The 115343-nt window shown below is 63.5% G+C and carries 100 protein-coding genes and 5 pseudogenes (1 of these 105 running past the window's edge); 57 read left to right on the forward strand and 48 right to left on the reverse strand.

The window, feature by feature from the left end; translation table 11 throughout:
* A partial coding sequence (locus VQ067_RS00005) for an MFS transporter (protein WP_340080794.1) occupies window positions 1–784 on the forward strand: 784 nt, incomplete at its 5' end.
* 63 nt (window positions 785–847) lie between these two features.
* On the opposite strand, the gene glmS is transcribed toward VQ067_RS00005, so the two are convergent.
* The 22 genes from glmS to rpmH all read right to left on the reverse strand — a co-directional run bounded on the left by glmS (window position 848) and on the right by rpmH (window position 22086).
* A complete protein-coding gene (gene glmS / locus VQ067_RS00010) occupies window positions 848–2683 on the reverse strand; it encodes a glutamine--fructose-6-phosphate transaminase (isomerizing) (protein ID WP_033989979.1) in 1836 nt (611 codons plus the stop codon).
* 15 nt (window positions 2684–2698) lie between these two features.
* On the reverse strand, window positions 2699–3472 hold the full coding sequence (locus VQ067_RS00015) for a DeoR/GlpR family DNA-binding transcription regulator (RefSeq protein WP_003109145.1): 774 nt from the start codon (window positions 3470–3472) through the stop codon (window positions 2699–2701).
* Window positions 3473–3539: 67 nt separating this feature from the next.
* Window positions 3540–4049, reverse strand: coding sequence for a M23 family metallopeptidase (locus VQ067_RS00020; protein WP_003097125.1), 510 nt, complete (start codon window positions 4047–4049; stop codon window positions 3540–3542).
* A 13-nt stretch (window positions 4050–4062) separates the two neighbouring features.
* Window positions 4063–5427 (reverse strand): bifunctional UDP-N-acetylglucosamine diphosphorylase/glucosamine-1-phosphate N-acetyltransferase GlmU, encoded by a 1365-nt coding sequence (gene glmU, locus VQ067_RS00025; protein ID WP_003109147.1) that lies wholly within the window; start codon window positions 5425–5427, stop codon window positions 4063–4065.
* 120 nt (window positions 5428–5547) lie between these two features.
* Window positions 5548–5973, reverse strand: a complete 426-nt coding sequence (locus VQ067_RS00030; protein ID WP_003097128.1) for a F0F1 ATP synthase subunit epsilon — start codon at window positions 5971–5973, stop codon at window positions 5548–5550.
* A gap of 41 nt (window positions 5974–6014) precedes the next feature.
* Window positions 6015–7391, reverse strand: a complete 1377-nt coding sequence (atpD, locus tag VQ067_RS00035; RefSeq protein ID WP_003097130.1) for a F0F1 ATP synthase subunit beta — start codon at window positions 7389–7391, stop codon at window positions 6015–6017.
* Window positions 7392–7421: 30 nt separating this feature from the next.
* Window positions 7422–8282, reverse strand: coding sequence for a F0F1 ATP synthase subunit gamma (gene atpG, locus VQ067_RS00040; protein ID WP_003097132.1), 861 nt, complete (start codon window positions 8280–8282; stop codon window positions 7422–7424).
* Between the two features lie 50 nt (window positions 8283–8332).
* Window positions 8333–9877, reverse strand: a complete 1545-nt coding sequence (gene atpA, locus VQ067_RS00045; RefSeq protein ID WP_003097134.1) for a F0F1 ATP synthase subunit alpha — start codon at window positions 9875–9877, stop codon at window positions 8333–8335.
* 18 nt (window positions 9878–9895) lie between these two features.
* On the reverse strand, window positions 9896–10432 hold the full coding sequence (locus VQ067_RS00050; protein ID WP_003097135.1) for a F0F1 ATP synthase subunit delta: 537 nt from the start codon (window positions 10430–10432) through the stop codon (window positions 9896–9898).
* Between the two features lie 11 nt (window positions 10433–10443).
* Window positions 10444–10914 (reverse strand): F0F1 ATP synthase subunit B, encoded by a 471-nt coding sequence (locus VQ067_RS00055; protein WP_003100235.1) that lies wholly within the window; start codon window positions 10912–10914, stop codon window positions 10444–10446.
* Between the two features lie 57 nt (window positions 10915–10971).
* The gene (gene atpE / locus VQ067_RS00060; protein ID WP_003097235.1) at window positions 10972–11229 is read right to left on the reverse strand and encodes a F0F1 ATP synthase subunit C; all 258 of its coding nucleotides are present in this window, start codon (window positions 11227–11229) and stop codon (window positions 10972–10974) included.
* A gap of 49 nt (window positions 11230–11278) precedes the next feature.
* Complete coding sequence (atpB, locus tag VQ067_RS00065) at window positions 11279–12148, reverse strand: F0F1 ATP synthase subunit A (protein ID WP_003097238.1); 870 nt, start codon at window positions 12146–12148, stop codon at window positions 11279–11281.
* Between the two features lie 16 nt (window positions 12149–12164).
* Window positions 12165–12545: a F0F1 ATP synthase subunit I gene (locus VQ067_RS00070; RefSeq protein ID WP_003097239.1), complete on the reverse strand. Its 381-nt coding sequence runs from the start codon at window positions 12543–12545 to the stop codon at window positions 12165–12167.
* Window positions 12546–12708: 163 nt separating this feature from the next.
* Window positions 12709–13581: a ParB/RepB/Spo0J family partition protein gene (locus tag VQ067_RS00075; protein WP_003100240.1), complete on the reverse strand. Its 873-nt coding sequence runs from the start codon at window positions 13579–13581 to the stop codon at window positions 12709–12711.
* A gap of 9 nt (window positions 13582–13590) precedes the next feature.
* The gene (gene soj, locus VQ067_RS00080; protein WP_003097243.1) at window positions 13591–14379 is read right to left on the reverse strand and encodes a chromosome partitioning protein Soj; all 789 of its coding nucleotides are present in this window, start codon (window positions 14377–14379) and stop codon (window positions 13591–13593) included.
* Between the two features lie 18 nt (window positions 14380–14397).
* A complete protein-coding gene (gene rsmG / locus VQ067_RS00085) occupies window positions 14398–15042 on the reverse strand; it encodes a 16S rRNA (guanine(527)-N(7))-methyltransferase RsmG (protein WP_033989981.1) in 645 nt (214 codons plus the stop codon).
* The gene (gene mnmG, locus VQ067_RS00090) at window positions 15042–16934 is read right to left on the reverse strand and encodes a tRNA uridine-5-carboxymethylaminomethyl(34) synthesis enzyme MnmG (protein WP_003100244.1); all 1893 of its coding nucleotides are present in this window, start codon (window positions 16932–16934) and stop codon (window positions 15042–15044) included. Before mnmG ends, rsmG begins: the two co-directional genes overlap by 1 nt.
* Before the next feature lie 473 nt (window positions 16935–17407).
* Window positions 17408–17632, reverse strand: a complete 225-nt coding sequence (locus tag VQ067_RS00095) for a hypothetical protein (RefSeq protein ID WP_015503905.1) — start codon at window positions 17630–17632, stop codon at window positions 17408–17410.
* Between the two features lie 482 nt (window positions 17633–18114).
* Complete coding sequence (gene mnmE, locus VQ067_RS00100) at window positions 18115–19482, reverse strand: tRNA uridine-5-carboxymethylaminomethyl(34) synthesis GTPase MnmE (RefSeq protein WP_003122297.1); 1368 nt, start codon at window positions 19480–19482, stop codon at window positions 18115–18117.
* A 70-nt stretch (window positions 19483–19552) separates the two neighbouring features.
* The gene (gene yidC / locus VQ067_RS00105; RefSeq protein WP_003097255.1) at window positions 19553–21289 is read right to left on the reverse strand and encodes a membrane protein insertase YidC; all 1737 of its coding nucleotides are present in this window, start codon (window positions 21287–21289) and stop codon (window positions 19553–19555) included.
* A gap of 240 nt (window positions 21290–21529) precedes the next feature.
* Entirely contained in the window at window positions 21530–21937 is a 408-nt protein-coding gene (gene rnpA, locus VQ067_RS00110) for a ribonuclease P protein component (RefSeq protein ID WP_023092815.1), read from the reverse strand.
* A gap of 14 nt (window positions 21938–21951) precedes the next feature.
* Window positions 21952–22086 carry a 50S ribosomal protein L34 gene (gene rpmH, locus VQ067_RS00115; RefSeq protein ID WP_003100258.1) on the reverse strand — a complete coding sequence of 45 codons (135 nt, stop codon included), beginning with the start codon at window positions 22084–22086 and terminating at the stop codon, window positions 21952–21954.
* Window positions 22087–22611: 525 nt separating this feature from the next.
* Here rpmH and dnaA point away from each other — a divergent pair.
* From dnaA to VQ067_RS00175, 12 genes and pseudogenes are all read left to right on the forward strand, one after another.
* Window positions 22612–24156: a chromosomal replication initiator protein DnaA gene (gene dnaA / locus VQ067_RS00120; protein WP_003109151.1), complete on the forward strand. Its 1545-nt coding sequence runs from the start codon at window positions 22612–22614 to the stop codon at window positions 24154–24156.
* A gap of 28 nt (window positions 24157–24184) precedes the next feature.
* Entirely contained in the window at window positions 24185–25288 is a 1104-nt protein-coding gene (gene dnaN, locus VQ067_RS00125) for a DNA polymerase III subunit beta (RefSeq protein ID WP_003097262.1), read from the forward strand.
* A gap of 9 nt (window positions 25289–25297) precedes the next feature.
* Window positions 25298–26400: pseudogene (gene recF / locus VQ067_RS00130) on the forward strand (DNA replication/repair protein RecF).
* 3 nt (window positions 26401–26403) lie between these two features.
* Entirely contained in the window at window positions 26404–28824 is a 2421-nt protein-coding gene (gene gyrB, locus VQ067_RS00135; protein ID WP_003097268.1) for a DNA topoisomerase (ATP-hydrolyzing) subunit B, read from the forward strand.
* 567 nt (window positions 28825–29391) lie between these two features.
* Complete coding sequence (locus VQ067_RS00140; protein ID WP_003109152.1) at window positions 29392–34272, forward strand: DEAD/DEAH box helicase; 4881 nt, start codon at window positions 29392–29394, stop codon at window positions 34270–34272.
* Between the two features lie 410 nt (window positions 34273–34682).
* Entirely contained in the window at window positions 34683–34934 is a 252-nt protein-coding gene (locus tag VQ067_RS00145) for a hypothetical protein (protein ID WP_020751060.1), read from the forward strand.
* 152 nt (window positions 34935–35086) lie between these two features.
* Window positions 35087–36224, forward strand: a pseudogene (locus tag VQ067_RS00150) (IS3-like element ISPa32 family transposase).
* 15 nt (window positions 36225–36239) lie between these two features.
* Entirely contained in the window at window positions 36240–36671 is a 432-nt protein-coding gene (locus tag VQ067_RS00155; protein ID WP_079280283.1) for a DUF2220 domain-containing protein, read from the forward strand.
* Window positions 36672–36772: 101 nt separating this feature from the next.
* Complete coding sequence (locus tag VQ067_RS00160) at window positions 36773–37858, forward strand: ATP-binding protein (protein WP_003111988.1); 1086 nt, start codon at window positions 36773–36775, stop codon at window positions 37856–37858.
* Window positions 37859–37881: 23 nt separating this feature from the next.
* Window positions 37882–38442, forward strand: a complete 561-nt coding sequence (locus tag VQ067_RS00165) for a winged helix-turn-helix domain-containing protein (RefSeq protein ID WP_003111989.1) — start codon at window positions 37882–37884, stop codon at window positions 38440–38442.
* Between the two features lie 289 nt (window positions 38443–38731).
* Window positions 38732–39064, forward strand: a complete 333-nt coding sequence (locus tag VQ067_RS00170; RefSeq protein ID WP_003111990.1) for a YegP family protein — start codon at window positions 38732–38734, stop codon at window positions 39062–39064.
* Window positions 39065–39201: 137 nt separating this feature from the next.
* The gene (locus VQ067_RS00175) at window positions 39202–40014 is read left to right on the forward strand and encodes a hypothetical protein (RefSeq protein WP_020750993.1); all 813 of its coding nucleotides are present in this window, start codon (window positions 39202–39204) and stop codon (window positions 40012–40014) included.
* A gap of 100 nt (window positions 40015–40114) precedes the next feature.
* On the opposite strand, the gene VQ067_RS00180 is transcribed toward VQ067_RS00175, so the two are convergent.
* The 3 genes from VQ067_RS00180 to gmhB all read right to left on the reverse strand — a co-directional run bounded on the left by VQ067_RS00180 (window position 40115) and on the right by gmhB (window position 43399).
* A protein-coding gene (locus VQ067_RS00180; protein ID WP_108720486.1) for an IS3 family transposase occupies window positions 40115–41277 on the reverse strand; the annotation gives its coding sequence in 2 pieces (ribosomal slippage) (window positions 40115–41022 and window positions 41022–41277; 1164 coding nt in all).
* 800 nt (window positions 41278–42077) lie between these two features.
* Window positions 42078–42851, reverse strand: coding sequence for a lysophospholipid acyltransferase family protein (locus VQ067_RS00185; RefSeq protein ID WP_033991583.1), 774 nt, complete (start codon window positions 42849–42851; stop codon window positions 42078–42080).
* An 11-nt stretch (window positions 42852–42862) separates the two neighbouring features.
* Entirely contained in the window at window positions 42863–43399 is a 537-nt protein-coding gene (gmhB, locus tag VQ067_RS00190) for a D-glycero-beta-D-manno-heptose 1,7-bisphosphate 7-phosphatase (protein ID WP_003120688.1), read from the reverse strand.
* Between the two features lie 331 nt (window positions 43400–43730).
* Between gmhB and VQ067_RS00195 the strand changes: the two genes are divergently transcribed.
* Window positions 43731–45437 carry a di-heme-cytochrome C peroxidase gene (locus tag VQ067_RS00195; RefSeq protein ID WP_340080797.1) on the forward strand — a complete coding sequence of 569 codons (1707 nt, stop codon included), beginning with the start codon at window positions 43731–43733 and terminating at the stop codon, window positions 45435–45437.
* Between the two features lie 56 nt (window positions 45438–45493).
* Here the strand turns inward: VQ067_RS00195 and glyS are convergent, their stop codons facing one another.
* Together glyS and glyQ are read right to left on the reverse strand one after the other, a co-directional pair.
* Complete coding sequence (gene glyS, locus VQ067_RS00200) at window positions 45494–47548, reverse strand: glycine--tRNA ligase subunit beta (RefSeq protein WP_031638558.1); 2055 nt, start codon at window positions 47546–47548, stop codon at window positions 45494–45496.
* Window positions 47548–48495, reverse strand: coding sequence for a glycine--tRNA ligase subunit alpha (gene glyQ / locus VQ067_RS00205; RefSeq protein ID WP_003097276.1), 948 nt, complete (start codon window positions 48493–48495; stop codon window positions 47548–47550). Before glyQ ends, glyS begins: the two co-directional genes overlap by 1 nt.
* A 104-nt stretch (window positions 48496–48599) precedes the next feature.
* Between glyQ and VQ067_RS00210 the strand changes: the two genes are divergently transcribed.
* From VQ067_RS00210 to VQ067_RS00225, 4 genes are all read left to right on the forward strand, one after another.
* The gene (locus tag VQ067_RS00210) at window positions 48600–49151 is read left to right on the forward strand and encodes a DNA-3-methyladenine glycosylase I (RefSeq protein ID WP_033991582.1); all 552 of its coding nucleotides are present in this window, start codon (window positions 48600–48602) and stop codon (window positions 49149–49151) included.
* 144 nt (window positions 49152–49295) lie between these two features.
* On the forward strand, window positions 49296–50183 hold the full coding sequence (locus VQ067_RS00215) for a lysophospholipid acyltransferase (protein WP_003097282.1): 888 nt from the start codon (window positions 49296–49298) through the stop codon (window positions 50181–50183).
* An 84-nt stretch (window positions 50184–50267) separates the two neighbouring features.
* Window positions 50268–50534, forward strand: a complete 267-nt coding sequence (locus VQ067_RS00220) for a PilZ domain-containing protein (protein ID WP_003114645.1) — start codon at window positions 50268–50270, stop codon at window positions 50532–50534.
* Window positions 50535–50680: 146 nt separating this feature from the next.
* Window positions 50681–51334, forward strand: coding sequence for a 7-cyano-7-deazaguanine/7-aminomethyl-7-deazaguanine transporter (locus VQ067_RS00225; RefSeq protein ID WP_003142200.1), 654 nt, complete (start codon window positions 50681–50683; stop codon window positions 51332–51334).
* Window positions 51335–51395: 61 nt separating this feature from the next.
* On the opposite strand, the gene VQ067_RS00230 is transcribed toward VQ067_RS00225, so the two are convergent.
* The 6 genes from VQ067_RS00230 to def form a co-directional block, all read right to left on the reverse strand.
* The gene (locus VQ067_RS00230; RefSeq protein WP_033938268.1) at window positions 51396–51668 is read right to left on the reverse strand and encodes a hypothetical protein; all 273 of its coding nucleotides are present in this window, start codon (window positions 51666–51668) and stop codon (window positions 51396–51398) included.
* Window positions 51669–51982: 314 nt separating this feature from the next.
* Window positions 51983–52300, reverse strand: coding sequence for a tetratricopeptide repeat protein (locus VQ067_RS00235; RefSeq protein ID WP_003097288.1), 318 nt, complete (start codon window positions 52298–52300; stop codon window positions 51983–51985).
* Between the two features lie 148 nt (window positions 52301–52448).
* Window positions 52449–53822, reverse strand: coding sequence for a Trk system potassium transporter TrkA (trkA, locus tag VQ067_RS00240; protein WP_003111375.1), 1374 nt, complete (start codon window positions 53820–53822; stop codon window positions 52449–52451).
* A 26-nt stretch (window positions 53823–53848) separates the two neighbouring features.
* Window positions 53849–55153 carry a 16S rRNA (cytosine(967)-C(5))-methyltransferase RsmB gene (gene rsmB, locus VQ067_RS00245; protein WP_023095007.1) on the reverse strand — a complete coding sequence of 435 codons (1305 nt, stop codon included), beginning with the start codon at window positions 55151–55153 and terminating at the stop codon, window positions 53849–53851.
* Complete coding sequence (gene fmt / locus VQ067_RS00250) at window positions 55150–56094, reverse strand: methionyl-tRNA formyltransferase (protein ID WP_023095008.1); 945 nt, start codon at window positions 56092–56094, stop codon at window positions 55150–55152. The genes rsmB and fmt overlap by 4 nt, the downstream gene beginning before the upstream one ends.
* A gap of 54 nt (window positions 56095–56148) precedes the next feature.
* Window positions 56149–56655: a peptide deformylase gene (def, locus tag VQ067_RS00255; RefSeq protein ID WP_003107059.1), complete on the reverse strand. Its 507-nt coding sequence runs from the start codon at window positions 56653–56655 to the stop codon at window positions 56149–56151.
* A gap of 138 nt (window positions 56656–56793) precedes the next feature.
* Between def and VQ067_RS00260 the strand changes: the two genes are divergently transcribed.
* From VQ067_RS00260 to VQ067_RS00270, 3 genes are all read left to right on the forward strand, one after another.
* Window positions 56794–57819 carry a LysM peptidoglycan-binding domain-containing protein gene (locus VQ067_RS00260; protein ID WP_003097294.1) on the forward strand — a complete coding sequence of 342 codons (1026 nt, stop codon included), beginning with the start codon at window positions 56794–56796 and terminating at the stop codon, window positions 57817–57819.
* Window positions 57820–57953: 134 nt separating this feature from the next.
* Window positions 57954–59042: a DNA-processing protein DprA gene (gene dprA / locus VQ067_RS00265; RefSeq protein WP_015502109.1), complete on the forward strand. Its 1089-nt coding sequence runs from the start codon at window positions 57954–57956 to the stop codon at window positions 59040–59042.
* Between the two features lie 40 nt (window positions 59043–59082).
* Window positions 59083–59640 (forward strand): L-threonylcarbamoyladenylate synthase, encoded by a 558-nt coding sequence (locus tag VQ067_RS00270; protein ID WP_003097300.1) that lies wholly within the window; start codon window positions 59083–59085, stop codon window positions 59638–59640.
* Between the two features lie 9 nt (window positions 59641–59649).
* Here the strand turns inward: VQ067_RS00270 and VQ067_RS00275 are convergent, their stop codons facing one another.
* Window positions 59650–60627 carry a quinone oxidoreductase family protein gene (locus VQ067_RS00275; RefSeq protein WP_033991581.1) on the reverse strand — a complete coding sequence of 326 codons (978 nt, stop codon included), beginning with the start codon at window positions 60625–60627 and terminating at the stop codon, window positions 59650–59652.
* A 190-nt stretch (window positions 60628–60817) separates the two neighbouring features.
* Between VQ067_RS00275 and hemF the strand changes: the two genes are divergently transcribed.
* From hemF to VQ067_RS00300, 5 genes are all read left to right on the forward strand, one after another.
* Window positions 60818–61735 (forward strand): oxygen-dependent coproporphyrinogen oxidase, encoded by a 918-nt coding sequence (gene hemF / locus VQ067_RS00280; RefSeq protein WP_003097311.1) that lies wholly within the window; start codon window positions 60818–60820, stop codon window positions 61733–61735.
* A 57-nt stretch (window positions 61736–61792) separates the two neighbouring features.
* On the forward strand, window positions 61793–62617 hold the full coding sequence (gene aroE, locus VQ067_RS00285) for a shikimate dehydrogenase (protein WP_003097314.1): 825 nt from the start codon (window positions 61793–61795) through the stop codon (window positions 62615–62617).
* A 110-nt stretch (window positions 62618–62727) separates the two neighbouring features.
* Entirely contained in the window at window positions 62728–63714 is a 987-nt protein-coding gene (locus VQ067_RS00290) for a phospholipase (protein WP_003097316.1), read from the forward strand.
* On the forward strand, window positions 63695–64981 hold the full coding sequence (locus VQ067_RS00295) for a peptidylprolyl isomerase (protein WP_033991580.1): 1287 nt from the start codon (window positions 63695–63697) through the stop codon (window positions 64979–64981). Before VQ067_RS00290 ends, VQ067_RS00295 begins: the two co-directional genes overlap by 20 nt.
* Window positions 64978–65580, forward strand: a complete 603-nt coding sequence (locus VQ067_RS00300) for a hypothetical protein (protein ID WP_003131389.1) — start codon at window positions 64978–64980, stop codon at window positions 65578–65580. Before VQ067_RS00295 ends, VQ067_RS00300 begins: the two co-directional genes overlap by 4 nt.
* Before the next feature lie 3 nt (window positions 65581–65583).
* On the opposite strand, the gene VQ067_RS00305 is transcribed toward VQ067_RS00300, so the two are convergent.
* The 3 genes from VQ067_RS00305 to betC are packed head-to-tail and all read right to left on the reverse strand — an operon-like array spanning window position 65584 to window position 69593.
* Window positions 65584–67137, reverse strand: coding sequence for a SulP family inorganic anion transporter (locus VQ067_RS00305; protein WP_010793607.1), 1554 nt, complete (start codon window positions 67135–67137; stop codon window positions 65584–65586).
* A gap of 4 nt (window positions 67138–67141) precedes the next feature.
* Complete coding sequence (locus VQ067_RS00310) at window positions 67142–68065, reverse strand: choline ABC transporter substrate-binding protein (RefSeq protein WP_003115797.1); 924 nt, start codon at window positions 68063–68065, stop codon at window positions 67142–67144.
* Between the two features lie 16 nt (window positions 68066–68081).
* Window positions 68082–69593: a choline-sulfatase gene (gene betC, locus VQ067_RS00315; RefSeq protein WP_003097323.1), complete on the reverse strand. Its 1512-nt coding sequence runs from the start codon at window positions 69591–69593 to the stop codon at window positions 68082–68084.
* Window positions 69594–69705: 112 nt separating this feature from the next.
* Between betC and VQ067_RS00320 the strand changes: the two genes are divergently transcribed.
* Window positions 69706–70620: a choline sulfate utilization transcriptional regulator gene (locus VQ067_RS00320; protein WP_003122286.1), complete on the forward strand. Its 915-nt coding sequence runs from the start codon at window positions 69706–69708 to the stop codon at window positions 70618–70620.
* A gap of 10 nt (window positions 70621–70630) precedes the next feature.
* Window positions 70631–71008, forward strand: coding sequence for a DOPA 4,5-dioxygenase family protein (locus tag VQ067_RS00325; protein ID WP_003114635.1), 378 nt, complete (start codon window positions 70631–70633; stop codon window positions 71006–71008).
* On the opposite strand, the gene VQ067_RS00330 is transcribed toward VQ067_RS00325, so the two are convergent.
* The 4 genes from VQ067_RS00330 to trpB form a co-directional block, all read right to left on the reverse strand.
* Window positions 70987–71352, reverse strand: a complete 366-nt coding sequence (locus tag VQ067_RS00330; RefSeq protein WP_003097330.1) for an Hpt domain-containing protein — start codon at window positions 71350–71352, stop codon at window positions 70987–70989. The two genes, VQ067_RS00325 and VQ067_RS00330, sit on opposite strands and share 22 nt — an antisense overlap.
* Window positions 71353–71359: 7 nt before the next feature.
* Window positions 71360–71983, reverse strand: a complete 624-nt coding sequence (locus tag VQ067_RS00335; RefSeq protein ID WP_003111192.1) for a response regulator transcription factor — start codon at window positions 71981–71983, stop codon at window positions 71360–71362.
* 185 nt (window positions 71984–72168) lie between these two features.
* Complete coding sequence (gene trpA, locus VQ067_RS00340; RefSeq protein ID WP_003097337.1) at window positions 72169–72975, reverse strand: tryptophan synthase subunit alpha; 807 nt, start codon at window positions 72973–72975, stop codon at window positions 72169–72171.
* Window positions 72972–74180, reverse strand: a complete 1209-nt coding sequence (gene trpB / locus VQ067_RS00345) for a tryptophan synthase subunit beta (RefSeq protein WP_003097340.1) — start codon at window positions 74178–74180, stop codon at window positions 72972–72974. Before trpB ends, trpA begins: the two co-directional genes overlap by 4 nt.
* Window positions 74181–74283: 103 nt before the next feature.
* Between trpB and trpI the strand changes: the two genes are divergently transcribed.
* From trpI to VQ067_RS00450, 21 genes and pseudogenes are all read left to right on the forward strand, one after another.
* Window positions 74284–75171, forward strand: a complete 888-nt coding sequence (gene trpI, locus VQ067_RS00350) for a trpBA operon transcriptional activator TrpI (protein WP_003111191.1) — start codon at window positions 74284–74286, stop codon at window positions 75169–75171.
* Window positions 75172–75271: 100 nt separating this feature from the next.
* Window positions 75272–75487, forward strand: coding sequence for a dodecin (locus tag VQ067_RS00355; protein ID WP_003097345.1), 216 nt, complete (start codon window positions 75272–75274; stop codon window positions 75485–75487).
* Window positions 75488–75670: 183 nt separating this feature from the next.
* Window positions 75671–75898 (forward strand): DUF1161 domain-containing protein, encoded by a 228-nt coding sequence (locus VQ067_RS00360; protein WP_003097347.1) that lies wholly within the window; start codon window positions 75671–75673, stop codon window positions 75896–75898.
* 297 nt (window positions 75899–76195) lie between these two features.
* Window positions 76196–77884, forward strand: a complete 1689-nt coding sequence (tpsB2, locus tag VQ067_RS00365; RefSeq protein ID WP_014603455.1) for a two-partner secretion system transporter TpsB2 — start codon at window positions 76196–76198, stop codon at window positions 77882–77884.
* Window positions 77885–77996: 112 nt separating this feature from the next.
* A complete protein-coding gene (tpsA2, locus tag VQ067_RS00370) occupies window positions 77997–88628 on the forward strand; it encodes a two-partner secretion system putative hemagglutinin TpsA2 (protein ID WP_079758976.1) in 10632 nt (3543 codons plus the stop codon).
* Window positions 88628–88957 (forward strand): hypothetical protein, encoded by a 330-nt coding sequence (locus VQ067_RS00375; protein WP_049347895.1) that lies wholly within the window; start codon window positions 88628–88630, stop codon window positions 88955–88957. The genes tpsA2 and VQ067_RS00375 overlap by 1 nt, the downstream gene beginning before the upstream one ends.
* A gap of 424 nt (window positions 88958–89381) precedes the next feature.
* Window positions 89382–89624, forward strand: coding sequence for a CPCC family cysteine-rich protein (locus VQ067_RS00380; protein ID WP_071533946.1), 243 nt, complete (start codon window positions 89382–89384; stop codon window positions 89622–89624).
* Between the two features lie 181 nt (window positions 89625–89805).
* A complete protein-coding gene (locus VQ067_RS00385) occupies window positions 89806–90498 on the forward strand; it encodes a transposase (RefSeq protein WP_023094285.1) in 693 nt (230 codons plus the stop codon).
* Window positions 90499–90563: 65 nt separating this feature from the next.
* The gene (locus VQ067_RS00390) at window positions 90564–90917 is read left to right on the forward strand and encodes an EndoU domain-containing protein (protein WP_071534145.1); all 354 of its coding nucleotides are present in this window, start codon (window positions 90564–90566) and stop codon (window positions 90915–90917) included.
* A 13-nt stretch (window positions 90918–90930) separates the two neighbouring features.
* On the forward strand, window positions 90931–91284 hold the full coding sequence (locus tag VQ067_RS00395) for a hypothetical protein (protein WP_223677471.1): 354 nt from the start codon (window positions 90931–90933) through the stop codon (window positions 91282–91284).
* 241 nt (window positions 91285–91525) lie between these two features.
* Window positions 91526–93835, forward strand: a pseudogene (locus VQ067_RS00400) (DUF637 domain-containing protein); the annotation flags it as partial.
* A 481-nt stretch (window positions 93836–94316) separates the two neighbouring features.
* Window positions 94317–95473 (forward strand): IS3 family transposase gene (locus VQ067_RS00405; protein WP_105446839.1). Its coding sequence is split into 2 segments (ribosomal slippage): window positions 94317–94575 and window positions 94575–95473, totalling 1158 coding nucleotides; the frame shifts between segments, so codons are not numbered across the junction.
* Window positions 95474–95588: 115 nt separating this feature from the next.
* Window positions 95589–96092 carry a polymorphic toxin type 50 domain-containing protein gene (locus VQ067_RS00410; RefSeq protein ID WP_128622390.1) on the forward strand — a complete coding sequence of 168 codons (504 nt, stop codon included), beginning with the start codon at window positions 95589–95591 and terminating at the stop codon, window positions 96090–96092.
* Entirely contained in the window at window positions 96089–96406 is a 318-nt protein-coding gene (locus VQ067_RS00415) for a hypothetical protein (protein ID WP_019485604.1), read from the forward strand. Before VQ067_RS00410 ends, VQ067_RS00415 begins: the two co-directional genes overlap by 4 nt.
* A 230-nt stretch (window positions 96407–96636) precedes the next feature.
* Entirely contained in the window at window positions 96637–97338 is a 702-nt protein-coding gene (locus VQ067_RS00420; protein ID WP_003114586.1) for a transposase, read from the forward strand.
* Window positions 97339–97587: 249 nt separating this feature from the next.
* A complete protein-coding gene (locus tag VQ067_RS00425) occupies window positions 97588–98100 on the forward strand; it encodes a hypothetical protein (RefSeq protein WP_071534148.1) in 513 nt (170 codons plus the stop codon).
* 94 nt (window positions 98101–98194) lie between these two features.
* Window positions 98195–98604, forward strand: a pseudogene (locus tag VQ067_RS00430) (transposase); the annotation flags it as partial.
* 171 nt (window positions 98605–98775) lie between these two features.
* The gene (locus VQ067_RS00435; protein WP_169311240.1) at window positions 98776–99309 is read left to right on the forward strand and encodes a hypothetical protein; all 534 of its coding nucleotides are present in this window, start codon (window positions 98776–98778) and stop codon (window positions 99307–99309) included.
* A gap of 210 nt (window positions 99310–99519) precedes the next feature.
* Complete coding sequence (locus VQ067_RS00440) at window positions 99520–99777, forward strand: hypothetical protein (protein WP_124080958.1); 258 nt, start codon at window positions 99520–99522, stop codon at window positions 99775–99777.
* A 111-nt stretch (window positions 99778–99888) separates the two neighbouring features.
* Window positions 99889–100086, forward strand: a pseudogene (locus tag VQ067_RS00445) (transposase); the annotation flags it as partial.
* 179 nt (window positions 100087–100265) lie between these two features.
* A complete protein-coding gene (locus tag VQ067_RS00450; protein WP_003083536.1) occupies window positions 100266–100661 on the forward strand; it encodes a hypothetical protein in 396 nt (131 codons plus the stop codon).
* Window positions 100662–100925: 264 nt separating this feature from the next.
* Here VQ067_RS00450 and VQ067_RS00455 read toward each other — a convergent pair whose 3' ends face one another.
* Window positions 100926–102335: an MgtC/SapB family protein gene (locus tag VQ067_RS00455; protein ID WP_019484681.1), complete on the reverse strand. Its 1410-nt coding sequence runs from the start codon at window positions 102333–102335 to the stop codon at window positions 100926–100928.
* A gap of 163 nt (window positions 102336–102498) precedes the next feature.
* Here VQ067_RS00455 and exoT point away from each other — a divergent pair, with 163 nt between their 5' ends.
* The 4 genes from exoT to VQ067_RS00475 all read left to right on the forward strand — a co-directional run bounded on the left by exoT (window position 102499) and on the right by VQ067_RS00475 (window position 106100).
* Entirely contained in the window at window positions 102499–103872 is a 1374-nt protein-coding gene (exoT, locus tag VQ067_RS00460) for a T3SS effector bifunctional cytotoxin exoenzyme T (protein WP_003114583.1), read from the forward strand.
* A gap of 495 nt (window positions 103873–104367) precedes the next feature.
* Window positions 104368–105054, forward strand: coding sequence for a CsgG/HfaB family protein (locus VQ067_RS00465; RefSeq protein WP_003083559.1), 687 nt, complete (start codon window positions 104368–104370; stop codon window positions 105052–105054).
* A gap of 30 nt (window positions 105055–105084) precedes the next feature.
* The gene (locus VQ067_RS00470; protein WP_003083569.1) at window positions 105085–105438 is read left to right on the forward strand and encodes a DUF4810 domain-containing protein; all 354 of its coding nucleotides are present in this window, start codon (window positions 105085–105087) and stop codon (window positions 105436–105438) included.
* The gene (locus VQ067_RS00475; RefSeq protein ID WP_003083573.1) at window positions 105435–106100 is read left to right on the forward strand and encodes a DUF799 domain-containing protein; all 666 of its coding nucleotides are present in this window, start codon (window positions 105435–105437) and stop codon (window positions 106098–106100) included. Before VQ067_RS00470 ends, VQ067_RS00475 begins: the two co-directional genes overlap by 4 nt.
* A 14-nt stretch (window positions 106101–106114) precedes the next feature.
* On the opposite strand, the gene VQ067_RS00480 is transcribed toward VQ067_RS00475, so the two are convergent.
* Entirely contained in the window at window positions 106115–106498 is a 384-nt protein-coding gene (locus VQ067_RS00480; RefSeq protein ID WP_003104304.1) for a helix-turn-helix domain-containing protein, read from the reverse strand.
* A gap of 281 nt (window positions 106499–106779) precedes the next feature.
* Window positions 106780–108441: a hypothetical protein gene (locus tag VQ067_RS00485; protein WP_033991471.1), complete on the reverse strand. Its 1662-nt coding sequence runs from the start codon at window positions 108439–108441 to the stop codon at window positions 106780–106782.
* 611 nt (window positions 108442–109052) lie between these two features.
* Between VQ067_RS00485 and VQ067_RS00490 the strand changes: the two genes are divergently transcribed.
* The 3 genes from VQ067_RS00490 to asnB all read left to right on the forward strand — a co-directional run bounded on the left by VQ067_RS00490 (window position 109053) and on the right by asnB (window position 111842).
* On the forward strand, window positions 109053–109193 hold the full coding sequence (locus VQ067_RS00490) for a PA0050 family protein (protein ID WP_003083582.1): 141 nt from the start codon (window positions 109053–109055) through the stop codon (window positions 109191–109193).
* A 61-nt stretch (window positions 109194–109254) separates the two neighbouring features.
* On the forward strand, window positions 109255–109392 hold the full coding sequence (locus VQ067_RS00495) for a PA0050 family protein (protein WP_003083584.1): 138 nt from the start codon (window positions 109255–109257) through the stop codon (window positions 109390–109392).
* A 617-nt stretch (window positions 109393–110009) separates the two neighbouring features.
* Window positions 110010–111842 carry an asparagine synthase (glutamine-hydrolyzing) gene (gene asnB, locus VQ067_RS00500; RefSeq protein WP_033991473.1) on the forward strand — a complete coding sequence of 611 codons (1833 nt, stop codon included), beginning with the start codon at window positions 110010–110012 and terminating at the stop codon, window positions 111840–111842.
* A 52-nt stretch (window positions 111843–111894) separates the two neighbouring features.
* On the opposite strand, the gene VQ067_RS00505 is transcribed toward asnB, so the two are convergent.
* The 4 genes from VQ067_RS00505 to osaR form a co-directional block, all read right to left on the reverse strand.
* Window positions 111895–112323 (reverse strand): cupin domain-containing protein, encoded by a 429-nt coding sequence (locus VQ067_RS00505; RefSeq protein ID WP_003083588.1) that lies wholly within the window; start codon window positions 112321–112323, stop codon window positions 111895–111897.
* 207 nt (window positions 112324–112530) lie between these two features.
* Window positions 112531–113079, reverse strand: a complete 549-nt coding sequence (locus tag VQ067_RS00510; protein ID WP_003083590.1) for an RNA 2'-phosphotransferase — start codon at window positions 113077–113079, stop codon at window positions 112531–112533.
* Between the two features lie 38 nt (window positions 113080–113117).
* Window positions 113118–113624, reverse strand: a complete 507-nt coding sequence (locus VQ067_RS00515; RefSeq protein WP_003083593.1) for a DUF1993 domain-containing protein — start codon at window positions 113622–113624, stop codon at window positions 113118–113120.
* Between the two features lie 65 nt (window positions 113625–113689).
* Window positions 113690–114610, reverse strand: a complete 921-nt coding sequence (gene osaR, locus VQ067_RS00520; RefSeq protein ID WP_003083596.1) for an oxidative stress response transcriptional regulator OsaR — start codon at window positions 114608–114610, stop codon at window positions 113690–113692.
* Between the two features lie 107 nt (window positions 114611–114717).
* Between osaR and VQ067_RS00525 the strand changes: the two genes are divergently transcribed.
* Window positions 114718–115343 carry the 5' portion of an MBL fold metallo-hydrolase gene (locus VQ067_RS00525; protein ID WP_003111522.1) on the forward strand. Its footprint extends 262 nt past the window's final position, so only the first 626 of its 888 coding nucleotides appear in the window; the start codon lies at window positions 114718–114720; its stop codon lies beyond the right edge, outside the window.

Consider the following 115343-nt stretch of genomic DNA (forward strand, 5'->3'; position numbering starts at 1 on the left):
GGGCCAGGTGATGCTCGGCATGACCCTCGGCATTGCCGCCGGCCCGGCACTGGCCGGCCTCCTCTCGGACTTCTTCGGCTGGGCGGCGCCCTTCCTGATGGTCTCGTGCGGTTGCGTGCTGGTCTTCCTGATGGCGCGCCAGCGCCTTCCCGTGCAAGCCGTGGCACCGCGCGCCGAGGGCCACGCGCTGGGCTGGTGCAGGCAATGGAGCATCCTCAGGCCACTGATCGCCAAGGGTGCCTGGAACGGCACCGGGGTCGCCGGCCTGCTTCTCTCGGGAGAGGTGCTGCGCCAGCGCTACGGCTTCAGCACCGCGCAGATAGGCATCAGCATCGCCGCCTTCGGCGTGGGCCTGGCCGTGGGCAACCTCGCCGCGGGTTACCTGCGGCGCTACCTGAAGCGCGACGAAGACATGCTCCTGCTGGTGCTGGCGCTCCTGGTGCTATCGATGTCGACCTTCATGCTCCTGCCGCTACCGTTGCCCGTGGCACTCTGCTGCCTGGGCGCCTGGGGCGCCGCGCTGGGCCTGGGCGCGCCGGCGGGCACGGTGGTACTCGCCTCGCGCTCCGGGCCGGACAAGGGCATGGTGCTGTCGTTCGCCGAGACGTTCAACAACATCGCCATTCTCGCCAGCGTGCCCCTGGCTGTGCGACTGTTGGAGCTGAAGGGGCCGCCCGCCACCCTGTGGGTATTGGGCATCGGCCTGGGGATCGGCGCCTGGTTCACCGTGCTGGACTGGTTCGCCAGCCGCAGGAGCGACGAGGCGCTGCCGTTGCGCGATTGACGGCGAGCGCCGCGATCGCCGGGGCCGCATGCCTGCCCCGGCTTCTCGGGTACGCGGCCGGCGTTACTCGACGGTGACCGACTTGGCCAGGTTGCGCGGCTGGTCGACGTCGGTGCCCTTGAGCACGGCGACATGGTACGAGAGCAATTGCAACGGGATGGTGTAGAGGATCGGCGAGAGCACGTCGCCGATGTGCGGCATGCCCACCACATGGGTGCCCTCGCCGGCCTCGATGCCCGCGCCTTCGTCGGCGAACACCACCAGTTCGCCGCCGCGGGCGCGGACTTCCTGCAGGTTCGACTTGAGCTTCTCCACCAGCTCGTTGTTCGGCGCCACGGTAACCACCGGCATGTCGCTGTCCACCAGCGCCAGCGGGCCATGCTTGAGTTCGCCGGCCGGGTAGGCTTCGGCATGGATATAGGAAATTTCCTTGAGCTTCAGCGCGCCTTCCAGGGCCACCGGGAACTGCGCGCCACGGCCGAGGAACAGGGTGTGGTGCTTCTCGGCGAACAGCTCGGAAACCTTCTCCACCGTCCGGTTCATCGCCAGCGCCTCGCCCAGCCGGGTCGGCAGGCGACGCAGTTCGTCCACCAGCTCGGCTTCGACGCCATCGGCCAGGCGCTTCTGCACCTGGCCGATGCCCAGGGTCAGCAGCAGCAGGGCGACCAACTGGGTGGTGAAGGCCTTGGTCGAGGCCACGCCGATTTCCGGGCCGGCCTGGGTCAGCAGGGTCAGGTCGGATTCGCGCACCAGCGAACTGGTGGCAACGTTGCAGATCGCCACGCTGGAGAGGAAGCCCAGCTCCTTGGCGTTGCGCAGGGCAGCCAGGGTGTCGGCGGTCTCACCGGACTGGGAGATGGTGACGAACAGGCAACCCGGCTGCACCGCGACCTTGCGGTAGCGGAACTCGCTGGCGACCTCCACCTGGCAGGGAATCCCGGTCAGGCTTTCCAGCCAGTAACGGGCGACCATGCCGGCGTGGTAGCTGGTACCGCAGGCGACGATCTGCACGTTGCGAACCTTGGCGAACAGCTCCGCCGCCTGCGGGCCGAAGCTTTCCACCATTACCTGGTTCTGCCCGAGGCGGCCTTCCAGGGTGCGCTGCACGACGCTGGGCTGCTCGTGGATTTCCTTGAGCATGAAGTGCCGGTACTCGCCCTTGTCGGCGGCTTCGGCGCCTTCGTGGTACTGCACGGTCTCGCGCTGCACGTCGTTGCCCTGGACATCCCACAGGCGCACGCTGTCGCGACGGATCTCGGCGATATCGCCTTCTTCCAGGTAGATGAAGCGGTCGGTCACCTGGCGCAGCGCCAGTTGGTCGGAAGCGAGGAAGTTCTCGCCAAGCCCGAGGCCGATCACCAGCGGGCTGCCGCTGCGGGCGGCGACGATGCGGTCCGGCTGCGCCGCGCTGATCACTGCCAGGCCATAGGCCCCGTGCAATTCCTTGACCGCGTCCTTCAGCGCCAGGGTCAGGTCGCCGATGGACTGCAGCTTGTGATGCAGCAGGTGGACGATGACCTCGGTGTCGGTTTGCGAGGTGAACACGTAGCCCAGGCCCTTGAGCCGCTCACGGAGAGGTTCGTGGTTCTCGATGATGCCGTTGTGCACCACCGCCAGTTCGTCGCTGGAGAAATGCGGGTGGGCGTTGCCTTCGGTTGGCGCGCCGTGGGTCGCCCAGCGGGTATGGGCGATGCCCAGGCGGCCGAGCAGCGGCGTACCGGCCAGGCCTTCCTCCAGGCTGGCGACCTTGCCGACCCGGCGGCAGCGCTGCAGCCTGCCTTCGTTATCGAAGACCGCCACGCCGGCGCTGTCGTAGCCGCGATACTCGAGGCGCTTGAGGCCTTCGATGAGGATGGGGGTGATGTTGCGCTCGGCGATCGCGCCTACGATTCCACACATGGGGTCTTTCTCCTTTCAGGGCTCGACCGGGGCGCAGATCAGCGTGACGCCCCGGGCGGTTATCTGTTCGCGCGCGGAAGGTTCCAGGCGCTCGTCGGTAATCAGGGTATGGATGCTGCTCCAGGGCAATTCCTGGTTGGGAATGCGCCGACCGACCTTGTCGGCCTCGGCCATGACGATCACCTCGCGGGCGACCTCGGCCATCACCCGGCTCAGGCCCAGCAATTCGTTGAACGTGGTCGTCCCGCGTTCGAGATCGAGGCCGTCGGCACCGATGAATAGTTGGTCGAAGTCATAGGAACGCAGCACCTGCTCGGCAACCTGCCCCTGGAACGACTCGGAATGCGGATCCCAGGTCCCCCCGGTCATCAGCAGCACCGGCTCGTGCTCCAGTTCGCGCAGGGCGTTGACCACGTTCAGTGAGTTGGTCATCACCACCAGGCCCGGCTTGTGCCCGAGTTCGGGGATCATCGCCGCGGTGGTGCTGCCACTGTCGATGATGATCCGCGCATGCTCGCGGATGCGCGCCGCGGCGGCGCGACCGATAGCCTGCTTGTAGGGCGAGACGGGCTGTGCGGCTTCGCCGATCAGTTCCTGCGGCATCGGCACCGCACCGCCGTAGCGACGCAACAGCAGGCCGTGGCTTTCCATGGCGGCGAGGTCCTTGCGGATGGTCACTTCCGAGGTGGAAAAGCGCTTGGCGAGTGCGTCCACGCTGACCTCGCCCTGCTCGGAAAGCAGCGCGAGGATGGCATGGCGACGTTGCGGCGTATTACGTTTCGAGATCACTTAAGTTTCGTTTCGAAAGAAAAGTGTGCGAATCAAAACTTATCCGGCGATTCCCGTCAATGACTTTTCATCGGCTCGGCAGCACCGTATTGGGATCGAGGTAGAACATTTTCTTCCAACCCTGGGTGCTGGCGTCGGCCAGCCAGGGATAGGGCAGCAAGGTGATGATCGCGTAGTGCAGGTGGGCCGGCTTGCCGCGCGCGTTGCCGGTGGTTCCGACCGCACCCAGGCGGGAACCGGCGAGGACCGGCTGGCCCGGATAGGCGTCGAGGCTATCGAGATGGGCGTAGTAATGCAGGCGCCACTTGGGCGCCAGCACCAGGACGACCTTGCCGCCGAGGGCGATCTCCCCGCGATAGAGCACCAGGCCGTAGCTGGCGGAGCGTACGGGGGTGCCGCTGCGGGCGAAGATGTCGATGCCCTTGTGCACTCCGGAGCGCCCCCAGGGCTCGAACCAGAAGGTTCGCGGATTCCAGTCGCGGGCACTGGCGCCTTCGACGGGTATCCGCGGCCATTCGGGTAGCACCGCCCCGGCTATGAGCAGCCCCAGCACGATCCATTTCGCAGGCTTCGGCATCCGTGCCGCTCCGTTACTTCTTGATTTTTTCCGGGCGCTTCCAGTTTTCCAGGTTCTTCTGCCGGGCGCGGCCGAAGGCCAGGTTCTTCGCCGGAACCTCATGGGTGATGGTGGAGCCGGCCGCGGTCGTCGCGCCATCGCCAATCTTCAGCGGCGCCACCAGCGAGTTGTTCGAGCCGATGAACACATCGTCGCCCAGCTCGGTGCGGAATTTGTTCGCGCCATCGTAGTTGCAGGTGATGGTGCCGGCGCCGATATTGCAGTTGGCGCCCAGCTCGGCATCGCCCAGGTAGCTCAGGTGGCCGGCCTTGCTGCCCTCGCCCAGGCGGGCATTCTTCAGTTCGACGAAGTTGCCGACATGGGCCCGAGCGCCGAGCACGCTGCCCGGACGCAGGCGGGCGAACGGACCGGCATCGCTACCCTCGCCCAGCTCCGCGCCTTCCAGGTGGCTGTTGGCCTTGATCACCGCGCCACGCCGCAGGACGCTGTCGCGAATCACGCAGTTCGGTCCGATGTGCACGTCGTCCTCGATCACCACGCGGCCTTCCAGCACCACGTTGACGTCGATCAGCACGTCGCGGCCGACCGAGATTTCGCCACGGACATCCAGGCGCTGCGGATCGAGCAGGGTCACGCCCTGGCGCATCAGCTCCTCCGCGCGCAGGCGCTGGTAGTGACGCTCCAGCTGGGCCTGTTGCATGCGGTCATTAACGCCCTGCACTTCCATCGCGTCCAGCGGTTGGGCGCTGGCTACCACCAGGCCGTCGCCGACCGCCATGGCGATCACGTCGGTCAGGTAGTACTCGCCCTGGGCGTTGTCGTTGGACAGGCGGCCGAGCCAGTCGGCAAGGCGCTTGCCCGGCACCGCGAGGATGCCGGTGTTGATCTCGCCGATCTGGCGCTGCGCCGGGGTCGCGTCCTTGTGCTCGACGATGGCCTGCACCGCGCCCTGGTCGTCACGGACGATGCGGCCGTAGCCGGTGGGGTCGAGCATGTCGACGGTGAGCAACGACAACTGGTCCGGGGTGACTTGCGCCAGCAGGCGCTGCAAGGTGTCCAGCTGGATCAGCGGCACGTCGCCGTAGAGGATCAGCACCTGGTCTGCACTGAGGAACGGCAGGGCCTGGGCCACCGCATGGCCCGTACCGAGCTGTTCGGCCTGGAGCACGAAATTCAGGTCGTCGGCGGCCATCCGCTCACGCACCAGATCCGCGCCGTGGCCGATCACCACGTGGATCCGTTCCGGCTGCAACTGGCGCGCGCAGTCGATGACGTGGCCGAGCATCGGCTTGCCGGCAATGGGATGGAGGACCTTGGGCAGGGCCGAACGCATGCGGGTGCCCTGGCCGGCGGCGAGAATCACGATTTCAAGGGACATGGACTGGACTACCGTTCCTGGTGGTCACAGGCAAAACCTGTGAGTGAAGATGCAAAACGAAAAAAGGGTAGCCCACAGGCTACCCTTTTCCCTGACACCGCTAGAAGTACCGGCTGGAAATCAGCCGCCGAACTTCTTGCGCAGTTGCTGGACGGTGCGCAGCTGGGCTGCGGCTTCGGCCAGACGCGCGGCAGCGGCGCTGTAGTCGAACTCGGCGCCCTTGCCCTGCAGCGCCTTTTCGGCAGCCTTCAGGGCTTCCTGGGCGGCCGCTTCGTCGAGGTCGCCGGCACGAACCACGGTGTCGGCGAGGACCTTGACCATGTTCGGCTGGACTTCGAGGAAACCGCCGGAGATGTAGTACACCTCCTGCTCGCCGCCCTGCTTGACCAGGCGGATGGGGCCCGGTTTCAGGTCGGTGATCAGCGGCGCGTGGCCCGGGGCGATACCCAGGTCACCCAGAGCGCCGTGCGCGATAACCATCTCGACCAGGCCGGAGAAGATCTCCGCCTCGGCGCTGACGATGTCGCAATGGACTGTTATGGCCATACGCTTGCCTCACATGAGCGCCCGTCGCCGGGCGCACAGGATTACAGTTTTTTGGCTTTCTCGACCGCTTCTTCGATACCGCCGACCATGTAGAACGCCTGCTCCGGCAGGTGATCGTAGTCGCCGTTGAGAATGCCCTTGAAGCCAGCGATGGTGTCCTTCAGGGAAACGTACTTGCCCGGCGAGCCGGTGAAGACTTCCGCTACGAAGAACGGCTGGGACAGGAAGCGCTGGATCTTACGAGCGCGCGCCACCAGCAGCTTGTCGGCTTCGGACAGTTCGTCCATGCCCAGGATCGCGATGATGTCCTTCAGCTCCTTGTAGCGCTGCAGAACATACTGGACGCCGCGAGCGGTGTCGTAGTGATCCTGGCCGATCACCAGCGGATCGAGCTGGCGAGAGGTGGAGTCCAACGGGTCGACCGCAGGGTAGATACCCAGCGAGGCGATGTCACGGGACAGTACGACGGTCGCGTCCAGGTGGGCGAACGTGGTCGCCGGGGACGGGTCGGTGAGGTCGTCCGCGGGAACGTATACGGCCTGGATCGAGGTGATCGAGCCTTTCTTGGTGGAGGTGATGCGCTCCTGCAGAACGCCCATCTCTTCGGCCAGGGTCGGCTGATAACCCACCGCGGACGGCATACGGCCCAGCAGTGCGGACACTTCGGTACCGGCGAGGGTGTAACGGTAGATGTTGTCGATGAACAACAGAACGTCACGGCCTTCGTCACGGAACTTCTCGGCCATGGTCAGGCCGGTCAGTGCGACGCGCAGACGGTTGCCCGGCGGCTCGTTCATCTGGCCGTATACCAGGGCTACCTTGTCCAGTACGTTGGAGTCCTTCATCTCGTGGTAGAAGTCGTTACCCTCACGAGTACGCTCGCCCACACCCGCGAACACGGAATAACCGCTGTGCTCGATGGCGATGTTACGGATCAGTTCCATCATGTTGACGGTCTTGCCCACGCCGGCGCCGCCGAACAGGCCTACCTTGCCGCCCTTGGCGAACGGGCAGACCAGGTCGATCACCTTGATGCCGGTTTCCAGCAGCTCGTTGCCGCCAGCCTGGTCGGCATAGGACGGAGCTTCGCGGTGGATGCCCCAGCGCTCTTCTTCGCCGATGGGGCCGGCTTCGTCGATCGGGTTGCCCAGTACGTCCATGATCCGGCCCAGGGTCGCTTTACCGACCGGCACGGAGATGGCAGCACCAGTGCTGTCCACGTTCAGGCCACGCTTGAGGCCTTCGGTGGAACCCATCGCAATGGAACGAACCACGCCGTCGCCCAGCTGCTGCTGGACTTCCAGGGTGGTTTCAACGCCCTGAACCTTCAGGGCTTCATAGATGCTCGGCACGGCATCGCGCGGGAATTCCACGTCGATCACGGCGCCGATGATTTGAACGATACGTCCGCTACTCATGTCTGGTTCCTCTGAATTTTGAACCTGTTCTTACACCGCGGCAGCGCCGCCGACGATTTCCGAGATTTCCTGGGTGATCGCCGCCTGACGCGCCTTGTTGTAGATCAGCTGCAAATCGCTGATCAGCTCGCCGGCGTTGTCGGTAGCGTTCTTCATTGCAATCATCCGGGCCGCCTGCTCACAGGCGTTGTTCTCAACCACGGCCTGGTACACCTGGGATTCCACGTAACGCACCAGCAGCCCGTCGAGGAGCGACTTGGCGTCGGGTTCGTAGAGATAGTCCCAGTGGTGCTTCAGCTCCTGATCGTCATCGGCCACCAGCGGAATCAGCTGTTCCACGGTCGGCTTCTGGGTCATGGTGTTGACGAACTTGTTGGAGACCACGAACAGGCGATCGATACGGCCTTCGAGGTATGCGTCGAGCATCACCTTGACACTGCCGATCAGGTCGTTGATCGAAGGCTCTTCGCCGAGGTGGCTGATAGCTGCCACGACGTTGCCGCCGAAACTGCGGAAGAACGAAGCGCCCTTGCTACCGATCACGCAAAGGTCGATTTCCGCCCCTTGCTCGCGGTAGCCGCTCATGTCCTTGACGAGGGACTTGAACAGGTTGATGTTCAGACCGCCGCACAGACCACGGTCACTGCTCACCACGATGTAGCCGACGCGCTTGACTTCACGCTCGACCATGAACGGGTGACGGTATTCCGGGTTGGCGTTGGCCAGATGGCCGATCACCTGGCGAATACGCTCCGCGTAGGGACGGCCGGCCGCCATGCGCATTTGTGCCTTGCGCATCTTGCTCACCGCCACTTTTTCCATGGCATTGGTGATCTTTTGCGTGCTTTTGATGCTCGCAATCTTGCTGCGAATCTCTTTTGCGCCTGCCATTTGACACCTATCGGGTTAGCAGGCGGGAGCCTCGCGGCCCCCGCTGCGGCTTACCAGGTTTGGGTGGCCTTGAACTTCTCGATGCCGGCCTTGATGCCCGCGTCGATTTCGTCGTTGAAGTCACCTTTCTCGTTGATCTTCGCCAGCAGAGCGGCATGCTCGCGCTGGAAGTAGGAGATCAACGCCTGCTCGAAGCTACCGACCTTGGCGATTTCGACGTCCTGCAGGAAGCCACGCTCGGCGGCATACAGGGACAGCGACATCTCGGCGATCGACATCGGCGCGTACTGCTTCTGCTTCATCAGCTCGGTAACGCGCTGACCATGCTCCAGCTGCTTGCGGGTCGCTTCGTCCAGGTCCGAGGCGAACTGGGCGAAGGCCGCCAGTTCACGGTACTGGGCCAGAGCGGTACGAATGCCGCCGGACAGCTTCTTGATGATCTTGGTCTGGGCCGCGCCACCTACGCGGGATACCGAGATACCGGCGTTGACGGCCGGACGGATACCCGAGTTGAACATGGCGGATTCCAGGAAGATCTGGCCGTCGGTGATCGAGATCACGTTGGTCGGAACGAACGCGGAAACGTCGCCGGCCTGGGTCTCGATGATCGGCAGCGCGGTCAGCGAGCCGGTCTTGCCGGTCACGGCGCCGTTGGTGAACTTCTCGACATACTCTTCGGAAACGCGGGAAGCGCGCTCCAGCAGACGGCTGTGGAGATAGAACACGTCGCCCGGGTAGGCTTCGCGGCCCGGCGGACGGCGCAGCAGCAGGGAGATCTGGCGATAAGCCACGGCCTGCTTGGACAGGTCGTCGTAGACGATCAGGGCGTCTTCACCGCGATCGCGGAAGTATTCGCCCATGGTGCAACCGGAGTACGGCGCCAGGTATTGCAGGGCGGCGGACTCGGAAGCGCTGGCGGCGACCACGATGGTGTTGGCCAGGGCACCGTTCTCTTCCAGCTTGCGTACGACGTTGGCGATAGTGGACTGCTTCTGGCCGATGGCCACGTAGACGCACTTAATGCCGCTGTCTTTCTGGTTGATGATGGCGTCGACCGCGAGGGCGGTCTTGCCGATCTGGCGGTCGCCGATGATCAGCTCGCGCTGGCCACGGCCTACCGGGATCATGGCGTCGACCGACTTGTAGCCGGTCTGTACCGGCTGGTCTACCGACTTACGCCAGATCACGCCCGGAGCGACCTTCTCGACCGCGTCGGTGGCCTTGGCGTCGATCGGGCCTTTGCCGTCGATCGGATTGCCCAGTGCGTCGACTACGCGACCCAGCAGTTCCGGACCGACCGGAACCTCCAGGATGCGCCCGGTGCACTTGGCGTTCATGCCTTCGGCGAGGCCCTGGTATTCACCCAGGACCACGGCACCCACGGAATCCTGCTCCAGGTTCAGCGCCATACCGTAGACGCCGCCCGGGAACTCGATCATCTCGCCGTACATGACGTCGGCCAGACCGTAGATGCGCACGATACCGTCGGACACGCTGACGATGGTGCCTTCGTTTCGTGCTTGGGAGGCGACGTCGAGTTTCTCGATGCGCCCCTTGATGATTTCACTAATTTCGGAAGGATTGAGTTGCTGCATGCCGCTGCCCCTTCAAACTCAAGATTTCAACGCTTCGGCCAGTTTCGCGAGCTTGCCGCGCACCGAGCCATCGATTACCAAGTCACCGGCGCGAATGATCACGCCGCCGATCAGGCTCGCGTCTTCCGACGCATGTAGCCGCACTTCGCGACTGAGCCGGGCGCTGAGAGCCTTGGCGAGTTTGTCCTGCTGTTCTTTGCTCAAGGTGAAGGCACTGGTGACTTCTACCTCGACCGACTTTTCCTGCTCGGCCTTCAACTGCTCGTACATCTCAGCGATGGTCGGCAGCAGTTCGAGCCGCTTGTTCTCAGCCACAGTCCGGACGAAGTTCTGGGCTGGTGCATTCAGCTTGTCGCCGCACACATCGATCAGGCTCTGGGCCTTGGCCGAAGAGGTCAGCTGAGGCTCTTTGAGCAGCTGGCGCACGGTGTCGTCCTGCGACACTGCGGCCAGCACACCCAGCGCAGCCGACCAATCGGCCAGTTGCTGATGAGCCTGGGCGTACTCGAAAGCCGCCTTTGCGTAGGGACGAGCCAACGTGGTCAGTTCTGCCATAGCGCCCTCGCTTAGATCTCGGCTGCCAGTTTGGAAACCAGCTGCTCGTGCGCGTTTGCGTCGATCGAAGCACCCAGGATCTTCTCTGCGCCGGTGACGGCCAGGGCACCCACTTGGGCACGCAGGGCGTCCTTGACGCTGTTCAGTTCCTGTTCGATTTCCGCTTGGGCCTGGGCCTTCAGGCGTTCGCCTTCGGTACGGGCCTGGTCGCGGGCTTCATCGACGATCTGGTTAGCGCGTTTCTTCGCCTGCTCGACGATTTCGGCTGCCTGAGCCTTGGCTTCGCGCAGTTGCTGGCCCGCTTTCTCATGAGCCAGCTCCAGATCACGAGCCGCGCGGTTGGCAGCGTCCAGGCCGTCAGCGATCTTCTTCTGACGCTCTTGCAGAGCCGCGATGACCGGAGGCCACACGAACTTCATGCAGAACAGCACAAAGATGAAGAACGCAACGGACTGGCCAATCAGGGTTGCATTAATGTTCACGCCAACACCTCGCTCGTTCGTTGTCCGTCAAACACTCAAATCGAATGATTCGAGTGATTAGCCGGCGATTTGACCAACGAAGGGATTCGCGAAGGTGAAGAACAGGGCGATACCCACACCGATCATGGTCACGGCGTCCAGCAGGCCGGCGACGATGAACATTTTCACCTGCAGCATCGGAACCATTTCAGGCTGACGAGCTGCGCCTTCCAGGAACTTGCCACCCAGCAGACCGAAACCGATGGCGGTACCCAGGGCACCCAGGCCAATCAGCAGAGCAACGGCGATAGCAGTCAGTCCAACTACAGTTTCCATTTTTCCTCCCGACTTTTTGTCGTGTTGGTTAAAGGTTGAAGCGAATCGATTAATGGTTGTCTTCGTGCGCCATCGACAGGTAGACGATGGTCAGCATCATGAAGATGAAGGCCTGCAGGGTGATGATCAGGATGTGGAACACAGCCCACGCCCAGTTCAGGGCTACGCCCAGGGCACTCAGCAGGAACATTCCGCTACCGAACATGACGGCGATCAGAATGAAGATCAGTTCGCCGGCATACATGTTGCCGAACAGACGCAGCGCCAGCGAAACCGGCTTGGCGATCAGGGTCACGAACTCGAGCAGGAAGTTCACCGGAATCAGCAGGATCTGAACGACGATGTTCTTGCTGCTGAAGGGGTGCAGGGTCAGTTCACCGAGGAAGCCGCCGATGCCCTTGACCTTGATGCTGTAGAAGATGATCAGGGCGAACACCGAGATCGACAGGCCGAGGGTGGCATTCGGGTCGGTGGTGGCCACCGCGCGGAAGAACAGGTGCTCGTCGCCGGTGATCTTCGCGGCCAGCATCGGCAGGTAGTCCACCGGTACCAGGTCGATCAGGTTGAGCAGGAAGATCCAGACGAACACGGTCAGGGCCAGGGGCGCGATCAACGGGTTGCGCCCGTGGAAGGTGTCCTTGACGCTGGTGTCGACGAACTCGACCATCACCTCGACGAAGTTCTGCAGTCCACCCGGCTGGCCGCTGGTGGCCTTCTTGGCTGCCAGGCGGAAGATGAACAGGAACACCACGCCGAGCAGTACCGACCAGCCCAGGGTGTCTACGTGGAATGCCCAGAAGCCCATTTCCTTGGCTTGCTCGGCGGTGTGGGCGAACCCCCAATCACCATTAGGCAGACGCCCGAAGGTCAGGTTCTGCAAGTGGTGCTGGATGTAACCCGAAGCGGTTTCTGCTGCCATGTTTGCCTCAATCGCTCTAAGGTCTTGTAAATGTTTTTCCCATCAGCAGGGGTGCGCACCAGCTGACCATCAGGGTCAGCAGATAGACACCGAACAGAGCCGGCGCCATCAGTGGCTTCACGCCTGCGAACGCCAGTGCGAAGAGCACCGCCGTCAGAATCAGTTTCCCGGCTTCGCCCGCATAGAAAGAGCGAACGATTTCCCGGGCAGCCCGCGCTCCGCTGAAACGGAACGCTTTGTAGGCGAAATAACAATTCGGCAACCAGGCGATCATCCCTCCCAGCAGTCCGGAATATCCGGCTACCGGTCCCCAAGAAATCCACAGGGAGATCGCAGCAACAAGCACTACTACCAGTTGGACGAGCAGCAATCTGAATGCCGGCAGGCGACTTGGCATGCGGGACTCCATCGCGCTCTCAGTCTTCTGGTGTCGGCACTGCCAAATCAACGACTTGGCATAAAAAGTGCCCACAAAATAGCGCGCAGAGTATAGGGGGGGAGTCCCCCCTGTTCAACTGGCTGGTAGTGATTTCCGACTACCCGCTACAACCCAAAGTGTGTCAACGGATGTGGGCGAGGACGCCCTGCAGTTCATCCAGGGAGCTGTAGCGGATGACCAGCTGTCCCTTGCCCTTCTGACCATGCCGGATCTGCACCGAAGCGCCCAGGCGCTCGGCCAGGCGCTGTTCCAGGCGGGCGATGTCCGGGTCGCTCTTGACCGGTCCCGCAGGCTTGCCCGGGGCATGCGTCCACTGCCGAACCAGGGCTTCGGTCTGACGTACGGTCAGCCCATGTGCGACAACATGTCGCGCCCCTTCCACCTGCCGTTCTGCCGGCAGACCGAGGAGCGCACGGGCATGGCCCATCTCCAGGTCGCCATGGGAAAGCAAGGTCTTGATCTCTTCCGGCAGGCCGATCAGGCGCAGCAGGTTGGTAATGGTCGCGCGCGACTTGCCGACCGCTTCCGCGACCTGCTGCTGGGTCAGCTGGAACTCCTGCTGCAAGCGCTGCAGGGCAGCGGCTTCCTCGATCGGGTTGAGGTCCTCGCGCTGGATGTTCTCGATCAGCGCCATGGCGATGGCCGCTTCGTCCGGCACGTCGCGCACCAGCGCCGGGATCTTTTCCAGTCCGGCCTGCTGGCTGGCCCGCCAGCGCCGCTCGCCGGCGATGATCTCGTAGCGGCCATTGGCGATCGGCCGCACCACGATGGGCTGCATCACGCCCTGGGCCTTGATCGACTGCGCCAGTTCCTCCAGCGCCTGAGGGTCCATGTCGCGACGCGGCTGGTACTTGCCGCGCTGCATCAGGTCGAGGGGGATCTGCTGCAACTCGCGGCGGTCGGCCTGTACGGCTTCTTCCTGCAGTTTGGCGGGACTCGAGCCGCCCAGCAGGGCATCGAGCCCGCGTCCCAGTCCACGTTTCTTGGCTGCCATGCGGGTTCCTTATGCGGTTGCGGCGCGGCCTTTGGCGCGCTGGCGGCGGACCAGCTCGCCGGCCAGCGCCAGGTAGGCGATGGCGCCGCGGGATTGCTTGTCGTAAACCAGCGCCGGCATGCCGAAGCTGGGGGCTTCGGCGAGGCGCACGTTACGCGGGATGACGGTGCTGTAGAGGGTGTCGCCGAAATGCTCCTGCAACTGCGCGGAGACATCGTTGGTCAGGCTGATGCGCGGATCGTACATGGTCCGCAACAGGCCCTCGATCTTCAGCGTCGGGTTGAGCAACTGGCCGATGCGCTGGATGCTGTTCATCAGGTCGGTCAGTCCCTCCAGCGCGTAGTACTCGCACTGCATGGGGATGATCACGCCGTCGGCGGCGGTCAGCGCGTTGACGGTGAGCATCGACAGCGACGGCGGGCAGTCGATGAGGATGTAGTCGTAGTTCTCGCGGATCGGCGCCAGCGCGTTGCGCAGGCGATTTTCCTTCATGTCCATTTCCAGCAGCACCACTTCCGCGGCGGTCAGGTCGCGGTTGGCCGGCAACAACTGGTAGCCGCCGTGTTCGGAGAACTGCATGGCCTCGGCGAGGTTGCACTCGCCGGTGAGCACGTCGTAGATGGAGTGCTCCAGGTTGTGCTTGTCGATGCCGCTGCCGGTGGTGGCGTTGCCCTGGGGATCCAGGTCCAGCAGGAGGACGCGGCGCTTGGTCGCCACGAGGGAGGCCGCGAGGTTGATACAGGTCGTGGTCTTGCCGACACCGCCTTTCTGGTTGGCGATCGCGAATACCTTAGCCATGGTTATCCCTGTTCCCCCTCATGCTGTGCGCCGCAGTATCAGCAGATGCCGCTGACCTTGGCAACCGGGTACCGCCAGCGCGTGCTCGGCTTCGACCCGGAAATCCTCCGGGAGTGCCGCCAGCTCTTCGTTCGGATGCACGCCCTTCATCGCCAGCCAGCGGGTTTCCTGGCCACCGAGGTGGCGGGTCCAGTTGGCGAAGTCCTCCAGGCTGCTGAAAGCGCGGGAAACGATGCCATCGAAGGGGCTCTCGGGACGGAAGGCTTCCACCCGGCTGTGCACGACTTCGAGGTTGGCCAGCTTCAGCTCGAGCTTCACCTGGGTCAGGAAGCGGGTCTTCTTGCCGTTGCTGTCGAGCAGGGTCAGGCGCTTTTCCGGGAACAGGATGGCCAGCGGCACGCCGGGCATGCCGCCGCCGCTGCCGACATCCAGCCAGTTATCCCCAGCCTCGGCGTAAGGCACGATGCTCAGGCTGTCGAGCAGGTGGCGCGAAACCATCTCGTCCGGGTCGCGCACGGCGGTCAGGTTGTAAGCCTTGTTCCATTTGATCAGCAGGGCCAGATAGGCCAGCAGCTGGCGTTGCTTGTCGGCGTCGAGAGCGACGCCTAGCTCGTCAGCACCGCACGCGAGTTCGTCGGCGTGGTGTTGGGTTACCGCAGACATCAAGCGCTCTGCTCCAGTTGGCGGCCAGAGGCACGCTTCTTCAGGTGGATCAACAACAGCGAAATCGCAGCCGGCGTGACGCCGGGGATTCGCGAAGCCTGTCCGAGGGTTTCCGGACGGGCCTGGTTCAGCTTGTTCTGGATTTCCTTCGACAGGCCGGAAATTCCCAGGTAATCGATATCCACAGGCAGGCGGGTATCTTCGCTGGCGCGCAGCCGGGCGATTTCCTCCTGCTGGCGGTCGATGTAGCCGGCGTACTTGGTGCGAATCTCCACCTGCTCGGCCACCTGGGGGTTATCCACAGCGTCGCCGGTGATCTCCACCAGGCCGGCGTAATCGATCTCGGGGCGGCTCAGCAGGTTGAGCAGGTTGTATTCATGGGTCAGCGGCGTACCGAAACGCTCGGCGATGGCGTCGCCCTGCGGGGTATTCGGCCGCACCCAGGTGCTCTTCAGCCGCTGTTCCTCGCGTTCGATACCTTCGCGCTTGGCTTCGAAGGCAGCCCAGCGCCGATCGTCGACAAGGCCCAGCTCGCGTCCCTTCTCGGTGAGACGCAGGTCGGCGTTGTCCTCGCGGAGGATCAGGCGGTATTCCGCCCGCGAGGTGAACATGCGGTACGGCTCCTGGGTGCCGAGCGTGATCAGGTCGTCCACCAGCACGCCGATGTAGGCCTCGTCACGGCGCGGGCACCAGCTGTCCTTGCCCTGCGAACGCAACGCAGCATTGGCGCCGGCCAGCAGGCCCTGGGCGCCTGCTTCCTCGTAGCCGGTGGTGCCGTTGATCTGGCCGGCGAAGAACAGGCCGCCGATGACCTTGGTCTCCAGGCTGTACCTGAGATCGCGGGGATCGAAGAAGTCGTACTCGATCGCATAGCCCGGCCGCACGATGTGGGCGTTTTCCATGCCACGGATGGAACGCACGATCTGCAGTTGCACGTCGAACGGCAGGGACGTGGAAATGCCGTTGGGATACAGCTCGTGGGTCGTCAGGCCTTCCGGCTCGAGGAAGACCTGGTGGCTTTCCTTGTCGGCGAAGCGATGGATCTTGTCTTCGATCGACGGGCAGTAGCGCGGGCCGATGCCTTCGATCACACCGGAATACATCGGCGAACGATCGAGGTTGGCGGCGATGATCTCGTGGGTCCGTGCGTTGGTATGGGTGATCCAGCAACTGACCTGCTCGGGATGCTGTTCCTTCGAACCAAGGAAGGACATCACCGGGATCGGCGTGTCGCCCGGCTGCTCGGTCATCACCGAGAAGTCCACGCTGCGCCCGTCGATCCGCGGCGGCGTACCGGTCTTCAGACGGCCGACCCGCAGCGGCAATTCACGCAGACGCCGTGCCAGTGCGATGGACGGTGGGTCGCCGGCGCGTCCGCCGGAGTAGTTCTCCAGGCCTATGTGGATAAGTCCGCCGAGGAAGGTGCCGGTAGTCAGGACCACGTTGTCAGCATGGAAGCGCAGGCCCATCTGGGTCACTACGCCGCGGACCTGATCCTGCTCGACGATCAGGTCGTCGCAGGCCTGCTGGAATATCCACAGGTTCGGCTGGTTTTCCAGTGTATGGCGGATAGCGGCCTTATAGAGCACGCGATCGGCTTGTGCACGAGTGGCGCGCACTGCCGGCCCCTTGCGGCTGTTAAGGATGCGGAACTGGATACCGCCCTTGTCGGTGGCTTCGGCCATGGCGCCGCCAAGGGCGTCGATTTCCTTGACCAGATGGCTCTTGCCGATGCCGCCGATGGCGGGGTTGCAGCTCATCTGCCCCAGGGTTTCCACATTGTGGGTCAACAGCAGGGTTTTCACACCCATGCGCGCAGCCGCGAGTGCGGCTTCGGTGCCTGCATGGCCACCGCCGATCACGATTACGTCAAAACGGGTAGGGAAATCCACCACGCACCTCGGCCTGTTCAGAAGCAGGAATTCAGGAAAGCCGGACAGTATAAGGATTTAGCGAACCTGAATGAAGACTCCTGGACAAAAAATAGCCAATCCAGATCGAGGGAGCAAAACGGCTCGGCGGGCTTACAAAAAATAAAAGGAAAGGAATGTTTATATCTTTTTAGAACTTGTGTTTATTATTTGGCAGCGGCTTTTCTGTTGATAAGTACGTCGAGCCCAGTAAATACATAGCCTGTAGCGAATGATAAGGCTGTCCCAAACCCTATATGGGCCCTGTTGATAAGCGTTTTTTAGCTGTGGATGGAATGGCTCGTTATCAACATGTGGAGTTATGCACAGAGCTTCGGCGGGTTTATCTACCCTCCTGTCCCTGGGGTTTTCCACAGGTTTCAGGCGAGCGTATCCGGGCCGCGGCAGGACCGCAGCCAGGTAGGAAGAAGGAGATGGAAAGGCGTGGGAACGGCTCAGTCGTTGCCGCTTTCCAGCGTATCGATGGACGACGACAGGCGCTCGAAGCGGCGCTTGGCGGAGACCTGGAAATCCCGCTCGGAGCCCTCGCTAGCGGGTTTGCGCAGCAGTAGCCGAGCACTGAGCCCGCTAGTGCGGTCGTAACTGCCGAACCAGTCGATCATCTGTCCGACATGGCATTCGCCGCCGAGCCATACCGCCAGGTTGGCTACGATCTCCATGTTGTAGTGTCCGAGTGCTCGCCCTGGGACGCCTTGGGAGCCGAAGGCGAGGGCCGCGCCTGACCGGTATCGACGGAGTCCAGGGTCTGCCACAGCTCTTTTCGCAGAATCTCTTCCAGGCTTGTGGATAAACCGCTTACCGGGTTGTCTTGCGTGCACGGAACGTCCCGGCGTGTGGCGATAGCGCCAGGCGGGACAACGGGATAGATACGCCGTTCGAGAGGGAGATTGACCACAGCGCAGCGCCTTCGTGGACGCCGGATCGGAGCGCGGTGCCTGTGCATAAACCTCTCCCAGGTGGATATCCAACCCATGCAGACCGACATCGGCGCAGATGGTTTTCTCGGGGACGAAGCGGCGCGCCGGCAATCCATGCCTGCGTGGTTGAGTGCCGGCGGCAAGGGGCACAGTGAAAGGAAAGTACGCAGAACCGGAGCGAACCTTGCCCTGGTTATCCACAACTCGGCGTGGGCCGAGCCCCATTACTTGCCGATGCAGAAACTCGAGAAGATGCGACCCAGCAGGTCATCGGGGGTGAATGCGCCGGTGATTTCACCCAGGTGCTGCTGGGCCTGGCGCAGATCCTCGGCCAGCAGCTCGCCTGCGCCATTGTGGATAAGTTGGCTGTGGCCATGCTCCAGCGCCTGGCCAGCCTGGCGCAGCGCCTCCAGGTGGCGCCGGCGGGCGCTGAAACCGCTTTCCGCGGTCTGTTCGAAGCCCATGCAGGCCTTCAGGTGTTCGCGCAGCAGCTCCAGGCCGGCGCCGGTGCGCGCCGAGAGGGTGATGGTGACGTGGCCGTCCGCGCTTTCCTCGAGGCCAATGGACTCTGTGGACAAATCCGCCTTGTTGCGGATCAGGGTGACCTTGCCCGGTTCCGGTCGCTGGTCGAGAAACTCCGGCCATAGGGAAAACGGGTCCGCTGCTTCCGGGGCGGTGGCGTCCACCACCAGCAGCACGCGATCGGCTTCGCCGATGGCTTTCAGCGCACGTTCCACGCCGATCTTTTCCACATGGTCCTCGGTATCCCGCAGGCCTGCGGTGTCCACCACATGCAGGGGCATGCCATCGATGTGGATATGTTCGCGCAGTACATCGCGGGTGGTGCCGGCTATGTCCGTGACGATGGCCGCCTCGCGACCGGCCAGGGCATTCAGCAGGCTGGACTTGCCGGCATTCGGTCGTCCGGCGATGACCACGGTCATGCCGTCGCGCAGCAGGGCGCCTTGGGAAGCTTCGCGCTGCACTGTGGATAATTCTGTGCGTACTTTTTCCAGAAGCCCCAGTACATGGCCATCGGCGAGGAAGTCGATTTCTTCCTCGGGGAAGTCGATGGCGGCTTCGACATAGATGCGCAGGGAAATCAGTTGCTCGGTCAATGCATGTACCCGGCGCGAGAATTCGCCCTGCAGGGAACGCAATGCATTGCGCGCGGCCTGCTCCGAGCTGGCCTCGATCAGATCGGCGATGGCTTCGGCCTGGGCCAGGTCGAGCTTGTCGTTTAGGAACGCGCGCTCGCTGAACTCGCCCGGTCGCGCCTGGCGGGCGCCCAGTTCCAGACAACGCTGCACCAGCAGGTCGAGTACCACGGGGCCGCCGTGCCCCTGCAGTTCGAGTACGTCTTCGCCGGTGAACGAGTTCGGGCCGGGGAAATACAGTGACAGGCCTTCGTCGATCACCTGCCCACCGGCATCGAGGAACGGTCCGTAATGCGCATGCCGGGCTTTCAGCTGGCGTCCGCTCACGGCCACGGCCATCTGTCCGGCGAGGGGGCCGGAGACGCGAACGATTCCCACGCCGCCGCGGCCCTGGGCAGTAGCTATCGCGACGATGGTTTCGGTGGCGGCTTGCATGTGGATATCTCCGGATAGCAAGACGCCCCTCGAGGGGGCGTCTTGTTGTGGACAGTTTTCGCGATAGACGTCAGGCGGTCTTCGCGGCTGCCTCGATCTTGCGGGTAATGTACCACTGCTGAGCGATCGACAGGCAGTTGTTGACCACCCAGTACAGCACCAGACCGGCTGGGAACCAGAGGAAGAAGAAGGTGAAGATGATCGGCATCAGCTTCATCACCTTGGCCTGCATCGGGTCCGGCGGGGTCGGGTTGAGCATCTGCTGGATCAGCATGGTGCCGCCCATGACGATCGGCAGGATGAAGAACGGATCCTTCACCGACAGGTCGGTGATCCAGCCGAGCCACGGCGCCTGGCGCATTTCCACGCTTTCCAGGAGTACCCAGTAGAGGGAGAGGAAGACCGGCATCTGGACCAGGATCGGCAGGCAGCCGCCTAGCGGATTGATCTTCTCCTTCTTGTACAGCTCCATCATCGCCTGGGACATCTTCTGCCGATCGTCGCCGTGCTGTTCCTTGATCGCCTGCATCTTCGGCGACACCGCGCGCATGCGCGCCATCGAACGGTAGCTGGCGGCGGACAACGGGAAGAAGGCCAGCTTGATCAGGACGGTCAGGGCGATGATCGACCAGCCCCAGTTGCCGATCAGGCTGTGGATATGTTGCAGCAGCCAGAAGATCGGCTGGGCGATGAACCAGAGGAAACCGTAGTCGACGGTCAGTTCCAGGCCCGGGGAGAGTTCCTTCAGGTGCTTCTGGAGTTTCGGGCCGGCATACAGGGTCAGGTCGGTTTCCACCTTGCTACCCGCCGGAACGCTCAGGGTCGGGCCGGTGAAACCGACGATGTAGTTGCCCTGGCCGTCCTTGCGGGTCATGACCTGGTGCTGCTCGCCCTTGGTCGGAACCCAGGCGGTCACGAAGTAGTGTTGCAGCCAGGCGACCCAGCCACCCTGCACGGACTCCTTGAACTGTTCCTTGTCCATGTCCTTGGTGGAGATCTTCTTGTACGGCGAATCCGGGGTCCAGACCGCGGCGCCGAGGTAGGTGGACACCCCGGTGGCGGTGGTCGAGGACGGGTCGGCGCTGCCGTCGCGCTTGAGCTGGGCGAACAGGTTGCCGCTCCAGGTCTTGCCGCTCTGGTTGTCGATCAGGTAGCTGACGCCGACCTGATAGGCGTTTTCATTGATGCACTCGATCTTCTTCTGAGCCTTTTCCTTGTCCGAGCAATCGGCTTTCAGGCCACGGTGGAAGGTGAAGCGCTTGATGTAGTTGACACCGTCGTGGCTGAAGCTCAGGTCCACGACCAGTTCGTTCTGGCCGTCGGCCAACTGGTAGCTGCTCTGCGCACTGTGGAACAGCGGGCGGCCGGCGCTGCTGGCGTCCGGGCCGTCGGCACCGGTGAGGCCGCTCTGCGCCAGGTAGGTACGTTCGCGACCGTTGTCGAACAGCGGGAACGGCACGTCCGGACGGTCCAGGCGGCGCGGATACTGCAACAGGCCGAGCTGGACGATATCGCCGCCACGGGGATCGATGGCCAGGTCGAGGACGTCGGTCTTCACCTGGATCAGCTTGTCGCTGACCGCAACCGGCTTGTCGGCGGCTTCGCTGCCGGCCGCACTGCTCTGGGCAGTGGGAACGTCACTGCTGGTGCCCGAGGCGGACGGAGTGTCCGGCAGGCCTTGCGTGGTGTTCATCGAAGCGCTGGCGGCGGGCAGCTCAGGCTGACCGTAATCCTTGTTCCACTGGAGAACCAGCAGGTAGGACACGACTGCAAGGGCGACGATGAGAATCGAGCGTTGAATGTCCATGGTTACTCGGCCATCGAGAAAGGGCGGGGCTTGAAGGAAACTGACAGTAGCAGATCGTGGCTACGGGATTGCCAGTGATGGAGCCGAGTGGAGGAAACCGCACTCGGGCGACCATTGCGTCGCGGGCCATGCTGCGCGATAGCCTCGTACGCTAGGGAAGTACAACTTGGCTGGGAACGACGGTGCCGGGTCATCGAAGGGGGGATGACACTACAGGGATCGGGATGCGCGGGCATCGACCTATGCATGAGTACCGTCGGCCACGCCAGGGGCGTCAGCAGGGCTTTCCGTGCGAGGTCGATTGCGCAACAGGCGTTTCCAGAGCTTGCCGAACTGCTGGTGCAGCTCCGGATTTTCCAGTTCGCCCAGGCCTTTGCGCGCGATCACCACGATATCCCAGCCAGCCAGGACTTCCTGGTTATGGCGGAACGATTCGCGGATCAGGCGTTTGAGGCGATTGCGCTGGACGGCGAGCTTGACGTTCTTCTTGCCGATCACCAGGCCCAGCCGGGGGTGATCGAGACCGTTCTCGCGCGCCAGCAGCAGGACGTGCTTGCCGGGGACCTTGCCGGTCGGAGAGTCGAAGACTGCGCTGAATTGCCGGGCTGTCAGTAGACGCTTGTCCCGGTCGAAGTCCCGACTCACCACCCGTACCGGATAAATCAGACGGTCAGACGCTTACGGCCTTTGGCGCGACGACGCGACAGAACCTGACGGCCGTTCTTGGTGGCCATACGGGCGCGGAAACCGTGGACGCGAGCGCGCTTGAGGGTGCTGGGTTGGAAAGTACGTTTCATGATTCGGTACCTGGGTTGACGACTTGAGGTCGCAGTGACCCCGTTTAAAGAGACCGGCGATTCTAGTGAAATCGAACGGGCAGGTCAATTTCCAACCAGCGATGACGTAATAGATAGATACAAGGAAGTCATTTTTCTTTTAAAGGATAGAAACGGTTAATGCTCTTGGGACGGCGCTTTTCTGTGCATAACTCGATGAAGCCCAGCAACTGCGTGTTTCTCCGGCAGGCAAAAGGTTGTCGAGAACCGGTGTCGAGGCTGTTTCCTTCCTGAGCGAAGCCTGGGGATGAACGAGATGGTTATCCACAGCGTTTTTTTCCACACGGCTGTGCGCAGGGATGTACCCCCTTCAAAGCAAGGGTTATCCACAAAGTCCAGGACGACCGTCCGTCGGCCTGCCTGCTTTTATTAAGGTCTTGATTTGCTTGGGGCCTCAGCGCATCGGCATGTGGATAAGTCCGGCCCATCCGGCTACAATAGGCGCCTATTTCGTTGTGCCGCCTTTCCAATCTTTGGGGGATATCCGTGTCCGTGGAACTTTGGCAGCAGTGCGTGGATCTTCTCCGCGATGAGCTGCCGTCCCAACAATTCAACACCTGGATCCGTCCCTTGCAGGTCGAAGCCGAAGGCGACGAATTGCGTGTGTATGCACCCAACCGTTTCGTCCTCGATTGGGTGAACGAGAAATACCTCGGTCGGCTTCTGGAACTGCTCGGTGAACGCGGCGAGGGTCAGTTGCCCGCCCTTTCCTTATTAATAGGCAGCAAGCGTAGCCGTACGCCGCGCGCCGCCATCGTCCCATCGCAGACCCACGTGGCTCCCCCGCCTCCGGTTGCTCCGCCGCCGGCGCCAGTGCAGCCGGTATCGGCCGCGCCCGTGGTGGTGCCACGTGAAGAGCTGCCGCCAGTGACGACGGCTCCCAGCGTGTCGAGCGACCCCTACGAGCCGGAAGAGCCCAGCATCGATCCGCTGGCCGCCGCCATGCCGGCCGGAGCCGCGCCTGCGGTACGCACCGAGCGCAACGTCCAGGTCGAAGGCGCGCTGAAGCACACCAGCTATCTCAACCGTACCTTCACCTTCGAGAACTTCGTCGAGGGCAAGTCCAACCAGTTGGCCCGCGCCGCCGCCTGGCAGGTGGCGGACAACCTCAAGCACGGCTACAACCCGCTGTTCCTCTACGGTGGCGTCGGCCTGGGCAAGACCCACCTGATGCATGCGGTGGGCAACCACCTGCTGAAGAAGAACCCGAACGCCAAGGTGGTCTACCTGCATTCGGAACGTTTCGTCGCGGACATGGTGAAGGCCTTGCAGCTCAACGCCATCAACGAATTCAAGCGCTTCTACCGCTCGGTGGACGCACTGTTGATCGACGACATCCAGTTCTTCGCCCGTAAGGAGCGCTCCCAGGAGGAGTTCTTCCACACCTTCAATGCCCTTCTCGAAGGCGGCCAGCAGGTGATCCTCACCAGCGACCGCTATCCGAAGGAAATCGAAGGCCTGGAAGAGCGGCTGAAATCCCGCTTCGGCTGGGGCCTCACGGTGGCCGTCGAGCCGCCGGAACTGGAAACCCGGGTGGCGATCCTGATGAAGAAGGCTGAGCAGGCGAAGATCGAGCTGCCGCACGATGCGGCCTTCTTCATCGCCCAGCGCATCCGTTCCAACGTGCGTGAACTGGAAGGTGCGCTGAAGCGGGTGATCGCCCACTCGCACTTCATGGGCCGGCCGATCACCATCGAGCTGATTCGCGAGTCGCTGAAGGACCTGTTGGCCCTTCAGGACAAGCTGGTCAGCATCGACAACATCCAGCGCACCGTCGCCGAGTACTACAAGATCAAGATATCCGATCTGTTGTCCAAGCGGCGTTCGCGTTCGGTGGCGCGCCCGCGCCAGGTGGCCATGGCGCTCTCCAAGGAGCTGACCAACCACAGCCTGCCGGAGATCGGCGTGGCCTTCGGCGGTCGGGATCACACCACGGTGTTGCACGCCTGTCGTAAGATCGCTCAACTTAGGGAATCCGACGCGGATATCCGCGAGGACTACAAGAACCTGCTGCGTACCCTGACAACCTGACGCAGCCCACGAGGCAAGGGACTAGACCATGCATTTCACCATTCAACGCGAAGCCCTGTTGAAACCGCTGCAACTGGTCGCCGGCGTCGTGGAACGCCGCCAGACATTGCCGGTTCTCTCCAACGTCCTGCTGGTGGTCGAAGGCCAGCAACTGTCGCTGACCGGCACCGACCTCGAGGTCGAACTGGTTGGTCGCGTGGTACTGGAAGATGCCGCCGAACCCGGCGAGATCACCGTACCGGCGCGCAAGCTGATGGACATCTGCAAGAGCCTGCCGAACGACGTGCTGATCGACATCCGTGTCGAAGAGCAGAAACTCCTGGTGAAGGCCGGGCGTAGCCGCTTCACTCTGTCCACCCTGCCGGCCAACGATTTCCCCACCGTAGAGGAAGGTCCCGGCTCGCTGAACTTCAGCATTGCCCAGAGCAAGCTGCGTCGCCTGATCGACCGCACCAGCTTCGCCATGGCCCAGCAGGACGTGCGTTACTACCTCAACGGCATGCTGCTGGAAGTGAACGGCGGCACCCTGCGCTCCGTCGCCACCGACGGCCACCGACTGGCCATGTGCTCGCTGGATGCGCAGATCCCGTCGCAGGACCGCCACCAGGTGATCGTGCCGCGCAAAGGCATCCTCGAACTGGCTCGTCTGCTCACCGAGCAGGACGGCGAAGTCGGCATCGTCCTGGGCCAGCACCATATCCGTGCCACCACTGGCGAATTCACCTTCACTTCGAAGCTGGTGGACGGCAAGTTCCCGGACTACGAACGCGTACTGCCGCGCGGTGGCGACAAGCTGGTGGTCGGCGACCGCCAGCAACTGCGCGAAGCCTTCAGCCGTACCGCGATCCTCTCCAACGAAAAGTACCGCGGCATTCGCCTGCAGCTTTCCAACGGTTTGCTGAAAATCCAGGCGAACAACCCGGAGCAGGAGGAGGCCGAGGAAGAAGTGCAGGTCGAGTACAACGGCGGCAACCTGGAGATCGGCTTCAACGTCAGTTACCTGCTCGACGTGCTGGGTGTGATCGGTACCGAGCAGGTCCGCTTCATCCTTTCCGATTCCAACAGCAGCGCCCTGGTCCACGAGGCCGACAATGACGATTCTGCCTATGTCGTCATGCCGATGCGCCTCTAATCACGCTGAATGTCCCTGACCCGCGTTTCGGTCACCGCGGTGCGCAACCTGCACCCGGTGACCCTCTCCCCCTCCCCTCGCATCAACATCCTCTACGGCGATAATGGCAGCGGCAAGACCAGTGTGCTCGAAGCCATCCACCTGCTGGGCCTGGCGCGTTCATTCCGCAGTGCGCGCTTGCAGCCGGTGATCCAGTATGAGGAAGCGGCCTGCACCGTATTCGGCCAGGTGATGTTGGCCAACGGCATCGCCAGCAACCTGGGGATTTCCCGTGAGCGCCAGGGCGAGTTCACCATCCGCATCGATGGGCAGAACGCCCGGAGTGCGGCTCAATTGGCGGAAACTCTCCCACTGCAACTGATCAACCCGGACAGCTTTCGGTTGCTCGAGGGAGCGCCGAAGATCCGGCGACAGTTCCTCGATTGGGGAGTGTTCCACGTGGAACCTCGGTTTCTGCCCGTCTGGCAGCGCCTGCAGAAGGCGCTGCGCCAGCGGAACTCCTGGCTCCGGCATGGTAAACTGGACCCCGCGTCGCAAGCGGCCTGGGACCGGGAATTGAGCCTGGCCAGCGATGAGATCGATGCCTACCGTAGAAGCTATATCCAGGCGTTGAAACCGGTATTCGAGGAAACACTCGCCGAATTGGTTTCACTGGATGACCTGACCCTTAGCTACTACCGAGGCTGGGACAAGGACCGGGACCTCCTGGAGGTTCTGGCTTCCAGCCTGTTGCGCGACCAGCAGATGGGCCACACCCAGGCGGGACCGCAGCGTGCGGATCTTCGCATACGGTTGGCAGGTCATAACGCCGCGGAGATTCTCTCGCGCGGTCAGCAGAAGCTGGTGGTATGCGCCCTGCGCATCGCCCAAGGCCATCTGATCAATCGCGCCAAGCGCGGACAGTGCGTCTACCTGGTGGACGACCTGCCCTCGGAATTGGATGAGCAGCATCGAATGGCTCTTTGCCGCTTGCTTGAAGATTTGGGTTGCCAGGTATTCATCACCTGCGTGGACCCGCAACTATTGAAAGACGGCTGGCGCACGGATACGCCGGTATCCATGTTCCACGTGGAACATGGAAAAGTCTCTCAGACCACGACCATCGGGAGTGAAGCATGAGCGAGAACAACACGTACGACTCTTCCAGCATCAAGGTGCTGAAGGGGCTGGATGCCGTACGCAAGCGCCCCGGCATGTACATCGGCGACACCGACGATGGCACCGGTCTGCACCACATGGTGTTCGAGGTGGTGGATAACTCCATCGACGAAGCGCTGGCCGGTTACTGCAGCGAAATCAGCATCACCATCCATACGGATGAGTCGATCACTGTCCGCGACAATGGACGCGGTATTCCGGTGGATATCCACAAGGAAGAAGGGGTTTCTGCGGCGGAAGTGATCATGACCGTCCTCCACGCCGGCGGCAAGTTCGACGACAACACCTACAAAGTGTCCGGCGGCTTGCACGGTGTGGGCGTCTCGGTGGTGAACGCGCTGTCCCATGAGCTGCGCCTGACCATCCGTCGCCACAACAAGGTCTGGGAACAGGTCTACCACCACGGCGTTCCGCAGTTCCCACTGCGCGAAGTGGGCGAGACCGATGGCTCCGGTACCGAAGTTCACTTCAAGCCGTCCCCGGAGACCTTCAGCAACATCCACTTCAGTTGGGACATCCTGGCCAAGCGCATCCGCGAACTGTCCTTCCTCAACTCCGGCGTCGGCATCCTGCTGCGCGACGAGCGTACCGGCAAGGAGGAGCTGTTCAAGTACGAAGGCGGTCTGAAGGCCTTCGTCGAGTACTTGAACACCAACAAGACCGCGGTGAACGAGGTATTCCACTTCAACGTCCAGCGTGAAGAGGACGGCGTGGGTGTGGAAGTCGCCTTGCAGTGGAACGACAGCTTCAACGAGAACCTGCTCTGCTTCACCAACAACATCCCGCAGCGTGATGGCGGCACCCACCTGGCCGGTTTCCGTTCGGCGCTGACGCGTAACCTGAACAACTACATCGAGGCCGAAGGCCTGGCGAAGAAATTCAAGATCGCCACCACCGGCGACGATGCCCGCGAAGGCCTCACCGCGATCATCTCGGTGAAGGTACCGGACCCGAAGTTCAGCTCGCAGACCAAGGACAAGCTGGTCTCCTCCGAGGTGAAGACCGCGGTGGAACAGGAGATGGGCAAGTACTTCGCCGACTTCCTGCTGGAGAATCCCAACGAAGCCAAGGCCGTGGTCGGCAAGATGATCGACGCCGCCCGTGCCCGTGAAGCCGCGCGCAAGGCGCGCGAGATGACCCGCCGCAAGGGCGCGCTGGACATCGCCGGCCTGCCCGGCAAACTGGCCGATTGCCAGGAAAAGGACCCGGCGCTCTCCGAACTGTACATCGTGGAGGGTGACTCCGCGGGCGGTTCCGCCAAGCAGGGCCGCAATCGCCGGACCCAGGCGATCCTGCCGCTCAAGGGCAAGATCCTCAACGTCGAGAAGGCACGCTTCGACAAGATGCTCTCCTCCCAGGAGGTCGGTACGCTGATCACCGCCCTGGGCTGTGGCATCGGCCGCGAGGAGTACAACATCGACAAGCTGCGCTACCACAACATCATCATCATGACCGATGCTGACGTCGACGGTTCGCACATCCGCACCCTGCTGTTGACCTTCTTCTTCCGCCAGATGCCCGAGCTGATCGAGCGTGGCTACATCTACATCGCCCAGCCACCGTTGTACAAGGTCAAGCGCGGCAAGCAGGAGCAGTACATCAAGGACGACCAGGCCATGGAAGAGTACATGACCCAGTCGGCCCTGGAAGACGCCAGCCTGCACGTCAACGAGCACGCTCCGGGCCTGTCCGGGGCGGCGCTGGAGAAACTGGTCAACGAGTATCGCGGGGTGATCGCCACCCTCAAGCGCCTGTCGCGCCTGTACCCCCAGGAGCTGACCGAGCACTTCATCTACCTGCCTACCGTGTCGGTGGACGACCTGGCTAACGAGTCGGCCATGCAAGGCTGGTTGGAGAAGTTCCAGGCGCGCCTGACCGCCGCCGAGAAGTCTGGCCTGACCTACAAGGCCAGCCTGCGCGAAGACCGCGAGCGCCACCTGTGGCTGCCCGAGGTGGAACTGGTGGCCCACGGCCTGTCCAGCTACGTCACCTTCAACCGTGACTTCTTCGCCAGCAATGACTACCGCTCGGTGTCGCTGCTCGGCGACCAGCTGAACAGCCTGCTGGAAGACGGCGCCTACGTGCAGAAGGGTGAGCGCAAGCGCCCGATCAGCGCCTTCAAGGACGGCCTGGACTGGCTGATGGCCGAAGGTACCAAGCGCCACAGCATCCAGCGATACAAGGGGTTGGGCGAGATGAACCCTGAGCAGCTGTGGGAAACCACCATGGATCCGAACGTCCGGCGCATGCTCAAGGTGACCATCGAGGACGCCATCGCCGCCGACCAGATCTTCAACACCCTGATGGGCGATGCCGTGGAGCCGCGCCGCGACTTCATCGAAAGCAACGCGCTGGCGGTGTCGAACCTGGACGTGTGACAGGTTGTCGACGGGCAGGTTAATTGGCATGATTTAACGAGTTACTGTCATGACAATTTCTGTCACTACCCCGGCCTAGCGCCGGGGTTTTTCTTTGTAGATCAGGCTCTTCGGCATAGCCACACAATCACACATAGGCGAGCTGTGTAGTGAAGCTACAAGGAAGAGGCGGAAAATCTCGTTTTGGCGTGGACGATTCTGGGAGATTCGACGGGACAGCTAGGGCGCTTCAATTTATGCAAATCAAAAGGGCATCGCCCATCAAGTCATCACTGATGGGCAGCACGATGCGACACGCTTGCGGCTTCTTTAAAACGAACCGCATGCTGATGTGCCCTGCCACCCTGCCACCCTGCCACCCTGCCACCCTGCCTGGAGGTGGGCAAAGTTATTTGCCCTTTCGGCCAAAGTCAAGCGTTTCGGCCAAAGTTAATGAGCAGAGTAAAACCCCGGTAGATCTTGCATCTGCTGGGGTTTTCTTTTGGCTGATCCCAAAGACACCTGTTGATAAGATGGAAAGATTTAGCGCCTGAGATCTGCGCTAGCTGTAATCAAAAGGAATTCGCAATGTCTGCCCTCTCCGCTCTGCTCCATACCTTTCGTTCCGCCTCCGTCACCGAGCGCGAAAAAGGCACCTACTTCGAGGAGCTGATTTGCGCCTACCTGCGCAACGAAGCCACCTACCGCGATCTGTACGACAAGGTGTGGACATACGCCGACTGGGCCAAGGAACAGGGCCTCAGCGGTAAGGACGCGGGCATCGACCTAGTGGCGCGCACCCAGGGCACCGGCGAGTACCACGCCATTCAGTGCAAGCTCTACGCCGAGGACTACAAAGTCCAGAAGAAGGACATCGACAGCTTCTTCACCGCCTCGGGCAAGGCACCGTTCTCGCACCGCGTCATCGTAACCACGACAAACAATTGGAGTGAGCATGCCGAGGACGCCTTGCAGGGCCAGCAGCCTCCGGTTAGCAAGATCGACCTGCAAGCCTTAGAGGACAGCCAGGTCGACTGGGCTAAATACCAGCCCAACCAGGCGGTGGTGCTAAAGGCGCGCAAGCAGCTGCGCGATCACCAGCAGACTGCACTGAACGCCGTGGTTGCCGGCTTGAAGGATGCCGAGCGTGGCAAGCTGATCATGGCTTGCGGTACCGGCAAGACTTTCACCAGTCTGAAAATCGCCGAGCAGCAGGCCGGCAAGGGCAAGCGTGTACTGTTCCTGGTGCCCAGCCTGTCGCTGCTGTCACAGACCCTCACCGAGTGGACGCAGGAAAGCGCAACCCTACTCCACAGTTTTGCGGTCTGTTCCGATAGCGACGTAGGTAAGAAACGCAAGGCAGAGGATGACGCGGTTCAGGTGTTTACCCACGAACTGCGTTATCCAGCCACCACTAAGGCGGATCGCCTCGCGTCGGAAATGCTCAAGCGCCACGATGCCGAGCACATGAGCGTGGTGTTCTCCACCTATCACTCCATCGACGTGATCAGCCGCGCCCAGGCAGATCATGGCCTGCCAGCTTTCGATCTGGTGATCTGTGACGAAGCGCACCGCACTACCGGCGCCACCTTTGGCGATGATGACGAAAGCAACTTTGTGCGCATTCATGATGGTGACTACATCCGCGCGGCCAAACGCCTGTACATGACCGCTACGCCTCGCATCTACGGTGACAGCGCCAAGATCAAAGCTGAGTCCGGCGAAGTCACCCTGTGCTCGATGGATGACGAGGCGCTATATGGCAAAGAGCTGTTCGTCATCAACTTCTCCGAGGCAGTCCAGCGCGGCCTGCTCACCGACTACAAAGTGCTGGTACTCACCGTCGAGGAGAGCACCATCAGCCGTCGCCTTCAGGACATGCTGAAGGACGAGAACAACCAGCTCAAGGTGGATGACGCGGCCAAGATCGTCGGCTGCTGGAAGGCATTGGCTAAGCAGGGCCTGCATGAGCAACTGATTGGTGACGACGAGCCGATGAAGCGTGCCGTGGCGTTCTGTCAGGTCATTTCACCCAACTACAAAGGCACCAAGCACAAGGTCAGCTCGATCAACATTGCCAGCATGTTCCAAGCGGTGGTCGAGGCCTATCAGGAATCTGAAGAGATTGACGAAGCCTCGCGCCTCATCTGCGAGGCCGAGCACGTGGATGGCGGCATGAATGCCAGTGCCAAGGAAGCCAAGCTCAACTGGCTGAAGGAAGAACCTCTGGCAAACACCTGCCGCATCCTCAGCAACGTACGCTGCCTGTCTGAGGGCGTGGACGTGCCGGCGTTGGATGCCGTGCTCTTCCTCACCCCGCGTAACTCCCAGGTGGATGTGGTGCAGTCCGTTGGCCGCGTGATGCGCAACGCACCGGGCAAGAAGCGCGGCTATGTGGTGCTGCCGGTGGTCATCCCGGCAGGCATGGAGCCCCACGAAGCGCTCAACGACAACCAGACTTACAAGGTGGTCTGGCAGGTGCTCCAAGCGCTGCGCTCGCACGATGACAGCTTCGACGCCATGGTCAACAAGCTCGACCTGATCGGCTCAGACCCTCGCAAGATGGAAGTTATTGCCATCACCGACAAGGCCGAGAAGAACGCCAAGAAAGCCACAGGCACCACCAACGGCAAAGCTGGCAAAGGCCAGTACGGGATCGGTAGCAAGAACCATGATGTTCCCGGCCAGATGACTCAGCAGGCTGAGCTGACCTACGAGGTCGGCGAAATCGAGAAGGCCATCTACGCCAAGATCGTCGAGAAGTGCGGCAACCGCCACCATTGGGAAGACTGGGCCAACGACATCGCCAAGATCGCTCGCACCCATATCGACCGTATCCAGGGCATTCTGGAGAACCCGGCCAACACCCAGGAGCAGGCCGCTTTCAACGTATTTGCCGCCGAGTTGCGCGACGACCTCAACGACAGTATCAGCGACGGCGAGATTGTCGAAATGCTCGCCCAGCATCTGGTTACCAAGCCAGTATTCGACGCACTGTTCGATGAGTACAGCTTTGCTAGCCACAACCCCATGTCCAAGGCCATGCAAGGCGTGCTGGACGCGCTCCACGAGCATCACCTAGCCAAGGAAGCTGACACCCTGGAGAAGTTCTACGCCAGCGTGCGTCAGCGCGCTGCCGGCATCGACAATGCCCAGGGAAAACAGAAGATCATCGTTGAGCTGTACGACAAGTTCTTCCGCAATGCCTTCCCAAAGATGACCGAGCGCTTGGGCATCGTTTATACCCCGGTCGAGGTGGTCGACTTCATCCTTCACAGCGTCAACCATCTGCTGCAACAGGAGTTCGGTCAGACCCTGGGTAGTAAGGGCGTCCACATCATCGATCCCTTCACCGGTACCGGCACTTTCATCACGCGCCTGATTCAGTCGGGCCTGATCAAGCCGGAAGAGCTGCCACACAAGTACAAGCACGAAATCCACGCCAACGAGCTGGTGCTTCTGGCCTACTACATTGCCGCCATCAATATCGAAGCGGCCTATCACGGCGAAGTGATCGACGAATACACCCCGTTTGAAGGCATCTGCCTGACCGACACCTTCCAGATGTATGAAAAAGAAGATCTGATCGATGAAGTGCTGGTGGACAACAGCGCCCGCCGCAAGCGGCAGAAGGCGTTGGATATTCGAGTGATTGTGGGTAATCCGCCGTACTCAGTTGGGCAGAAGAGCGAGAACGACAACAACGATAACGTCGATTACCCCAAGCTGGATGCAGACATCCGCGCCACTTATGCAGCACGCTCCTCGGCCACGCTCGCCAAGGGGCTATATGACAGCTATATCCGCGCCATTCGCTGGGCCAGCAACCGCATTGGCGATACCGGAATCATTGGCTTTGTCACCAACGCTGGCTTTCTGGACGCCAACACCACCGATGGATTGCGCAAGTGCCTGGCGGATGAGTTCTCCAGCCTCTATGTGTTCCACCTGCGCGGCAACCAGCGCACCAGTGGTGAAACGTCACGTAAGGAGGGCGGGAAGATCTTCGGCAGTGGCAGCCGAGCTCCTATCGCCATATCACTGCTGGTCAAGAATCCGGCTGCGCAAGGTCACGGTCAGATCTACTTCCACGATATCGGCGACTATCTGAGCCGCGAAGAAAAGCTGGAGAAGGTAGCCGGTTACGCCAGCGTCGCTGGCATTGAGCAATGGCAGAGAATTACTCCAGACGAGCATGGAGACTGGCTGAAGCAGCGTGACAACAGTTTCAACCGATTCATCGTCTTGGGTGAAAAGAAAAGCGATGCGCCGAAGCTGTTTGAAAACTTCTCGCTGGGCGTTGTAACTAACCGCGATGCCTGGGCCTACAACGCCAGCCAGTCAAAGCTAGCAACCAACATGACCAGCATGATCGGCTTCTACAACGGTGAGGTAGAGCGTTTCAACGCGAAGTATTCGGGGCTGGATACCAAGGCCCGTCAGGCGCAGGTTGATGGATTCATCGACACCGATCCGACCCGAATCAGCTGGACGCATAACGTCAAACAGGATCTTGTCAGAAATCACATCTATGCCTTTGAAAGCGGAAACATGGTTTCTAGCCTGTATCGTCCTTTCACCAAGCAATGGTTGTATTACAACCGTCGCTTCAACGAGAGGGTTTACCAGATGCCACGCATCTTCCCCGATGCCGGAACGGAGAATTTGGTGATTGGGGTTTCTGCCGCTGGAGAGAAGGTAGCTTTTAGCGCTTTGATTTCACGCCATGTGCCCAGCCTTCACTTCGTGGATATCGAGGGCTCGCAATGCTTTCCGCTTTACCTCTACGACGAAGCTGCCCAAGCTTCAGATAGCGACCTTTTTGCCGAGCCGATTGATGGCGGCCTGCGCCGCCGCGATGCTGTGACTGACGCTGGCTTGGCGCATTTCCAGAGTGCCTACCCCGGTGAGTCGCTTAGTAAGGAAGACCTGTTCTACTACGTCTACGGCATCCTCCATTCCCCGGACTACCGCGAACGCTTTGCCGACAATCTGAGCAAGGAGCTGCCGCGCATTCCGGCAGTGAAGAAGGCTGCCGACTTCTGGGCCTTCAGCCAAGCGGGTCGCGCATTGGCCGATCTTCACCTGAACTATGAAACTGTCGAGCCGTATCCGCTGACCATCGAGGCCAAGAGCCCGCTCACCGGTGCTGATTACCGCGTAGAGAAGATGAAGTTCGCCAAGAAGGGAGACAAGAGCACGGTCATCTACAACCACCGCATCACCCTCAAGGATATCCCCAGAGCTGCTTGGGACTATGTCGTCAACGGAAAGGCTGCGCTGGACTGGGTGATGGAGCGGCAGGCCGTTCGTACAGACAAAGCCAGCGGCATCGTCAACGACGCCAACGACTGGGCCATCGAGACCATGGGTAACCCCAAGTACCCGCTGGAGTTGTTCCAGCGAGTAGTAACAGTAAGCTTGGAGACTACCAAGATTGTTAAGGGCCTCCCTCCCCTTGATATCTGATTCTATGAGGTCGCCGGCCAAGCGAAATGGACGGTGAAACTCAGCGGCTTGAAAACCGTTCCTCGGGTCTGTAGAAATACGAGGGCTGGGTGTTACCGGCCAGGTGCTCTTTAAACATGGTTATGAATCGGGCTTGCAGTTGGTGGTCAGGAAACTGGCCAGCTCTGGTGTTCTCCAGGGCTACCTTCGCCCCACAACCTGTCGTCACCCCGATGTGCTCAGCGCTGAGGGCCACGTGGCCAAGTCACGTGGTTATCAGCGAGGTCTCATCGGCTACACGACAGTACGGCGGCGGACGGCTTATCAATTCTTGATAAGCAGAACTGTGGTTTGTAGTGGCATCTTCAGCGTTCTCCTCGGCCCGGAATGCTTGGCGGCGGGGCATTTGCCCGGTCGACAGGAGATTAACCATGCGTTTTTTGAAGAAGCTGGACGGCGGCAACGCCAACCAGAATATGCACAACAATGAAGATGCCCGCGTCAATATCTCTTCTGCCCCCCAGCAGAAGGACAAGAAGGGAGAAGGTGTTAAGGCCAGAGCTGTTCAGGCAGCGCAGGTCGTAAAACGGATCCCCTACTATGTCTGGCTCTGGGAAAAAGCTGGCGAGGCCTGGGGTTGGGTCTGCGAACATGCAGAATCAATCCTTGAGGTAATCTCATGACGCAACAAACCACATCATTCGAATTCCAGTGAGGCCGATCCAGATGATCGGCCTCACGTCATTTTGGGATAGGACATGGATGCCTGACCTGCCCCCCGATTTCAGTACCACGTCAAACTTAGTAGAGTCCGTTTTCCGAGCAGGAGACGGCAGTGAAAAAGCGTTTTACCGAAGAGCAGATTCTCGACTTCCTCAAGCAGGCGGAGGCCGGTGTGCCGGTGAAGGAACTGTGTCGCCGACACGGCTTCAGTGATGCCTCGTTCTACACCTGGCGGGCCAAGTTTGGCGGTATGACCGTGGCGGACGCCAAACGGTTGAAGGATCTTGAACTGGAAAACAGCCGATTGAAGAAGTTGCTCGCCGAGGCCCACCTCGACATCGAGTCGCTGAAAGTGGTCGCCCGGAGAAAAGGGTAAGCCCGACAGCACGGCGGGAGGCGGTGCAGGAGATGCAGGCGCGAACCGGCATCTCCGAGCGTCGTGCCTGTCAGTTGATCGGGCTGTCCCGCTCGGTGTTGCGCTACCAGCCGCGAGCCAGTGTGCAAAACACCGAGCTGCAAGCCCAACTGGTGGAACTGGCCCAAGAGCGCCGGCGCTTTGGCTATCGCCGCCTGCACATCCTGCTGCGGCGTGCTGGCGTGCAGGTCAACCACAAGCGGATCTATCGCCTGTACCGCGCTGCCGGCTTGATGGTGAAACGGCGGCGCCGCCGCCATGGCGTCGCGGTGGAGCGCGAACGTCTGAGTTTGCCGAGCGCACCAAACCAGGTCTGGTCGATGGACTTCGTCTTCGATGCACTGAGCACCGGGCGGCGGATCAAATGCCTGACGGTGGTCGATGACTTCACCAAGGAGTCGGTCGGCATCCTGGTGGAGCACGGTATCAGCGGCTTCGTGTCACACGGGCGCTGGACGAGATGGCGCGGTTTCGCGGCTACCCGAAAGCGATCCGCACCGACCAGGGGCCCGAGTTCACCGGCAAGGCACTCGATCAATGGGCCTATCAGCGCGACATCAAGCTGAAGCTGATTCAGCCTGGTAAGCCCACGCAGAATGCCTTCATCGAGTCGTTCAACGGTAAGTTCCGGGACGAATGCCTCAATGAGCACTGGTTCTGTTCGCTGGCCGAAGCGAGAATCCGCATCGCGGCCTGGCGGCGGGATTACAACGAACACCGACCGCACAGCGCGATTGGCAATCTCACCCCGGCAGAATTTGCTGCAAGTTGGCGAACTCGCCAGCAGCAGCTGAAGCAGGAAAAATTAATATCAACCCCAGGGCCTACTAACTAGGCAGCGGTACTAAAACTGGGGGCAGGTCACGAGAACCTCCAGGCTGGCTACGGACTTCCTGAGCTACCAGGCACCATTGCGGTGTTCGGAGGAGGCGCAAATACCGCCTGGCTACAAGCCGAGTGGCTGAAGGATAGAAGGATAGGTTACTGGGGGGATCTCGATACATGGGGGCTGAAATTCCTCGCCGATGCACGATTGAGGCAGCCCCATGTTGAGGCCGTGATGATGGATCGCGACACGCTGATCGCCCATGTTGAGCGAGGGGTTTGCGAAGAGCGGCCAGCCGAGCTACCGGACTATGGCCTGACTCTTGCCGAGCGGTCCCTTTTTGAGGAGCTGCGCTCTGGTCGATACGGAGTTGGTCGACTAGAACAGGAGCGGTTGTCTCAAGACTACGTAGAGCAGCGACTTGCCGTCTGGCTTCATGCCATCGCTGCGTTATAGTGGCACTTGGCTGGTCTCTCAGTCCCCCGCACGGGGTTGCGAGTTGGCCTAGCTAGAAGAGCCTTTACTTAGCCAAGGAAATTAGGTGGTTTTTTGCTTTGATGATTGCTGAGATTGCCCGATTTCTCCGGGCGAACCCTGGAGCCAAGGGAAGAGAAATAGCTCGCCAACTAGGCCTGGATAAAGGGGTGGTTAACTCCCTTCTCTACAAGAACCCCAAGACATTTGCTCATGATGATGAGCAGCGCTGGTCACTGACTGAGCCGAACAAGCTGACTGTCGCTCTTGAGGAAGAGGCATGGGTGGGGGCCTCCTCATTTGAAAATTTGCTTGCAGTGACCGGATCGCCTCTGGATGAGACTTGCTCGGAGGTCGAGTTCGTCGTGCCTAAAGGCTGCAAGATCATGATCGATGCAGCTGCGCGCATCCTGGCCCTGTGCAATCAGTTAGTCATGCTAAGGAAAAGTGTGACGATTGACTTCAGCGCGTGCAAGACAACGCTGACTTACTTCAACCGACTAGGTTTTTTTGACCACTTAGCCGGTGCAGTGGGCGTCGTTCCGGCGCGCCCTTCCCAGTCTGGCGCAGTGACCCACCGCGGAAAAAATGACGGTGTGGTCGAGCTTGCTTCGATTGACCATCGTAATCCAGATGAGTCCATCCCCAAGCGCTTGAAAAATAGCCTCGTAAATTGTGCGGGCGAGCAGTATTCGCAGTCTGCTTTCACGTTCATTTCCGAGCTGTTTGGTAATGTCCGGGATCATGCAAAGTCAGAGATTCCGGGCTTTGCAGCTCTTCAGTACTATCCGAGAGGTGGGAAGATTCAGGTGGTGATCTCTGACAGCGGGATAGGCATCGTGGGAAGCCTTCAACCTGTTCTGGAGCACAAGTATCAGGAGCTTTTTCGTAGGCTCGACTTCTCGAAGCCTGAGGCTGGGGCAGAACTCGTTTTGCACGTTTTCAAGCAAGGTCGAGTCTCCAGCGCTAATGAAGACGGTAGAGGGCTCGGATTGAAACGCAGTGGTGACGTGGCAGCTAACTTCAACGCCACCGTCACGGTCAGGCAAAAAAACTTCGAGCTGACAATGATTTACAGCGGGGGACAGCTTAACGACAGCTACCCTCGCGTGGACATGCCGACCATCTTGGGAACCCACATCTGCTTCGACTTCTTAATTGACAGCTAAAGTCTCCTCGTTAAACTGAGCAAATGAATCAGAAATCGATCACTGTGAAGCTCATAGACTTCACCGAAGACGACCATCCCTTTGGCAACGTTCAGGGGAAGGCGACCTTTGGGAGGCTCACCGAGTTTGTTGACGCCCATCCCCAGTACTCCATTTTTGGAGTCTCCCTCGCCGGCATCGAAGCGACAGACGCATCCTTTCCACGAGAAAGCGTTGTTGCCGTAGCCAAGCTTTTCAAGGGGGAGCGTGGTTTTTTCCTGAAGGATCTCAAAAGTCGAGACCTACTGGACAACTGGAGCTATGCGGCTCAGGCCAAAGACATCCCTCTGACTGTCTGGACGAATGACGGTTACGACATTATCGGGCCAGAGATCAGCTCTTCCACGAGGGAGCTATTGGATTGCGTGCTGTCCCAGCGCTCGGTTACCGCAGCCAAGGTGGCAGAAACGCTGCAAATCTCCGTCCCTAATGCCAGCACCAAGCTGAAGAAGCTTAAGGACCAGGGGTACATCCTTAGGGCAGAAGAGGCAGCTGAGTCAGGCGGTATTGAATACGTCTACCTCGCCATCGGGGAATCTGCTTAAACAGCTTTACATATCCAGAATGAAGGCGTAGTCTCTGTACTGACTTCAGGGGTTTATATGACACCTGGTTAAACTGGATAATTTAAGCAGAGTGGTAATCGATATGGCTACTAACCCTCCGGCAGGTGATGGACATCGTAACGGTGCAGTGCGCCAGCGTTCCCAGACTCAGACTCCGTCTGGACATTGGGTCAAGCGTGACGCGGAAACCGGTCAATTCATGGACGTGAAAACGTCGGACAAAACGCCCTTCAAAGGCGTCCGGAAAGAGAAGTAGGAGATCATCATCATGAGCGCGAAATACGAAATTTTCCTGGGTGCAGATCGTCAGTATTACTTCCGCTTGAAGGCGCCGAATGGCGAGAAAATCCTGGCCAGTGAAGGCTATACCACCAAGGCGAACTGCCAGAATGGTATCCAATCGGTGAAGGTGCACTCGCCGTACGACACCAACTACAAGAAGCTCACGTCCGTTAACTACCAGTACTACTTCACTCTGCACGCAAATAATGGGCAAGTGATCGGCAAGAGCGAGACCTATACCACTGCTCAAGCGCGAGACGGCGGCATCGCAGCAGTCAAAGCTTACGGTCCCATTGCTCCGGTAGTCGACCTCACCTGACCGGCTGAGCTGGTGAAAGCCCCCGCTCTGCGGGGGCGTGATGCGATCAGACGATGGGTGATAGGGGCAGGGTGAGCATTAAGACCCCCTCCCTGAAGATGGTTTTCCGCTAGTTGACGGTATAAGCGAAGACACTGATGGATGTAGCAAAGTGCACTCTGGATGGTAGCGAGTATTCCGCAGTGAAATTCGCCAAGCTTCCGCCCCCCGAAATAGCCATCAAGCGTCGGCACCTGATCTGCATCAGGTGCAGTACGCGGGCCATTTTTGTTAAAGAGGCTCGAAGTGGCCAAGGGCCGCATTTCCGTGCGAGACCTCATGTTAATTGCCCGCTCGCGGCACCAGAATCTGAGCAGGGCGAAGGTGGCGGCGAAGATAAGGACATGCTCCGTAACCCTGGAGATCACATTGTTCTGGACCTTCGATATGGGGCTGCGGAACAGGTTAACGGTGATCCAGAATCGGGTGCTGAAGGTGGTACCAGAGGCGGTCGGTATGTTGGGTCAGGAGGTAATCGGCGGGCGATTTCTAGGCGTAGGCTACGGCCTATTTTGAAGAATTTGATTTTCTCGGAAGAGTTTAGGCGTTCAGATCAGACCATTGAGCTTCCGGACGTTAATGCTTTTCGAGTGCGTGACCTATTTGTCAACTTCTCCGATGTCACCGACGCCCATGTTGGCAGATTTAGAGGATTCTGGGGCGATATTCAAGATATCCGCCAAGGTAGAGATAAAGAGCACTGGATCAACACCGGCGACAAGGAAGACGTAAGTGTGGTGATCGGACAGGACATTTGCGCAGCGTTTCTGAGCTATCACCGCGTCAGTTGGTCGGAGCTTGAGGGTATGCATTTCCTGGTTTTCGGTTGGTTGAACCAGGGGCGGAAAAATAACAAGCTTTGGATTCGCCCCCGAGGTATAGAATTCACCGCCATTTACGATGGGATGTGAACTATTCAGTCTCTCTATGTAGGCTTGCCGGACGTACCAGCATTGCCACCCGACCCTGCTGGTTGAGCGGGCTACGTAAACAAGGGCGGAGGTGTAGTGGTCAACCCATCCCGGACAGTGGGTTGAGTTTTTCTTCGGCCACCGCAGGTGGTAACCCGTCGTTGAATTGATGCGGCCTGATCCAGTTGTAGCGGTGCATCAAGTAATGACTGATGTCCCGTTGGGCCTCCTGCGCCGTCAGGTAACCCGTTGACGGGACCCACTCCGACTTCAGACTGCGGAACAGGCGCTCCATCGGCGAGTTATCCCAGCAATTCCCCCGACGGCTCATGCTCTGCTGCATCCGATAGCGCCAGAGCCGTTGCCGAAACAGGCGGCTGGCGTACTGGCTGCCCTGGTCTGAATGGAACAGCACCTGCTGTGGCCTGCCGCGCTGTTCGTAGGCCATGTCCAGGGCCTTGATCACCAGTTCGGCATCCGGCTTGGCCGAGAACGCCCAGCCGATCACCCGCCGGGTATGCAGATCCAGCACCGCGGCCAGGTAGTGCCAACGGCCTTGCGCCCAGACGTAGGTGATGTCGCCACACCACACCTGATTGGGATGCTCGGTCGCGAATTTGCGGTTCAGCCGATTCGGGATATCCGGCCGCTCAACCGTGGCCTGTTTGTAGGCGTGCGAGCCCGGTTGCTTGCTGACCAGGCCCAGCTCACGCATCAACCGACGCACTCGGAAACGGCCGATGGTCACGCCCTCTTCGCGCAGCATGCCCAGAATGCTGCGGCTGCCGGCCGAGCCCCGACTCTGGCTGAACAACTGGTTGACTTGGCTGCGTAGCGCCACGCGGCAAGCATCGACACGCCGCCGTCGAAGACGGTGGACGTAGTAGCAAGACCGCGCCACATCGAAAGCTGAACAGACCACTTCCACCGACTCCTGCTCACTCAACTGGTCTATCAGCGCGTACGATCGAGTTCGTCCGACATCAAGAGAGCGGTAGCCTTTTTTAATATCGCTTTCTCCCGCTCCAACCGGTTGATCCGGGCTTCCAGCTCCTGGATCTTTTGCTGCTCAGGCGTCAACGCCTTGCTCTTCGGGGTCACACCCTGGCGCTCCGCCTCGAGCTGCTTCACCCAACGGCGCAAGGCCGAATCCACCACCCCCAGCGAACGGCAGGCGTCGATATGGCTGTAGCCTTGGTCCAACACCAGGGCCGCGGCCTCTCGTTTGAACTCGGCGGAAAACGTACGTCGTTGCTTGCTCATCAGACACCTCTCTCACGGCGAGGATTCTCGCCTAAATCGGTGTCCGGGATCAGTAGACCACTACAGAGGTCTATGATCAGGAGAACACGAAACAGAATTGGATCTGGGTGTACCTTTCGGCGCTCTTGGGAGAGGACCTGCGGGAAAGCTCTTTGTGTGCCTATCACGACGGCGGTATGTTCGCAGACGAAGACTACGATGACGACCAAGGCGGTCCGATGTATGTTGCAGGACATGAGGGTATCGAGCTTCAGCCGCTGAGCGCCGCAGATGATGCTGAAGCGAGGCGTCTAGCAGACGAGTACTTCAGCCGCATCGATCCCGCCGGCAGGTAGCTGCGCAAAGCGACATTTATTGAAGCCAGAGTGCTGGGAAAGGACATTAATTCCGGTCGGGAGGCGACACTTTTAGCGCCCATAACGCCTCTGAAACCCCTGATTTTTCTGAAGGGGGGAGCGACAGGTTATGTGCCCCTCGACAGGTCGGCAGACCGACCCTCATGGAAACCCCGGCCTGGCGCCGGGGTTTTCTTTTTGCGCCAGGTAGCCTGGATACGGGCGCCAGGGGTGCCTTGCCAAGGTGTGGTCGAGCCCCGGTTGCTCGCCGGCATTGGCACCCTGGGCCCGGGCCTCCTGGCGGCGTTGCACCGCTCCTGTGGGCAGCGGACGCCGGTCGATTCGGTCGATCGTTGCCAACCGGCCTTGCTTTGCGCCTCGCGTGAAAACAAGAAGCCCCGCTATGGCGGGGCTTCTTTTATCGAATCGGCGCACAGTGCGCCTTGCAGGGGGCTTTGCGGCCCTTCACGAGACCACCGACGGCTCCGGATGGCTGACCCGCTGCTGGATGGGGCTGATCTCGGCCATGGTCTCGCTGACCCAGGCTTCGGCGCGCTGGTTTAGCTCGGCGATGGCGCGCGGGCCTTCGCCTTCGGCGTACATCGCCGGGCCGATCACCACCTGGATGGTGCCCGGGTACTTGGCCCAGCCGGCCTTGGGCCAATACTGCCCGGCGTTGTGGGCGATCGGCAGTACCGGTAGCCCGGCGTTGACCGCCAGGGCGGTGCCGCCGCGGGAGAACTTGCCCATCTGCCCCACCGGAATACGCGTGCCTTCCGGGAAGATCAGCACCCAGGCGCCTTTCTTCAGGCACTCGTCGCCCTGCTTGGCCAGTTGCTTGAGGGCCAGCTTCGGCTGGCTGCGGTCGATGGCGATGGGCTTGAGCAGGGCCAGGGCCCAGCCGAAGAACGGCACGTAGAGCAGCTCGCGCTTTAGTACCTGGCTGAGTGGCTCGAAGAAGCCGGAGAGGAAGAAGGTTTCCCAGGTGCTCTGGTGCTTGGAGAGGATCACGCAGGGCTTTTCCGGGATGTTCTCTAGTCCGCGCACCTCGTAGCGGATGCCGGCGACCACGCGGGTCAGCCAGATCGCGAAGCGGCACCAGTTCTGTACCACGAAGCGGTAGCGGGCGCGGAACGGCAGGATCGGCGCGATGAAGAAGCTGAGGGTGCCCCAGACGAACGCGCTGGCGGACAGCAGCAGGTAAAAGAGGACGGTTCTGATGGCCTGCACTGTCGACATGTATTCTGACCTTACTGAAGTAATGCGCTGGCGACTGCCGCCAGATCGTCGAATATCAGGGTGCCCTCTGGCAAGGGCTTGCCCAGCGTACGTACACCTTTTCCGGTCTTTACCAACACCGGCTGACAATCGACGGCCCGCGCCGCCTCCAGGTCACCGATGCTGTCGCCGACGAACCAGATACCCGACAGATCGACCCCGTAGTGCTCGCCGATCTGCCGCAGCATACCCGGCTTCGGCTTGCGGCAGTCGCAACCGTCATCCGGTCCATGCGGACAATAGACGATGAGGCCGACCTCGCCGCCCTGCTCCGCGACCAGTTCGCGCAAGCGCGCATGCATGGCCTCGAGCACTGCCAGGTCGTAATAGCCACGGGCGATGCCGGACTGGTTGGTAGCCACCGCGACGGTCCAGCCGGCCTGGCTCAGGCGGGCGATGGCCTCGATCGAGCTGGGGATGGGGATCCACTCGTCGAGGGTCTTGATGTAATCGTCGGAGTCGAGGTTGATGACTCCATCGCGGTCGAGAATCAGCAGGGAACGGGACATCGATGCGCAGTTGGCCATGAACGGAAAGGATCGATTCTACCTCAGCCAGCCGGAGCATCGCGGATGGATCGACGAGCCCCCTACGCTGGACAATCTGTACTAGATTCAATAATGGCAATGGAATGGCAATCCCAGGCCAGGGAGTCATTTGGCACGCAGCAGTGGGTGTCTCGGAGTACGTGCGAACCCCTTGGCGGGTGGATCACCGGAGTAACGCAGTAAGCGCCTATCGCATGCCAGCACGGCCGACCGGCCGTGTTTCCACCACAGGTGGAGCGGGCATGACGACGGGGAGTTCCGGGGCGTCTGCCCGTTCCCAAGGACGGTAACCGTGAAACGCCTGAAAAAGACACTGCACCTTTCAAGCTTGTCCCTCGTTTCCCTGGCTCTTTCTTCCGCCGCCCTGACGGCCGCTCCGGTCATGCTCGACCAGGGCAAGGAATGGACCGAAAGCCACCGCCAGGACTTCTACAGCCGCGACCAGGGCTCGCAGGTGATGCCCCTGCCCTGGCTCAAGGCGTTGCGACAGCCGGATGGAACGCCTTTCCTCGCCGACAGCCTGGCCCGCTACGGCTATTTGCCCAATCCCAAGGCGCCCGCGGAAGGCCTGCCGGTGGGCTTCACCGTAGCCGGCACGGGCGCCCGGCAGATGGTCGGCATGACCTGTTCGGCCTGCCATACCCGGCAGATCGAGGTGAAGGGCACGGCCTATCGGATCGACGGCGGTCCGGCGATCGTCGACTTCCAGGCATTCCTCGCCGACCTCGATCGGGCCGTGGGACCGCTGACCAGAGATGACGCCGCCTTCGACGCCTTCGCCAAGCAGATCCTCGGGGCCAATCCGCCTCCCGGTGCGCGCGACGCCCTGCTCGCGGCGGTGAAGGAATGGTACGAGCCCTATCACACGCTGATCGAGCGCGCGCTGCCCAAGGACACCTGGGGACCGGCGCGGCTGGACGCGGTATCGATGATCTTCAACCGCCTTACCGGGCTGGATATCGGCACCGCGCCGCCCTATCTGATTCCCGACAACATCAAGGCGGCGGATGCGCCGGTGCGCTACCCGTTCCTGTGGAACGCGGCGCGGCAGAACAAGACCCAGTGGCCCGGCTTCGCCGCCAACGGCAACGACCTGCTCGGCCTGGCGCGCAATGTCGGCGAGGTCTACGGGGTGTTCGCCACCTTCCACCCGCAGAAGAGCAAGTTCCACCTGCTGGGCATGGACTACCTGAAGGTCAACTCGGCCAACTTCCACGGGTTGGGCAAGCTGGAGGAGCTGATCAAGAAGATCGGCCCGCCGAAGTGGCCCTGGGCGGTGGACAAGCACCTGGCCAGGAAAGGCGCGCTGATCTTCGCCCGCAAGACCGACGAGGGTGGCTGCGTGGAGTGCCACGGCATCCGGATCAAGGACCTGGTGCTTTGGGACACTCCGCTGAGGGACGTCGGCAGCGACAGCCGCCAGCACGCCATCCTCGATGGCCAGGTGCAGACCGGCGTGATGGAGGGCGCGCGGATGCCGTTCGGCCAGCCGCTGAAGGCGACCGACGGAGCCTTCGATGTACTCGCCGTAGCGGTGGCCGGTTCGATCCTGCAGCACTTCGTGCCGATCCTCGGTGAGAAGCACGATGCCAAGGCGGCGGCGGTCAAGCCGGAAAGCGTGATGACCGACGAAACCCGGCAACTGCTGACCGCCTTCCAGAAGCCGGTGCGTACCCAGGCCGACCCCTACCCCTACGAGTCGCGGGTCCTGCAGGGGATCTGGGCGGCGGCGCCGTACCTGCACAACGGCTCGGTGCCGACCCTGGAAGAGTTGCTGAAGCCGGCCGCGGAGCGGGTGGAATCCTTCCCGGTGGGCTCGGCCTACGACGTGGACAAGGTCGGCCTCGCCGCCCAGCAGACCCAATTCGGCAGCTATGTGCTGAAGACCACCGGCTGCGAGCAGCGTGATTCCGGCAACAGCCGCTGCGGCCATGAGTACGGCACCAGCCTGTCGGCCGAGGAGAAGCGCGCGCTGCTGGAGTATCTGAAGGTCCTGTAGTGAAAAAGGCCCGGTGTCGCGAGGACGCCGGGCCTTTTCTTCGAGGCGGGACTGGCTCAGCCGAGCAGCGAGATGTCCGCCACCCCGAGGAACAACCCGCGCAGCTTGGCCAGCAGCGCATAGCGGTTGGCGCGCACCGCCGCGTCGTCGACATTGACCATCACATCGGCGAAGAACGTATCCACCGGCTCGCGCAAGGCCGCCAGGCGGGCCAGCGCGGCGCGATAGTCGCGTGCCGCTGCCAGCGGCGCGACTTCGCTTTCGGCGTTCGCCACGGCGCTGCCCAGGGCCTTCTCGGCGGCTTCCACCAGCAGGCTGGCATCCACGCTCGGCGGAACCTCATCCTCGGACTTGGCGAGAATATTCGACACCCGTTTGTTCGCCGCGGCCAGGGCCTCGGCTTCAGGCAACTGGCGGAAGGCCTGGACGGCCTGTACGCGCTGGTCGAAGTCCAGCGGCGAGCTTGGCTTGAGCGCGCGCACCGACTGGTACACGGCCACGTCCACGCCTTCGTCCTCGTAGCGCGCGCGCAGGCGGTCGAACACGAAGTCCAGCACCTGCTCGGCCAGGCCGGCGGCCTTGACCTTGTCGCCGTATTGCTCGACGGCGGCGTTGACCGCGGCTACCAGGTCCAGGTCGAGCTGCTTCTCGATGAGGATGCGCAGCACGCCCAACGCAGCGCGGCGCAGCGCGTAGGGGTCCTTGCTGCCGGTGGGAAGCATGCCGATGCCGAAGATACCGACCAGGGTATCGAGCTTGTCGGCCACCGCCACGGCGGCGCCGGTCAGGGTCGAGGGTAGCTCGGCGCCGGCGCCGCGCGGCATGTACTGCTCGTTGAGGGCCAGGGCGACGTCTTCCGCTTCGCCGCCGTGGGTGGCGTAGTAGTAGCCGGCGATGCCCTGCATCTCGGGGAACTCGCCGACCATCTCGGTCGCCAGGTCGCACTTGGACAGGATGCCGGCGCGCGCGGCGTTCTGCGCATTGCCGCCTATACGTTCGGCGATGTAGGCGGCCAGGCCGGAGACGCGCTGGGCCTTCTCGAACACGGTGCCGAGCTGGGCCTGGAACACTACGTTGCGCAGGCGCTCGTTGAAGCTTTCGAGCGGCTGCTTCTTGTCCTGCTTGAAGAAGAACTCGGCGTCGGTGAGGCGCGGACGAACCACCTTCTCGTTACCGCTGACGATGTTCTCCGGCGCCTTGCTCTCGACGTTGGCGACGGTGATGAAGCGCGGCAGCAGCTTGCCGTTGGCGTCCAGCAGGCAGAAGTATTTCTGGTTGTCCTGCATGGTGGTGATCAGGGCTTCCTGCGGGACCTCGAGGAAGCGCTCCTCGAAGGAGCAGACCAGCGGCACCGGCCACTCGACCAGTGCAGTCACTTCGTCGAGCAGGCTCGGCGGCACGATGGCGCTGCCCTGTTGCTCGGCGGCCAGTTCGGCCACGCGCTTGGCGATCAGCTCGCGGCGCTCGGCGAAATCGGCCAGCACATGAGCGCCGCGCAGGTCTTCCAGGTACGCTGCCGGGCTGGAAATACGCACATTGTCCGGATTGTGGAAGCGGTGGCCACGGGATTCGCGCCCGGCTTTCTGGGCGAGGATCTCGCACTCGACCACGTCGTCGCCGAACAGCATCACCAGCCATTGGGTCGGACGCACGAACTCCTCGCGGCGAGCTGCCCAGCGCATCCGCTTGGGAATCGGCAGTTCGTTCAACGAGGCCTCGACGATGCCCGGCAGCAGGCCGGCGGCCGGTTGGCCGGCGATGGTCTGGCTGAAGCGCAGCTTCGGACCGCTCTTGTCGATCTGCTGCAGATCCACGCCGCACTTCTTGGCGAAGCCCAGGGCGGCCTGGGTCGGGTTACCGCTGGCGTCGAAGGCGGCCTGTAGCGGCGGGCCGTCTAGGTTGACGGTACGGTCGGGCTGCTGCACGGCGAGTTGCTCGACCAGCACGGCGAGACGGCGCGGCGCCGCATAGAAACGCGCAGCGGCATAGCTCAGACCGGCAGCCTTGAGGCCCTTCTCGATACCGCTGAGGAAGGCTTCGCCGAGGCTGTTGAGGGCTTTTGGCGGCAGCTCTTCGGTGCCCAGTTCGACCAGGAAATCCTTGGCGCTCATCATTCGGCCTCCTTCAGCTTGGCCAGTACTTCGTCACGCAATTCGGGGGTGGCCATGGGGAAGCCGAGGCGCGCGCGGGCCTGCAGGTAGCTCTGCGCCACGGCGCGGGCCAGGGTACGCACGCGAAGGATGTAGCGCTGGCGCTCGGTGACCGAGATGGCGCGCCGCGCATCCAGCAGGTTGAAGGTATGCGAAGCCTTGAGGACCATCTCGTAGGTCGGCAACGGCAGCTCCAGCGCGATCAGGCGGTTGGCTTCGCTTTCGTAGAAGTCGAACAGTTCGAACAGTTTCGGCACGTTGGCGTGCTCGAAGTTGAAAGTGGATTGCTCCACCTCGTTCTGGTGGAACACGTCGCCATAGGTGACCTTGCCGAACGGGCCGTCGGTCCAGACCAGGTCGTAGACCGAGTCCACGCCCTGCAGGTACATGGCCAGGCGCTCCAGGCCGTAGGTGATCTCGCCGGTGACCGGATAGCACTCGATGCCGCCGACCTGCTGGAAGTAGGTGAACTGGGTGACTTCCATGCCGTTCAGCCAGATTTCCCAACCCAGGCCCCAGGCGCCGAGGGTCGGCGACTCCCAGTTGTCCTCGACGAAGCGGATGTCGTGGACCAGCGGGTCGATGCCGATGGCTTTCAGCGAGCCGAGGTACAGCTCCTGGAAGTTCTCCGGGTTCGGCTTCAGGACCACCTGAAACTGGTAGTAGTGCTGCAGGCGGTTGGGGTTCTCGCCGTAGCGGCCGTCGGTGGGGCGGCGGCTCGGCTGGACGTAGGCGGCGTTCCAGGTCTCCGGGCCGATGGCGCGGAGGAAGGTGGCGGTGTGGAAGGTGCCGGCGCCCACTTCCATGTCGTAGGGCTGCAGCACCACGCAGCCCTGCTCGGCCCAGTAGTTCTGCAGGGCGAGAATCAGGTCTTGGAAGGTGCGCACGGCGGGCGTAGTCTGGCTCACGAAATTCACCTGTGCTGAGGCTTCGATACAAAACGCGGAAGTATACCCGATTCCCGCGCCGCCTCGCCCGTCCCCCCGATCCCTGGAAAACCACGGAAAGCCTTATGCCACGCTGCTTCTGGTGCAACGACGATCCTCTCTACATGGCCTACCACGACGAGGAGTGGGGTGTGCCGCAGCGCGATCCCGACGCGCTGTTCGAACTTCTGCTGCTGGAGGGCTTCCAGGCCGGGTTGTCCTGGATCACCGTGCTGAAGAAGCGCGAGCGCTACCGCGAGGTGCTGTTCGGCTTCGACGTGCAGCGGGTGGCACAAATGAGCGACGCTGAGATCGACGAACTGATGCTCGACCCCGGCATCATTCGCAATCGGGCCAAGCTCAACGCTGCGCGGCAGAACGCCCAGGCCTGGCTGGAGCTGGATGACCCGGCTGGGTTCCTCTGGTCCTTCGTCGGCGGCCAGCCGAAGATCAACCATTTCGCTGGTCGTGCCGAGGTGCCGGCGATTACCCCGGAAGCCGAGGCCATGAGCAAGGCGCTGCGCAGGGCCGGCTTCAACTTCGTCGGGCCGACCATCTGCTACGCCCTCATGCAGGCCAGCGGCATGGTCATGGACCATACCCAGGACTGCGACCGTTACGCCCAACTCGTCGGCTAGCCGGGCGCTCCCTGATGGATGCGTTCGGATGTTCCACGTGGAACATCGGCGCGCAGCATAGCTGGTCGCCCCGCTTCCTTGGCTGCCGCCCTCGCCCTTCTTCCTGGCGTACAATGCGCGTTCGAGTCGAGCGAGGAGTGTTTCGTGGAGAAATTCAAAGGTGCCCTGGTGGTGGGGGCCCTACGCCTGTTCGCGCTATTGCCCTGGCGTGCCGTGCAAGGCGTCGGGGCCGGCATAGGCTGGCTGATGTGGAAATTGCCGAATCGATCCCGCGAGGTAGTGCGGATCAACCTGTCCAAGTGCTTCCCCGAGTTGTCCGAAACCGAACTGGAAAAGCTGGTCGGACAAAGCCTGATGGATATTGGCCGTACCCTCACCGAAAGTGCCTGTGCCTGGATCTGGCCGCCTGAAAAGTCGCTGAGGTACATCCGCGAGGTCGAAGGCATGGAAGTGCTGGAGGAAGCGCTGGCTTCCGGCGATGGCCTGGTCGGCATTACCAGTCACCTGGGAAACTGGGAAGTACTCAACCACTTCTATTGCTCTTACGCCAAGCCGATCATCTTCTATCGTCCGCCCAAGCTGAAGGCAGTGGACGAGTTGCTGAAGAAGCAACGCGTGCAATTGGGCAATCGCGTCGCACCTTCCACTCCGGAGGGTATCCTCAGTGTCATCAAGGAAGTGAAGAAAGGCGGTTGCGTAGGGATTCCCGCCGACCCCGAGCCCGCGCGTACCGCTGGGCTCTTCGTGCCCTACCTGGGCACCACTGCATTGATCAGCAAGTTCGTCCCGCAGTTGCTTTCACGCGGCAAGGCGCGTGGAGTGTTCTTCCATGCGGTGCGCCTGCCCGATGGTAGCGGTTACAAGGTGATCCTCGAAGCGGCTCCGGCGGACATGTACGACAAGGACCTGGAAGTGTCTGTAGCAGCCATGAGCCGCGAGTTGGCGAAGTATGTACGAGCCTATCCCAGCCAGTACATGTGGAGCATGAAGCGCTTCAAGAACCGCCCGGATGGCGAGAAAAAATGGTACTGAGGAAAGGGCGTCGGAAGACGCCTTTTTCATATCCGGGTACTATGCTCAGCTCTGCCGCCTCCTCCGCAGGTCCCGAGGGACTCGATGGATAATCAACGACAATACCCACGAACCCCGCTCAAGTGCCGAATCCGTATCAGTCACCCGTTATTTGGCGAGCTGATGGCGCAGACACGCGACCTCTCCGACACCGGGGTCTATGTCAAACACCCGGATCTGACCCAGCTCCCAACAGGCAGTGTCGTTACTGGCCAGGTACAGGATCTGCCGATCGACGCGCCGATCCTGCAGATGGAAGTCGTGCGAGTCGATGCGGAAGGCGTCGGCCTGCGCTTTCTCAGCGAAGCCTGAACGGTGATGTTCCACGTGGAACCCCAGGCATGAGCCACTGATCACAGAGTGGGCGAAACTGCTGCCGGTTATCGGCTAGAATGCGCGCCGCTCGGCATGGTGCCGGGCATGGGTTCCCTCACCCCATCGCGCAAAAAGGACAGTACATGTCAGCCTCTTCTCCGGCGGCCTGGCGCGGCACCCTGGCCGGCCTGATCGCCTTCCACATCGTCATCATCATCGCCAGCAACTACCTGGTGCAGTTGCCGATCACCCTGTTTGGCTGGCACACCACCTGGGGCGCCTTCAGCTTTCCGTTCATCTTCCTGGCTACCGACCTCACCGTGCGCTTGCTGGGCAAGGGCCCTGCCCGGCTGGTCATCGCCCGGGTCATGATCCCGGCGTTGATCGCCTCCTACGTGGTCTCGGTGTTGTTCCAGGAAGCGGCGTTCCGTGGTTTCTCCGCGCTGCTCGAGTTCAACACCTTCGTCGCACGGATCTCCCTGGCAAGCTTCCTCGCCTATGTGCTCGGGCAGATCCTCGACATCCAGGTATTCGACCGCCTCCGTCGTTCCCGGCACTGGTGGACCGCGCCAGTCGCCTCGACCATCCTCGGCAACCTGCTGGACACCTTCACCTTCTTCTTCGTGGCGTTCTGGCGCAGCGACAATCCGTTCATGGCGCAGCACTGGGTGGAAATCGCCACGGTGGACTACGGAGTGAAGCTGAGCATCAGCCTTCTGCTGTTCGTGCCGCTCTACGGCATGCTACTCAACGGCATCCTGAAGATGCTGCCGGGGCGGCCGCAGAGCAACGCTTGAGGCTCATCGAGGCAGTCTGGAGGAAGGGCGCAACGGCCGTGACCGTTGCGCCCTTCTTCGTTCAGGAGGTGGTAGCCCGGTGCGCGGCCGTGAGCAGCGTCAGGGCATCGCCGCCGAGCGTGACCAGGATGTGCGCCACGCGCTGAATGGGAACGCCCTGCCCTGTCCGCACTTCGATCCTTTCCAAGGCCTGGAGGAGACCGAGGAGAGCCCTCAGGCGCTCCTGTACGGATTCGAGCATCTCATTGGCGGAGGCGTTCCGGTGAACGTAGAGAATCGCTTGCTCGTATGGGTATTCGACATAGGACGGGACTGAACGCTCGTGCTTCGACATGTTGGCTCCGGAAAAGTAGTTGAAGTCGGGTGTCGCGTTCGGGCTTGGACCGAAGCGATGAGTCGAAGCTAGAGGGCCGGCAGCGGTCGCTCAATGGGGTGTTGGGCGTTCGGGATGCAGGCTACATCGTTGACAGAAGTTGCCTACGAATGTGTGGAACAGGTCTTTGTAAAAGTGTCGTCGGGGCGTGCTCGAACCGTTCCGCCAGCGCTGGATGAGGACGCCCGACCCGTCTGCCGGAACTCCGGCCTACGGGTGGAGAGAACGCGCTGTACTCCGTCCTGGCCGGGGAAGCGCGAGCCTCGGCCGGACGCTCAGGTTCTCGCCCTATCGAGCTTGCGCAGGAACACCGTCATTTCCTTTTCGGCCTGCTTGTCGCCATGCGTCGCGGCAGCTGCCAGGCCTTGCTCCCAGGCCTGCCGGGCGCCCGCGAGATCGCCGGCAGCCTGGCGCGCCTTGCCCAGCAGTTTCCAGCCAGCGGAATACTTCGGGTCCTGCTCTACGCAACGCTGGAGGTGTTCCGTCGCGCGTTCGGCGTCGCCCGCGTCCAGGTAGCCCTTGCCCAGGCCGAAGCGCAGCAGCGCATTGTCCACGCCTTTGGCCAGCATCTTTTCCAGACCTTCGATCATCATCCTGCCCTCTTCCAACGATGTCGGCCATTGTGCCCGGCTCCGGCCAGGCTTTGCACGGAACAGGGGGCTTCGGCCGTTGCGAAGGAGGCACGCGGCCCCTTCGTGTTCGTAGGCCGAAGCCCTATCGCCGTTCGCGATAGGGCGTGCCTCAGAAGAACGTCAGGCCGGCCTGGAACAGTCGCTCGACGTCGCGGATGTATTTCTTGTCGACCAGGAACAGCAGCACGTGGTCGCCGCTCTCGATGTGGGTGTCGCCGTGGGCGATCAGCACTTCCTCGTCGCGCACCAGCGCGCCGATGGTGGTGCCCGGCGGCAGCTTGATCTCGTTGATCGAGCGACCGATCACCTTGCTCGACTTGGCGTCGCCATGGGCCACCACCTCGATCGCTTCGGCTGCGCCGCGGCGCAGCGAGTGTACGCTCTCGATGTCGCCGCGGCGAACGTGGGCCAACAGGGTGCCGATGGTCGCCAGTTGCGGGCTGATGGCGATGTCGATCTCGCCGCCTTGCACCAGGTCGACATAGGCCGGGTTGTTGATCAGGGTCATCACCTTGCTCGCGCCGAGCCGCTTGGCCAGCAGCGAGGACATGATGTTGGCCTCGTCGTCGTTGGTCAGGGCGAGGAACACGTCGGTCTCGCCGATGTTCTCCTCCAGCAGCAGGTCGCGGTCGGAAGCGCTGCCGTTGAGCACGATGGTGCTGTCCAGGGTATCCGAGAGGTGCCGGCAGCGCAGCGGGCTGCGCTCGATGATCTTCACCTGGTAGCGGCTCTCGATGGCCTCGGCCAGGCGCTCGCCGACATTGCCGCCGCCGGCGATGATGATCCGCTTGTAGCTGTCGTCGAGCCTGCGCATCTCGCCCATTACCGCGCGGATATGGGCCTTGGCGGCGATGAAGAAGACTTCGTCGTCGGCCTCGATCACCGTGTCGCCCTGGGGAATGATCGGCCGGTTGCGGCGGTAGATCGCGGCGACGCGGGTATCCACGTTCGGCATGTGCTCGCGCAACTGGCGCAGCTCCTGCCCTACCAGAGGGCCGCCGTAGTAGGCCTTGATCCCGACCAGTTGCGCCTTGCCTTCGGCGAAGTCGATCACCTGCAACGCGCCGGGATGTTCGATCAGGCGCTTGATGTAGTTGGTGACCACCTGCTCCGGACTGATCAGCACGTCCACCGGGATCGCCTCGTTGTCGAACAGGCCGGTACGGGTCAGGTAGGCCGGCTCGCGGACGCGGGCGATCTTGGTCGGGGTGTTGAACAGGGTGTAGGCGACCTGGCAGGCGACCATGTTGGTCTCGTCGCTATTGGTCACCGCCACCAGCATGTCGGCGTCGTCGGCGCCGGCCTGGCGCAGCACCGTGGGGAACGAGGCCTTGCCTTGCACGGTGCGGATGTCGAGGCGGTCGCCGAGGTCGCGCAGGCGGTCGCCGTCGGTGTCGACCACGGTGATGTCGTTGGCTTCGCTGGCCAGGTGCTCGGCCAGTGTGCCGCCGACCTGGCCGGCACCTAGGATGATGATTTTCATGGCAGGAACGGCTCGTCAGGTTTCGATCAACGGGCGGATATCTTGATCAGCTTGGCATAGTAGAAGCCATCGTGGCCTTCCACCTGCGGCAACAACTGGCGGCCGTGGGGCTGTTTCATGCCCCAGGGGCCGGGAAGGTCCAGTTCGCGGGCGCCGGGCGTACGGGCGAGGAAGGCGGCGATGCTGTCGCTGTTTTCCGCCGGCATCACCGAACAGGTGGCATAGAGCAGCACGCCGCCGACTTCCAGGGTAGGCCACAGTGCGTCGAGCAATTCACCTTGCAGGTGCGCCAGGGCGGCGATGTCTTCCGGCTTGCGCGCCAGCTTGATGTCCGGGTGGCGGCGGATCACCCCGGTGGCCGAGCACGGCGCGTCGAGGAGGATGCGCTGGAACGGCTTGCCGTCCCACCACTCCCCGGTGGCCCTGGCGTCGGCGGCGACCAGGCTGGCTTGCAGGCCGAGCCGCTGGAGGTTTTCCCGAACCCTTACCAGGCGGCTCTCCTCGAGGTCGACGGCGATCACTTCGGCCAGTCCCGGCTGGGTTTCCAGCAGGTGGCAGGTCTTGCCGCCAGGCGCACAGCAGGCGTCGAGGACACGCTGGCCGGGCGCGCTTTCGAGCAGCTCGGCGGCCAGTTGCGCGGCTTCGTCCTGGACGCTGACGCGGCCCTCCGCGAAGCCCGGTAGTTCGCGTACGTCGCGCGGCGCGGCGAGCTGGATGCCGTCGCGGCTGTAGTCGCAGGCGCGGGCCTCGATCCCGGCTTCGGCGAGTTCGGCCAGGTAGGCATCGCGCTCGCCGTGGCGCCGATTGACCCGCAAGGTCATCGGCGGGTGTGCGTTGTTCGCCGCGCAGAGCGTGTCGAGTTGCTCCGGCCAGGCCTGCTTGAGCGCTTTCAGCAGCCAGCGCGGATGGCCCAGGCGCGCCGAGGGATCGCGGTCGACCTCGGCCAGCAGCGTCTCGCCTTCGCGCTGCGCGCGGCGCAGCACGGCGTTGAGCACGCCCTTGGCCCAGCCCTTCTTCAGCTTGTCGGCGCAGCCGACGGTCTCGCCGATCGCGGCGTGCGGCGGAATCCGCGTGTAGAGCAACTGGTAGAGGCCGATCAGCAGCAGGGCGTGGATATCGGTGTCGGCGGCCTTGAACGGCTTCTGCAACAGGCGCGCGGCCAGGGCCTGCAGACGCGGTTGCCAGCGCGCCGCGCCGAAGGCCAGCTCCTGGGTCAGGCCGCGATCGCGCGGGGCGACCTTGTCCAGTTGCGGCGGCAACGCGCCAGACAGCGAGGCGCGTCCGGCGAGCACCGCGGCCAGTGCCTGGCAGGCGGCGAGACGCGGGTTCATTGGCCGAGCACCTGGCCGGTGGCGAATTGCTCGCGACGGCTGTTGTAGAGGTCGGCGAAGGCCAGTGGCTTGCCGCCCGGCACTTGCAGGCGGGTCAGGCGCAGGGCGCCTTCGCCGCAGGCGACCAGCAGGCCGTCGCGGCTGGCCTCAAGGATAGTTCCGGGCGCCCCGCTGCCCTGCCCCAGGCTGGCACCGAGGACTTTCAGCGGCGCATCGGCGAGGCTGGTGTGGCAGACCGGCCAGGGGGTGAAGGCGCGGACCTGGCGCTCCAGTTCGACGGCCGGACGGCTCCAGTCGAGGCGTGCCTCGTCCTTGTTCAGCTTGTGCGCGTAGGTGGCCAGGGCGTCGTCCTGGACCTCGCCATGCAGGGTGCCGGCGGCCAGGCCGGCGATGGCTTCGACCACCGCTTTCGGGCCGAGCGCGGCGAGCCGGTCGTGCAGGCTGCCGCCGGTGTCCGCGGCGGAAATCGGCGTGCTCACCTTGAGCAGCATCGGGCCGGTGTCGAGCCCTGCTTCCATCTGCATCACGGTGACGCCGCTCTCTGCGTCGCCGGCTTCCACCGCGCGCTGGATCGGCGCGGCGCCGCGCCAGCGCGGCAGCAGCGAGGCGTGGCTGTTGATGCAGCCCAGGCGCGGGATATCGAGTACCGCCTGGGGCAGGATCAGGCCATAGGCGACCACCACCATCAGGTCCGCGCGCAGCGCCGCCAGCTCCGCCTGGGCCTCGGCATTGCGCAGGCTCTGCGGCTGCATGACCGGTAGGCCATGCTCCAGGGCCAGGCTCTTCACCGCGCTGGGCATCAGTTTCTGCCCGCGGCCGGCCGGCCGGTCGGGCTGGGTGTAGACGGCGACGATCCGATGTGGGGTGTCGAGCAGGGCCTTGAGATGCTCGGCGGCGAATTCCGGGGTTCCGGCGAAGACGATGCGCAATGCTTGGCTCATGCGGGGCTCGCTAAAAGAAAAAGGCTTGCCGGGGCAAGCCTTTGGGGGATGGGGTCACGCCTGCTGTCGATGCTGCTTTTCCAGCTTCTTGCGGATGCGGTCGCGCTTGAGGGTGGACAGGTAGTCGACGAACAGCTTGCCGTTGAGGTGGTCGCATTCGTGCTGGATGCATACCGCCAGCAGGCCTTCGGCGACCTCCTCGAAGGGGTTGCCGTCGCGGTCGAGGGCCTTGATCCGGACCTTCTGCGGTCGGTCCACGTTCTCGTAGAAGCCGGGTACCGACAGGCAGCCTTCCTGGTACTGGTCCATATCCTCGGTCAGCGGTTCGAACTCGGGGTTGATGAATACCCTCGGCTCGGACTTGTCTTCGCTGAGGTCCATGACCACGATGCGCTTGTGCACGTTCACCTGGGTCGCGGCGAGGCCGATGCCCGGGGCTTCGTACATGGTTTCGAACATGTCGTCGATCAGCTGGCGCACCGCGTCGTCGACCACCTCCACCGGTTTGGCGATGGTCCGCAGGCGCGGATCGGGGAATTCGAGAATGTTCAGGATGGCCATATGCGTTTGTGATGCACTTGTGGAATCGATTGAAAATCCGCTGCTAAGATGGCGCGCAGCTTGAAAACGGCTTCAGACCGCGTTTCTCGCGGGCTTCGGGCGTTTCGCGTATGTCGACATGATAAAGGGATTCACTGCATGAGGAAATCACTAGTCGCCCTTCTGCTCCTTGCCGCGAGCGGTCTGGCGCAGGCCCAGGTCGACCTCAGGGAAGGGCATCCGGACCGCTACACGGTGGTCAGGGGCGATACCCTGTGGGACATCTCGGGGAAATTCCTCCGCCAGCCATGGAAGTGGCCGGAACTCTGGCACGCCAACCCGCAGATCCAGAATCCCCACCTGATCTACCCCGGCGACACCCTCAGCCTGGTCTACGTCGATGGCCAGCCGCGCCTGGTGCTGAACCGTGGCGAATCGCGCGGGACCATCAAGCTGTCGCCGAAGATCCGCAGCACGCCGATCGCCGAGGCCATCCCGACCATCCCGCTGGACAAGATCAACAGCTTCCTGCTGGCCAACCGCATCGTCGATGACGAGAAGACCTTCACCAGCGCGCCGTACATCGTCGCCGGCAACGCCGAGCGGATCGTCAGCGGCACCGGCGACCGCATCTACGCCCGCGGCAAGTTCGCCGACGGCCAGCCGGCCTATGGCATCTTCCGCCAGGGCAAGGTCTACATCGATCCGAAGACCAAGGAAGTCCTCGGCATCAACGCCGACGACATCGGCGGCGGCGAGGTGGTGGCCACCGAAGGCGACGTCGCGACCCTGGCGCTGACCCGCACCACCCAGGAAGTGCGCCTGGGCGACCGCCTGTTCCCCACCGAGGAGCGTGCGGTGAATTCCACCTTCATGCCCGGCGAGCCGAGCCGCGAGGTGAAGGGCGAAATCATCGACGTACCGCGCGGCGTGACCCAGATCGGCCAGTTCGACGTGGTCACCCTGAACCGTGGCCAGCGCGACGGGCTGGCCGAGGGCAATGTGCTGGCGATCTACAAGGTCGGCGAGACGGTGCGCGACCGCGTTACCGGTGAGTCGGTGAAGATTCCCGACGAACGCGCCGGCCTGCTGATGGTGTTCCGTACCTACAAGAAGCTGAGCTACGCCCTGGTTCTGATGGCCAGCAGGCCGCTCTCGGTAACCGACAGGGTGCAGAATCCCTGACTCGAAACCCCCGCCTCGGCGGGGGTTTCGCGTTTCTGGGGGAAGGAAATTTCATACGACGGTTTCCAGGATGGAAGCCGGACCCTTCCCTTCTTCCTGTCAGCGATGGACCTGCCTGCTATGGATGAATCGCAATGAAGAACCATTCTCCAGCCGAACTGGAAGCACGGCTGCGTCTGCATGGCCTGCCCGAACTGGGACCCATGCGCTTCCTGCGCTTGATCGAGGCCTTCGGTTCGGCCTCTTCCGCGCTTGCCGCGCCAGCCGGCGCCTGGCGCACCCTGGGAGTGCCTGCCGAGGCCGCTGCCGCGCGGCGCAGCCCGGCGGTGCGGGAAGCGGCGGGTGAAGCCCTGCGCTGGCTGGAAGGTCCGCGCAGGCACCTGCTGATGTGGGATGACCCGGGATACCCGGCACTGCTCGCCGAAGTCGCCGATGCCCCGCCGCTGCTGTACGTCGAAGGCGCTCCGGAGACTCTGGAACGGCCGCAACTGGCGATGGTCGGCAGCCGCCGCGCCAGCCCCGCCGGGCTGGGCACCGCCCGGAGCTTTGCGCGCAGCCTGGCGCAGGGCGGCTTCGCCATCACCAGCGGGCTGGCCCTGGGAATCGATGGCGCCGCCCACGAGGGCGCGCTGGAGGTTGGCGGCGCGACCGTGGCAGTCCTCGGCACCGGCCTGCGCAGGCTCTATCCGCGCCGCCACGAGGCGCTGGCGCGGCGCATCGTCGAGGGTGGCGGCGCGCTGGTTTCGGAACTGCCGCTGGACAGCCCGCCGCTGCCGGCAAACTTTCCCCGGCGCAACCGCATCATCAGCGGACTCTCGCTGGGTGTGCTGGTGGTCGAGGCAAGTCCCGCCAGCGGCTCGCTGATCACCGCGCGGCTGGCGGCGGAACAGGGTCGCGAGGTGTACGCCATCCCGGGCTCCATCCACCATCCCGGCGCACGTGGCTGCCACCAGCTGATTCGCGATGGCGCGCTGCTGGTGGAAAGCGTCGGGCACGTGCTCGAAGCACTGCGCGGCTGGGCGCAGGCGGAGCCAGCGGAAGCGCCGGTGCAGCCCCTGCCCCACCCTTTGCTGGCGCTGCTGCGCGCCGCGCCCTACACCAGCGAAGGCCTGGCCGCCGCCAGCGGCATGACGCTGCCCGACGTGCTGGCGACGCTCAGCGAACTGGAACTCGACGGCCGGGTCGCCTGCGAGGCCGGCACCTGGGTGCATCGCTCCGGCTGAAACCGTACACTTCGCGCACCCTGTCCGCTGGAGTGAGTCGATGATCAGCAGCTTTCGTGCGCAATGCGCCGCCCGGGTCGTCCGCGAGGGCGGCGTGATCGCCTATCCCACCGAGGCGGTATGGGGGCTCGGCTGCGACCCGTGGAACGAGGATGCGGTGTATCGCCTGCTGGCGCTGAAGGCGCGGCCGGTGGAAAAGGGGCTGATCGTGGTGGCGGCGAACATCCACCAGCTCGACTTCCTTCTCGAAGACCTGCCGGACGTCTGGCTGGACCGCCTGGCCGGTACCTGGCCGGGGCCGAACACCTGGCTGGTGCCGCACCAGGAGCGCCTGCCGGAGTGGGTCACCGGCGTCCACGACAGCGTCGCCGTGCGGGTCACCGACCATCCCCTGGTACAGGAACTGTGCCATCTCACCGGTCCGCTGATCTCCACCTCGGCCAATCCGGCCGGGCGCCCGGCGGCGCGCACGCGGCTGCGGGTGGAGCAATACTTCCACGACGAGCTGGACGCTATCCTCGGCGGCGCCCTTGGCGGGCGCCGCAACCCCAGCCTGATCCGCGACCTGGTGACCGGACAGGTCATCCGCCCGGCCTGAGTACGCGCTTCAGGGCAACAGTACGGTCGAGCCCGTGGTTCGCCGTGCGGCCAGTTCGGTATGCGCCCTGGCTGCTTCGGCCAGGGCGAAGCGCTGGTTGATCTCGATGCGGATGTCGCCGCGCTCGATCAGGCCGAACAGCTCGTCGGCCATCGCCTGGAGTTTTTCCGGGGTATTGGCGTAGCTGCCCAGGGTCGGCCGGGTCACGTACAGCGAACCCTTCTGCGAAAGGATGCCGAGGTTGACCCCGGTCACCGGCCCCGAGGCGTTGCCGAAGCTGACCAGCAAGCCGCGCGGCGCCACGCAGTCCAGCGAGGTTTCCCAGGTATCCTTGCCCACCGAGTCGTAGACCACCGGGCACTTCTTCCCGTCGGTCAGTTCGAGCACCCGCCGCGCCACGTTCTCGTGGCTGTAGTCGATGGTCTCCCAGGCACCGTGCTGCCTGGCCAGGCGCGCCTTTTCCGGCGAGCTGACGGTGCCGATCAGTTGCACTCCAAGGGCCTTGGCCCATTGGCAGGCGAACAGGCCCACGCCGCCCGCGGCGGCATGGAAGAGAATGGTTTCGCCGCCCCGCAGTTCGTAGGTCTGGCGCAGCAGGTATTGGGTGGTGAGCCCCTTGAGCATCACCGCGGCGGCCTGTTCGAAGTCGATGCCGTCGGGCAGGTGGACTAGCTTCTCCTCCGCCAGCACATGCAGTTCGCTGTAGGCGCCCAGCGGGCCGGTGGCGTAGGCGACGCGGTCGCCGACCTTGAAACGGGTCACTTCGCTGCCCACCGCCTCGACCTCGCCGGCACCTTCGCTACCCAGTCCCGAGGGTAAGCCGGGGGCCGGATAGAGGCCGCTGCGGTAATAGGTGTCGATGAAGTTCAGGCCAATGGCGCGATTGCGCACGCGGACTTCCCGGGGGCCCGGCTCGGCGGGTTGGTAGTCGCGGTATTCGAGGACTTCGGGGCCGCCGTAGGCAGCGAACTGGATGCGCTTGGCCATGCTGGAACTCCTGCTTCGTCAGGGTTTCGGACGGTCGCGCCGGGTGGGCGACCCTGGGTAAAGGCCTTCATCCAAGCCTTCCCCTTGACGGCCGTCAAGCGCCGGCTACCCATCCAGGGTGGTATGCTTGCGCCCTCGTTTCGTCGCCAGCCCGCGCCCCGCGCGGCCTCCCCGCTCCAAGGTGAACTCCGTGACCGACCGTATCGCCGCTGTCAAAACCTACCTGCTCGACCTGCAAGACCGCATCTGCGCCGCCCTCGAGGCGGAGGACGGCAAGGCCCGCTTCGCCGAGGACGCCTGGGAGCGTCCGGCCGGTGGCGGCGGACGGACGCGGGTAATCGGCGACGGCGCATTGATCGAGAAGGGCGGAGTGAATTTTTCCCACGTCTTCGGCGATAGCCTGCCGCCCTCGGCCAGCGCCCATCGGCCGGAACTGGCCGGGCGCGGTTTCCAGGCGCTCGGTGTGTCGCTGGTGATCCATCCGGAAAACCCCCACGTGCCGACTTCCCATGCCAACGTGCGTTTCTTCTGCGCCGAGAAGGAAGGCGAGGAGCCGGTCTGGTGGTTCGGCGGCGGCTTCGACCTGACCCCTTACTACGCCCACGAGGAAGACTGCGTGCATTGGCACCGGGTCGCTCGCGACGCCTGCGCGCCGTTCGGCGCGGACGTCTACCCGCGCTACAAGGAATGGTGCGACCGCTACTTCCATCTCAAGCACCGCAACGAGCCGCGCGGCATCGGCGGCCTGTTCTTCGACGACCTCAACCAGTGGGACTTCGACACCTGCTTCGCCTTCATCCGCGCCATCGGCGATGCCTATATCGACGCCTACCTGCCGATCGTCCAGCGCCGCAAGCACACGCCGTTCGATGAACGGCAGCGAGAGTTCCAGGCCTATCGTCGCGGTCGCTACGTGGAGTTCAACCTGGTCTTCGATCGTGGCACCCTGTTCGGCCTGCAGTCCGGCGGCCGTACCGAATCGATCCTGATGTCGTTGCCGCCGCAGGTGCGCTGGGGCTATGACTGGAAACCCGAGCCGGGCAGCGAGGAAGCGCGCCTGACCGAGTATTTCCTCGCCGACCGCGATTGGCTCGCCGGCCAGCCCTGACCAGCCCGCAGGGGACGAGTCCGCTCGTCCCGTCCCACCCCGGCAAAGGAACGACCCATGGACCGCTATTGCGTATTCGGCAACCCCATCGGCCACAGCAAGTCGCCGCTGATCCACCGCCTGTTCGCCGAGCAGACCGGCGAGGCGCTGGTCTATGACGCGCAGCTGGCGCCGCTGGACGATTTCCCCGGGTTCGCCCGGCGCTTCTTCGAGCAGGGCAAGGGCGCCAATGTCACCGTGCCGTTCAAGGAAGAGGCCTATCGTCTGGTGGACGAATTGAGCGAGCGGGCCACCCGGGCCGGGGCGGTGAACACCCTGATCCGCCTGGCCGACGGTCGCCTGCGCGGCGACAACACCGACGGCGCGGGCTTGCTGCGGGACCTGACGGCGAACGCCGGGGTCGAGCTGCGCGGCAAGCGGGTTCTCCTGCTCGGCGCCGGCGGTGCGGTGCGCGGGGTGCTCGAACCCTTCCTCGGCGAGTGCCCGGCGGAGTTGCTGATCGCCAACCGCACGGCGCGGAAGGCCGTGGACCTGGCCGAGCGATTCGCCGATCTCGGCGCGGTGCGCGGCTGCGGTTTCGCCGAGGTCGAAGGGCCTTTCGACCTGGTCGTCAACGGCACCTCGGCCAGTCTTGCCGGCGACGTGCCGCCGCTGGCGCAGAGCGTGATCGAGCCCGGCCGTACCGTCTGCTACGACATGATGTATGCCAAGGAACCGACCGCCTTCAACCGCTGGGCCGCCGAACGCGGTGCGGCGCGTACCCTGGATGGCCTGGGCATGCTGGTGGAGCAGGCCGCCGAGGCATTCTTCCTCTGGCGTGGCGTGCGTCCTGCCTCGGCGCCGGTGTTGGAGACGCTGCGCCGGCAATTGGCAACTGTCTGAGTTGTCAGGCAGCATTTGAGACGTACGTCTCAAATCGGTTTCCATCTGACATGTAGGAATCACAAAACCGGGTTAAGACTTCAGGCTTCACTCACTCTCGAGCGCTGCCGATGAAAACCTTCGCCCGCCTGGCCGCCGGTCTCTGCATCTGCGCCATCGCCAGCCAGGCCAACGCCTGGTCGCAACCGACCCACAAGAACATCGTCAAGGACGCCCTGGCCTTCATGAACTCCTCCTACGCCACCGAGGAGATGCGTCAGGCCTACCGGTTCTACGTGAGCGCCGCCGGCAGCGAGGCGCAGGCCGGGGAGATCCTCGGCCAGGCGGCCTTCGACGTGGACGACTTCAAGGACACCCGTCTCGGTGGCTGGTGGGTCGGCTACGAACACGCGCCGCTGTGGGGCGCGGCTTCGGGCATCGTCAACTACACCTCGTACTGGCACTTCCTCAACCTGGCCCGCGACGGCGATTCCCATGGCAACCCCCACGGCGGCTACGACTACCGCTACCACAAGGTCGACGGCGGCATCGCCGACGTCGACTGGTACGCCATGGTCTATCTCTACAACCGCGAGCTGAAGCGCGAGGACTTCGACACCACCGAGGCGCACTACCGCCAGGGCACCCGCTCGGACTGGCAGGAGCACTACGGCGACTTCCAGACCGCCGCCTTCCAGCCGATCGACAACCTCGCCACCTACTGGTTCGAGCAGTTCCGCGCCGCGCCTTCGCTGCAAACCATCGGCTATGCCCTGCACGCCACCGGCGACGTGGCCCAGCCGCACCATGTGTGGATCACCTCGGCCAACGGCCATTCCAGCTGGGAAGGCTGGGTCGACGACCACTACGCCAGCGAGAAGCTCAACGACCCGGCGGCGGTGGCCAACCTGGTGGGGCGCTACGATCCGAGCAAGAGCATCCGCGACCTGCTCACCCAGACCGGCCAGGTCGCCTACGCGCGTCCCGAGCCGCTCTACGACACCAGCTACGAGACGCGCCTGCGGGTGGCGAAGGAGCTGATTCCCGAGTCCATCGCCCTGACCGTCACCGTACTGACCAAGGGCGCCAACAGCTTCGATGCACAGACTGCTCTCTGACCGCGCTCGGGGCTGGCGTCGCGCACTGTGCGGGGTCGCCCTCGGGCTGCTGGCGTGGAGCGCCCATGGCGTCCCCGCCAAGGCGCCGCAGGATCTGCGGATCGACGGCGAGGTGCTGCCGGGGAAAAGCGTCGACCTGCTCGAGCAGGCCTTGTCGCGGGTCAAGTTCAACACCGACCCGCAGCAGTTGCGCCGTGGCCTGGTGGAAAACCGCCTGCTGGCACGCGCGGTGGAAGACCAGCTCACCGCGCAGAGCCGCGCCGATCTCGACGCCAGCGTGGAGATCGAGGCCGGCAACCTGCTCGAACAGGTATACGGCAGGCGCTACCGCGAGGACCTCGGGCCATACCTGCGCCAGCCCCGGGCCCTGAGCGCGGAGCGTTTGCGCGAGGTGCTGGCGCCGAGGAGCCGCGGCCTGGTGGAAAACAGCCTGCTGCTGGATGAGACGCAGCGCCGCGAGGCGGCCGGGGTCGAGCTGATCGGCTGGCAGTTTCCCGGCCAGCCGGCACAGGTCCTCGACCTGCTATCACTGTACGAAGGCGACAACGTCCAGGGCCAGGTGGAATTGCAACAGGGCAACCTCGCCTACCTGGCGCGCCAGGTCCAGACCCGCATCCGCCGCGACTACCTCTGGTACCGCCTGGCCCGGGACGGCTTCGGCCCGGCAGAGCGGCAGGGTGTGAGGACCCTGGTGCGGGACAAGCTGGTGCGCCATCGCTATCTGCACCAGATCGGCCTCTACAGTGATTTCCACCATGAGTCCGAGGCGCTGCGGGAACTCGCCGGCAAGGTCAGCGACAAGGACGCCGAGGCCTACTATCGGCGCAACCTGGAGCGTTACCGCAACGTCGCGCAGGTGCAGGCGGCGCATATCCGCCTGGCCGACCAGGCGAGCGCGGACAAGGTCTACGCCGAGTTGCGCAACGGCCTGGCCTTCGACGAGGCGGTACGCCGCTATTCCCTGGCCGACGACAGGGACCGCGACCCGCCCGGCGACCTAGGCCTGATACGGCCCCAGGACGGCCGGCTCGACCTGCTGCGCAAGACTGCGCTGATCCAGAAGGCCGATACGGTTTCCCAGCCGATGCGCATCGACGGCGCGTTCGAGATCGTCCGGGTGCGTAGCCGCGAGGATCGCCAGTTGCCCCTCGGCGACCGCAGCGTGCGCTTCGAGGTGAACCAGGCGGTGGCGCGCGAGCAACTGGCAGCACAGTTCGAGACGCGCCTGCGCAACCTGCTGGCCGGCGCCAGGGTGGAAGGCCTGTGAAGCGCTGGCTCGGCGTTGCCCTCGGCTGCAGCGGGCTGGCGATCGCCCTGGCCTGCGCCGGCGTGTTGCTGGCGCCCGCCGATATGGCCGCTTCCTCGTCTTCTCCGCCGCCAGCCAGGACGGTTGCGGCGCTGCCTGCGGTCGACGACCGTCCGCCGCCGCTGGCGCCGGTACGATCGCAAGCGGTGGCACCGGCGTACGAGGCGGAGCCGCCGGCGGCGGAACTGGATCGCGAGCAGGCGATCCAGTTCATGCAGATGCTGCGCGACGAGGGCGACCCGCGCAGCCCGCCGCTCGGCGGCCTGCAACCACGCCAGGGCGCGACGGCTCAGGAGCTGGCCGATCCGAAGCAGTACCAGGCCTTCGAGGAACGACAGACCCGCGAACTGGTACAGGCCTACACCAGCGGCGTACAGCAGATACCGGAAATCCGCGCGCGGATCGAGGCGGCCGAACAGGGTGGCGAGCGCAGCGCCGAGGAAATCGACGAGGCTCGCGCCGCCCTTGGACAGTTGGAGATGATGCGCGACAAGCTGCAGCGGGAATCGCCGCAACTGCTGCCCGGCGACAGCGCACCGACATCGCCGGCGGCGCCCTGAGCGTCAGCCTTCGTAGTGCAGGCGGCAGCCTTCGTCGGCCTGCCGGCCCAGCGCTTCGCGGACCTGCGGGCGGGCGTGGCGCAATACCAGGCGGCGGCCCTCGGCGTGCAGGCGGCGGGCTTCCTGCTGCAACAGCACTGCGCCGGCGAAGTCGATGAAGTTCACCTGGCGGGCGTCCAGCACCAGCCGTGGCCTGTCGCATTGGCGCATGAGGCGTTGCAGGTAGTCGCAGGCGCCGAAGAAGATCGAGCCTTCGATGCGCAGCACTTCTTCCTCGTCGTTGTGCTGGCGCAGTACGCGTGGTGTCGAGGTGCGCCGCAGGTAGAAGACCAGCGACGCCAGCACTCCCGCGTAGATGGCGTTCTGCAGCGGCAACAGCAGCGTGGCCAGGGCGGTTAGGCCGGCCACCAGGCATTCGGCGCGGCCGCTGCGGTAGAGCGCGCGGAGCGCTGGGCGGTCGATCAGGCCCCAGGCGATCAGCAGGATGCCTGCGGCCATCGCCGGCAACGGCACATGCTCGATCAGGCGCGCACCGAGCACGGCCAGCAGTGCCACCCAGAGCGCCGAAAACGCACCCGCCAGCGGGGAGCGCGCACCGGCTTCCAGATTCAGCCCGGAGCGGGTGAAGGAGCCCGCCGACAGGCTCGCCGACAGCCAAGGCCCGAGCAGGTTCGACAGGCCCTGGGCGCGGACCTCCTGGTTGGCATCGAACGCGTCTCCCTGGCGCGCGGCCAGGGCGCGGGCGATCGATAGGCTGGTGACCAGCCCGAGCATGCCGCAGGCCACCGCCGCAGGTAGCAGGTCGAGGATCGATCGGGAATCGAAGACCAGCGGATTCCAGCCCGGCAGTGCGCTCGATAAGGCCTGCACATGGGCTACCGAGGCGAAGGTCCCGGGTAGCGCCCAGACCAGCGTGGCACCGCCCAGCAAGCCAAGCAGCAGGGCCGGCCAGCGCGGTCGCAGGCGCCTGACCAGCAGGCTGAGCGCGAAGCTGAAGCCGCCCACCAGCAGCGATGGGCCATCGAACTCGGCGAACCGCGCCAGCAGCCGCCAGCCGTTTCCCGGCGCTGCGCCCTCCCCGCTCGCGGCCAGGCCGAGAAGATAGGGCAGTTGGCCGAGGACGATCAGCAGCGCCGCGCCAAGGGTGAAGCCGAGCATCACCGAATGCGAGACGAAATTGACCAGCGACCCGACGCGCAGGACGCCGAGCAGCCACTGGAAGGCGCCGGCGAGAAAGGTCAGCAGCAGCACGGCCTGGACGTATTGCGGGCTGCCCAGCGGCGCCAGCGGGGCCACCGAACTGAACAGCAGCACCGAGATCGCCGCGGTGGGACCGCTCACCAGGTGGCGCGACGAGCCCCACAGGCAGGCGATCGCCACTGGCAGCATCGCCGCGTACAGGCCGTACTCCGCTGGCAGGCCGGCGATCAGCGCATAGGCCATCGATTGCGGCAGTGCCAGGATTGCGCCATTCAGGCCGACCCAAGCCTCGCGCCCGAGCATGCCCCGGTGCAGCCCCGGTAGCCAGGCGAGGAACGGCAGCAAGCGCGTCCACATGGCGCTATGGCTGGCCGCGAACCGCGGCCAGGGCGTCGCCGCCGTCGCGGCTGGTCACCCCTTGCAGCCAGGCCTCGAGCACCCGCGGGTTGGCCTTGAGCCAGGCGCGGGTCGCCGAGGCCGGAGTCGCCGTGCCTTCCAGCGCGTCGCTCATCAGGCGGTTCTCCATGTCCAGGTCGAAGCGCAGGTTGGCCAGCAGCCGCGCCGGGTTCGGGCACTGCGCGGCGTAGCCCTTGCGTGCCAGGGTGTAGACCTGGCCGCGGTCGCCGAAGTACTGCTCGCCGCCTTCCAGGTAGCGCAGGTCATGGCGGATGTTCATCGGGTGCGGCGTCCAGCCGAGGAACACCAGCCAGCGCTGGCGCTTCTCGGCCCGGCCGAGTTCGGCGAGCATCGCCTGCTCGCTGGACTCCACCAGCTTCCAGTCGCCGAGGCCGAACTGGTTGGCGTCGATCATCTTCTGGATCGACTGATTGGCCGGCGCGCCGGAGCCGATCCCGTACAGCTTGCGGTTGAAGCGTTGCCCTTGCGCGGCGAGGTCCTCGAAGCGGTGTACGCCGGCGTCCCAGACGTAGCGCGGCACCGCCAGGGTGAAGCGGGTGCCGTCGAGGTTGCGACCGAGGCGTTCGACCTGGCCGCTGGCGACGAACTTGTCGTGATAGTCCTGGTGCGCGGGCATCCAGCCGCCGAGGAAGGCGTCCACCTGGCCGTCGCGCAGGCCGCCATAGATGATCGGCACCGACAGGGTATCGATCTTCACCTGGTAGCCGAGGCTTTCCAGGAGAAACGCGGCGGTGGCGTTGGTCACCGCGATATCGCTCCAGCCTGGATCGGCCAGCCTGACGCGGGCACAGGCGGGGTCTTCGGCGTATAGCGAGGCGCTGCCCAGGAACAGGGTTGCGGCCAGCAGGCAGGTGGGAAGCCGGTTCATGGAGGTGCCCTCGTGCTCAGGGTTGCGGGAAGCGCGCGCGGCGCTCGAGATCGTCCAGGTCGATATGGTTGCGCATGTACTGCTGGCTGGCATCGACCCACGGCTGGTGGTCCCAGCTGGCCAGCCGTCCTCGCGCCAGCGCGGCGGCCACCAGGCGTCGGCGGCGCTGGCTGTCGAGTACGGCGCGGGTGATCGCGGGGATGTCCCAGCGTCGCCGGGCCTCGTCGAGGAACGCCTCGAACGTTCCGCGGTGGGCCGGACTGGCGGCGAGGTTCTCGCGTTCCTGCGGATCGTTGCGCAGGTCGTAGAGCAGGCAGGGGTCCTGCTCGGAGTAGATGAACTTGTAGTCGCCGCGGCGGATCATCATCAGCGGGCTGAGGGTGCCCTCGGCGGTGTATTCGCCGATCACCTCGTCATGCCCGCTGCCGTCGCGCAGGTGCGGCAGCAGCGAGCGGCCTTCCAGCGGCAGGCGTGGATCGACCTGGCCGCCGGCCAGCTCCACCAGGGTCGGCAGCAGGTCCACGGTGGATACCGAAGCGCCGATGCGGCGCGGCGCGAAGCGCGCCGGCGCATGGACCAGCAGCGGCACGCGCGCGGCCATCTCGAACCAGTGCATCTTGTACCAGAGGCCGCGCTCGCCGAGCATGTCGCCATGGTCGCCGGAGAACACCACGATGGTGTCGTCGGCCAGCCCGCATTCCTCCAGGGTCGCCAGCAGCGCACCGATCTGCGCGTCGACGTAGCTGCAGGCGCCGAAGTAGGCACGCCGGGCGGCGCGGATGCGCTCCTCGGGCAACGGCTTGTCCCACAGGTCGATGACCTTCAGCAGGCGTTGCGAATGAGGGTCCTGCTCCTCCTGGGCGAAGCGCTGGCGCGGCAGCGGGATGTCCTCGTCGCGGTAGAGATTCCAGTAGCTCGCCGGGATGCTGTAGGGGTCGTGCGGATGGGTCATCGACACGGTCAGGCAGAATGGCTGGCCGGCGTGCTGGCGAACATGGTCGTAGAGGTACTGGCGGGCCTTGAACACCACCTCCTCGTCGAAGTCCAGCTGGTTGGTGCGCACGCAGGGACCGGCCTGCAAAACCGAGGACATGTTGTGGTACCAGCTCGGGCGCACCTCCGGCTCGTCCCAGTTCACCGCCCAGCCATAGTCCGCCGGATAGATGTCGCTGGTCAGGCGTTCCTCGTAGCCGTGCAACTGGTCGGGACCGCAGAAGTGCATCTTGCCCGACAGCGCCGTGCGATAGCCGAGGTTGCGCAGGTAGTGGGCGTAGGTGGGGGTATCGGCGGCGAAGTCGGCGGCGTTGTCCCAGGCGCCGATGCGGGTAGGCAAGCGACCGCTGACCAGGGTGAAGCGCGACGGCGCGCAGAGCGGGCTGTTGCAGTACGCCGAGTCGAACACCACGGCCCGTTCGGCGAGGCGCGAGAGGTGAGGCATGCGCAGCACCGAGCGCGGATCGTGAAGCGGCAGCAGCGGCGCGGCCATCTGGTCGGCCATGATGAACAGGATGTTCGGCGAGGTCTTCATCGGGCGGCTTATCCCATGCGATTGGGTTATGCGATAGTGCTGCGTCGATCATCAGTGCATCGAAATCCCTGGTAAACCGCATGGGGCTGGATGCGTTGGATAAGCCTGGCTTATGGGAGAACGCCTCATGCCGCTGTCCCTCGACCTGCTCCGGGTATTCGAGTCCGCCGCCCGCCAGCTCAGCTTCACCGCTGCCGCCGAGGAGCTGGGGACCACCCAGCCTGCGGTCAGCCAGCAGATCAAACGCCTGGAGAAGGAGCTGGCGACCCCTCTGTTCCAGCGCGTCCATCGAGGCATCGTGCTCACCGACGCCGGCCAGCTCCTGCTCCGCCACGTGGCCGCCGGCCTCGAGACGATCGATGCCGGCATCGCCGCGCTGGGCGCGCGCCAGCGCCACGAGGTGCTCCAGGTGGCCACCGACTACGCCTTCGCCGCCTACTGGCTGATGCCGCGCCTTCCGCGCTTCCACCAGGCCCATCCGCATCTGGACGTGAGCCTGGTGACCAGCGAGCGCGGCCTGGCCGGCCAGCGCGGCGATATCGACGTGGCGATCCTGTTCGGCGACGGTCGTTCCAAGCACGGCGAAGCGCACCGGCTGTTTCGCGAGGAGGTGTTCCCGGTCTGTAGCCCGCGGCTGGTCGAGGGATTGCAGTTGCCGCTGGCCAAGGCGCACCTGGCGCGCCTGCCGATGCTGCATCTGAAGCCGGCGCAGCACGCCCGCTGGTTCGACTGGCCGGCGTTGTTCGAAGCGTTGGCCATCGATCGGCAGCCGATTCCGGCGGTGCTCAGCTTCGACAACTACACCTTGCTGATCCAGGCGGCCATCGCCGGCCAGGGCGTGGCCATCGGCTGGCGCCACCTGGTCGACGGCCTGCTCGAACAGGGGCTGCTTTGCCGGCCCATTGGCGAGAGCTGCCTGTCGCGATACGGGTACTATGCGGTATTGCCGGAGCGCAAGCGGCGCCAGCGGCTGGTCGACGGTTTCGTCGACTGGCTACAGGCCGAGTTGCAGGCCGGCGGCGCTTGAAGAGGTGACGATGAACGAGTATTCCACCCCCCGCATCCAGGGCTTCCATGCTCACGTCTATTTCGATGCGCAGAGCATCGAGCGAGCCCGCGCCCTTTGCGAAGAGGCGGCGCGGCGCTTTCCGCTGAAGATGGGGCGGGTCCATGAGCGGCCGGTAGGGCCGCATCCGGACTGGAGCTGCCAGCTGGCGTTCGCTCCCGAGGTGTTCGGCGAGCTGGTGCCCTGGCTGGCTATCCATCGGCAGGACCTGGTGGTGTTCATCCACCCGGTCACCGGCAACGATCTGCTCGACCATCGCGACCGAGCCATCTGGATGGGAGCCATTCGCCCGCTGGACCTGTCGATCCTGGACGAAGGCCCGCAACGCTATGACTTCGCCGTGCCTTGAGGCGCGGTCATCGTCATCCAGTCGTGCAGTTCGCATTGCAGCTCGCCCAGTGCCGTCACCAGGTCGTCGACGGCATCGGCGAGCTTGCGCACGGAGCTTTCGCCGCAGGCGATCTCCAGTTGGTGGCAGGCGCGTTCCACGGCGTGGGCGTGGATCAGCGAGGCCATGCCCGCCAGGCGGTGCGCCAGCTCGTTGAGTTCCTGGGTCTGCTCGCGCTCCTGGGCGCGCCGCAGCTTGCGGGTGTCTTCGTTGTTGCTGGTCATCAGCTGCGCGACGAGCAGGCGGCTGATCTCCGGTTGGTTGGCGCGGTCGCCCAGGGCGGCGGTCAGGTCGAACGTTCGCATGGGATCCTCAGATCAGCTCGTGGCGGCGGGCGAAATCGATCAGGCCGGCCAGGGAATGGGCGTTGAGTTTCAGCATGATGCGTGACTTGTAGGTGCTCACGGTTTTCTCGCTGAGGAACAGCTGCTGGGCGATGGCCTTGTTGGTATTGCCGTTGGCCAGGTACTGCAGCACGGTCATCTCGCGGTCGGAAAGGCTTTCCAGCATGCGGGCCTCGTTGTCGCGGCTCTGCTGGTTGATGCTGCGCAACGCCCCGGTGGGGAAGTGGATGTAGCCGGCCAGCACGGCCTTGGCGGCGAGCAGCAGCTCGGAGAGGTTTTCCCTTTTGCTGACGAAGCCCATGGCGCCGGCCTGCAGGCATCGCGGGGCGAACTGCGCCGGATTCTGCCGGGTCAGGACCAGGACCTTGGTGTCCAGCTTCAGGGACTTCAGGCGGGCTATCACTTCGAGACCGTCGATCTTGGGGATGCCGATGTCCAGGATGGCCAGGTCGGGAGACTTCTTGCGGGCTACCTGCAGGGCTTCGGCACCGTTGTCGGCCTCGCCGACGATGGTGAAACCGTCGCGCTCGAACAGCAAGCGCACGGCCAGGCGGATAGCGGGATGATCATCGACGATCAGCACCTTACTCATGCGAACCTTCTTTGAATGCGTTGGCTATTTGGGTGAGGCGCTATTCAAGGCTTCGGCAGAGTCGGCGGACAATAAGACGTTTCTGAAAGTGACCGTGAATTTTTCCTCACGGTTCTGGCAGCGTGCAACGCAAGGCCAGGCGCAGCGGGTTGCCTGCGCCTGGCGAATGCCGCTGTCAGGGTCTGTCAGCGTGCGTTGCGCACGCCTTCGGCCAGCTCGCCGCACAGGGCGAGGACATCCTTGACCGCCTGGGCATTGTCGCGGGCCTTGGCGATCCGGTCGATCAGCGCCGAGCCGACCACCACGCCGTCGGCCAACCGCGCGACCGCGGCGGCGTGTTCGGCGCTGCGGATGCCGAAGCCGATACCGATCGGCAGGTCGGTATGCCGGCGCAGGCGCGCCACCGCTTCCTCGACGTGTTCCAGGGTCGCCGCGTTGGCGCCGGTGACGCCGGCCACCGACACGTAGTAGACGAACCCGGAACTGCCTTCTAGCACCGTTGGCAGGCGCTGGTCGCCGGTGGTCGGGGTGGTCAGGCGGATGAAGTCGAGGCCGGCGGCCTGGGCCGGGTGGCAGAGGTCTTCGTTGTGCTCCGGCGGCAGGTCGACCACGATCAGGCCGTCCACTCCCACCTCCTTCGCCTCGGCGATGAAGCGTTCGACGCCGTAGTGGTGGATCGGGTTGAAGTAGCCCATCAGCACCAGGGGCGTCTCGCTGTCGCCGCTGCGGAATTCGCGGACCATCTGCAACGTCCTGGCCAGGGTCTGGCCGCCGTCGAGGGCGCGGATGTTGGCCAACTGGATGGCCGGGCCGTCCGCCATCGGATCGGTGAACGGCATGCCCAGTTCGATCACGTCGGCTCCGGCCGCCGGCAGGCCTTTGAGGATTTCCAGGGAAGACGCGTAGTCCGGGTCGCCGGCGGTGACGAAGGTCACCAGGGCGGCGCGGTTTTCCTGCTTGAGCTGGGCGAAGCGGGTCTGCAGGCGGCTCATGCTTTCGACTCCTGTTGCATGTGGTGCATGACGGTCTGCATGTCCTTGTCGCCGCGACCGGACAGGTTCACCACCATGATGTGCTCCTTGGGCAGGCTGGGCGCACGCTTGAAGACCTCGGCCAGGGCATGGGAGCTTTCCAGTGCCGGGATGATGCCTTCGAGGCGGCAGCAGGTGTGGAAGGCCTCCAGGGCTTCGTCGTCGGTGATCGAGGTGTACTCGACGCGGCCGGTGTCGTGCAGCCAGGCGTGTTCCGGGCCGATGCCGGGATAGTCGAGGCCGGCGGAGATGGAGTGTGCGTCGATGATCTGGCCATCCGCGTCCTGCAGCAGGAAGGTGCGGTTGCCGTGCAGCACGCCGGGAACCCCGCCGTTCAGGCTGGCCGCGTGCTTGCCGGTGTCGATGCCGTGGCCGGCGGCTTCCACGCCGACGATCTGCACCCCGGCGTCGTCGAGGAACGGGTGGAACAGGCCCATGGCGTTGGAGCCGCCGCCGATGCAGGCGACCAGCGAATCGGGCAGGCGCCCTTCCTTCTCGGCCAGTTGCTCGCGGGTTTCCTTGCCGATCACCGCCTGGAAGTCGCGGACCATCGCCGGGTACGGATGCGGGCCGGCGACCGTGCCGATCAGGTAGAAGGTGCTGTCGACGTTGGTCACCCAGTCGCGCAGCGCCTCGTTCATGGCGTCCTTCAGGGTACCGGTGCCGGCGGTCACCGGGATCACCTCGGCGCCCAGCAGCTTCATGCGGAAGACGTTGGCCTGCTGCCGGTCGATGTCGGTGGTGCCCATGTAGATCACGCACTGCAGGCCGAAGCGCGCGGCGACGGTGGCGGTGGCCACGCCGTGCATGCCGGCGCCGGTCTCGGCGATGATGCGTTTCTTGCCCATGCGCCGGGCCAGGAGGATCTGGCCGATGCAGTTGTTGATCTTGTGCGCGCCGGTATGGTTCAGCTCCTCGCGCTTGAGGTAGATCTTCGCCCCGCCGCAGTGCTCGGTCAGGCGCTCGGCGAAGTACAGCGGGCTCGGTCGACCGACGTAGTCGCGCTGGAAGTAGGCCAGTTCCTCCTGGAACGCCGGGTCGTCCTTGGCCTTCTCGTACTCGCGGGCGAGGTCGAGGATCAGCGGCATCAGGGTCTCGGCGACGTACTGGCCGCCGAAGCGGCCGAACAGGCCCTTGGCGTCGGGGCCGTTGCGATAGGAAGTCATGGAGGGCTCCAGGAAATGACGTATGGGCAGAATCTAATCCCCCCGCCGGGTAAAAGAAACCGATAAGATTGCGGCAACCTGTCAGGAAAACTCACGAATAGCCATGAGCCGCGACCTGCCCTCCCTGAATGCCCTGCGCGCTTTCGAAGCCGCTGCCCGGTTGCACAGCATCAGCCTGGCGGCCGAGGAACTGCACGTTACCCATGGCGCCGTGAGCCGGCAGGTGCGGTTGCTCGAGGACGATCTCGGGGTGGCCCTGTTCGGCAAGGATGGGCGCGGCGTAAAACTCACCGATTCCGGCGTTCGCCTGCGTGACGCCTGCGGCGATGCGTTCGAGCGACTGCGTGGCGTCTGTGCCGAGCTGCGCCGGCAGACCGCCGAGGCCCCGTTCGTCCTCGGCGTACCCGGCAGCCTGCTGGCGCGCTGGTTCATCCCGCGGCTGGACCGGCTCAACCGTGCCCTCCCCGACCTGCGCCTGCAACTGTCCACCAGCGAGGGCGAGTTCGATCCGCGTCGTCCCGGCCTGGACGCCATGCTCTGGTTCGCCGAGCCGCCCTGGCCGGCGGACATGCAGGTCTTCGAACTGGCGCCCGAGCGCATGGGCCCGGTGGTCAGCCCGCGCCTGGCGCAGGAAACCGGCCTGGCCCAGGCGCCCGCCGCGCGGCTGTTGCAGGAGCCGCTGCTGCATACCGCCTCGCGACCCCAGGCCTGGCCGGCCTGGGCCGCGAGCCAGGGGCTGGCGGCGGAGGCGCTGCGCTATGGCCAGGGGTTCGAGCATCTCTACTACCTGCTGGAAGCGGCGGTGGCGGGCCTCGGCGTGGCCATCGCCCCGGAGGCGCTGGTCCGCGACGATCTCGCCGCGGGCCGCCTGGCGGCGCCCTGGGGCTTCATCGAGACCGATGCGCGCCTGGCCCTGTGGGTACCGGCGCGCCTGCACGATCCGCGTGCCGGGCGCCTGGCGCAATGGTTGCGGGAGCAGTTGGCAGGCTGAGCGCTGGCGATTTGCTGCACTTTTCCGGCTCGGCTAGTGTCCATTGAACAGAGGCGCCCGTCGGGCGCGAAGAACCAGGCATCGTCCGGGGAGAGAGTTCATGTCCAATCACCACACCTACAAGAAGATCGAACTGGTCGGCTCGTCCAAGACCAGCATCGAGGACGCCATCAACAACGCCCTCGCCGAAGCGGCGAAGAGCATCCAGCATCTGGAATGGTTCGAGGTGGTGGATACCCGCGGGCACATCGAGAACGGCGCCGTCGGCCATTATCAGGTGACCCTGAAAGTAGGGTTCCGTATCGCCAATAGCTGATGGCACCCTGGAAACCTGTCCACGATCGCCTGCGCCCTGGAAAGGCCGCCGTGTCTTTCCGCTTCGCCGGATCATGCACAGGCTATGAGGGCGGCGTGCCTCCATGGGCGGCGCGCTCGTCTCAACCTTGCCGCATTTGGCAAGCCTGACCCGTTCGGGTCTTCATCCATGCAACGAGGGAATGTGTTCATGAAGAAGTTGATGTTGGCAGTCGGCCTGTTTGCCGTGGCGGGCAGCGCATTCGCCGCCAAGCCCTGTGAGGAACTGAAAGCCGAGATCGATGCGAAGATCAAGGCCAACGGCGTTCCTGCCTACACCCTGGAAATCGTCGACAAGGGCAGCGTCACCGACAAGAAGGTAGTCGGCACCTGCGACGGCGGCACCAAGGAAATCGTCTACCAGCGCGGCTGATGCAGCGCCTGCGACGAGCAGTATCCGGGGCCGGCTTTCCCATGGGAGCCGGCCCTTTCTTTTTTGCCGCGATGAGTACCCTGCCAACGATGGGTCTTGTTGCAGTTCGTCGAGAAAGCGTGCCATCTAACGGATTAATCCAAAAGTCTGTGTTAGGTTTTTCGGCACGCCCAGATGGCCTTGTGCCTTAATTCCGGATTGTCCGACTCATGGAAGACGGATTTCGGAATATTCCTGCTTACCCGCTGTAGCCGCTGGGCCAACATCGCGCCTTTCTGTATTTCAAGGAATGAAATCGTGGCTCTCCATCGCCTGGCCTTTATCTTCCTGTGCCTGCCGCTCATGGCCAGCGCCGCCCCCTTCACCTCCCCCGGCGACCGCGACCTGATCCGCGACCGCCAGCAGCGCCTGCTGGACGAACAGCGCAAGCGCCTGGAGGAACTCCAGCAACTGCCCGGCAAGGGAGCGCCCGCCGCTGCGGATGCCTCCGGCGACGACGAGCGCTGCTTCGAGATCCGCCGCATCGAGCTGGAAGGCGCCGGGCACCTCGACGAAAGCGCGCGTCGCCAGTTGCTGGCGCCCTACCAGGGGCGCTGCCTGGGCGTCGGCCAGCTCAATGCGCTGCTCAAGGCCGTCACCGACCATTACCTGGATCGCGGCTACGTTACCACCCGCGCCTACCTGCCACAGCAGGACCTGGCCTCCGGGACCCTGCGTATCATCGTCGTCGAAGGCCGCCTGGAGGGCCTGGACAGCTCCGCGCTGGCCAGCCCGCGCGAACTGGCGATGAGCTTTCCGGGCAGGACCGGCGAGCTGCTCGACCTGCGCGAACTGGAGCAACTGGTCGACCAGTTGAGCCGCCTGCCGTCGCGCCAGGCGCAACTGGAGCTGGTGCCCGGCAGCGAGGTCGGCGGCAGTCGGGTGCGTCTCAAGGGCGAGCGCGACAAGCCCTGGCGGGTCTCCGCCACGCGCAACAACGACGGCGACGTCAGCACCGGCGAGCAGCAGATGGGCCTGGGCCTGGACTGGGACAGCCCGCTGGGCCTGGCCGACCAGCTCAACCTGCGCGCCAACCGCGACGCGGTGACCGACCGCTGGCGCCATTCCGACAGCCAGAGCCTGTTCTACAGCCTGCCCTGGGGCTGGTGGACTTTCACCTACGGCTACAGCCAGAGCGACTACCGCACGCGCAACGAGGCCAGCGGCTTCCCCTTCAAGCTCGATGGCGACAGCCGCAGCCACCAGTTCCGCGCCGAACGCGTGCTGCACCGCGACGGTGTGAGCAAGACCGCCATGAGCCTGGGGCTCAGCCACCAGCGCACCAACAACTATGTCGAAGACACCCGCCTGGAAGACCAGAGCACGCGGATCACCGAGACCCAGCTCGGCTTCAACCATGGCCGGCGGATCGGCAGCGGTTTCGTCAACCTCGACCTCGGCTGGCAGCAGGGCATCGGCGCCCTTGGCGCGCAGGGTCGCGGCCACCCGCAGGCGGGCGATCCGAATGCGCGCTACGACAAGTACAGCCTGACCCTCAGCTACCTGCAGCCGTTCCAGCTATGGGGCGAGCGCTTCAGCTTCGACAGCCTGGCCACCGGGCAGAGGAGCGAGGACGTGCTGTTCAGCCCGCAGCGCATCAGCCTCGGCGGCAACAGCTCGGTGCGCGGCTTCAAGGACCAGACCCTGACCGGCGACAGCGGCGGCTACTGGCGCAACCAGTTGCGCTGGCGGCGCGCGGTGGAATGGGCGCCGCTGCGGCCCTGGCTGCAGGAATACGGCGTGGCCTTCGCCTACGACGTCGGCGTGATCCGCCACGACCGCTACAACGACGGCGCCAGCGGGCGCATGAGCGGCAACGCCATCGAACTGGATGCCCGGGGCCGCTATTTCGCCGCCAGCGTCGGCTTCGCCCGCTCGCTGGAGCGGCCCAGCGCCATCGAGCGGCGCGAGCACCCGATCTATTTCCGGGTCGACGCGTTCTTCTGAATACGCGGCGACCTCCTGAACGCTTTAGGAAAGCGCCTACCTGCATCGAGGCCCTTTCCTTGGAAAACCTTGCTTAACCTCGCCGGGCCCCTACCCGCCAAGGAGTAACGATATGGACATCCGCAGCCCGCTGAACCAGTGCATCGCCCTGTCCCTGGCCGGCATCCTGTTCCTCAACCCGATCGTCGCCGCGGCGGCGGGGCTGGCGCTGGACAAGGCCGCCGGCGGCAACACCGGCCTGGGCCAGGCGGGCAACGGCGTGCCCATCGTCAATATCGCCACGCCCAACGGCGCTGGGCTGTCGAACAACCATTTCCGCGACTACAACGTCGGCGCCAACGGGCTGATCCTCAACAACGCTACCGGCAAGACCCAGGGTACCCAGCTCGGCGGGATCATCCTCGGCAACCCCAACCTCAAGGGCCAGGCGGCGCAGGTGATCCTCAACCAGGTCACCGGCGGCAACCGCAGCACCCTGGCCGGCTACACCGAGGTGGCCGGGCAGTCGGCGCGGGTGATCGTCGCCAACCCGCACGGCATCACCTGCCAGGGCTGCGGCTTCATCAACACGCCGCGCGCGACCCTCACCACCGGCAAGCCGATCATGGACGGCCAGCGCCTGGAGCGCTTCCAGGTGGACGGCGGCGACATCGTCGTCGAAGGCGCCGAACTGAACGTCGGCAACCTCGAACAGTTCGACCTGATCACCCGCAGCGCCAAGCTCAACGCCAAGCTCTACGCGAAGAACCTCAACATCGTCACCGGCCGCAACGACGTCCAGGCCGACAGCCTGCAGGCCACGCCGCGCGCCGCCGATGGCAGCGAGAAGCCACAGCTGGCGATCGACAGCTCGGCGCTGGGCGGGATGTACGCCGGGGCGATCCGCCTGGTCGGCACCGAGCAGGGCGTGGGGGTGAAGCTGGCCGGCGACATGGCCGCCAGCGGCGGCGACATCCGCATCGACGCCAGCGGCAAGCTGAGCCTGGCCCAGGCCTCCAGCCAGGGCGACCTGAAGATCGCGGCCCAGGCCGTGGAGCTGAACGGCAAGACCTACGCCGGTGGCAGCGCCGAGATCCGCAGCGCGGAGGAACTGGTCAACCGGCAGAGCCTGGCGGCGCGCGAACGCATCGCGCTGGAGGCGGCGCATATCGACAACGCCGGGGTGATCGAAGCCGGCGTCGAGCCAGACGAGCGGCGCAACGCGCGCGGCGACCTCGAGCTGCGCAGCGGCACCCTGCGCAACGCCGGCAGCCTGGTGGCCAGCCGCGCGCTGGAAGCGAAGGCGAGCCAGGCGCTGGACAACCAGGGCGGCAGCCTGAAGGGGGCGACCGTCCGGGTCGACGCCGGGCACCTGGACAACCGTGGCGGCAAGCTGCTCGCCGAGGGCGAACTGCGGGTCGAGGCGAGCAGCCTGGACAACCGCCAGGACGGCCTGTTGCAGAGCCGGGACCGCGCCGTGGTCAAGACCCGTGGCGATCTCGACAACCGTGGCGGCCAGGTGATCGGCCTGAACGACCTGGAGGTCGGCGCGGCGACGCTCGACAACGGCCAGCAAGGCCTGCTCGGCAGCCAGCAGTCCACCCGCGTCAGCGCCCAGGCGCTGGTCAACCGGGGGGACGGCGAAGTCTCCGGCAAGCGCGTCGAGGCTCGCGTCGGCAGCCTCGACAATCGCGGCGGCAAGCTGATCGGCGACGACCTGCTGGTGGTCGCCAGCGGTGCCATCGACAACCGCCTCGGCTTGTTCTCCGCAGCCAACCGCCTCGACCTGCGGGCGCGCAGCCTGGACAACAGCGGCAAGGGCACGCTGAGCAGCCGGGGCGGCCTGGAGGTCAGCCTCGGCGGCCTGCTGGACAACCGCGATGAAGGCAACCTGCTCAGCCAGGGCGCGCAGCGCGTGACGGTGGGGCAACTGGACAACCGCGCCGGCGGCCTGCTGTCGAGCCGCAGCGAGTTGAACGTCCACGGCGCCAGCCTGGACAACCGTGGCGGCGTGCTGGTGGCCGACGCCGGCCTGAGCGCCACGGGAGGCGCCTTCGACAACCGCGACGGCGGCAGCGCCAGCGGCAAGGCTGGCGTGCGCGTGGAGGTCGCCAGCCTGCGCAACGACCAGGGTGGCAAGCTGCTCAGCGATGGCCGCCTGGACCTCGCAGCGAACGCCGTCGGCAACGCCGGAGGGCGTATCGCCGCCAAGGGCGACCTGCAGGCGACGCTTGGCAGCCTGGCCCAGCAAGGTGGCGAACTGGTCAGCGAAAAGACCCTGAAGGTCGCGGCCGACACGCTCGACAACAGCCAGTCCGGGCTGATCGCCGCGAATGGCGGCATCGCTATCGAGGCGCGGCAGGTCGACAACCGCGCCGGCGAGATTTCCAGCACCTCGAAGGTCGCCGTGAACGCCCGCGAGCAACTGGACAACCGCGGCGGCAAGGTCATCGGCGACAGCGGCCTGCGCCTCACCGTGCAGCGCCTGCTGAACCAGGCCAAGGGGGTGCTGGCCGGACGCGACGGCCTGAGCCTGGACGGCGGCGAACTGTTCAACGGCGACGGCGGTCGGCTCGACAGCCAGAACAGCCTGAGCGTGAGCCTCGGCGGCGTGCTGGACAACCAGGGCGGCGCGCTGGTCAGCGAAGGCAGCCTGACGGCGCGCGCCGCGCGCCTGGACAACCGTGGCGGAACCTTCTCCAGCGCCGGTGCGCTGGCGCTGACCAGCCAGGCCGCGCTGGACAACCAGGGCGGCAGGCTGCTCAGCGATGCCGGCGTGACGCTGAAGGGCGCCAGCCTCGACAACAGCCGTTCCGGCGTGATCAGCGCCAAGGGCGCGGTGGATATCCGCACCGGCGTGCTGGACAACAGCCGCAACGGCGGCATCGGCAGCAACGCCGGCATCACCCTGGTGGCCGCCCGGTTGGACAACGGCCAGCAGGGCCGGATCAGCGCCAAGGGCCTGCTCGACGCCAACCTGAAAGGCCTCGACCAGCGCGGAGGCGGCGTTCTGGTCAGCGAAACCGGCGTCACCCTCGACCTCAATGGCGGCACGCTGGTCAACCGCGACGGCGGCCTGATCGCCACGCCCGGCGCGCTGCTGCTGCGCCAGCTCGGCGCGGTGGACAACGGCGCCGGCGGGGAAATTTCCAGCGACCGCGCCTTCACCCTCGCCGCCGCCAGCCTGGACAACCGCGGCGGGCGCCTGATCGGCGCCGACAGCCTGACCCTGCGCATCGCCCAGGCCCTGGACAACAGCCTGGCCGGGGTGATCTCCGGCGCCGCCGGCCTGGACATCGCGGCCGCTCGCCTGGACAACAGCGCCAAGGGCACCCTGGCCAGCCGCGCCGGCATCGACCTGCGCGTCGATGGCGCGCTGGACAACCACGCCGAAGGCACCGTCTCCGGCGCCCGCCTGACGCTCGCCAGCGCCTCGCTGGACAACAGCGGCAAGGGCCTGCTCTCTGGCAACGCCGGCCTGAGCGTCGTCACTGGTGCGCTGGACAACGCCGAGGGTGGCCAACTGATCAGCCAGGGCGTGCTGGACGTCAGCAGCGCCGACCTCGACAACCGTGGCGGCGCCCTCAGTGGCAAGCAGTCGCTGCGCCTGAGCGCCGCCAACCTGGACAACCGTGGCGGCCTGCTCACCAGCGACGGCGAACTGGAACTGACGGCAGGGCGCGTCGATTCCGCCGACGGCGGCGAAATCTCCGCCCGGGGCGACCTGCGCCTGACGGTCGAGCGCCTGGTGCAACGCCAGGGCCGGCTGATCGGCGAGCGCGGCGTCAGTCTCGACCTGCGAGGCGGCGACCTGGATAACCAGGGCGGCCTGATCAGTGCCCGCGGCCCGCTGAGCATCGAGCGGCTGAACGTCCTCGACAACCGCCAGGGCGGCGAGATTTCCAGCCAGCAGGGCTTCGAGCTGCTGGCCAGGCGCATCGACAACGGCCAGCAGGGGCGCATCATCAGCGCCGGGAAACTGCGCCTGGACGCCGACGCGCTGGGCAACGCCGGCGCCGGCCTGCTCTCCGGATGGCAGGGCCTGACGGTGACAGGCGGGAGCCTGGACAACAGCGCCGGCGGCACCCTTTCGAGCAAGGACGGCGAGCTGGCCATCAGCCTCGGCGGCGCGCTGGACAACCACGGCCAGGGCGCCCTGGTCAGCAAGGGCGCGCAACGGATCGACGCCGCCAGCCTGGATAACGCCCAGGGCATTGTCTCCGGCGAAAGCGACGTGACCCTGAGCATCGCCGGGAAGCTGGACAACGGCCAGGGCGGCCTGGTCTCGGCGCAGCGCGCGCTGAGCTTCGAGCGCGACGATACGCTGCTGAACAACGCCGGCGGCCGGATCAACGGCGGCAGCCTGCTGCTCAAGGGCGCCAGCCTGGATAACAGCGACGGCCAGTTGATCAGCCAGGGCCGGCTCGACGCCATCCTCGGCGGCGCCCTGGTCAACGCCGGCGCGGCGCGCCTGGCCAGCGGCGGCGACCTGCTGCTGCGCAGCGCCAGCGTCGACAACCGCGGCGGCAAGCTGGTCAGCCAGGGGCTGCTGGAGATCAGCGCCGGCAGCCTCGACAACAGCGCCTCCGGCACCCTCGCCAGCCAGGCCGACATGAGCCTGCGCCTGGGCGGCGGCGCCCTGCGCAACCAGCAGGACGGGCTGATCTTCAGCCAGGCCGGCGCCCTCGAGGTGCAGGCCGGCAGCCTGGACAACCGCCAGGGCACGCTCCAGGCCCAGGGCGACAACCGGCTGCGTATCGGCGGCGCGCTGGACAACCAGGGCGGCCGCCTGGACAGCCGGGCCGGCAACCTCGACCTGCAGAGCGGCAGCCTCGACAACGGCGCCGGCGGCGTGCTCAACAGCGCCAAGGGTTGGCTGAAGCTGGTCACCGGGCTGTTCGACAACAGCGCCGGCGTCACCCAGGCGCAGTCGCTGGAGATTCGCGCCGGGCAAGGCGTACGCAACCAGCAGGGCCATCTCTCGGCGCTGGGCGGCGACAACCGCATCGTCACCGCCGACTTCGACAACCAGGGCGGCGGCCTCTACGCCAGCGGCCTGCTCAGCCTCGACGGCCAGCGCTTCCTCAATCAGGGCGCGGCGGCGGGCCAGGGCGGCAAGGTCGGCGCCGGGCGCATCGACTTCAGCCTGGCCGGCGCGCTGGCCAACCGCTTCGGCCAGTTGGAAAGCGAAAGCGAGCTGCACCTGCGCGCCGCCGCGATCGACAACAGCGGCGGCAGCCTGCGCGCCCTCGGCCGCAGCGGCAGCACGCGGCTGGTCGCTGGCGACCTGAACAACGCCTACGGCGTGCTGGAAAGCGCCAACCAGGACCTCGACCTGCAACTGGGCAGCCTGGCCAACGCCGGCGGGCGCATCCTCCACACCGGCAACGGCACCTTCGGCCTGGATTCCGGGCAGGTGATCCGCGCCGGCGGCGAACTGACCACCAATGGCCTGCTGGACATCCGCGCCAGCGAATGGACCAACAGCAGCGTGCTGCAAGCCGGACGCCTGAACCTGGACATCGGCACCTTCCGCCAGACGGCCGAGGGCAAGCTGCTGGCGGTGCAGTCCTTCACTGGCCGCGGCGGCGACTGGAGCAACGACGGCCTGCTGGCCAGCGACGGCAGCTTCCGCCTCGACCTGAGCGGCGGCTACCGTGGCAACGGCCGCGCCACCAGCCTCGGCGACTTCGCCCTGAACGCCGCCAGCCTCGACCTCGGCAACGCCGCCAGCCTCGCCGGCGGCGCCAATGTCACGCTCGGCGCCGGCAACCTGCTGGTCAACCGTGGGCGGATCACCGCCGCCGGCGACCTCGTGGCCAGCGCCGCGAGCCTGAACAACTACGGCACCCTGGGCGGCGGCGGCAACCTGCGATTGAACGCGCCCGCCCTGCTCAACGAGCGCGGGTTGCTGTTCAGTGGCGCCGACATGACCCTGCGCGCCGGCGACATCACCAACCTCTACGGGGATGTGTACAGCCTCGGCAGGCTGGATATCGCCCGCGACGATGCCGGCAACCGTGCCGCCAGCCTGCGCAACCTTTCCGGGGTGATCGAGAGCGGCAAGGACTTCAGCCTGCGTGCCAGCCTGATCGAGAACCGTCGCGCCGTGCTGGAAAGCAAGTCGGGCCTGTACACCGCGAAGATGGAGCAGACCGCCTGCATCGAAGGCGTCAACGCGGGCGACTGCAGCGGCAAGCGCAACGCCATCTGGACCATCACCCAGCGCGACAAGACCGAGGTCACCGCCAGCAGCGCCATGGGGCAACTGCTGGCCGGAGGCGACTTCGCCATCGACGGCGGCACCCTGAACAACCTTTCCAGTCTGATCGGCAGCGGCGGCAACCTCACCGCCAACCTCGAAGTCCTCGACAACCAGGGCCTGGAAACCGGCGAGCTGGAAACCATCCGCGTGCTGCGTACCGCTCGCGGCGGCGATATCGGCGGCATCGACCAGAAGTCGCGCAACTTCACCAACCTCTACTGGTACCAGAGCGCCAACTTCGACCCGGCGCGCGCGGGCGAGATCCCCGCCGCGCTCAACGCGATCCTCAGCGACTGGTCCTTCGAGTACGAATTCCCGAGCAAGGGGCCGACCCCGATCAGCAGTGGCGACCAGTCCTACGCAGCGGTGATCCAGGCCGCCGGCGACGTCACGGTCAATGCCAGCACGCGCATCGACAACGGCGTCACCCGCCCCGGCTACACCTTCGTCGGCAGCGGCCGCCAGGTGGGCGACAGCGCGGTGGGCGGCAGCGGGGTTTCGGTGGTCGTGCCGCTGACCTCGCAACTGCCGCCCGACCTGGCGCGGCGCCAGGTCAACCCGGTCACCCTGCCCGGCTTCAGCCTGCCCCAGGGCGACAACGGCCTGTTCCGTCTCAGCTCGCGCTTCGCCGAGGACGGCAATGGCAGCGCCGCGCTCGGCGCCGGCGCCGACCGCACCCAGGGCGGCAGCGGCGTCTCGGTCGGCCAGCAAGGCGCCGGCAACGTCGCCGGTACCTGGCAGGGCCAGGGCGTGCGAGTCGACGGCCTGGCTGGCGCGGCCAACGTCCAGGGTCAGGGCGGCAGCACGCTCGGCGGTAGCCTGCCGGGCGTCGCCCGGGTCCAGGGCGTGCCCGGCAACGCCACGCCGAGCGCCAGCCACAAGTACCTGATCGAGACCAACCCGGCGCTCACCGAGCTGAAGCAGTTCCTCAACTCGGACTACTTGCTCAGCGGCCTGGGCATGAACCCGGACGATAGCAAGAAGCGTCTCGGCGACGGTCTCTACGAGCAGCGGCTGATCCGCGACGCGGTGGTGGCGCGCACCGGCCAGCGCTACATCGACGGGCTGAGCAGCGACGAGGCACTGTTCCGCTACCTGATGGACAACGCCATCGCTTACAAGGACAAGCTCCAGCTGCAACTGGGCGTAGGTTTGAGCGCGGAGCAGATGGCGGCGCTGACCCACGACATCGTCTGGCTGGAAGAGGTCGAGGTGAACGGCGAGAAGGTCCTCGCGCCGGTGGTCTACCTGGCCCAGGCGGAGGGTCGGCTGGCACCCAACGGTGCGCTGATCCAGGGCCGCGACGTGAAGCTGGTGAGCGGCGGCGACCTGCATAATGTCGGCACCCTGCGCGCGCGGAACGACCTCTCGGCGACAGCCGACAACCTCGACAACAGCGGCCTGATCGAGGCCGGCAAGCGCCTCGACCTGCTCGCCGGCGACTCGATCCGCAACCGCCAGGGCGGGGTCATCGCTGGGCGCGACGTGAGCCTCACCGCGCTGACCGGCGACGTGATCAACGAACGCAGCGTGACCCGCTACGACAGCGCGCTCGACGGCCGCACCTGGGAGCGCAGCTTCGCCGACAGCGCCGCGCGGGTGGAGGCGGCGAACAGCCTGAACGTCCAGGCCGGACGCGACATCGCCAACCTCGGTGGGGTGCTGCAGAGCCGCGGCGACCTCAGCCTCGACGCCGGACGCGACGTCACCGTCGCCGCCGTCGAGGACCGCCAGGGCCAGACCCGCTGGAACACGTCGCGGCTACAGAGCGTGACCCAGCTCGGCGCCGAAGTCAGTGCCGGGCGGGACCTGAACGTCAGCGCCGGGCGCGACCTCAGCGCAGTGGCCAGCGCCCTCGAAGCGCGCCGCGACATCGCCCTCTCCGCCGGGCGCGACGTGACCCTGGCGGCGGCGGCGAACGAGGAGCATGCCTACAGCAAGACCAGGAAGGTCACCTACCAGGAAGACAAGGTCGCCCAGCAAGGCACCCGCGTGGATGCCGGGGGCGACCTGGCGATCAATGCCGGACAGGACCTGCGCCTGATCGCGAGCCAGGCCAGCGCCGGCGACGAGGCCTACCTGGTGGCCGGCGACAAGCTGGAACTGCTGGCCGCCAACGACAGCAACTACTACCTGTACGACAAGAAGAAGAAAGGCGACTTCGGCCGCAAGGAAACCCGGCGCGACGAAGTCACCGACGTCAAGGCGGTGGGCAGCCAGATCAGCAGCGGCGGCGACCTCACTCTGCTCAGCGGCGGCGACCAGACCTACCAGGGCGCGAAGCTGGAATCGGGCAACGACCTGGCCATCGTCAGCGGCGGCGCGGTGACCTTCGAGGCGGTGAAGGACCTGCACCAGGAGAGCCACGAGAAGAGCAAGGGCGACCTGGCGTGGCAGTCGTCGAAGGGCAAGGGCCAGACCGACGAAACCGTGCGCCAGACCCAGATCGTGGCCCAGGGGAATCTGGCGATCAAGGCCGTGGAAGGGCTGAAGATCGACCTCAAGCATATCGACCAGAAGACCGTGAGCCAGACCATCGATGCGATGGTGCAGGCGGATCCGCAACTGGCGTGGCTGAAGGAGGCCGAGCAGCGCGGGGATGTGGACTGGCGCAGGGTGCAGGAGGTGCACGATAGCTGGAAGTACAGCAACTCGGGGCTGGGGGCTGCGCCGTCACTGGCCATTGCCATCGTTGCGGCTGCTTACCTCGGCCCGGTGTATGGCCCTATGGCCAGCAATCTTGCCGTTGGCACCATCAATAACGGTGGCGACCTTGGCAAAGGGCTGCAACACGCCACCAGCTCCAGTGCTCTCAAGAGCTACGCCATCGCGGCGGCCACGGCTTACTTGACCACCGAGTACTTCGACAAGGTGCTGGACACCAAGACCAACGTCGATACCAGCAAGGTCACGGTGGACCTGAGTACCGTCAGCGGTGCCAGTCGCTTCGCCGCCAACCAGGCGATGCAGAACCTCACCAGCACGGCCTTGGGTAAGGCTATGGGACAGGGTGGCAGCTTCGGCGATGCCCTCAAGGACAGTCTCTACAATACCTTTGCTGCCGCCGGCTTCAACGCCATTGGTGACTTCGGCAAGACCCACAAGCTGGAAACCGGAAGCGCGCAAATGGTGGTGATGCATGCGCTGATGGGGGGCTTGGCCGCCCAAGCGCGTGGCGACAGCTTCGCTGCTGGAGCGATTGGTGCAGGACTCAACGAAGCACTGGTGAAGGACCTGGACAAACTGGTCAGCAGCTACTCGCCGGAAAATCGCGAGGCGATGCTGGCCATGGCCTCGCAACTGACGGGGCTGGTCGGGGTAGTCGCGAAGGACCCCGGTGCCAGTTACAAGGAGCTTGAAACGGGGAGTTGGGCGGCGAGGAATTCTGTCCAATACAACTACCTAAACCACGAAGAAAACCAGGAACGCTTCGAGGCCAAGAAGGCATGTAACGGCGGAGACTCAACCGCTTGTGGCCGCGTCGATGAATTAAACCAACTCGACCGGAGTCGCGATCTGGCACTACTTACGGCCTGTTCTTCGGACGGTAGTAGCACGACATGTACAGCGCTGCGTAAAGAGGCTTGGGAATCTGCCCAGAGTTTGAAACAGGCCAGTTGGACTCCAGAAGCACAAGAGCAGTACCGGCAAGCCATGCAGAACCCGCAACTGATGGCATACACCATTGAGGGCGAGCTGCGCAGCATCTACCAGATCAACGACCCGATAACGGCAGCTGATTCCAAGCGGCTGGCCGAGGCGATGGCCAGCTTGGGTTCTGACTTCATCCCAGGTTATGGCGATGGCAAGGCGTTTGTCGAAGCGCAAGACCCCTTCGACTATACGATGGCCGGAATAGGCTTGGTGCCGGGCATTGGGGATGGCGCTGCGAAGATCCTGGCCAAGGCGAAGGCACTTTACAAGGAAGGTAAAGTATCCGAGGCTGCTGATTTGGTCGAGGGACTGGGTAAGCTGCCGGCTCCGCAAGGGCCAAAAGGAACTGGAACGGCGCTGCGTGAAGTAGAAGTTAGCTCTGGCAGCAAAGGGTCATGGACTAAGGAACTCAACAAACCAGAGCCGAACACGATTTATAAAGTGGACGGGAACAAGACCTATCAGACAGATAGTCTTGGGCGTGTTGAGAAGGTTGAGTCCAACCTCTCGCTGACGAAGAGTGACCGGAATACTTATCAGCAGTGCATTGCTGGTAAATGCGGGGTTAGTGGCGATGAAGGTGGCCATCTGATTGCAAGTATCTTCAATGGGCCAGGTGAGAAGCTGAACCTGCTTCCCATGAATGGGAACTTGAATAAAGGTGCCTGGAAGTCCATGGAGAACACTTGGTCATCTGCGCTCAAGCAAGGGCAGATGGTCAGTGTGAAAATTGAGCCTGTCTATTCTGGCTCATCTGTGCGTCCTGATAGATTTACTGTCAGATACTCTATTGATGGTGGTCGCCCTGTCATTGTCGATTTCAAAAACTCACCGGGTGGTATTTGATGGGCGATCAAGAGTTATATCAGAAAATTGGACAGCTTTTAGTCGATGCTGGCCCAGCGGATGCTAGGGAAATAATAGTTCGGGCGGAGCTTTTCTCAGAGGGCGATGGAGGGAAGTATGAGTTTGACTATGTTGATCAGTCTGGTGAGTTGAACTGGTTTGATCCGGATGGGCGTGCTGTAGGGGATTTGACAGAGTTGCTGGTCCAATTGCGCGATTATTTTTCAGCCAACAATTTGACCGCTGGAGAGGGGGGGTGGTCTGGATGTGTAATTAAATTACACGTTGATGAAATGAAATTTGGTATTGCATTCAACTACGGTAAGTAGTGTTGTTTTCAATAAAAATAGCCCCGGCACTCCCGGGGCTATTGAATCGGCGGCGACGGTGGCAAAACGTTCAGTTCTGGGCGTGACTGCCCTATGATCGGCCTTAGCCATGGTCAGCTCCTTCTTAGCTGCTTGTGGTTAGCGGGCCGTAGGTGTTGACGCACCTACGGCCCGCGTCTTTTTGCACCGAATGAAAGGGACAGATTTATTTTCTCTACTCTAAATTTTCTGAGCATGGAGGCTCCAGCGCAGATGCCGTAAAGGAAATTCGCGATGCCTAGGTAAGGGCGCATGGTTTAGCGAATTATTTGCTTTGAGCGTTTCAGAGTGGGCGCAGTCGCCGAAATTAGAGTAGTAAAAATAAATCTGTCCCCTTTTTTTCAGGACGGCATTAACTATTGGAATAGGCAGTAAGGAGAGCCCAGTGAGATATCCTTGCCCGTGCTGTGGATACTTAACTTTTGATGAGGAGCCGTGCGGAACTTATGAAATATGTCCCGTGTGTTACTGGGAAGATGACATTGCTCAGAATAAAGACCCTGATTATGATGGTGGTGCTAACGGGATAAGTCTGAACAATGCCAAAGAGAACTTTTTTAAATATGGAGCGATAAAGCGGGTATTTTTAAAAAACGTCAGGAAACCTTTGGATGACGAATCACTATGACCATAAGGGGTAAAGGATCCCAAAGGGGGGTAAGCCAAAAAGAAAAGATTTATTTTTACTACTCTAAGTCTAAAAGGCAGGTAGGCTTCCTCCTTTACCATAAAGGGGACAGATTTATTTTCCCTACTCTAATTTTCTAAGCAGGGAGGCTCCAGCGCAGACGCCGTAAGGAGGCTCCGCGATGCCTAGGCAAGGGCGAGTGGTTTTACCGAATTATCCGCTTCACGTGGTCCAGCGGGGACACAATCGGCAAGTGGTATTCGCCGAGGACGAGGACTACCAGCGTTACCTCTCCGATCTACGGGACCTCAAGGATGCCTTTGGTATCAAGGTCTACGCATTTTGCCTGATGACCAACCATGTCCATCTGCTCTTGGCGCCTGGTGATTCGCTGTCTGGCTTGGCGCAACTGATGAAAACGCTGGCGGCGCGCACGACACGATATCGGAATCGCTTGGAGGGCCGTTCCGGAACGTTGTGGGAAAGTCGCTATAAATCGAGTGTCGTACAGAGCGATGCCTACCTGCTGGCGTGTTGCCGGTACATCGAACTGAACCCTGTTCGGGCGCGGATGGTGGACGATGTGGCGGCCTATCCCTGGTCAAGTTATGGGCTGCGGGCGGATTGGTTGAAGGAGCCAAACTGGTTGGATATGGATCCCTGCTTCATTGAGCTAGGTCAGACGGCCGAAGAGCGATATCGGCGATACGTAACGTTCGTGAAAGAGGCGATACCGGCCGAGGAATTGAGGCTAATTCGCGAGGCGGTTCAGCGTGGACAACTGACGGGAAATCAACGGTTCGTGGACGAGATCGAACGGGTAGCCGGGGTGAGAATAGAGCGGCATGGGCAAGGGCGGCCGAGATTAGAGTAGGGAAAATAAATCTGTCCCCTTTTTTTCGTCCCCTTTTTTTCACGATTGACTTTGATGGCCACATTATTCGAGCGGAAGTAAAACCAAACGGAAATGTGGTGGGCGGGCACTCAACTGTTACGGGAGATGTACGCGTTATTCCTGGAACCGAGTCGGTGCCGAACGCTCAAGGTGTGTATAGCGCTAAAATTGAAGTGGCAGACCCAGCAAATCCGGGAAGTTACTTGCCAAAGACAAACAATGGCGGAGTATCTACGATGTTTCCAAAATCTTGGACTGCAGATAGGATAAAGGTAGAGGTTGATGCTGCTTTCCAAAATAGGACAGTCACAGGAAATAAGTGGAATGGAACTACGCCAAGTGGCGTAAGGGTCGAAGGTTATCTTAGTCCTAAGACTACGGTTTATCCGAAATTATAGGTGAAAGGGTTAAATGAAGATTAGATATTTTTGGACTGGGGAAGGTGAGAATAAAGAGCCTAGCTGCCAATCTGATGTTTTAAGTGATGATGGCATAGACCTATTAGCATGTTTATTTGTCGATCATGGGGGGCAGAAATATGAAAGCTCCATAGCTTGGTTAGATGAAGGCTTGTCTAGGGTCAATCAGATAAGGCGTGGTGCTATTGAATGTTCTGACTGGAGTCGTGATAGCTGGGGTGTTGAGTTGAGAAATGGAATGGCAAGAATATACTCCTTGTATGATGAGGATTGCTCCGCCGCTATTGCGCTTGATGATTTTGAGAGAGCCTTATTAGGTTGGAAGAGATTTATTCAAGCCGATTGAGTCTCTGTAATGAGATGAAGGAGACAGATTTATTTTTGCTACTCTAAAGCTAAAAGGCAGGTAGGTTTTCCCCGTTCAGTAATTCCTTGCTCTTTAACAATTTACATTTTCGATTTAGAAGAAGAGCACCGTGCAAGACCTCACTGTCGCCACATCCGCAGAGTCCTGAACCCCCGGCCCCGTTATCCCTGGCGGGTCGCTCGCCGGGGCAACGCATGCGTTGCCTGTTTCCGACTCGCCCCACAAGGACCAACTGCACCTGCAACTGGGTGTGGGCCTGAGCGCGGAGCAGATGGCGGCGCTGACCCACGACATCGTGTGGTTGGAAGAGGTCGAGGTGAACGGCGAGAAGGTCCTCGCGCCGGTGGTCTACCTGGCCCAGGCGGAGGGTCGGCTGGCACCCAACGGTGCGCTGATCCAGGGCCGCGACGTGAAGCTGGTGAGCGGCGGCGACCTGCATAACGTCGGCACCCTGCGCGCGCGGAACGACCTCTCGGCGACAGCCGACAACCTCGACAACAGCGGCCTGATCGAGGCCGGCAAGCGCCTCGACCTGCTCGCCGGCGACTCGATCCGCAACCGCCAGGGCGGGGTCATCGCCGGGCGCGACGTGAGCCTCACCGCGCTGACCGGCGACGTGATCAACGAACGCAGCGTGACCCGCTACGACAGCGCGCTCGACGGCCGCACCTGGGAGCGCAGCTTCGCCGACAGCGCCGCGCGGGTGGAGGCGGCGAACAGCCTGAACGTCCAGGCCGGACGCGACATCGCCAACCTCGGCGGGGTGCTGCAGAGCCGCGGCGACCTCAGCCTCGACGCCGGACGCGACGTCACCGTCGCCGCCGTCGAGGACCGCCAGGGCCAGACCCGCTGGAACACGTCGCGGCTACAGAGCGTGACCCAGCTCGGCGCCGAAGTCAGTGCCGGGCGGGACCTGAACGTCAGCGCCGGGCGCGACCTCAGCGCAGTGGCCAGCGCCCTCGAAGCGCGCCGCGACATCGCCCTCTCCGCCGGGCGCGACGTGACCCTGGCGGCGGCGGCGAACGAGGAGCATGCCTACAGCAAGACCAGGAAGGTCACCTACCAGGAAGACAAGGTCGCCCAGCAAGGCACCCGCGTGGATGCCGGGGGCGACCTGGCGATCAATGCCGGACAGGACCTGCGCCTGATCGCGAGCCAGGCCAGCGCCGGCGACGAGGCCTACCTGGTGGCCGGCGACAAGCTGGAACTGCTGGCCGCCAACGACAGCAACTACTACCTGTACGACAAGAAGAAGAAAGGCGACTTCGGCCGCAAGGAAACCCGGCGCGACGAAGTCACCGACGTCAAGGCGGTGGGCAGCCAGATCAGCAGCGGCGGCAACCTCACCCTGCTCAGCGGCGGCGACCAGACCTACCAGGGCGCGAAGCTGGAATCGGGCAACGACCTGGCCATCGTCAGCGGCGGCGCGGTGACCTTCGAGGCGGTGAAGGACCTGCACCAGGAAAGCCACGAGAAGAGCAAGGGCGACCTGGCGTGGCAGTCGTCGAAGGGCAAGGGCCAGACCGACGAAACCGTGCGCCAGAGCCAGATCGTGGCCCAGGGGAATCTGGCGATCAAGGCCGTGGAAGGGCTGAAGATCGACCTCAAGCATATCGACCAGAAGACCGTGAGCCAGACCATCGACGCGATGGTGCAGGCGGATCCGCAACTGGCGTGGCTGAAGGAGGCCGAGCAGCGCGGGGATGTGGACTGGCGCATGGTGCAGGAGGTGCACGATAGCTGGAAGTACAGCAACTCGGGGTTGGGGGCTGCGCCGTCACTGGCCATTGCCATCGTTGCAGCTGCTTACCTCGGCCCGGTGTATGGCGCAATGGCCAGCAACCTCGCCATTGGCACCATCAACAATGGCGGTGACCTTGGCAAGGGGCTGCAACAGGCCACCAGCGCTGACAGTCTGAAAGGGTACGCCATCGCAGCGGCCACGGCTTATCTCGTCAGCCCGCAGTTGGACAAGGCATTCGGCGTATCCAGTGACAACATCAACAAAGTCACCAAAGGATTCAAGCTCAGCACAGTTGAGGGAATCGGTGGATTTGCTGCCTACAGCATTGCCCAAGGCTTTGCTCAATCGGTCATGCAGCAGGCCGCCTATGGCGGCAGCTACATCGACAACCTCGGTAATGCCATGGCAGGTCAGGCGCGCAACCTGGGAATGGCGGTAGGTTTCAATTTCATTGGCGACTCGGTCAAATACCCTGATGGCAGCCCGCCGAAAATCATGGCTCACGCCCTGATGGGAGGTCTGCTGGCCGAAGCCTCCGGCAGTGACTTCAAGACTGGAGCGGCGGCCGCTGGTGCCAACGAGGCCATGATCAACCTCCTTGGGAAAATGGTAGGTGGCGATCAAAACCTCGAACTGATGGCCTCGCAACTCGTTGGCGTAGCCGCGGCAAGTGCGGTCAATGGCGATGTGAGTCTGGGCGCCGAGATCGCCAAAAGCGGGACGGCGTACAACCGGCAGCTACACCCAGATGAAATCAAATTCGCATCGGATGTGGAGCGCGTCAAACGTTATGCCCAGGAAAATGGGCTGAGCGAGGACACCGCCCGCAAAGAGCTTCTCAGCACGGCCGCCATGATGGTGGACAATGGCTGGAACCAGGCCTTGGCCGGCACAGACATCAACGCTGCCCGGGCTGCTCAGTATCTGCGTACGGAGCTGGGCACAGGCCCGGACAGCAATCTCTTCCAGGTGACCCAGGCTGACTACTACAACGAGCGGGTGGGGCTGACGGCGCTATTCAAGAACAAGGAGGCCCTGACCAGCGTTCTGGAAAACATAGCCCTAGCGAATCCCGCGAGCTATACGAGGGACCCCGCGAACCGTGCGGAAGTGCTGAATGCCAAAGGTGAAGGTAGCCAAGCGGGCTTTGGGCTGGCACTGGAAGGGATCGTCAGCGCGCCTTCAAAAACTGCCTTGTGGTTGATGGGTGATCTTGCCCAGTCCCAGTGGACACCCCGTTAAGCGATAAACTGCAACGAGGTGAATCATGGCAAGACAAGCAACCCCAATGAAACAGACCCGCACCCGCCATTCCCAAGCCTACAAGGACGAAGCGCTGGCTTTGGCCGAGCGCATTGGCGTCAGCAAGGCTGCCGAACAGCTCGGCCTGCATGCTTCCCAGCTCTACGGCTGGCGGAGCAAGAAGCACCAGACTCAGTCCGGCAGCGAGCGCGAGCAGTCGCTGGCCGACGAGAATGCCCGACTCAAGCGGCTGTTGGCCGAGCACGCCGAGGAGCTGGCCATCGTAAAAAAGGCCGCCGCGTACTTTGCCAAGAGCCTCAAGTGAAGTACGCCTTCATGAGGACTCATACCGCGCATTTCTCGATCCAGGCCATGTGTCGCGTGTTGGGCGTTGCCCGCAGCGGTTACTACGCTTGGTGCTCTCGCAGGCCGTCAATGCGCCAGCGGCGAAGAGCCGAACTGGATCGGCAGGTCGCTCAGGCATACAGCGCACGCAAGGGCCGCAGCGGGGCTCCACGGCTTTGCCACGACCTGCGGGAAGCCGGCCTACCCTGCAATCGCAAGACGGTAGCCGCCTCGATGCAACGGCAAGGACTGCGTGCCAAGGCCGCCAAGAAGTTCAAGGCCACGACCAATTCTCAGCACTCCCTGCCAGTGGCAGAGAACTTGCTCAAGCAGGATTTCAAGGCATCTGCGCCAAATCAGAAATGGGTGGGTGACATCACCTACCTGTATACGGAGGAAGGCTGGCTGTATCTGGCAGTGGTCATCGATCTGTATTCACGGATGGTGATCGGCTGGGCCATGAACGAACGCATGACGGCCGACTTGGTTTGCGATGCCTTGCACATGGCGCTGTGGCGACGTAGGCAGCCTAATGACGTGATCGTGCATAGCGACCGCGGCAGCCAGTACTGCTCAGCGGCTTACCAGGAGCTGATCCGCGCCCATCACTTGCGATGCAGCATGAGCGCCAAAGGCAACTGCTACGACAATGCCTGTGCAGAGAGCTTCTTCCACAGCCTGAAGGTCGAGTGCATCCACGGCGAGCGCTTCACGAGCCGCGCCCAGATGCGTGAAACCGTGTTTGAATACGTCGAAACCGATTACAACCGCCAGCGGCGACACAGCACGCTGGGGCACATCAGCCCAGAGGCCTTCGAGGCCAGGATGTGTGCTTAAACCCGTGTCCACGGCTGCTGGGCAAGATCAGGGTGCGCTAACCTGTTCAAGCTGTGCGGAGCGGGATATCCAGAACGCTTGGAACTCGGTTGCCTCGTTACCTGAAGACATCCGTATGAAAGGCTATCTGGATGCCTTGCACACCATGCAAGGCCAGGGTGCCAGCGTGGTGCGGGACAACGCCGCGAGTTCGACTGCATTGGGAGTTGAGGTTGGGCTGGCCATTGATGGAGGGTTGGCAGGGGCAGGCAAGGGCGTCGTTACGGATGGTCCGAAAGGAATACTTACACTGAAAGATTTCCCTGATGTCTCTACCAAGATAAGCCAGAAGCAGCTTCGCCATATTGCTGGAACACAGCAGCTTGAGGCACGGGGAGGCGGTGGTTTCTTAAACAGTGTCTCTGATGCTCAAAAAGTGCTTGATGCCTACCATACCGGCCAAGTGAAAATCCTAGGGAGAAATGCTCAGGGATTCCCAGTAGTCAAGTTTGAGGGCGTTACTGGAACTAACGTTAATCTCGGTGTTGGTATAACTGATCAGGCAACCAATGTATTTATTATCAAGGGCACAAAGAGTCCAAGTATTGTCCCTACAAATCCAAACTGGAGTCCCAAATGAGTAGCCAGCCAACGTTGGAAGAATGGAATTTTCAAGTGTTAATGCTAATTCAAGCGTTGGTAGGTGCGATATCTGCCAATTTTAGAATGATTGCATTGTTATGGGATGGCGATGAGTGGGTATTGAGATTTTATCTTGAAGAGAGCAACGAAGAGGACGTTGAGGAGATTGAGGATGTTGTTTGCCAATATACGGCATATCAGGGCTCTAGTTTGAGATGCAGGTCTGAGTTGATCGTGGGGCGTGAACGCCTTCCGGGGCTTTCGGAGGTGGGTAGGGTTGTATACCGTCGCAGAGAGTCTTTTGATATTTAGTTGGGGCAAAAGGTAGCTCCGGCGCAGAAAGTGCTATCAATCAAGGCAGGCTTAATTCTCAGCTCCTGTCTGAGGAGGTTGCGAATGGCCACGCGTTCCAGAAACATTTAGTCGAACGGCAAGAGTTTGTTGATCTTGCGCCAACAGCATAAAGGGGACAGATTTATTTTCCCTACTCTAATTTTCTAAGCAGGGAGGCTCCAGTGCAGACGCCGTAAGGAGGCTCCGCGATGCCTAGGCAAGGGCGAGTGGTTTTACCGAATTATCCGCTTCACGTGGTCCAGCGGGGACACAATCGGCAAGTGGTATTCGCCGAGGACGAGGACTACCAGCGTTACCTCTCCGATCTACGGGACCTCAAGGATGCCTTTGGTATCAAGGTCTACGCATTTTGCCTGATGACCAACCATGTCCATCTGCTCTTGGCGCCTGGTGATTCGCTGTCTGGCTTGGCGCAACTGATGAAAACGCTGGCGGCGCGCACGACACGATATCGGAATCGCTTGGAGGGCCGTTCCGGAACGTTGTGGGAAAGTCGCTATAAATCGAGTGTCGTACAGAGCGATGCCTACCTGCTGGCGTGTTGCCGGTACATCGAACTGAACCCTGTTCGGGCGCGGATGGTGGACGATGTGGCGGCCTATCCCTGGTCAAGTTATGGGCTGCGGGCGGATTGGTTGAAGGAGCCAAACTGGTTGGATATGGATCCCTGCTTCATTGAGCTAGGTCAGACGGCCGAAGAGAGATATCGGCGATACGTAACGTTCATGAAAGAGGCGATACCGGCCGAGGAATTGAGGCTGATTCGCGAGGCGGTTCAGCGTGGACAACTGACGGGCAATCAACGGTTCGTGGACGAGATCGAGCGGGTAGCCGGGGTGAGAATAGAGCGGCGTGGGCAAGGGCGGCCGAGATTAGAGCAGGGAAAATAAATCTGTCCCCTTTTTTCTGTGTTCACTATCACTCCGAGTGAACTGAAGGATGTACTTCAGAGCAGCCCTGTTGTTAAGTCACCAGTTATGGCATTGCCTGATGGGCAATTCGTGAGGACCGTTGATGTAGGTAAAGTAATTGGCACTACCAATTTAAAGGATGGAGGAGTGCCCACCTCGGTATTAAAAATACTTACTGACAGAGCTGGTAATTTGATCACAACCTTCCCAATCAAGGCGGTGGATTAATTGAGCTATCTTCCAATACGTGTATGGACTGACTTTCAATCAGCTGTAAGACTGCTGAGCGCTGAGGCTTCTCCAAAAGAAGTTCTTGATTTAATTCTAAATTGGATAAAAAGGAATAGAAAATTTTTCCTGTCTGGCTCATTTGCTGTTTATGGGTTTGAGGAGTTCCTGGGTCTAAGTGGAGAGGAGATGCCTGTTAACTTTTCAAATTTTTCATCATCCGAGTTAGAGAATTTTAAGAAATTTACTTTCAAATATCAGGCTAAGGATGTGGACTATATTGCGCAATTTTTAAGAGATGTTATTGAGGCTTTGATAACTGTAGAGGTTGATAAAAAATGTCCTAATTGTAATTCTGAAGGGATGCATGTCTTTATAGGGAAGTATAATAACCTAGTGGCTTATCAATGCAATGTGTGTGGGCACTCGCAATACTCGGACGGCTCAAAAGTAGAAGTCGGCGGTTTGGAGTTTATAACGGAGAGAAAGCTTCGAGATCTAAAGTTAATTTAAAATTTCATAAGCATAAAGGGGACAGATTTATTTTCCCTACTCTAATTTTCTAAGCAGGGAGGCTCCAGCGCAGACGCCGTAAGGAGGCTCCGCGATGCCTAGGCAAGGGCGAGTGGTTTTACCGAATTATCCGCTTCACGTGGTCCAGCGGGGACACAATCGGCAAGTGGTATTCGCCGAGGACGAGGACTACCAGCGTTACCTCTCCGATCTACGGGACCTCAAGGATGCCTTTGGTATCAAGGTCTACGCATTTTGCCTGATGACCAACCATGTCCATCTGCTCTTGGCGCCTGGTGATTCGCTGTCTGGCTTGGCGCAACTGATGAAAACGCTGGCGGCGCGCACGACACGATATCGGAATCGCTTGGAGGGCCGTTCCGGAACGTTGTGGGAAAGTCGCTATAACTGGCGTGTTGCCGGTACATCGAACTGAACCCTATTCGGGCGCGGATGGTGGACGATGTGGCGGCCTATCCCTGGTCAAGTTATGGGCTGCAGAGCATAAAGGGGACAGATTTATTTTCCCTACTCTAATTTAAAGGAGATAAAACATACACGTTCTACTCAAGATCAAAAACTACGGGGCTACCTTCTGCGGAACTAAAGATAGGTGGAAATAATAAGAAAAATATTGCTGTAAAGATTCGTTTTGAAAATCCTTAGGGGTGTAATATGAATAGTTCCTGTCAGCATGTTTTATGTGGTTTGATGGACTTTTCAAAGAAGCTTCCAGATAATGTTGTTAAGGTAAAGAAAGGGATGGCATTTTTTGTTGAGAGATCGGCTCTATATAGTTTGAGTATTTTAAAATTGTTATTTTTTGTTAGCGTTAATTGTGGTGCGAAAAAAATATTTTTCTGCTTTTTGGTAGCCCAAAAAAATAAATTTGAGATCTCCTCGGTTTATGAGGTTGATCTGCTTGAAGTTAATTTTACTGAGATAGAGAATAGGCTGTTTTCTTTATATGAAGAGCATGTTTTAGTTGGAGAGGTAGGTAGAATAGTAGCTTTTTCAGATATGGTCTCATGGGTTCTGTATGAAGAGGTTTTAGAAGAGATAGGGGTTTTGGTTATGTTGGATGAAACGAGATCTGTATATTCGAATTTTGATTTTGGCGAGTTCGTTAGTAGAGAGTTTATGATGGAGCAGGCTGATTTGGGTTTATACCGTAAAGAGTACGTAGATAAACTTATTTCTAATTATTAACATAAAGGAAGAGTTTTTATTTTCCCTATCCTAACTTCTGAACACGGAGGCTCCAGCGCAGGCTCCGTCAAGGGGGCGACATGCCTAGGTAAGGGCGCATGGTTTAGCGAGTTATTCGCTTTGGGTTCGGCGTGGGCGCAGTCGCCGAAACTAGAGTAGTAAAAATAAATCTGTCCCTTTTTCTCAAGCAAAGCCGACAGTCAATACGCTATGCATGAGTTTGTTGGTGGTTGCTGGTTTGTTTTTGAAGGCGCTCACTTTTCAAAAAGGATAACTAATGAATATACAGATGGTCGAGAAGAGTCTGCTGGAAATAAAGTGATTCAAGAGTTTGGTTCCCGTTCTTGTATTGATGCTCTTTCCAGAGAGTATTTGTTAGAGGGGGTTCTCGAAGTTCAGCCGGGGCCGGGCTGGGTGCTTTGGTATATTTATGCGAAGTCATTTCACATTGAGATTCCAGACGTTTGAAGCCCCCCGGTTCTCGCCCGGGATAGAGAACAAAGGGGACAGATCTATTTTCCCTGCTCTAATTTTCTAAGCAAGGAGGCTCCAGCGCAGACGCCGTAAGGAGGCTCCGCGATGCCTAGGCAAGGGCGAGTGGTTTTACCGAATTATCCGCTTCACGTGGTCCAGCGGGGACACAATCGGCAAGTGGTATTCGCCGAGGACGAGGACTACCAACGCTACCTCTCCGACCCTCAAGACCTCGAGGATGCCTTCGGTATCAAGGTCTACGCATTTTGCCTGATGGCCACCCATATCCATCTGCTCCTGGCGGCTTGCCGGCCCTCCTTTCTACTGCTCCGTCGCACAGCGCCCCAATGTACTAGTACACCGGAAACCGCCGTCTCCCGTTGAACGGGCGGGCCCCGGCCCCCTACCATTCGCAGCACACCGACCCGCGCAAAGGGAGCGGGATGCCGCGTAGGCAGGCCGCCATGGAAGGAGAAGCACATATGCCGGTACTGGCTCTGAGACTCACCGCCCTGGCGGCCCTTGCGATCAGCGTGTCGGGGTGCGTCATGGAGGCCTATGGCAGTCGCGCGCGTAGCGATGCGCAATCCTGGATCGGCTTGCCAATCCAGGACGTGATCAAGCGCTTCGGCGAGCCGGAACGCGTGACGGGGGATGCCGCCAGGCAGAAGTACGTGTGGAAGGAGTACGAGAACTATAGCCACGACTACGACTACACCTACTACGAGCAGGGCCATGGCAATACGCCCAACAGCTCGGTCCTGAACCAGAAGACCGGCACGGCCAACCAGAGCGGCTATTACACCTGCATCTACGAATTCTTTGCCGACGCCTCGGGCCGGGTGGTCGATGCGACCGCGCGGGGTGAGTGCCGCTAGTTCCAGGCGCTCTTCACGCCGCAAAGGGCGATTGGCTCAGCCAGCCACCGCCTTGTCTCCGACCTCGCAGAGACGCCTCAGTCCAGCGCGGAGGCGTCCCCTCCCCTCGCTCCGCCGTGATCGCCAGGCCGCCCTGCCTCACCCGGGTCCTGGTCCGGTCCTCGAAACCCGGCCGTTGCAGCCAGTAGCCGCGCAGGTTGATGCGGGGCGCCAGGCGGTTGCCGTCGCGTTCGTCCAGCGGCGCTCCGGGGTTTCCCCGGCGCCTCACAACAGGATCAGCAGCGCTCCTACCAGCAGCCCCGCCAGGCTGAAGGGTAGCGTTTGCAGGGCCAGCCGCTTGCCGCCCACCAGCACGACCAGGCCGGCCTTGACCAGGCTGTTGCTCAGGGCGGCAAGGGCGATGCCGCGGCTGGCCACGCCTGGATCGAGTTCGCCCTGCGCCGCGCGGGCCAGGGACAGGGTGATCGCGTCGACGTCGGCGAGGCCGGAGAGCAACGCGACCGCATAGATACCGGCGTCGCCGAACAGCCGCCGGCCGACCTCCACCAACAGCAGGATCGCGCTCAGCAGGGCGGCGAAACGCATGGCCGGGAGCAGTTCGAAGGGGTTGCGCAGGCCTGGCTCGTCGGGCGCCTCCTGGCTGGCGCGGCCGCCGCGCAGGGCGTGGAACAGCGTGCCGCCAAGGTAGACGAGGGTGGTGGCGGCGAATGGCAGGGCCAGCTCCTTCAGCAAGGCCGGGTGGATCGCGCCGATCTCGACGAGGATGCGCGGGAACATCAGCGCCGAGGTCGCCAGCAGGGCGCACGCCAACAGGGCGTCGGGCATGCGCTCGCGCAGGCGCGCCAGGGTCAGGGTCATCACCGTGGAGGACACCAGGCCGCCGAGCACCGCGGTCAGCAACAGGCCCTTGCGCGAGCCGATCAGGCGGATGGCCAGGTAGGCGGAGAAACCGAGGGCGGCGATCAGCACCACCATCCACCAGGTCAGGTAGGGATTGAAGAACGCCCAGGGACCATAGCCCTGGTTGGGCAGCACCGGCAGCAGGACCACGGAAATGAACAGCAGCTTGAGGGTGCCCGATAGCTCCTCGGCGGTCAGGCGCTTCAGCAGGGCGTGGAGCTTGTCCTTGAGGCTCAGCAGCAGGGTCAGCACGATGCCGCCGGCGGCAGCCAGCAGGCGCTGTTCGGTGAGGGCGAGGCTGCCGAGGAGGAAGGTCATCAGCAGGGCGATCTCGGTGGTCATGCCCTGGTCGCCGCCACGCCTGACATCGCTCACGTAGCCGGCCACGGCCAGCGCCGCGAGGGCCAGCAGCAAGGCTACCCAGACTGCGCTGCCCAGTTCGCCCGCGAGCAGGGTGGCGAAGCCGCCGAGCAGGCCGGCCAGGCTGAAGGTGCGGATTCCGGCGATCTGCCGCGCATCTTCGTGGTCGCGCTCCTGCCAGCCGCGCTCGGCGCCGATCAGGAGGCCGATGGCCAGGGCCGTGCACAGGCTCAACAACAGATCCAGGGAAAGCGTCATGCTCGATTCCATTCGCCGGGAGAGAGGATGGCGACGTGCCTGTGCGCACCATAGCAGCAGACGACCCCGAGGCGCCCGCACGGCGGTACGCCGTCCGCCATGAGGCCGGCGCTGCCGCCGGTATCCATCGGGTTCTCCGCCCCGGTGTAGGCGCACGGGAGCTGGCGTAGGGAAAGTCCGCTGTTTTTCGGCCGCTGACGGTTCTCTTTCCGCGTGCTCCGACGGCCGCCAACAGTAAAAAAACCACGGCCAATCCTGATAGGCGGAGGGGCGCCTCGTTCCTAGACTGGCGGGGAAACATCAGGAGACGTCAATCATCATGCATATTCAATCATCTCAGCAGAACCCGTCTTTCGTGGCTGAGTTGAGCCAGGCCGTGGCCGGGCGCCTGGGACAGGTCGAGGCCCGCCAGGTGGCCACTCCCCGGGAGGCGCAACAACTGGCCCAGCGCCAGGAAGCACCGAAGGGCGAGGGCCTGCTCTCCCGCCTGGGGGCCGCCCTCGCGCGTCCCTTCGTGGCGATCATCGAGTGGCTGGGCAAACTGCTGGGGAGCCGTGCCCACGCCGCCACCCAGGCGCCGCTCTCCCGTCAGGACGCGCCGCCTGCCGCCAGTCTCTCTGCCGCCGAGATCAAGCAGATGATGCTGCAAAAGGCACTGCCCCTGACCTTGGGCGGACTTGGCAAGGCGAGCGAGCTGGCGACTTTGACAGCGGAGAGACTGGCGAAGGATCACACGCGCCTGGCCAGCGGCGACGGCGCCCTGCGCTCGCTGGCCACCGCCCTGGTCGGGATTCGCGATGGCAGCCGGATCGAGGCTTCCCGTACCCAGGCTGCCCGCCTGCTCGAACAGAGCGTTGGGGGGATCGCGCTGCAACAGTGGGGGACCGCGGGCGGTGCCGCCAGCCAGCATGTACTCAGCGCAAGCCCGGAGCAACTGCGCGAAATCGCCGTCCAACTGCATGCGGTAATGGACAAGGTCGCCCTGTTGCGCCACGCGGTAGAGAGCGAGGTAAAGGGCGAGCCTGTCGACAAGGCGCTGGCGGATGGCCTGGTGGAGCACTTCGGGCTGGAGGCGGAGCAGTACCTCGGCGAACACCCGGACGGGCCGTACAGCGATGCCGAGGTGATGGCGCTCGGTCTCTATACCAACGGCGAGTACCAGCACCTGAATCGGTCCCTGCGTCAGGGACGGGAGCTGGATGCGGGCCAGGCGTTGATCGACCGGGGCATGTCTGCCGCGTTCGAAAAGAGCGGACCGGCTGAACAGGTCGTGAAGACCTTCCGCGGCACCCAGGGCAGGGATGCCTTCGAGGCGGTGAAAGAGGGCCAGGTCGGCCACGACGCCGGCTATCTCTCCACCTCCCGGGACCCCGGCGTTGCCAGGAGCTTCGCGGGCCAGGGCACGATAACCACCCTGTTCGGCAGATCCGGGATCGATGTCAGCGAGATATCGATCGAGGGCGATGAGCAGGAGATCCTCTACGACAAGGGGACCGACATGCGCGTACTGCTCAGCGCCAAGGATGGGCAGGGTGTGACCCGTCGGGTGCTCGAAGAGGCCACGCTGGGGGAACGGAGCGGCCACGGCGAGGGACTGCTCGATGCCCTGGACCTGGCAACCGGGACGGATCGTTCAGGCAAGCCCCAGGAACAGGACCTGCGCCTGAGAATGCGCGGCCTCGACCTGGCCTGACCGGTCGACGGCAGAGACGGACACTCCCAAGGGGTGTCCGTTTTCGTTTGCGCCGTACAGCGTCGGGCGCAATGGGCGGCAAGGATGCCTGCCTGGCTGCCACCGGTGGGTGGCGGACACCGGTGCCCGGCGTCCCACCTCGCTCCTGCGAACGAGACGCAGTCAGAATTCTCCGAGTATGCTTCCTGCATAACGAAACGATCGGAATAACTGTGGTAACTTTGCCGCCCACCGAGATGGCCTATTGATGGCTCATACGGTTCGTGCATCGCTTCCCGCACGATTCTTTCGGATTTCCAAGGCCGGCCGGGAGCGCCGGTTGATCGACGCATTCGTATTTCAAGGAAAGAAAACGTGGCCATCCCATTTCGCCCCTCGCCTTGGCGCGCCGCCGTGCCGCCTGGCCTTCCTCGATTTTCACTACGCCCTCTTTTCCGCACACGGGTCGGCTAGAAGCCGCTCCGCGTCGATAGCGTTTTTTTCCAGGAGAACCCCATGAGTCACAGCGCCAACAAAGCACTACTGCCGCTCCTCGCCGTCGCCACCCTGGCCGGCCTGGCGGGCTGCGCCACCGAGACCTCCACCGCGTTGCCGGTTCAGCAGGTCGAGAGCGTCAACCGACCCTACAGCGGCGTGCGTTCGCCGATTGCGGTAGGCAAGTTCGACAACCGCTCCAGCTACATGCGCGGGATCTTTTCCGATGGCGTCGACCGCCTCGGCGGCCAGGCCAAGACCATTCTCATCACCCACCTGCAGCAGACCAATCGCTTCAACGTGCTGGACCGCGACAACATGAGCGAGATCCAGCAGGAAGCGGCGATCAAGGGCCAGGCCCAGCGCCTGAAGGGTGCCGACTACGTGGTGACCGGCGACGTCACCGAGTTCGGCCGCAAGGAAGTCGGCGACCGCCAGCTGTTCGGCATCCTCGGCCGCGGCAAGTCGCAGATCGCCTACGCCAAGGTGGCGCTGAACATCGTCAACATCTCTACCTCGGAGGTCGTCTATTCGACCCAGGGCGCTGGCGAGTACGCCCTGTCCAACCGCGAGGTGATCGGCTTCGGCGGCACCGCCAGCTACGACTCGACCCTCAACGGCAAGGTTCTCGACCTGGCCATGCGCGAGGCGGTGAACAAGTTGGTCAACGCGGTCGATAGCGGCGCCTGGAAGCCACAGAACCAATAATCCACCAGAAACCAGGGAATCACGGCACACATGAGCAAGACGATCACATGGACGGCGGCGCTGCTGGGGAGCATGGCGCTGGCCGGGTGCAGCGGACCGAAGACGCTGTACCAGTGGGAGGGCTACCAGGCCCAGGTCCACGAATACTTCAAGGGTGAATCCAAGGAGGCCCAGGCGCAGGCGCTGGAAGCCGACCTCGAGAAGATCCGGGCGAAGAACGGCGCGGTGCCGCCGGGCTACCACGCCCAGCTGGGGCTGCTCTATTCCAGCATCGGCAAGGACGACCAGATGGTCCGCGAGTTCGAGACCGAGAAGGCGCTGTTTCCCGAGTCGGCGACCTACATGGACTTCCTCCTGAACAACGCCCGTGGAGGTGCCCGTTGAAACTCGCCCGACTGTCCGGCCTGGTGGCCGGTTTCACCCTGCTGGCCCTGCTCGGCGGCTGCGCGCCGACCAAGAGCGTCGATTACTCGGCGTTCAAGCAGGCCAAGCCGCGCTCGATCCTGGTCCTGCCGCCGCTGAACGAGTCGCCCGACGTGAAGGCGACCTACAGCATGCTCTCGCAGGTCACCTTCCCGCTGGCCGAGGCCGGCTACTACGTGGTGCCGGTGGCGCTGGCCGACGAGACCTTCCGCCAGAACGGCCTGACCAGCGCCGGCGACGTGCACCAGGTGTCCCCGGCCAAGCTGCGCGAGATCTATGGCGCCGACGCGGCGCTGTACGTCACGGTGAGCGACTACGGCACGCGCTACATGGTGATCAGCAGCGCGACCATCGTCACCGCCAGCGCCAAGCTGGTCGACCTGCGATCCGGCACCACCCTGTGGACCGGCTCGGCGACCGCCTCCAGCGAGGAAGGCAACGGCGGCAACAACGGCGGCCTGGTGGGCATGCTGATCACCGCGGCGGTCAAGCAGATCATCAACAGTTCGGTGGAGGACGCCGGTTATCCGATCGCCGGGATGACCAGTGCGCGCCTGCTCTCGGCCGGCCAGCCGGGCGGACTGTTGTACGGCCCGCGCTCGCCGAGGTACGGCAGCGACTGAGCCGTGCGCCAGGGCTACGGGGACGTCTCCGTGGCCTCGGCGCAAGCCGCCGGGAGGGGCTTGGCCGCTGCGTTGCGCTTGGCCATGTACTGGCGGATCAGGTCGTCGAGCAACGCCCGGATGGCGCGCCGCTCGTCCAGCCGCAGGCGGCCGATGGCCTCGAACTGCAGGCGCAGGTCTTCCGGTAGCGCCTGCCGCTCGCTGCGCTCGCAGACCAGCCAGTCGAGGGGCACCGCGAAACGTCCGGCGATGGTTTGCAGCACCACCAGCGACGGGTGCCCGCCCTTGGTTTCGAAGTGCCGCAACTGGCTCACGGTGACGCCCAATCGCTCGGCCATCTGCCGTTGGGTCAGGGCGTTCTGCTGGCGTAGGCGTAGGAGATTCTGCGCGAAGCTCATGGAAAACTCTCCAAGTCAGGGGAAATCCTTGCCACCGCCCCGGTGATGCGGGCGATGGCGGTTGTCTCCATCATCGGCGTTCCCACTCTTTGACTCTGCCCTACCGTTCCGGCGCGGGCCTGGGAAAGCTCCGGGTCGTGAGTCCGAGGTTTCCCCGCGTGCCGCCTTTTTCGATTCAGTAGAGGCTGAAGCGACGGGCTACCGTCCCGTTGGCCTACGTCGGCGGCAGTTTGGCTCCGCGGCGAAGCGATAGGACGCGAGGGCCTTGCGCCTGGCGAGGACTAGTCCGCTTGCGCCCCCTGCGCCAGGGCGTTGCCGACGCCCACCAGCAGCGCCCGGGTCTGCGCCACGATGGCGCTGCGGTAGGCCTCGTAGCGGGCGTCGCTGATGGCGTTGTCGTTGCGCGCGCCGCCGCCGCTCGCCGGTACGCCGGTGTAGTAGTTGTTCATCACCGGGACATGGATGTGCCCGGCGGGAATCTCCAGGCGGAACGCGTCGCGCAGCACCGTGTTGCGGTAGGCGCTCTCGTTGGACAGGTAGTCGCCGCCACCGCCGTTGCGCGCGCAGATCCGTCGGTTCGGCGGGAGCACCAGGGAGGGATCGGGCATGGCGTTCATCACCCCGTTGGTCGGCACGTTTTCGGTGCGCGGGTTGGCGCAATCGGGGAAGAAGTCGTAGTTGGTGTGCCAGGTGACGTCGAAGCCTTCCGCGGCCTGGCTGGTAGCGCCCGGCGGCCGCTCGATGCCGCGCCAGGTATCGGCGGCGAGCAACTGGCGGACCGGCAGCGAGGCCTTGGAGAACTGTGCCGGCAGGTTCTGCCGCCAGCGGCTGGCGCTGTCGTAGCCGAGCCAGCGGCGCGGCGGGTTGATATTGCAGCCGGAGCCCCGCAGGGAAATCGGCGCGGTGCCGGGATTGGTCACGCTGCCCAGGGGAAGCACGTAGTTGGGCAAAGCGCTGTCGGCGGGGCAGTAGACGATGCCGTCGTTGCCGGCGGAGGAGCCGTGGAAGCGGCCGTTCCAGGCCTCCAGCCAGAACTGGTTGGCGCCGCCCTGGCTGATGGTGATGGAGGCGTCGACCCGGCGCGGGCCTGGGCGGAACCAGGGGCCCAGGGTGTCTTCCTGCATGCCGCGGTTGAACGGGTCGTAGCTGACCGGCAACAGGTAGGCCTCGATACGCAGCAGGCTGCCGTCGGCCAGCCTGAACTCGCGGCCGTCCAGCGCAAGGGCGGTGGCGCCCGAGGGGTTGCCGTTGCGCAGGCCGGTGTTCGCCGTCCCGGGAGTGCCCAGGGTGAAGACGTCGAAGCCGCTGATGATCATCCGCCGGTAGCGCGAGCCGTCGGCGGCGTAGCGGCGCGGCAGGTCGATGTCCAGCTGTCCGCGCGAGGCGCGTTCGAAGCGCCATTGCAGCGCCTGGGCCTGGGCCTTGCCGAGGTGGAAGGATGGCGCCCACTGGCGCAGGGTGCGGGTCATGTAGAGGCGCGTCCAGTAGAGCATGCGGTCATCGCTGGCCGGCAGCGCGCCGGCGGGAATGGCGCGGCGACCCTGGGCCCGGTCGACGGCGGCGCGCCACAGCGCGCGGCCCTCTTCGGTGACCAGCTTCAGTGCCTTGGCGTAGCTGCTGACCGGGGTGCGGCCGTCGGCGGCGCACAGGCGCTTGGCGAAGGCCGGTTCGAAGCCGTCGAAGCCGGCGCCCTTGACGATGCGCTCGGCCAGCGGCGTCTGGTCATGGGTGACGACGTTGGCGCCGCTGAACGGCAGCGGCGTGTCGAGCCGGCGCTCCTCGTAGGACAACGCTGCCTCGCGGTCCCAGGAACAGGCGACGCTGGGCGGCGTGCGGGCGCCGGCGAGGTCGCCGTTGGCGGCCCAGCCGGCGCCGGGCAGCAGGGCCGCCGAGACGGCCAGGGCGAAGAGGGAGTATCGGCTTGCGTGAGGGGCGTAGCGCATCGGGTGGACTCCTGTTCTTGTTCGGTTCATGGGTCGATCGGTGCGGCGGGCGGAGCGCGGGCGAGCAGCGCCCGCCGGCGGCGCGGGGGCCGGGGCCGACGCAAGGTGCGTCGCGGGTTGCTGCGGTGGCGGACGGGAGGGCGGTGCTAGGGGGCGCGTGTCGCCGGTAGACGGAGGCGCGCGGAGGGAGGGTTGCGGGACGACGCGGAGGCGTCTGGGGAAGTCAGGTCCTTTGCCATGGATGCACCGATCGTTGTTCTTGCTGTTGTGGGGCGTCGGTGGGTGCACGGCCGGACTTCGCACCCGTGCGGCATTCTTGGAGGCGCCGGCGCGGGGCGTCCAACGAATTTATGTGGCCGCCGGGGATAGGAAAAGTTGATGGCGAACCGGTGCCGAAGCCCCCTGCCCCGGTACTTTCGCTGGCGCTGCGGCAATCCACCGCACTGGCGCGTTCGCTCGGGCTGGTCTTTGCTCTCCGGGGTCCGGCGGCTCGCCGGCGAGTCTTGCGGTGCGCCGCGAGCGGACGGGCGTTCGGTCCCTCTGCAGGCAAATGCCCTTGTTTTCGGAGAAGGACACGGATCGTTGATCGCTGTTTCGACCAAGGAGGTCAGATGAAAAGGAAGATGCTGGCGGCTTCGCTGCTGCTGTGGATGTTCTCGCTGACGGCGCAGGCGGACTGCGCGGTGCTCGGGCCGGGGGAAGATCCCTGCGCGGGCCCGGTGCTGGGGCCGACCGTCTGCGAGTGCCCGTGATGACCGACTGTACCCTCGACCAGGGACAGGGAGCGTTCTATTACCAACCAGGAGGTTGCAAATGAAGAAAGTACTGTTGGCTGTGTTCCTGCTCTGTGGCTTCTCTCTTACCGCCCAGGCCGCGTGCCCGGTTTTCGGCCCATCCGAGGACCCGTGCAGCGGGCCGGTGTTCGGTCCGTCGACCTGCGAATGCCCTTGAGGTAGGTCGTCTGGCGGGCCCGGTGCAGCGGGCCCGCTTCCGGATGGATCGCTCGCTCGAACTTTAATTCTCCATTCCCCGCGCCGCCCTACTTTTCCCGCTCGTCCATCGTCGCGTCGAACGTTGCCACGAAATCAGCGTCGGTGGACAACTCTTATATTCAATAGTTGTACGATCTGAGTTTGTTGTAGTCATTTGCTTAGTTGGCTATCCATATGATTGCCGTAAAGCAATTATAAGTTTAATTGAGTTCGCTTTCTAAGTCTTTGGAAAGAGCCATGAACGACCCTGTAATATCTGGCTGTAGAGCCACGCAATGATGTTTCAGGATATTTCAGTAATTTTGTAGATTATTGTTTTCCCTTTGTTTTTTTAAAAACAGCTACCAGAGTTAGATGAATATTAATTAACTCGGCCACGTTTTTTCCTGTTCTATCATTGGCCTTCCTTAGGCGCAGGCCTGCCGAAACTGCTTATCTTCAGGTCCTCGAAAAGTTCATACATCGACCGCCTTGGGCGAAGCATTCGTACGCCGGCAATCTGTCCGGCCGCACGGATGTTTTCAGCATGTTCTCTGGATGAGTTTCCCGATAAACATCAATTAGAGGAGTTTCCCTATGTGCGGTCTCGCGGGTTGGGTGGATTACACGCGCAAGCTCGACGACGAATTTCCGGCGATCTTCGCCATGACCGATACGCTCGCCTTGCGCGGGCCGGATGCCGAGGGCATCTGGAAGCACCGCAACGCCCTGCTGGGTCACCGGCGACTGGCGGTCATCGACCTCAGCGGCGGCGTGCAGCCGATGTCCTATCGCTTTCCCACCGGCCAGGAGGTCACCCTCGTCTACACCGGCGAGGTGTACAACCACGATGCCCTGCGCGAGCGGTTGCGCCGGGCCGGACACGAGTTCCGCACCCGCAGCGATACCGAGGTGGTCCTGCACGCCTATCTGCAATGGGGCGAGCATTGTTGCGAGCACCTGACCGGGATGTTCGCCTTCGCCGTCTTCGATGGCCGCGACGGCCACCTGCTGCTGGTGCGCGACCGCCTGGGCATCAAGCCGCTGTATTACGCGCGGCACCGCGAGGGACTGCTGTTCGGCTCGGAGATCAAGTCCATCCTGGCGCATCCGGAATTCGCCGCCAGGCTCGACGCGGTCGGCCTGGTCGACCTCCTGACGCTGTCCCGGGGCACTTCGCAGACGCCGTTCCGCGAGGTCCAGGAACTGCTGCCCGGCCACCTGCTGTCCTGGCGTCCCAATTCCCAGGCGAAGTTACGCCGCTACTGGGAGGTGCGCCGCCAGGAGCATGCCGACGACCTGCAGAGCACCGTGCAGCGCACCCGCGAACTGGTCACCCGCGCCCTGGGGTCGCAATTGCACGCCGACGTTCCGGTGTGTTCGCTGCTATCGGGTGGGCTCGATTCGACCGCCCTGACCGGCATCGCCCAGCGCATCGCGAAGGCGGAGCACGGCGGCGACATCAATTCATTCTCGGTGGACTTCGTCGGTCAGGCCGAGCAGTTCCGCAGCGACGACCTGCGTCCCGACCAGGACCAGCCGTTCGCCCTGCTGGCCGCGCAGTACATCGGCAGCCGTCATCGCACCGTGCTCATCGAAAATGCCGAACTGGTCTGCGAACGAGCGCGCGAAGAGGTATTCCGGGCCAAGGACGTACCTTTCACCTTCGGCGACATGGATACCTCGCTGCACCTGATGTTCGGCGAGATCCGCCGGCATTCCACGGTGGCCATCTCCGGCGAAGGCGCCGACGAGCTGTTCGGTGGCTACGGCTGGTTCCGCGATCCGCAGGCGGTGGCTGCGGCGCGCTTCCCCTGGGCCTCCAGGGTGCATTTGCCGGCCGGCTTCATCGACGCCGGTTTCAACCGCCGCTGCGATCTCCTCCAGTACCAGCAGGCCAGCTACGACGATGGGCTGCGCCAGGTCGAACACCTGGCCGGCGACAGCCCGGAGGAGCGGCGGATGCGCGAGTTCAGCCACCTGCACCTGAAGCGCTGGATGGTGCTGCTGCTCGAACGCAAGGATCGCCTGAGCATGTGCAACGGCCTGGAGGTGCGGGTGCCCTACACCGACCATGAACTGGTGGAGTACGTCTACAACGTGCCCTGGTCGATCAAGAGCCGGGACGGCGAGGAGAAGTGGCTGCTCAAGCGGGCCTGCGCCGACTATGTCCCGGAAGCCGTGCTCAAGCGCCGCAAGAGCCCTTATCCGACTTCTGCCAACCTCGGCTACGAGCGTTTCCTGCGCGGGAGCGTGCGGCGCTTGCTGGAGGACGCGGCGAACCCGGTGTTCGGCATCGTTTCGCGGGAGTTCCTGGCCGCCGAACTGGAGCATCCGGAGGGGTACTTCAACACCCAGGTGAGCCGCCACAACCTGGAGACCGCGCTGGCGCTGGAAGGCTGGCTCAGGTTGTACGGGCTCTCCGCCTGAGCGTGATGCGGGGCGTGGCGGGCCCGGGCTGCTGTCCGGCCCGCCGGCGTCTTCAGGCGTCGGGCATTTCGCCGCGTTCGCCGAGCCCCACCGGCATGCCTTCCACGCCGGCATGGAACAGCAGGGCTTCCACCGGTTCGGCCCCGGCTATCAGGCGATGGATGATGTTCATCAGGCAACCCGCCGCCTCGCCTTCCAGCACCCGCGTGCTCTGGGCACCGTCGCGGGTCTCCAGGCGCAGTTCGCCCTTGAGCACGTAGAGCGCGCTGGGCATCGGATGGACCTGCCAGTCCAGGCGTTCGTGGGCGGCCAGGCTCAGGCGCTGCACGGTGAGCTGCGGCTGGCCGAGGGGATAGCCGAGGTAGAGCGAGCCGTTCCAGGCGCAGCCGCTGCGCAGCAGGGTTTCGCGGTGCGGACTGGTTGCGGCCGGGAGGTCGCGGCTGGGTGGGAACACATGCACGTGGCTGGGACGAAGGTCCATCGGGCGTCCTGCGCTTGTCGGTATTTTTCCTCAGTCAAGCCGGCTTTCACCGCCTGCTCCACTGCCGCTTCTGCTAGGCGGCAGCGGGCCATCAAGGGGGCGGTTGGTTCATCGCAGGCGGCGGCTTCCTCCTTTAGCCTCGGCGTATCGGCGGATAACGCTGCGCGTTATGCGCCCTACGGCTTCCCGATGAGAGGCGATGCCTTCTCAAGCCTCGCGGATGAACCGCACGGGTACCCGCTCGGTCAGCCAGACGCCGTTCTCCGCCTGGTGGAATAGGTGCCCGGCCAGGTGCATGTCGCGCGCGTCGATTTCCAGCAGAACCGGGTTGCCGTAGCGGCGGCCGACTTCCAGGGCGGTGGCGCGGCGGGCGGAGAGATGGACGTGGTGGCGGCTGCCGGGAACCAGGCCGCGCTCGCGGATGGAGTCGAGGAAGCGGCTGGCGGTGCCGTGGTAGAGCACTGCGGGCGGGACCGCGGGGGCGTAGGCGATGGCCACCGCGGCATGCGAGTGGCCTTGCACGGCGCGGATGCGCTGGCCATCGGCGGAGAGGGCGAAGCGCTTCTTGTCGTTGTTCTCGACCACCGCGCCGAGCAGCACGCGGTCGAGGGCGCGGCCGTCCCGCGCCGCGCCGGCGATCAGGGCGTCGATGTCGGCCCAGCCTTCGCCGTCCAGCGTCAGGCCGATGGCCTCGGGCTGGTGGCGAAGGACATAGCTGAGGAACTTGCTGGTGTCGTCGAGGGTTTTCCGATCCATTCCATGGTCCTTGTGCGTGCCATCCCGGCGCGGGAGCCTCAGGCGCCGCCGAGGAAGTCCATCTTGCCCAGTTCGACGCCGTTGTGGCGGAGGATGGCGTAGGCGGTGGTGACGTGGAAGAAGAAGTTGGGCAGGGCGAAGCCGAAGAGGAAGTCGCGGCCGTTGAAGCTGATCTCCTGGCCGCGCACCTTGAGGGTCACGTTGCGCTCTTCGGCGCCGTCCAGTTGTTCCTCGCGGATGCCCTCGAGGAACTCGACGGTGCGGGCGATGCGTGCCTGGAGTTCGTCGAAGGTGGTTTCCGTATCCGCGTAGCTCGGCACTTCCAGCCCGGCCAGCCGCGCGCCGGCGCCCTTGGCGGCGTCGCTGGCGATCTGCACCTGGCGCGCCAGGGGGAACATGTCCGGCGCCAGCCGGGCGTCGATGAAGATGCGCGGATCGATGTTCTTCGCTTCGGCGTGGGCGGCGGCTTTCTTCAGGATCGCCGAGAGGTTGCCGAGGGTGCGCAGGAAGGTCGGGATCGAAGCCTGGTAGATCGACAGGGACATGGACGTGCTCCAGACAGGGGATAAAGGTGCGTCGAAGGCGGCGCGTCCAGCAGTCTACCCGGCTTTCACGCCAGCGCCAGGGGGCCCGCCTCGTCCCAGTGCGGATCGGCCGCCATCCGTTCGACCAGGAAGTCCAGCAGCGCCCGCAGCGCCGGCGGCATCTGCCGGCGCGAGGCGTACACCGCGTGGATGCCGAGCACCTGCGGCGACCACTCCGGCAGCAGCGCCACCAGGCGTCCGCTACGGATCAGCGGGGCTGCCGAGTACAGCGGCTGCTGGCTGATCCCGGCACCGGCGGCGGCGGCCTCCAGCAGCACGGTGGATTCGTTGGCGCTGAGACTGCCACCCACCGGCACGCTGGTCGGCTCGCCGTCGCGCTCGAACTGCCAGAGACTGCGGCCGAAGTAGGAGTAGGTCAGGCAGTTGTGCAGCGCCAGGTCCTCCGGGCGCCGCGGGGTGCCGTGGCGGCGCAGGTAGTCCGGCGCGGCGCAGATCACCGAGCGGCATTCGCCGAGGCGGCGGGCGATCAGGTTGGGGTCGAGCTGGTTGGCGATGCGCAGGGCCAGGTCGATGCGCTCCTCCACCAGGTTGACCACCTGGCTGTTGACCTGCAGGTCGATGGCGGTGCCCGGGTAGCGCTCGACGAAGGCGGCGGCGGCACGGGTCAGCCAGGCCTGGGCGAAGGACAGGCTGCTGGTGATGCGCAGGGTGCCGCGCGGGCTGTCGCGGCGGGTCTGGCCGGTGGCCTGCATGGCGTCGGCCACGGCGAGCATCTCGCGGCACTGCGGCAACAGCTCCGCGCCGGCGTCGGTCAGGCTCAGGCGGCGGGTGCTGCGGTGCAGCAGGCGTGCGCCGACCCACTCCTCCAACTCGGCGAGGTAGCGCGAGACCATCGCCCGGGACATGTCCAGACGCTCGGCGGCGGCGGTCTGGCTGCCGCTGTCGATGACCTCGACGAAGACGCGGGTGGCGGTCAGGCGGTCCATGATTCGCTCGATCCATGCAACAAAGCTGTGATTATTGCGGGGCTTTTTGCGCGCTTTCAAGCAACTAACATGGCAAGCCTCTGATCCCACTGCCTGGAGAACCGCTCATGTCGCGCCATGGATTGCTTCGTTCCCTGTTCGCCGCCGCCGCCCTGCTGGGTGCCGCCGGCGTCTTCGCCGCCAGCGCCGAACCGCTGCGGCTGGAGGTCTACAACCCCGGCGAGAAGGCGATCTTCGCCGTGTCCTCGGAACTGCTGGTGGGCCAGCGCGAGGCGATGCTGATCGACGCGCAGTTCTCCCGCGCCGACGCCGAGCAACTGGTCAAGCGTATCCAGGCCAGCGGCAAGACCCTCAGCACTATCTACATCAGCCACGGCGACCCGGACTTCTACTTCGGCCTCGACGTGCTGAAGGCCGCCTTCCCCGAGGCGAAGATCCTCGCGACGGCGCAGACCGTCGCACACATCCAGGCGACCAAGGACGCCAAGCTGGCCTACTGGGGGCCGATCCTCAAGGACAACGCGCCGACGTCGCTGGTGGTGCCGGAGCCGCTGAAGGGCGACCAGTTGAAGCTGGAAGGCCATGCCCTGAAGGTGGTCGACCTGAAGGGGCCGAGCCCGGACCGCACGGTGCTGTGGATTCCGTCGCTGAAGACGGTGGTCGGTGGCGTGCTGGTGGAATCCGGTTCGCACGTCTGGACCGCCGATACCCAGACCAAGGCCTCGCGCCAGGC

The organism is Pseudomonas sp. KBN12P06040 (assembly GCF_037574965.1).
GTDB lineage: Bacteria > Pseudomonadota > Gammaproteobacteria > Pseudomonadales > Pseudomonadaceae > Pseudomonas > Pseudomonas aeruginosa.

Bases quoted from the DNA above. Each gene is read 5' to 3' on its own strand.
- VQ067_RS00225 (WP_003142200.1), top strand. From the start codon at position 50,681: ATGTCAGCCTCTTCTCCGGCGGCCTGGCGCGGCACCCTGGCCGGCCTG.
- VQ067_RS00270 (WP_003097300.1), top strand. From the start codon at position 59,083: ATGATCAGCAGCTTTCGTGCGCAATGCGCCGCCCGGGTCGTCCGCGAG.
- VQ067_RS00210 (WP_033991582.1), top strand. From the start codon at position 48,600: ATGCCACGCTGCTTCTGGTGCAACGACGATCCTCTCTACATGGCCTAC.
- betC (WP_003097323.1), bottom strand. From the start codon at position 69,593: ATGAAGACCTCGCCGAACATCCTGTTCATCATGGCCGACCAGATGGCC.
- VQ067_RS00175 (WP_020750993.1), top strand. From the start codon at position 39,202: ATGGATGTAGCAAAGTGCACTCTGGATGGTAGCGAGTATTCCGCAGTG.
- VQ067_RS00395 (WP_223677471.1), top strand. From the start codon at position 90,931: ATGAAGATTAGATATTTTTGGACTGGGGAAGGTGAGAATAAAGAGCCT.
- VQ067_RS00435 (WP_169311240.1), top strand. From the start codon at position 98,776: ATGAATAGTTCCTGTCAGCATGTTTTATGTGGTTTGATGGACTTTTCA.
- VQ067_RS00495 (WP_003083584.1), top strand. From the start codon at position 109,255: ATGAAGAAAGTACTGTTGGCTGTGTTCCTGCTCTGTGGCTTCTCTCTT.
- atpD (WP_003097130.1), bottom strand. From the start codon at position 7,391: ATGAGTAGCGGACGTATCGTTCAAATCATCGGCGCCGTGATCGACGTG.
- dnaN (WP_003097262.1), top strand. From the start codon at position 24,185: ATGCATTTCACCATTCAACGCGAAGCCCTGTTGAAACCGCTGCAACTG.
- asnB (WP_033991473.1), top strand. From the start codon at position 110,010: ATGTGCGGTCTCGCGGGTTGGGTGGATTACACGCGCAAGCTCGACGAC.
- tpsA2 (WP_079758976.1), top strand. From the start codon at position 77,997: ATGGACATCCGCAGCCCGCTGAACCAGTGCATCGCCCTGTCCCTGGCC.
- VQ067_RS00465 (WP_003083559.1), top strand. From the start codon at position 104,368: ATGAGTCACAGCGCCAACAAAGCACTACTGCCGCTCCTCGCCGTCGCC.
- atpA (WP_003097134.1), bottom strand. From the start codon at position 9,877: ATGCAGCAACTCAATCCTTCCGAAATTAGTGAAATCATCAAGGGGCGC.
- soj (WP_003097243.1), bottom strand. From the start codon at position 14,379: ATGGCTAAGGTATTCGCGATCGCCAACCAGAAAGGCGGTGTCGGCAAG.
- VQ067_RS00490 (WP_003083582.1), top strand. From the start codon at position 109,053: ATGAAAAGGAAGATGCTGGCGGCTTCGCTGCTGCTGTGGATGTTCTCG.
- VQ067_RS00320 (WP_003122286.1), top strand. From the start codon at position 69,706: ATGGGAGAACGCCTCATGCCGCTGTCCCTCGACCTGCTCCGGGTATTC.
- VQ067_RS00515 (WP_003083593.1), bottom strand. From the start codon at position 113,624: ATGTCCCTGTCGATCTACCAGGCTTCGATCCCGACCTTCCTGCGCACC.
- VQ067_RS00170 (WP_003111990.1), top strand. From the start codon at position 38,732: ATGAGCGCGAAATACGAAATTTTCCTGGGTGCAGATCGTCAGTATTAC.
- VQ067_RS00470 (WP_003083569.1), top strand. From the start codon at position 105,085: ATGAGCAAGACGATCACATGGACGGCGGCGCTGCTGGGGAGCATGGCG.
- VQ067_RS00260 (WP_003097294.1), top strand. From the start codon at position 56,794: ATGAGGAAATCACTAGTCGCCCTTCTGCTCCTTGCCGCGAGCGGTCTG.
- VQ067_RS00415 (WP_019485604.1), top strand. From the start codon at position 96,089: ATGAGTAGCCAGCCAACGTTGGAAGAATGGAATTTTCAAGTGTTAATG.
- VQ067_RS00290 (WP_003097316.1), top strand. From the start codon at position 62,728: ATGAAAACCTTCGCCCGCCTGGCCGCCGGTCTCTGCATCTGCGCCATC.
- VQ067_RS00355 (WP_003097345.1), top strand. From the start codon at position 75,272: ATGTCCAATCACCACACCTACAAGAAGATCGAACTGGTCGGCTCGTCC.
- VQ067_RS00310 (WP_003115797.1), bottom strand. From the start codon at position 68,065: ATGAACCGGCTTCCCACCTGCCTGCTGGCCGCAACCCTGTTCCTGGGC.
- atpE (WP_003097235.1), bottom strand. From the start codon at position 11,229: ATGGAAACTGTAGTTGGACTGACTGCTATCGCCGTTGCTCTGCTGATT.
- glmS (WP_033989979.1), bottom strand. From the start codon at position 2,683: ATGTGTGGAATCGTAGGCGCGATCGCCGAGCGCAACATCACCCCCATC.
- VQ067_RS00420 (WP_003114586.1), top strand. From the start codon at position 96,637: ATGCCTAGGCAAGGGCGAGTGGTTTTACCGAATTATCCGCTTCACGTG.
- rsmB (WP_023095007.1), bottom strand. From the start codon at position 55,153: ATGAACCCGCGTCTCGCCGCCTGCCAGGCACTGGCCGCGGTGCTCGCC.
- VQ067_RS00325 (WP_003114635.1), top strand. From the start codon at position 70,631: ATGAACGAGTATTCCACCCCCCGCATCCAGGGCTTCCATGCTCACGTC.
- glmU (WP_003109147.1), bottom strand. From the start codon at position 5,427: ATGTCCCTTGAAATCGTGATTCTCGCCGCCGGCCAGGGCACCCGCATG.
- VQ067_RS00295 (WP_033991580.1), top strand. From the start codon at position 63,695: ATGCACAGACTGCTCTCTGACCGCGCTCGGGGCTGGCGTCGCGCACTG.
- dprA (WP_015502109.1), top strand. From the start codon at position 57,954: ATGAAGAACCATTCTCCAGCCGAACTGGAAGCACGGCTGCGTCTGCAT.
- trpA (WP_003097337.1), bottom strand. From the start codon at position 72,975: ATGAGCCGCCTGCAGACCCGCTTCGCCCAGCTCAAGCAGGAAAACCGC.
- VQ067_RS00375 (WP_049347895.1), top strand. From the start codon at position 88,628: ATGGGCGATCAAGAGTTATATCAGAAAATTGGACAGCTTTTAGTCGAT.
- VQ067_RS00075 (WP_003100240.1), bottom strand. From the start codon at position 13,581: ATGGCAGCCAAGAAACGTGGACTGGGACGCGGGCTCGATGCCCTGCTG.
- VQ067_RS00160 (WP_003111988.1), top strand. From the start codon at position 36,773: ATGATTGCTGAGATTGCCCGATTTCTCCGGGCGAACCCTGGAGCCAAG.
- trkA (WP_003111375.1), bottom strand. From the start codon at position 53,822: ATGAAAATCATCATCCTAGGTGCCGGCCAGGTCGGCGGCACACTGGCC.
- VQ067_RS00230 (WP_033938268.1), bottom strand. From the start codon at position 51,668: ATGTCGAAGCACGAGCGTTCAGTCCCGTCCTATGTCGAATACCCATAC.
- atpG (WP_003097132.1), bottom strand. From the start codon at position 8,282: ATGGCAGGCGCAAAAGAGATTCGCAGCAAGATTGCGAGCATCAAAAGC.
- VQ067_RS00165 (WP_003111989.1), top strand. From the start codon at position 37,882: ATGAATCAGAAATCGATCACTGTGAAGCTCATAGACTTCACCGAAGAC.
- yidC (WP_003097255.1), bottom strand. From the start codon at position 21,289: ATGGACATTCAACGCTCGATTCTCATCGTCGCCCTTGCAGTCGTGTCC.
- VQ067_RS00505 (WP_003083588.1), bottom strand. From the start codon at position 112,323: ATGGACCTTCGTCCCAGCCACGTGCATGTGTTCCCACCCAGCCGCGAC.
- VQ067_RS00185 (WP_033991583.1), bottom strand. From the start codon at position 42,851: ATGTCGACAGTGCAGGCCATCAGAACCGTCCTCTTTTACCTGCTGCTG.
- VQ067_RS00480 (WP_003104304.1), bottom strand. From the start codon at position 106,498: ATGAGCTTCGCGCAGAATCTCCTACGCCTACGCCAGCAGAACGCCCTG.
- rsmG (WP_033989981.1), bottom strand. From the start codon at position 15,042: ATGTCTGCGGTAACCCAACACCACGCCGACGAACTCGCGTGCGGTGCT.
- exoT (WP_003114583.1), top strand. From the start codon at position 102,499: ATGCATATTCAATCATCTCAGCAGAACCCGTCTTTCGTGGCTGAGTTG.
- trpI (WP_003111191.1), top strand. From the start codon at position 74,284: ATGAGCCGCGACCTGCCCTCCCTGAATGCCCTGCGCGCTTTCGAAGCC.
- osaR (WP_003083596.1), bottom strand. From the start codon at position 114,610: ATGGACCGCCTGACCGCCACCCGCGTCTTCGTCGAGGTCATCGACAGC.
- VQ067_RS00030 (WP_003097128.1), bottom strand. From the start codon at position 5,973: ATGGCCATAACAGTCCATTGCGACATCGTCAGCGCCGAGGCGGAGATC.
- mnmE (WP_003122297.1), bottom strand. From the start codon at position 19,482: ATGCAAGCCGCCACCGAAACCATCGTCGCGATAGCTACTGCCCAGGGC.
- VQ067_RS00140 (WP_003109152.1), top strand. From the start codon at position 29,392: ATGTCTGCCCTCTCCGCTCTGCTCCATACCTTTCGTTCCGCCTCCGTC.
- rpmH (WP_003100258.1), bottom strand. From the start codon at position 22,086: ATGAAACGTACTTTCCAACCCAGCACCCTCAAGCGCGCTCGCGTCCAC.
- glyS (WP_031638558.1), bottom strand. From the start codon at position 47,548: ATGAGCGCCAAGGATTTCCTGGTCGAACTGGGCACCGAAGAGCTGCCG.
- VQ067_RS00510 (WP_003083590.1), bottom strand. From the start codon at position 113,079: ATGGATCGGAAAACCCTCGACGACACCAGCAAGTTCCTCAGCTATGTC.
- VQ067_RS00050 (WP_003097135.1), bottom strand. From the start codon at position 10,432: ATGGCAGAACTGACCACGTTGGCTCGTCCCTACGCAAAGGCGGCTTTC.
- trpB (WP_003097340.1), bottom strand. From the start codon at position 74,180: ATGACTTCCTATCGCAACGGCCCCGACGCCAAGGGCCTGTTCGGCCGC.
- VQ067_RS00330 (WP_003097330.1), bottom strand. From the start codon at position 71,352: ATGCGAACGTTCGACCTGACCGCCGCCCTGGGCGACCGCGCCAACCAA.
- VQ067_RS00485 (WP_033991471.1), bottom strand. From the start codon at position 108,441: ATGCGCTACGCCCCTCACGCAAGCCGATACTCCCTCTTCGCCCTGGCC.
- VQ067_RS00410 (WP_128622390.1), top strand. From the start codon at position 95,589: ATGAAAGGCTATCTGGATGCCTTGCACACCATGCAAGGCCAGGGTGCC.
- VQ067_RS00235 (WP_003097288.1), bottom strand. From the start codon at position 52,300: ATGATGATCGAAGGTCTGGAAAAGATGCTGGCCAAAGGCGTGGACAAT.
- def (WP_003107059.1), bottom strand. From the start codon at position 56,655: ATGGCCATCCTGAACATTCTCGAATTCCCCGATCCGCGCCTGCGGACC.
- VQ067_RS00450 (WP_003083536.1), top strand. From the start codon at position 100,266: ATGCCGGTACTGGCTCTGAGACTCACCGCCCTGGCGGCCCTTGCGATC.
- aroE (WP_003097314.1), top strand. From the start codon at position 61,793: ATGGACCGCTATTGCGTATTCGGCAACCCCATCGGCCACAGCAAGTCG.
- VQ067_RS00145 (WP_020751060.1), top strand. From the start codon at position 34,683: ATGCGTTTTTTGAAGAAGCTGGACGGCGGCAACGCCAACCAGAATATG.
- VQ067_RS00440 (WP_124080958.1), top strand. From the start codon at position 99,520: ATGCATGAGTTTGTTGGTGGTTGCTGGTTTGTTTTTGAAGGCGCTCAC.
- VQ067_RS00335 (WP_003111192.1), bottom strand. From the start codon at position 71,983: ATGAGTAAGGTGCTGATCGTCGATGATCATCCCGCTATCCGCCTGGCC.
- fmt (WP_023095008.1), bottom strand. From the start codon at position 56,094: ATGAGCCAAGCATTGCGCATCGTCTTCGCCGGAACCCCGGAATTCGCC.
- gmhB (WP_003120688.1), bottom strand. From the start codon at position 43,399: ATGTCCCGTTCCCTGCTGATTCTCGACCGCGATGGAGTCATCAACCTC.
- VQ067_RS00305 (WP_010793607.1), bottom strand. From the start codon at position 67,137: ATGTGGACGCGCTTGCTGCCGTTCCTCGCCTGGCTACCGGGGCTGCAC.
- gyrB (WP_003097268.1), top strand. From the start codon at position 26,404: ATGAGCGAGAACAACACGTACGACTCTTCCAGCATCAAGGTGCTGAAG.
- VQ067_RS00020 (WP_003097125.1), bottom strand. From the start codon at position 4,049: ATGCCGAAGCCTGCGAAATGGATCGTGCTGGGGCTGCTCATAGCCGGG.
- VQ067_RS00070 (WP_003097239.1), bottom strand. From the start codon at position 12,545: ATGCCAAGTCGCCTGCCGGCATTCAGATTGCTGCTCGTCCAACTGGTA.
- VQ067_RS00385 (WP_023094285.1), top strand. From the start codon at position 89,806: ATGCCTAGGCAAGGGCGAGTGGTTTTACCGAATTATCCGCTTCACGTG.
- VQ067_RS00220 (WP_003114645.1), top strand. From the start codon at position 50,268: ATGGATAATCAACGACAATACCCACGAACCCCGCTCAAGTGCCGAATC.
- VQ067_RS00275 (WP_033991581.1), bottom strand. From the start codon at position 60,627: ATGGCCAAGCGCATCCAGTTCGCTGCCTACGGCGGCCCCGAAGTCCTC.
- VQ067_RS00095 (WP_015503905.1), bottom strand. From the start codon at position 17,632: ATGGAGATCGTAGCCAACCTGGCGGTATGGCTCGGCGGCGAATGCCAT.
- atpB (WP_003097238.1), bottom strand. From the start codon at position 12,148: ATGGCAGCAGAAACCGCTTCGGGTTACATCCAGCACCACTTGCAGAAC.